The organism is Mycobacterium florentinum (genome assembly GCF_010730355.1).
GTDB lineage: Bacteria > Actinomycetota > Actinomycetes > Mycobacteriales > Mycobacteriaceae > Mycobacterium > Mycobacterium florentinum.
Map to the genome: position 1 here is coordinate 1,434,609 of NZ_AP022576.1, position 111,516 is coordinate 1,546,124.

The 111,516-nt window shown below is 67.6% G+C and carries 120 protein-coding genes and 1 riboswitch (2 of these 121 running past the window's edge); of the genes, 45 read left to right on the top strand and 75 right to left on the bottom strand.

What is annotated here, in order from left to right; all coding sequences use genetic code 11:
• The 4 genes from G6N55_RS06690 to G6N55_RS06705 form a co-directional block, all read right to left on the bottom strand.
• Nucleotides 1-617, bottom strand: partial view of a phage major capsid protein gene (locus G6N55_RS06690; RefSeq protein WP_163667194.1) — the 5' portion only. It extends 811 nt beyond the left edge of the window; only the first 617 of its 1,428 coding nucleotides appear in the window; its start codon is at nt 615-617; the stop codon falls past the left edge of the window.
• A 280-nt stretch (nt 618-897) separates the two neighbouring features.
• Nucleotides 898-1,089 carry a hypothetical protein gene (locus G6N55_RS06695; protein ID WP_085226810.1) on the bottom strand — a complete coding sequence of 64 codons (192 nt, stop codon included), beginning with the start codon at nt 1,087-1,089 and terminating at the stop codon, nt 898-900.
• A gap of 1,419 nt (nt 1,090-2,508) precedes the next feature.
• Nucleotides 2,509-2,718, bottom strand: a complete 210-nt coding sequence (locus G6N55_RS06700) for an excisionase family DNA-binding protein (RefSeq protein ID WP_085226809.1) — start codon at nt 2,716-2,718, stop codon at nt 2,509-2,511.
• Between the two features lie 177 nt (nt 2,719-2,895).
• Nucleotides 2,896-4,017 carry a tyrosine-type recombinase/integrase gene (locus G6N55_RS06705; protein ID WP_085226807.1) on the bottom strand — a complete coding sequence of 374 codons (1,122 nt, stop codon included), beginning with the start codon at nt 4,015-4,017 and terminating at the stop codon, nt 2,896-2,898.
• Between the two features lie 489 nt (nt 4,018-4,506).
• Here G6N55_RS06705 and G6N55_RS06710 point away from each other — a divergent pair, with 489 nt between their 5' ends.
• Nucleotides 4,507-4,713 (top strand): hypothetical protein, encoded by a 207-nt coding sequence (locus G6N55_RS06710; protein WP_085226805.1) that lies wholly within the window; start codon nt 4,507-4,509, stop codon nt 4,711-4,713.
• 209 nt (nt 4,714-4,922) lie between these two features.
• Nucleotides 4,923-5,330 (top strand): hypothetical protein, encoded by a 408-nt coding sequence (locus G6N55_RS06715; RefSeq protein WP_163667197.1) that lies wholly within the window; start codon nt 4,923-4,925, stop codon nt 5,328-5,330.
• 16 nt (nt 5,331-5,346) lie between these two features.
• Here the strand turns inward: G6N55_RS06715 and G6N55_RS06720 are convergent, their stop codons facing one another.
• The 8 genes from G6N55_RS06720 to G6N55_RS06755 all read right to left on the bottom strand — a co-directional run bounded on the left by G6N55_RS06720 (nt 5,347) and on the right by G6N55_RS06755 (nt 12,812).
• Nucleotides 5,347-5,835 (bottom strand): hypothetical protein, encoded by a 489-nt coding sequence (locus G6N55_RS06720; RefSeq protein ID WP_232078933.1) that lies wholly within the window; start codon nt 5,833-5,835, stop codon nt 5,347-5,349.
• Between the two features lie 125 nt (nt 5,836-5,960).
• Entirely contained in the window at nt 5,961-7,637 is a 1,677-nt protein-coding gene (locus G6N55_RS06725; RefSeq protein WP_085226799.1) for an alpha/beta hydrolase, read from the bottom strand.
• Between the two features lie 12 nt (nt 7,638-7,649).
• Nucleotides 7,650-7,976 (bottom strand): WXG100 family type VII secretion target, encoded by a 327-nt coding sequence (locus G6N55_RS06730; protein WP_232078934.1) that lies wholly within the window; start codon nt 7,974-7,976, stop codon nt 7,650-7,652.
• 521 nt (nt 7,977-8,497) lie between these two features.
• Complete coding sequence (locus tag G6N55_RS06735) at nt 8,498-8,671, bottom strand: hypothetical protein (protein ID WP_163667200.1); 174 nt, start codon at nt 8,669-8,671, stop codon at nt 8,498-8,500.
• A gap of 668 nt (nt 8,672-9,339) precedes the next feature.
• Nucleotides 9,340-9,693 carry a VOC family protein gene (locus tag G6N55_RS06740; RefSeq protein WP_085226798.1) on the bottom strand — a complete coding sequence of 118 codons (354 nt, stop codon included), beginning with the start codon at nt 9,691-9,693 and terminating at the stop codon, nt 9,340-9,342.
• Nucleotides 9,694-9,748: 55 nt separating this feature from the next.
• Nucleotides 9,749-10,222 (bottom strand): GtrA family protein, encoded by a 474-nt coding sequence (locus G6N55_RS06745; RefSeq protein WP_232078935.1) that lies wholly within the window; start codon nt 10,220-10,222, stop codon nt 9,749-9,751.
• Nucleotides 10,223-10,291: 69 nt separating this feature from the next.
• The gene (locus G6N55_RS06750) at nt 10,292-12,274 is read right to left on the bottom strand and encodes a serine/threonine-protein kinase PknD (protein WP_085226794.1); all 1,983 of its coding nucleotides are present in this window, start codon (nt 12,272-12,274) and stop codon (nt 10,292-10,294) included.
• Nucleotides 12,275-12,479: 205 nt separating this feature from the next.
• Nucleotides 12,480-12,812, bottom strand: a complete 333-nt coding sequence (locus G6N55_RS06755) for a DUF732 domain-containing protein (protein ID WP_163667203.1) — start codon at nt 12,810-12,812, stop codon at nt 12,480-12,482.
• A gap of 137 nt (nt 12,813-12,949) precedes the next feature.
• Here G6N55_RS06755 and G6N55_RS06760 point away from each other — a divergent pair, with 137 nt between their 5' ends.
• Nucleotides 12,950-13,981, top strand: coding sequence for a polysaccharide deacetylase family protein (locus tag G6N55_RS06760; protein WP_085226791.1), 1,032 nt, complete (start codon nt 12,950-12,952; stop codon nt 13,979-13,981).
• On the opposite strand, the gene G6N55_RS06765 is transcribed toward G6N55_RS06760, so the two are convergent.
• Together G6N55_RS06765 and G6N55_RS06770 are read right to left on the bottom strand one after the other, a co-directional pair.
• Nucleotides 13,950-15,086 carry a glycosyltransferase family 4 protein gene (locus G6N55_RS06765; RefSeq protein WP_085226789.1) on the bottom strand — a complete coding sequence of 379 codons (1,137 nt, stop codon included), beginning with the start codon at nt 15,084-15,086 and terminating at the stop codon, nt 13,950-13,952. The two genes, G6N55_RS06760 and G6N55_RS06765, sit on opposite strands and share 32 nt — an antisense overlap.
• Before the next feature lie 56 nt (nt 15,087-15,142).
• Nucleotides 15,143-15,826 (bottom strand): GAP family protein, encoded by a 684-nt coding sequence (locus G6N55_RS06770; protein ID WP_085226787.1) that lies wholly within the window; start codon nt 15,824-15,826, stop codon nt 15,143-15,145.
• Between the two features lie 185 nt (nt 15,827-16,011).
• Here G6N55_RS06770 and G6N55_RS06775 point away from each other — a divergent pair, with 185 nt between their 5' ends.
• The 3 genes from G6N55_RS06775 to G6N55_RS06785 are packed head-to-tail and all read left to right on the top strand — an operon-like array spanning nt 16,012 to nt 18,254.
• Nucleotides 16,012-17,172, top strand: coding sequence for a glycosyltransferase (locus G6N55_RS06775; RefSeq protein WP_085226785.1), 1,161 nt, complete (start codon nt 16,012-16,014; stop codon nt 17,170-17,172).
• Between the two features lie 33 nt (nt 17,173-17,205).
• Complete coding sequence (cmtR, locus tag G6N55_RS06780) at nt 17,206-17,559, top strand: Cd(II)/Pb(II)-sensing metalloregulatory transcriptional regulator CmtR (protein WP_085226783.1); 354 nt, start codon at nt 17,206-17,208, stop codon at nt 17,557-17,559.
• Entirely contained in the window at nt 17,556-18,254 is a 699-nt protein-coding gene (locus G6N55_RS06785; RefSeq protein ID WP_232078936.1) for a cation transporter, read from the top strand. The genes cmtR and G6N55_RS06785 overlap by 4 nt, the downstream gene beginning before the upstream one ends.
• A 34-nt stretch (nt 18,255-18,288) precedes the next feature.
• On the opposite strand, the gene G6N55_RS06790 is transcribed toward G6N55_RS06785, so the two are convergent.
• From G6N55_RS06790 to G6N55_RS06800, 3 genes are all read right to left on the bottom strand, one after another.
• Nucleotides 18,289-18,939 (bottom strand): hypothetical protein, encoded by a 651-nt coding sequence (locus tag G6N55_RS06790; protein WP_139827080.1) that lies wholly within the window; start codon nt 18,937-18,939, stop codon nt 18,289-18,291.
• A gap of 119 nt (nt 18,940-19,058) precedes the next feature.
• Nucleotides 19,059-19,985, bottom strand: a complete 927-nt coding sequence (locus tag G6N55_RS06795) for a cytochrome c oxidase assembly protein (protein WP_085226780.1) — start codon at nt 19,983-19,985, stop codon at nt 19,059-19,061.
• Between the two features lie 13 nt (nt 19,986-19,998).
• Nucleotides 19,999-20,373, bottom strand: coding sequence for a DUF732 domain-containing protein (locus G6N55_RS06800; RefSeq protein ID WP_085226778.1), 375 nt, complete (start codon nt 20,371-20,373; stop codon nt 19,999-20,001).
• 87 nt (nt 20,374-20,460) lie between these two features.
• Between G6N55_RS06800 and G6N55_RS06805 the strand changes: the two genes are divergently transcribed.
• Complete coding sequence (locus G6N55_RS06805; protein WP_085226776.1) at nt 20,461-21,066, top strand: hypothetical protein; 606 nt, start codon at nt 20,461-20,463, stop codon at nt 21,064-21,066.
• Nucleotides 21,067-21,074: 8 nt separating this feature from the next.
• Here G6N55_RS06805 and G6N55_RS06810 read toward each other — a convergent pair whose 3' ends face one another.
• Nucleotides 21,075-21,401, bottom strand: a complete 327-nt coding sequence (locus tag G6N55_RS06810) for a DUF732 domain-containing protein (protein ID WP_085227139.1) — start codon at nt 21,399-21,401, stop codon at nt 21,075-21,077.
• 168 nt (nt 21,402-21,569) lie between these two features.
• Here G6N55_RS06810 and G6N55_RS06815 point away from each other — a divergent pair, with 168 nt between their 5' ends.
• Both G6N55_RS06815 and G6N55_RS06820 read left to right on the top strand, forming a co-directional pair.
• Nucleotides 21,570-22,088, top strand: a complete 519-nt coding sequence (locus G6N55_RS06815) for a hypothetical protein (RefSeq protein WP_085226774.1) — start codon at nt 21,570-21,572, stop codon at nt 22,086-22,088.
• On the top strand, nt 22,076-22,624 hold the full coding sequence (locus tag G6N55_RS06820; protein WP_085226772.1) for a GNAT family N-acetyltransferase: 549 nt from the start codon (nt 22,076-22,078) through the stop codon (nt 22,622-22,624). The genes G6N55_RS06815 and G6N55_RS06820 overlap by 13 nt, the downstream gene beginning before the upstream one ends.
• Here the strand turns inward: G6N55_RS06820 and zapE are convergent.
• Nucleotides 22,602-23,690 (bottom strand): cell division protein ZapE, encoded by a 1,089-nt coding sequence (zapE, locus tag G6N55_RS06825; protein WP_085226770.1) that lies wholly within the window; start codon nt 23,688-23,690, stop codon nt 22,602-22,604. The genes G6N55_RS06820 and zapE overlap by 23 nt on opposite strands.
• Before the next feature lie 34 nt (nt 23,691-23,724).
• On the opposite strand from zapE, the gene G6N55_RS06830 reads away from it, so the two are divergent.
• From G6N55_RS06830 to G6N55_RS06850, 5 genes are all read left to right on the top strand, one after another.
• Complete coding sequence (locus tag G6N55_RS06830; protein WP_085226768.1) at nt 23,725-24,504, top strand: pyrimidine reductase family protein; 780 nt, start codon at nt 23,725-23,727, stop codon at nt 24,502-24,504.
• Between the two features lie 19 nt (nt 24,505-24,523).
• A complete protein-coding gene (locus tag G6N55_RS06835) occupies nt 24,524-26,104 on the top strand; it encodes an alpha/beta hydrolase (RefSeq protein ID WP_085226766.1) in 1,581 nt (526 codons plus the stop codon).
• Nucleotides 26,105-26,124: 20 nt separating this feature from the next.
• Nucleotides 26,125-27,435 (top strand): arabinofuranan 3-O-arabinosyltransferase, encoded by a 1,311-nt coding sequence (gene aftC / locus G6N55_RS06840; RefSeq protein WP_085226764.1) that lies wholly within the window; start codon nt 26,125-26,127, stop codon nt 27,433-27,435.
• Between the two features lie 8 nt (nt 27,436-27,443).
• The gene (msrB, locus tag G6N55_RS06845) at nt 27,444-27,854 is read left to right on the top strand and encodes a peptide-methionine (R)-S-oxide reductase MsrB (protein ID WP_163667706.1); all 411 of its coding nucleotides are present in this window, start codon (nt 27,444-27,446) and stop codon (nt 27,852-27,854) included.
• A gap of 105 nt (nt 27,855-27,959) precedes the next feature.
• Complete coding sequence (locus G6N55_RS06850; protein WP_085226760.1) at nt 27,960-28,808, top strand: hypothetical protein; 849 nt, start codon at nt 27,960-27,962, stop codon at nt 28,806-28,808.
• A gap of 73 nt (nt 28,809-28,881) precedes the next feature.
• On the opposite strand, the gene G6N55_RS06855 is transcribed toward G6N55_RS06850, so the two are convergent.
• Genes G6N55_RS06855 through hemE form a run of 4 tightly spaced genes read right to left on the bottom strand, consistent with a single transcriptional unit; the run spans nt 28,882 to nt 32,754 of the window.
• Nucleotides 28,882-29,634, bottom strand: coding sequence for a class I SAM-dependent methyltransferase (locus G6N55_RS06855; protein WP_085226758.1), 753 nt, complete (start codon nt 29,632-29,634; stop codon nt 28,882-28,884).
• The gene (gene hemQ / locus G6N55_RS06860; RefSeq protein WP_085226756.1) at nt 29,631-30,326 is read right to left on the bottom strand and encodes a hydrogen peroxide-dependent heme synthase; all 696 of its coding nucleotides are present in this window, start codon (nt 30,324-30,326) and stop codon (nt 29,631-29,633) included. Before hemQ ends, G6N55_RS06855 begins: the two co-directional genes overlap by 4 nt.
• Before the next feature lie 5 nt (nt 30,327-30,331).
• Nucleotides 30,332-31,708 carry a protoporphyrinogen oxidase gene (locus G6N55_RS06865; RefSeq protein ID WP_085226754.1) on the bottom strand — a complete coding sequence of 459 codons (1,377 nt, stop codon included), beginning with the start codon at nt 31,706-31,708 and terminating at the stop codon, nt 30,332-30,334.
• Complete coding sequence (gene hemE, locus G6N55_RS06870) at nt 31,705-32,754, bottom strand: uroporphyrinogen decarboxylase (protein ID WP_085226752.1); 1,050 nt, start codon at nt 32,752-32,754, stop codon at nt 31,705-31,707. Before hemE ends, G6N55_RS06865 begins: the two co-directional genes overlap by 4 nt.
• Nucleotides 32,755-32,852: 98 nt before the next feature.
• Between hemE and G6N55_RS06875 the strand changes: the two genes are divergently transcribed.
• From G6N55_RS06875 to G6N55_RS06885, 3 genes are all read left to right on the top strand, one after another.
• Nucleotides 32,853-33,647: an enoyl-CoA hydratase/isomerase family protein gene (locus G6N55_RS06875; protein WP_139827100.1), complete on the top strand. Its 795-nt coding sequence runs from the start codon at nt 32,853-32,855 to the stop codon at nt 33,645-33,647.
• 131 nt (nt 33,648-33,778) lie between these two features.
• Nucleotides 33,779-34,414 carry a DUF3000 domain-containing protein gene (locus G6N55_RS06880; protein WP_085226748.1) on the top strand — a complete coding sequence of 212 codons (636 nt, stop codon included), beginning with the start codon at nt 33,779-33,781 and terminating at the stop codon, nt 34,412-34,414.
• A gap of 1 nt (nt 34,415) precedes the next feature.
• Nucleotides 34,416-35,735, top strand: coding sequence for an HRDC domain-containing protein (locus tag G6N55_RS06885; RefSeq protein WP_085226746.1), 1,320 nt, complete (start codon nt 34,416-34,418; stop codon nt 35,733-35,735).
• On the opposite strand, the gene dxs is transcribed toward G6N55_RS06885, so the two are convergent.
• Genes dxs through G6N55_RS06905 form a run of 4 tightly spaced genes read right to left on the bottom strand, consistent with a single transcriptional unit; the run spans nt 35,732 to nt 42,389 of the window.
• Complete coding sequence (dxs, locus tag G6N55_RS06890; protein WP_163667207.1) at nt 35,732-37,645, bottom strand: 1-deoxy-D-xylulose-5-phosphate synthase; 1,914 nt, start codon at nt 37,643-37,645, stop codon at nt 35,732-35,734. The two genes, G6N55_RS06885 and dxs, sit on opposite strands and share 4 nt — an antisense overlap.
• Before the next feature lie 37 nt (nt 37,646-37,682).
• Nucleotides 37,683-39,146: a cation:proton antiporter domain-containing protein gene (locus G6N55_RS06895; RefSeq protein ID WP_232078937.1), complete on the bottom strand. Its 1,464-nt coding sequence runs from the start codon at nt 39,144-39,146 to the stop codon at nt 37,683-37,685.
• Nucleotides 39,143-40,372, bottom strand: a complete 1,230-nt coding sequence (locus G6N55_RS06900) for a class I SAM-dependent RNA methyltransferase (protein WP_232078938.1) — start codon at nt 40,370-40,372, stop codon at nt 39,143-39,145. Before G6N55_RS06900 ends, G6N55_RS06895 begins: the two co-directional genes overlap by 4 nt.
• A 22-nt stretch (nt 40,373-40,394) precedes the next feature.
• Entirely contained in the window at nt 40,395-42,389 is a 1,995-nt protein-coding gene (locus G6N55_RS06905; protein WP_085226741.1) for an APC family permease, read from the bottom strand.
• A gap of 128 nt (nt 42,390-42,517) precedes the next feature.
• Here G6N55_RS06905 and G6N55_RS06910 point away from each other — a divergent pair, with 128 nt between their 5' ends.
• Together G6N55_RS06910 and G6N55_RS06915 are read left to right on the top strand one after the other, a co-directional pair.
• On the top strand, nt 42,518-43,201 hold the full coding sequence (locus G6N55_RS06910) for a potassium channel family protein (RefSeq protein ID WP_139827079.1): 684 nt from the start codon (nt 42,518-42,520) through the stop codon (nt 43,199-43,201).
• A 37-nt stretch (nt 43,202-43,238) separates the two neighbouring features.
• Nucleotides 43,239-43,916: a potassium channel family protein gene (locus tag G6N55_RS06915; RefSeq protein WP_085226739.1), complete on the top strand. Its 678-nt coding sequence runs from the start codon at nt 43,239-43,241 to the stop codon at nt 43,914-43,916.
• Here the strand turns inward: G6N55_RS06915 and G6N55_RS06920 are convergent.
• Together G6N55_RS06920 and G6N55_RS06925 are read right to left on the bottom strand one after the other, a co-directional pair.
• Nucleotides 43,913-44,557: a DUF3159 domain-containing protein gene (locus G6N55_RS06920; protein ID WP_372517575.1), complete on the bottom strand. Its 645-nt coding sequence runs from the start codon at nt 44,555-44,557 to the stop codon at nt 43,913-43,915. The two genes, G6N55_RS06915 and G6N55_RS06920, sit on opposite strands and share 4 nt — an antisense overlap.
• A gap of 26 nt (nt 44,558-44,583) precedes the next feature.
• Nucleotides 44,584-44,952 (bottom strand): OB-fold nucleic acid binding domain-containing protein, encoded by a 369-nt coding sequence (locus G6N55_RS06925; protein ID WP_085226737.1) that lies wholly within the window; start codon nt 44,950-44,952, stop codon nt 44,584-44,586.
• 137 nt (nt 44,953-45,089) lie between these two features.
• Between G6N55_RS06925 and G6N55_RS06930 the strand changes: the two genes are divergently transcribed.
• Nucleotides 45,090-45,788, top strand: a complete 699-nt coding sequence (locus G6N55_RS06930) for a hypothetical protein (protein WP_085226735.1) — start codon at nt 45,090-45,092, stop codon at nt 45,786-45,788.
• A 15-nt stretch (nt 45,789-45,803) separates the two neighbouring features.
• On the opposite strand, the gene G6N55_RS06935 is transcribed toward G6N55_RS06930, so the two are convergent.
• Nucleotides 45,804-46,568, bottom strand: a complete 765-nt coding sequence (locus G6N55_RS06935) for a DUF3710 domain-containing protein (protein WP_163667209.1) — start codon at nt 46,566-46,568, stop codon at nt 45,804-45,806.
• Complete coding sequence (dut, locus tag G6N55_RS06940) at nt 46,568-47,032, bottom strand: dUTP diphosphatase (protein ID WP_085226731.1); 465 nt, start codon at nt 47,030-47,032, stop codon at nt 46,568-46,570. The genes G6N55_RS06935 and dut overlap by 1 nt, the downstream gene beginning before the upstream one ends.
• Nucleotides 47,033-47,057: 25 nt before the next feature.
• Here dut and G6N55_RS06945 point away from each other — a divergent pair, with 25 nt between their 5' ends.
• Nucleotides 47,058-47,537, top strand: a complete 480-nt coding sequence (locus G6N55_RS06945; RefSeq protein ID WP_085226729.1) for a DUF3093 domain-containing protein — start codon at nt 47,058-47,060, stop codon at nt 47,535-47,537.
• Nucleotides 47,538-47,545: 8 nt separating this feature from the next.
• Here the strand turns inward: G6N55_RS06945 and G6N55_RS06950 are convergent, their stop codons facing one another.
• Complete coding sequence (locus G6N55_RS06950; protein ID WP_036468275.1) at nt 47,546-47,848, bottom strand: DUF4193 domain-containing protein; 303 nt, start codon at nt 47,846-47,848, stop codon at nt 47,546-47,548.
• A gap of 182 nt (nt 47,849-48,030) precedes the next feature.
• Here G6N55_RS06950 and cei point away from each other — a divergent pair, with 182 nt between their 5' ends.
• Complete coding sequence (gene cei / locus G6N55_RS06955; RefSeq protein WP_085226727.1) at nt 48,031-48,684, top strand: envelope integrity protein Cei; 654 nt, start codon at nt 48,031-48,033, stop codon at nt 48,682-48,684.
• Nucleotide 48,685: 1 nt separating this feature from the next.
• On the opposite strand, the gene G6N55_RS06960 is transcribed toward cei, so the two are convergent.
• Nucleotides 48,686-49,570 carry an inositol monophosphatase family protein gene (locus G6N55_RS06960; RefSeq protein WP_139827078.1) on the bottom strand — a complete coding sequence of 295 codons (885 nt, stop codon included), beginning with the start codon at nt 49,568-49,570 and terminating at the stop codon, nt 48,686-48,688.
• 127 nt (nt 49,571-49,697) lie between these two features.
• Between G6N55_RS06960 and ppgK the strand changes: the two genes are divergently transcribed.
• The 3 genes from ppgK to G6N55_RS06975 all read left to right on the top strand — a co-directional run bounded on the left by ppgK (nt 49,698) and on the right by G6N55_RS06975 (nt 52,726).
• Complete coding sequence (ppgK, locus tag G6N55_RS06965) at nt 49,698-50,507, top strand: polyphosphate--glucose phosphotransferase (RefSeq protein ID WP_085226725.1); 810 nt, start codon at nt 49,698-49,700, stop codon at nt 50,505-50,507.
• 177 nt (nt 50,508-50,684) lie between these two features.
• On the top strand, nt 50,685-52,208 hold the full coding sequence (locus G6N55_RS06970) for an RNA polymerase sigma factor (RefSeq protein ID WP_085226723.1): 1,524 nt from the start codon (nt 50,685-50,687) through the stop codon (nt 52,206-52,208).
• Between the two features lie 128 nt (nt 52,209-52,336).
• Nucleotides 52,337-52,726: a RidA family protein gene (locus G6N55_RS06975; RefSeq protein WP_085227129.1), complete on the top strand. Its 390-nt coding sequence runs from the start codon at nt 52,337-52,339 to the stop codon at nt 52,724-52,726.
• Here G6N55_RS06975 and G6N55_RS06980 read toward each other — a convergent pair.
• The gene (locus tag G6N55_RS06980) at nt 52,699-53,088 is read right to left on the bottom strand and encodes a DUF952 domain-containing protein (RefSeq protein WP_085226721.1); all 390 of its coding nucleotides are present in this window, start codon (nt 53,086-53,088) and stop codon (nt 52,699-52,701) included. The genes G6N55_RS06975 and G6N55_RS06980 overlap by 28 nt on opposite strands.
• A gap of 136 nt (nt 53,089-53,224) precedes the next feature.
• On the opposite strand from G6N55_RS06980, the gene G6N55_RS06985 reads away from it, so the two are divergent.
• Both G6N55_RS06985 and G6N55_RS06990 read left to right on the top strand, forming a co-directional pair.
• Entirely contained in the window at nt 53,225-53,410 is a 186-nt protein-coding gene (locus tag G6N55_RS06985; RefSeq protein WP_085226720.1) for a DUF7455 domain-containing protein, read from the top strand.
• A gap of 66 nt (nt 53,411-53,476) precedes the next feature.
• Nucleotides 53,477-54,481, top strand: a complete 1,005-nt coding sequence (locus G6N55_RS06990) for a YihY/virulence factor BrkB family protein (RefSeq protein ID WP_085226718.1) — start codon at nt 53,477-53,479, stop codon at nt 54,479-54,481.
• On the opposite strand, the gene G6N55_RS06995 is transcribed toward G6N55_RS06990, so the two are convergent.
• Nucleotides 54,482-54,721 (bottom strand): DUF3039 domain-containing protein, encoded by a 240-nt coding sequence (locus G6N55_RS06995; RefSeq protein WP_085226716.1) that lies wholly within the window; start codon nt 54,719-54,721, stop codon nt 54,482-54,484.
• 45 nt (nt 54,722-54,766) lie between these two features.
• On the opposite strand from G6N55_RS06995, the gene G6N55_RS07000 reads away from it, so the two are divergent.
• The 3 genes from G6N55_RS07000 to G6N55_RS07010 all read left to right on the top strand — a co-directional run bounded on the left by G6N55_RS07000 (nt 54,767) and on the right by G6N55_RS07010 (nt 57,148).
• Nucleotides 54,767-55,222, top strand: a complete 456-nt coding sequence (locus G6N55_RS07000; RefSeq protein ID WP_085226714.1) for a DUF3099 domain-containing protein — start codon at nt 54,767-54,769, stop codon at nt 55,220-55,222.
• A 139-nt stretch (nt 55,223-55,361) separates the two neighbouring features.
• Nucleotides 55,362-56,324, top strand: a complete 963-nt coding sequence (gene sigB, locus G6N55_RS07005; protein ID WP_085226712.1) for a sigma-70 family RNA polymerase sigma factor SigB — start codon at nt 55,362-55,364, stop codon at nt 56,322-56,324.
• Nucleotides 56,325-56,458: 134 nt separating this feature from the next.
• Nucleotides 56,459-57,148, top strand: a complete 690-nt coding sequence (locus tag G6N55_RS07010) for a metal-dependent transcriptional regulator (RefSeq protein ID WP_085226710.1) — start codon at nt 56,459-56,461, stop codon at nt 57,146-57,148.
• A 4-nt stretch (nt 57,149-57,152) separates the two neighbouring features.
• Here G6N55_RS07010 and G6N55_RS07015 read toward each other — a convergent pair whose 3' ends face one another.
• The gene (locus G6N55_RS07015) at nt 57,153-58,211 is read right to left on the bottom strand and encodes a DUF4192 domain-containing protein (RefSeq protein WP_085226708.1); all 1,059 of its coding nucleotides are present in this window, start codon (nt 58,209-58,211) and stop codon (nt 57,153-57,155) included.
• Between the two features lie 114 nt (nt 58,212-58,325).
• Here G6N55_RS07015 and sthA point away from each other — a divergent pair, with 114 nt between their 5' ends.
• Nucleotides 58,326-59,732: a Si-specific NAD(P)(+) transhydrogenase gene (gene sthA / locus G6N55_RS07020; protein WP_139827099.1), complete on the top strand. Its 1,407-nt coding sequence runs from the start codon at nt 58,326-58,328 to the stop codon at nt 59,730-59,732.
• An 18-nt stretch (nt 59,733-59,750) separates the two neighbouring features.
• Here the strand turns inward: sthA and G6N55_RS07025 are convergent, their stop codons facing one another.
• On the bottom strand, nt 59,751-60,572 hold the full coding sequence (locus tag G6N55_RS07025) for a trypsin-like serine peptidase (RefSeq protein WP_085226704.1): 822 nt from the start codon (nt 60,570-60,572) through the stop codon (nt 59,751-59,753).
• A gap of 208 nt (nt 60,573-60,780) precedes the next feature.
• Here G6N55_RS07025 and G6N55_RS07030 point away from each other — a divergent pair, with 208 nt between their 5' ends.
• From G6N55_RS07030 to G6N55_RS07040, 3 genes are read left to right on the top strand one after another with little or no spacing between them, the layout of a single operon-like run.
• Entirely contained in the window at nt 60,781-61,755 is a 975-nt protein-coding gene (locus tag G6N55_RS07030; RefSeq protein ID WP_085226702.1) for a proteasome assembly chaperone family protein, read from the top strand.
• A 35-nt stretch (nt 61,756-61,790) separates the two neighbouring features.
• A complete protein-coding gene (locus G6N55_RS07035) occupies nt 61,791-62,822 on the top strand; it encodes an alpha/beta fold hydrolase (RefSeq protein ID WP_085226700.1) in 1,032 nt (343 codons plus the stop codon).
• Nucleotides 62,823-62,856: 34 nt separating this feature from the next.
• A complete protein-coding gene (locus tag G6N55_RS07040; protein ID WP_085226698.1) occupies nt 62,857-63,543 on the top strand; it encodes a PhzF family phenazine biosynthesis protein in 687 nt (228 codons plus the stop codon).
• Nucleotides 63,544-63,553: 10 nt separating this feature from the next.
• On the opposite strand, the gene G6N55_RS07045 is transcribed toward G6N55_RS07040, so the two are convergent.
• The 3 genes from G6N55_RS07045 to G6N55_RS07055 form a co-directional block, all read right to left on the bottom strand.
• Nucleotides 63,554-64,039, bottom strand: coding sequence for a peroxynitrite isomerase (locus G6N55_RS07045; RefSeq protein WP_085226696.1), 486 nt, complete (start codon nt 64,037-64,039; stop codon nt 63,554-63,556).
• 5 nt (nt 64,040-64,044) lie between these two features.
• Nucleotides 64,045-64,509, bottom strand: a complete 465-nt coding sequence (gene nrdR, locus G6N55_RS07050) for a transcriptional regulator NrdR (RefSeq protein ID WP_085226694.1) — start codon at nt 64,507-64,509, stop codon at nt 64,045-64,047.
• Between the two features lie 159 nt (nt 64,510-64,668).
• Entirely contained in the window at nt 64,669-65,157 is a 489-nt protein-coding gene (locus G6N55_RS07055) for a LysM peptidoglycan-binding domain-containing protein (RefSeq protein WP_085227128.1), read from the bottom strand.
• A 295-nt stretch (nt 65,158-65,452) separates the two neighbouring features.
• Between G6N55_RS07055 and lexA the strand changes: the two genes are divergently transcribed.
• Nucleotides 65,453-66,154, top strand: a complete 702-nt coding sequence (gene lexA / locus G6N55_RS07060; RefSeq protein WP_085226692.1) for a transcriptional repressor LexA — start codon at nt 65,453-65,455, stop codon at nt 66,152-66,154.
• A 19-nt stretch (nt 66,155-66,173) separates the two neighbouring features.
• Here lexA and G6N55_RS07065 read toward each other — a convergent pair whose 3' ends face one another.
• The 8 genes from G6N55_RS07065 to G6N55_RS07100 form a co-directional block, all read right to left on the bottom strand.
• On the bottom strand, nt 66,174-68,561 hold the full coding sequence (locus G6N55_RS07065; protein ID WP_428838900.1) for an LGFP repeat-containing protein: 2,388 nt from the start codon (nt 68,559-68,561) through the stop codon (nt 66,174-66,176).
• Between the two features lie 526 nt (nt 68,562-69,087).
• Nucleotides 69,088-70,248, bottom strand: coding sequence for an acyl-CoA dehydrogenase family protein (locus G6N55_RS07070; RefSeq protein WP_085226688.1), 1,161 nt, complete (start codon nt 70,246-70,248; stop codon nt 69,088-69,090).
• 114 nt (nt 70,249-70,362) lie between these two features.
• Nucleotides 70,363-71,817, bottom strand: coding sequence for a GTPase HflX (gene hflX, locus G6N55_RS07075; protein WP_085226686.1), 1,455 nt, complete (start codon nt 71,815-71,817; stop codon nt 70,363-70,365).
• A gap of 46 nt (nt 71,818-71,863) precedes the next feature.
• A complete protein-coding gene (gene dapF, locus G6N55_RS07080) occupies nt 71,864-72,730 on the bottom strand; it encodes a diaminopimelate epimerase (protein WP_085226684.1) in 867 nt (288 codons plus the stop codon).
• Between the two features lie 60 nt (nt 72,731-72,790).
• The gene (gene miaA, locus G6N55_RS07085; protein ID WP_085226682.1) at nt 72,791-73,714 is read right to left on the bottom strand and encodes a tRNA (adenosine(37)-N6)-dimethylallyltransferase MiaA; all 924 of its coding nucleotides are present in this window, start codon (nt 73,712-73,714) and stop codon (nt 72,791-72,793) included.
• Nucleotides 73,711-74,409 (bottom strand): class III extradiol ring-cleavage dioxygenase family protein, encoded by a 699-nt coding sequence (locus tag G6N55_RS07090; RefSeq protein ID WP_085226680.1) that lies wholly within the window; start codon nt 74,407-74,409, stop codon nt 73,711-73,713. The genes miaA and G6N55_RS07090 overlap by 4 nt, the downstream gene beginning before the upstream one ends.
• Before the next feature lie 57 nt (nt 74,410-74,466).
• Nucleotides 74,467-75,405: a DMT family transporter gene (locus G6N55_RS07095; protein ID WP_169718519.1), complete on the bottom strand. Its 939-nt coding sequence runs from the start codon at nt 75,403-75,405 to the stop codon at nt 74,467-74,469.
• A gap of 462 nt (nt 75,406-75,867) precedes the next feature.
• The gene (locus tag G6N55_RS07100) at nt 75,868-76,770 is read right to left on the bottom strand and encodes a DMT family transporter (protein WP_085226678.1); all 903 of its coding nucleotides are present in this window, start codon (nt 76,768-76,770) and stop codon (nt 75,868-75,870) included.
• A 242-nt stretch (nt 76,771-77,012) separates the two neighbouring features.
• On the opposite strand from G6N55_RS07100, the gene G6N55_RS07105 reads away from it, so the two are divergent.
• Nucleotides 77,013-78,347: a DUF349 domain-containing protein gene (locus G6N55_RS07105; RefSeq protein WP_085226676.1), complete on the top strand. Its 1,335-nt coding sequence runs from the start codon at nt 77,013-77,015 to the stop codon at nt 78,345-78,347.
• On the opposite strand, the gene G6N55_RS07110 is transcribed toward G6N55_RS07105, so the two are convergent.
• From G6N55_RS07110 to recA, 4 genes are read right to left on the bottom strand one after another with little or no spacing between them, the layout of a single operon-like run.
• Nucleotides 78,344-78,952: an Rv2732c family membrane protein gene (locus tag G6N55_RS07110; protein ID WP_085226674.1), complete on the bottom strand. Its 609-nt coding sequence runs from the start codon at nt 78,950-78,952 to the stop codon at nt 78,344-78,346. The two genes, G6N55_RS07105 and G6N55_RS07110, sit on opposite strands and share 4 nt — an antisense overlap.
• On the bottom strand, nt 78,949-80,439 hold the full coding sequence (gene miaB / locus G6N55_RS07115; protein WP_139827077.1) for a tRNA (N6-isopentenyl adenosine(37)-C2)-methylthiotransferase MiaB: 1,491 nt from the start codon (nt 80,437-80,439) through the stop codon (nt 78,949-78,951). Before miaB ends, G6N55_RS07110 begins: the two co-directional genes overlap by 4 nt.
• Nucleotides 80,440-80,483: 44 nt before the next feature.
• A complete protein-coding gene (gene recX / locus G6N55_RS07120) occupies nt 80,484-81,005 on the bottom strand; it encodes a recombination regulator RecX (protein ID WP_085226670.1) in 522 nt (173 codons plus the stop codon).
• Nucleotides 80,971-82,014, bottom strand: a complete 1,044-nt coding sequence (gene recA, locus G6N55_RS07125) for a recombinase RecA (RefSeq protein WP_085226668.1) — start codon at nt 82,012-82,014, stop codon at nt 80,971-80,973. Before recA ends, recX begins: the two co-directional genes overlap by 35 nt.
• A 163-nt stretch (nt 82,015-82,177) precedes the next feature.
• Nucleotides 82,178-82,308, top strand: a riboswitch (cobalamin riboswitch).
• A gap of 42 nt (nt 82,309-82,350) precedes the next feature.
• On the opposite strand from recA, the gene G6N55_RS07130 reads away from it, so the two are divergent.
• Nucleotides 82,351-83,028, top strand: coding sequence for a (2Fe-2S)-binding protein (locus G6N55_RS07130; protein ID WP_085226666.1), 678 nt, complete (start codon nt 82,351-82,353; stop codon nt 83,026-83,028).
• A 14-nt stretch (nt 83,029-83,042) separates the two neighbouring features.
• On the opposite strand, the gene G6N55_RS07135 is transcribed toward G6N55_RS07130, so the two are convergent.
• Together G6N55_RS07135 and G6N55_RS07140 are read right to left on the bottom strand one after the other, a co-directional pair.
• Nucleotides 83,043-83,237: a DUF3046 domain-containing protein gene (locus G6N55_RS07135; RefSeq protein WP_408632725.1), complete on the bottom strand. Its 195-nt coding sequence runs from the start codon at nt 83,235-83,237 to the stop codon at nt 83,043-83,045.
• 23 nt (nt 83,238-83,260) lie between these two features.
• Nucleotides 83,261-84,427, bottom strand: coding sequence for a glycosyltransferase (locus G6N55_RS07140; protein WP_085226664.1), 1,167 nt, complete (start codon nt 84,425-84,427; stop codon nt 83,261-83,263).
• Nucleotides 84,428-84,476: 49 nt separating this feature from the next.
• Here G6N55_RS07140 and G6N55_RS07145 point away from each other — a divergent pair, with 49 nt between their 5' ends.
• Nucleotides 84,477-84,908 (top strand): limonene-1,2-epoxide hydrolase, encoded by a 432-nt coding sequence (locus G6N55_RS07145; RefSeq protein ID WP_085226662.1) that lies wholly within the window; start codon nt 84,477-84,479, stop codon nt 84,906-84,908.
• 124 nt (nt 84,909-85,032) lie between these two features.
• On the opposite strand, the gene pspM is transcribed toward G6N55_RS07145, so the two are convergent.
• The 4 genes from pspM to pgsA form a co-directional block, all read right to left on the bottom strand.
• Entirely contained in the window at nt 85,033-85,842 is an 810-nt protein-coding gene (gene pspM / locus G6N55_RS07150; protein ID WP_085226660.1) for a phage shock envelope stress response protein PspM, read from the bottom strand.
• Between the two features lie 18 nt (nt 85,843-85,860).
• On the bottom strand, nt 85,861-86,676 hold the full coding sequence (gene pspA, locus G6N55_RS07155) for a phage shock protein PspA (protein WP_085226658.1): 816 nt from the start codon (nt 86,674-86,676) through the stop codon (nt 85,861-85,863).
• A gap of 119 nt (nt 86,677-86,795) precedes the next feature.
• Nucleotides 86,796-87,134, bottom strand: coding sequence for a transcriptional regulator ClgR (gene clgR, locus G6N55_RS07160; protein WP_085226656.1), 339 nt, complete (start codon nt 87,132-87,134; stop codon nt 86,796-86,798).
• 61 nt (nt 87,135-87,195) lie between these two features.
• Complete coding sequence (gene pgsA / locus G6N55_RS07165; RefSeq protein WP_197747392.1) at nt 87,196-87,786, bottom strand: CDP-diacylglycerol--glycerol-3-phosphate 3-phosphatidyltransferase; 591 nt, start codon at nt 87,784-87,786, stop codon at nt 87,196-87,198.
• A gap of 56 nt (nt 87,787-87,842) precedes the next feature.
• On the opposite strand from pgsA, the gene G6N55_RS07170 reads away from it, so the two are divergent.
• Nucleotides 87,843-88,361 (top strand): amino-acid N-acetyltransferase, encoded by a 519-nt coding sequence (locus G6N55_RS07170; RefSeq protein WP_163667212.1) that lies wholly within the window; start codon nt 87,843-87,845, stop codon nt 88,359-88,361.
• A 102-nt stretch (nt 88,362-88,463) separates the two neighbouring features.
• On the opposite strand, the gene G6N55_RS07175 is transcribed toward G6N55_RS07170, so the two are convergent.
• Complete coding sequence (locus G6N55_RS07175; protein WP_085226653.1) at nt 88,464-90,962, bottom strand: FtsK/SpoIIIE family DNA translocase; 2,499 nt, start codon at nt 90,960-90,962, stop codon at nt 88,464-88,466.
• A 194-nt stretch (nt 90,963-91,156) separates the two neighbouring features.
• On the opposite strand from G6N55_RS07175, the gene G6N55_RS07180 reads away from it, so the two are divergent.
• The 3 genes from G6N55_RS07180 to G6N55_RS07190 are packed head-to-tail and all read left to right on the top strand — an operon-like array spanning nt 91,157 to nt 93,179.
• Nucleotides 91,157-91,471: a putative quinol monooxygenase gene (locus G6N55_RS07180; RefSeq protein ID WP_085226651.1), complete on the top strand. Its 315-nt coding sequence runs from the start codon at nt 91,157-91,159 to the stop codon at nt 91,469-91,471.
• Nucleotides 91,468-92,301: a mycofactocin-coupled SDR family oxidoreductase gene (locus tag G6N55_RS07185; RefSeq protein ID WP_085226649.1), complete on the top strand. Its 834-nt coding sequence runs from the start codon at nt 91,468-91,470 to the stop codon at nt 92,299-92,301. The genes G6N55_RS07180 and G6N55_RS07185 overlap by 4 nt, the downstream gene beginning before the upstream one ends.
• A gap of 5 nt (nt 92,302-92,306) precedes the next feature.
• Complete coding sequence (locus tag G6N55_RS07190) at nt 92,307-93,179, top strand: SAM-dependent methyltransferase (protein ID WP_085226647.1); 873 nt, start codon at nt 92,307-92,309, stop codon at nt 93,177-93,179.
• An 11-nt stretch (nt 93,180-93,190) separates the two neighbouring features.
• Here G6N55_RS07190 and G6N55_RS07195 read toward each other — a convergent pair whose 3' ends face one another.
• Entirely contained in the window at nt 93,191-93,505 is a 315-nt protein-coding gene (locus G6N55_RS07195; RefSeq protein ID WP_085226645.1) for a type VII secretion target, read from the bottom strand.
• 32 nt (nt 93,506-93,537) lie between these two features.
• On the bottom strand, nt 93,538-94,914 hold the full coding sequence (locus G6N55_RS07200; RefSeq protein ID WP_085226643.1) for an EspA/EspE family type VII secretion system effector: 1,377 nt from the start codon (nt 94,912-94,914) through the stop codon (nt 93,538-93,540).
• A gap of 271 nt (nt 94,915-95,185) precedes the next feature.
• Here G6N55_RS07200 and G6N55_RS07205 point away from each other — a divergent pair, with 271 nt between their 5' ends.
• Nucleotides 95,186-95,533 (top strand): YbaB/EbfC family nucleoid-associated protein, encoded by a 348-nt coding sequence (locus G6N55_RS07205; RefSeq protein WP_085226641.1) that lies wholly within the window; start codon nt 95,186-95,188, stop codon nt 95,531-95,533.
• A 47-nt stretch (nt 95,534-95,580) separates the two neighbouring features.
• On the opposite strand, the gene G6N55_RS07210 is transcribed toward G6N55_RS07205, so the two are convergent.
• The 9 genes from G6N55_RS07210 to G6N55_RS07250 all read right to left on the bottom strand — a co-directional run bounded on the left by G6N55_RS07210 (nt 95,581) and on the right by G6N55_RS07250 (nt 104,927).
• Nucleotides 95,581-97,257, bottom strand: a complete 1,677-nt coding sequence (locus G6N55_RS07210) for a ribonuclease J (protein WP_085226639.1) — start codon at nt 97,255-97,257, stop codon at nt 95,581-95,583.
• Between the two features lie 7 nt (nt 97,258-97,264).
• Nucleotides 97,265-98,167, bottom strand: a complete 903-nt coding sequence (dapA, locus tag G6N55_RS07215; RefSeq protein WP_085226637.1) for a 4-hydroxy-tetrahydrodipicolinate synthase — start codon at nt 98,165-98,167, stop codon at nt 97,265-97,267.
• Nucleotides 98,168-98,353: 186 nt separating this feature from the next.
• Nucleotides 98,354-99,106 (bottom strand): FAD-dependent thymidylate synthase, encoded by a 753-nt coding sequence (gene thyX / locus G6N55_RS07220; protein WP_085226635.1) that lies wholly within the window; start codon nt 99,104-99,106, stop codon nt 98,354-98,356.
• A 5-nt stretch (nt 99,107-99,111) separates the two neighbouring features.
• Nucleotides 99,112-100,164 carry a restriction endonuclease subunit S gene (locus tag G6N55_RS07225; protein WP_085227122.1) on the bottom strand — a complete coding sequence of 351 codons (1,053 nt, stop codon included), beginning with the start codon at nt 100,162-100,164 and terminating at the stop codon, nt 99,112-99,114.
• Nucleotides 100,161-101,552 carry a class I SAM-dependent DNA methyltransferase gene (locus G6N55_RS07230; RefSeq protein ID WP_085226633.1) on the bottom strand — a complete coding sequence of 464 codons (1,392 nt, stop codon included), beginning with the start codon at nt 101,550-101,552 and terminating at the stop codon, nt 100,161-100,163. The genes G6N55_RS07225 and G6N55_RS07230 overlap by 4 nt, the downstream gene beginning before the upstream one ends.
• Nucleotides 101,552-102,787 (bottom strand): winged helix-turn-helix domain-containing protein, encoded by a 1,236-nt coding sequence (locus G6N55_RS07235; protein WP_085226631.1) that lies wholly within the window; start codon nt 102,785-102,787, stop codon nt 101,552-101,554. Before G6N55_RS07235 ends, G6N55_RS07230 begins: the two co-directional genes overlap by 1 nt.
• Before the next feature lie 41 nt (nt 102,788-102,828).
• A complete protein-coding gene (locus G6N55_RS07240) occupies nt 102,829-103,530 on the bottom strand; it encodes a cell division protein DivIVA (protein ID WP_085226629.1) in 702 nt (233 codons plus the stop codon).
• Nucleotides 103,531-103,644: 114 nt separating this feature from the next.
• Entirely contained in the window at nt 103,645-104,130 is a 486-nt protein-coding gene (locus tag G6N55_RS07245) for a dihydrofolate reductase (protein ID WP_085226628.1), read from the bottom strand.
• Nucleotides 104,127-104,927 (bottom strand): thymidylate synthase, encoded by an 801-nt coding sequence (locus G6N55_RS07250; protein WP_085226626.1) that lies wholly within the window; start codon nt 104,925-104,927, stop codon nt 104,127-104,129. The genes G6N55_RS07245 and G6N55_RS07250 overlap by 4 nt, the downstream gene beginning before the upstream one ends.
• A gap of 42 nt (nt 104,928-104,969) precedes the next feature.
• Here G6N55_RS07250 and G6N55_RS07255 point away from each other — a divergent pair, with 42 nt between their 5' ends.
• Complete coding sequence (locus tag G6N55_RS07255; protein WP_085226624.1) at nt 104,970-105,719, top strand: dienelactone hydrolase family protein; 750 nt, start codon at nt 104,970-104,972, stop codon at nt 105,717-105,719.
• Here the strand turns inward: G6N55_RS07255 and G6N55_RS07260 are convergent.
• From G6N55_RS07260 to G6N55_RS07275, 4 genes are read right to left on the bottom strand one after another with little or no spacing between them, the layout of a single operon-like run.
• A complete protein-coding gene (locus tag G6N55_RS07260; protein ID WP_085226622.1) occupies nt 105,716-106,945 on the bottom strand; it encodes a glycosyltransferase in 1,230 nt (409 codons plus the stop codon). The genes G6N55_RS07255 and G6N55_RS07260 overlap by 4 nt on opposite strands.
• Nucleotides 106,946-106,950: 5 nt before the next feature.
• Complete coding sequence (locus G6N55_RS07265; RefSeq protein ID WP_085226620.1) at nt 106,951-108,048, bottom strand: acyl-CoA dehydrogenase family protein; 1,098 nt, start codon at nt 108,046-108,048, stop codon at nt 106,951-106,953.
• Nucleotides 108,045-109,226, bottom strand: a complete 1,182-nt coding sequence (locus G6N55_RS07270; protein WP_085226618.1) for an acyl-CoA dehydrogenase family protein — start codon at nt 109,224-109,226, stop codon at nt 108,045-108,047. Before G6N55_RS07270 ends, G6N55_RS07265 begins: the two co-directional genes overlap by 4 nt.
• Nucleotides 109,223-110,005, bottom strand: coding sequence for an SDR family oxidoreductase (locus G6N55_RS07275; protein WP_085226616.1), 783 nt, complete (start codon nt 110,003-110,005; stop codon nt 109,223-109,225). The genes G6N55_RS07270 and G6N55_RS07275 overlap by 4 nt, the downstream gene beginning before the upstream one ends.
• A gap of 134 nt (nt 110,006-110,139) precedes the next feature.
• Between G6N55_RS07275 and G6N55_RS07280 the strand changes: the two genes are divergently transcribed.
• Nucleotides 110,140-110,469 carry a PE-PGRS family protein gene (locus G6N55_RS07280; RefSeq protein ID WP_085227120.1) on the top strand — a complete coding sequence of 110 codons (330 nt, stop codon included), beginning with the start codon at nt 110,140-110,142 and terminating at the stop codon, nt 110,467-110,469.
• Nucleotides 110,470-110,489: 20 nt separating this feature from the next.
• Here G6N55_RS07280 and G6N55_RS07285 read toward each other — a convergent pair whose 3' ends face one another.
• A protein-coding gene (locus tag G6N55_RS07285; RefSeq protein WP_085226614.1) for an acetyl-CoA carboxylase family protein crosses the window boundary here: on the bottom strand, nt 110,490-111,516 show its 3' end. The gene runs 2,201 nt beyond the window's last position; 1,027 of the gene's 3,228 nt are visible here — the last part of the coding sequence; its start codon lies beyond the right edge, outside the window; its stop codon occupies nt 110,490-110,492.

Sequence of the window (111,516 nt, forward strand, 5' to 3'; positions counted from 1 at the left end):
TCCAACTCGTACGGCACCAAAAATCCGCCGGCCGCGTCGGAAAGGCTTGCGGCGCGCTGCTCTTGGCGCAACCGCGCGACCCGGTCGTAGGCTGCCCGCTCCTCGGCGGTCCACTCCAAACCCGCGCGAGATTCTCCGTGAAAAACCAGCTTGGCGAACGCTGAACGATAGGCGTCTGAGCCGGTGTCGACCACCCACCGGGCGACCCATTCAGCACCGCTCTCGGGGCCGGCCGAAACCAGCCGTTCCACCACCTCGGCGGACCGGGCCGGCAACCCCGCCTTCACCGAGCGCTCGAGTCGCCGCAGGGCCGCGGTCTGTGACCCGTTGTGCCGCTCGCTGCCGCCGCCCAGCTGAGATTCTGACGGCGAACCGCGTTCGAGCCGCAGCGAGCCGTCACCTCGTGCTGCCCCGGCGATCGCCCCGGCCAGCACCGCGTCGCGGTCGAGCTTTTCGATGTGGCGGGTCAGTGTGTCGAACTCCTTGCCGAGCTCGTCGGCCTCGATGCCCGCCACACGCGACAAGGTGGGTGTCGCGGCGAGCTGTTCCAGGCGCGCTGAAATCTCTTCCATGCGCGTGATGGTGGACTCTTTGTTGAGCCAAATTGTCTTCGTCATTTTTGGGTCCTTTACGGTTGCCCAGGGCTTGTTGTCTGTGGGAAAGCGGTGGCGGGACGGTGTGACCGGCAGGCCCCACCCGGCTATGTCAGGGGTGGGGCCATACGCGGCACCAAACCAATTCCACTGCTGTGTCCGAGAATCCGGGCAGCGAAGCTGCTCGGGCGGACAAAATGCGGGCTGCGGGCTTCTGGCGTGCATCCCCTCCTGGGGTGCCCTGCGAAGTCACGAACTCGCACAGTCAGAATAGCGCCGGTCACCGACAAAGCAACCAGCACACTCATTCCGGCGCGGCGCGGCCAAGCCGCTTGTCTACCCAGTCGTCATTGTCACCGAAAACCACAGCACCGATTGGGTCGTCGTGGGCCAGGCGCTCAAGCGCGGCTTGCTGCTCGTCCAGCGCCTCGTCCAGGGCCGCGTACATGGCCCGCTCGCCGGGCGTCAGTCCGCTGTCGTCGGTGTGATCGGTCATCGGTCGTCCTTTCGGATTCTTGGTGAGAATTTTCTCTTGGTGAGAACTTTTTCTGCTCACCACGTTTCGATTACCGCCAGCGCGCGGTGGGCGCGATCGAACCGGCGGTGACATGGCCGGCACATCGGCGAATACTTGGACGAGTCCGTGCTGTACGCCACGGCACGCCCGTTGACGACCGCGACTAGTTCCGTCGGATCGTCGTGCTGATAAGCCCACTGGGCTGCTGGGCGTCCGCAATCGCCCACGCAGGCGTAGGACGAGGCGTACCCGCGCGCGGCCTGGACGCGAGCATGCGCGCCGCGATAGCCCACAACCCGCTTGGCCGTTCGAGGTTGTCGCGTAGAACGTCGCACCGCTTTCGGGGTGCGGCGCTGAGATCGGCAAAACCCACAGACGCGAGAAGGCGTGCAATCGCATGCTTTCGACGCGTAGGCGGCCAGGCCGCTGGTGCTGCGCCTCGTGGTCATACAGCCACCCCCTCGGCGCGGAGAACACCCAGCCAGCGTGTCCGCTGGCCGCGCAGCGCGGTGATTTGCCGGCCCAGTTCCCGGCGCTGGTCGTTGTCCAGGCTCCGGTGTTGACGGCCCTCTAGCTTGTTGATCTGGTCCTGCAGGGCCGACAGCTGTTGTGGGCCATGCCGTTTCCAGGCGTCTAAGGCGCGGTTGTCGGAAGCGCACGTGCCACACGGGGCGGAATGCGGGTATTGCGTACAGGCCCGTTTTGGGGGTTCTATGGAGAATTCGTAGAGGGGCATTGGCTCGGGTGAGTGGCTGCCCGTCTGAGCGGTCGGCTCGCTCGCGTGCGTATCCCCTTCCGTTTCACGACTTCTAACTACTTCGGGCGAACGGGGGTTCGGGGTTGCTAGCGAATCTGTTCGGGGTTTCGGTGTAATTCTGTTCGGGGTTTCGTCCTCAAACGGTGAACCGTCGTTCGGGGTTCCTGGTGTCGTAAACCCCGAACCCTCGTTCGGGGTTTTGACCAGAAGCCGCCAACGGTTAGTGGAACCACGGCCACCCTTGGTTCGGAACACCAGGGCCACAACACCCTTGCCCGCTAGATGCTCCAAGGCTCGCTGAATCCCGCGTTCCGTCATGTCGCACGTTTCGGCCAGCTTTGCCACGGACGGCCACACTTCGGGCTTCCCGACGCCGCAGTATTCGGACAGCTCGACGGCCACCCGGAACTCACCGTGGGTCAATCCCGCGTGCCGCAACCCGTGCCGGAAATCTCGGGGATGGAACTCGTTCTGCCCGCTCATCATCCGACGCCTGATGCGCTACCCCAAGGTCGGCTGTTGCCGATAGAATCGGCGTTGCCCGTCGTGTGGTGACGATTGGTGTCGTTGGAGGTCGGGGGCCGGCTTCTATGTCGGCCCTCGACTCTTTCCGGAGGATCGTCGAAATTCATTGGGTGCGATCACCATTCGCTGATCGGGCGCAGGGTGACCTGGTCAACCTCGTTGAGGTCGATGCGGATCAGGCGCGGTCCGGCCTTGTAGGCCTTGATACGGTGATCGGAAATCATTTGCCTGACCGTTTTATCGCTGACCTGCAGGTAGTCGGCGGTTTCCTGGATTCCGCGCCAGCGGCGTGCTTCAGGCGCTGGCGCTGGTTTCTTGCGTGTCACTGAAAATCCCCTTTGACGTCCGGGAGGGGTTGTTTTCCCCAACCTGGTTAAAGGGGTTGTACTTCGGCCTGGGAGGACTGATTTGGAGGTAACTAACCCAGCGTGTCTCTGGCTAAACGCGCTACACAGTTGCTCCACTGGGGTAGTTGCACAGGGTAAACGCGCTACACAAATTAGTCAGTTGTTTGCGAGTTTGCTTAGCAGCGCCGCAATCTCGTGGTCGCGCCCCTGGGCGGCGTGCTGGTAACGCATGGCGGCAGCTGGGGTGGAGTGCCCCAGGCGGGCCATCAGCTCGGCCAGTGACGCGCCCGTCGCGGCTGCCAGCACGGCACCGGAGTGGCGTAGGTCGTGCCAGCGCAGATCGGGCCGTCCGGCAGCGGCGCGCGCCCGGTACCAGTGGCGCATGAGGGTGGATGGTTGCAGGTGGCCGCCTCGATCGTTCGGGAATAGCAGTGAATCACGCTTGCTGCCAACATATTTGGACAGATGCGCTTCAATGGCCGGGATTAGGTGCGGTGGAATGGCAACGTCGCGCACACCGGCATCGGACTTGGGTGTGGTGACTTGAAACCCGCCGTGTTTGGTGCGCACCGCGGCCCGCCGGACACGGATCACCTCTGTCGACAGGTCAATGTCGCCGCGTTGCAGCTCGATCGTCTCCCCGAACCGAAGCGCGCACCAGGAAGCGAGCGCGACCATCAGCTGCAGCCGCTCGGGCATTGCGGCAGTGACCGTGGTCAGCTCCTCCACCGACGCGGGCCGGATCTTATGGACGCGCTTGGTGCGACCCGCCCCCACGATCCGCGCGGGATTGCTGTCGATCAACTCGTCGTTGACCGCGCTGGCCATGATCGTGCGCAACAGGCTGTAGGCGTGGGAGCGCATGGTGGGCCTGTCGGTCAGGGTCGTGGCGTGCCAGTCGCGCACATCTTTGGGCGTGATGCCGGCGATTTGACGGTCCCCGAACGTGGGCAGCAGGTGGTCGTCCAGGATGGCGGTGTAGTGCTCGCGGGTGCGTGCCTTGATGGGACGGCCAGCGACCTGGCGTGTGGCCAACCAGCCCGAGGCATAGGCACCGAAGGTCACGCGCTCCGGCTTGGCCACAGCGGCCGGGTTCCACAGTTTGCTCTCGATCTCCCGGCGCCGGTCAACCAGGTAGGCCTCGGCGTCGATCTTCGCGGCGAACGTTTGCGGGGCCGTGTTGTAGCTGCCGTCCGGCCCGGTATAGCGCACGTGGTAGCGGCCTGATGGCAGCTTGCGGATGTTGCCGAACGAGCGGTGTCCTTTTCGGTTGGCCATGGTGTGCGGTCCCCTGTGGTCGTGCCAATGGCGTACCAATACAGGTTACTTCTAGGTCCGCGAACCTCCGACTATTTCCACTAGTGGAGTGTGGTGTCTACCCAGCTTAGAGGCATATTCACGCTGCTCACACACCACACCCGCAACATACCAGCATGACTACTTCAATCCCAGTATCGCGCACCAGAGTTTCACCTGTTCAGGCCTGGTTTTTATCGGGCCGTCGCGCCTGATCGAGCACGGTGCGCAAATACATGCCCAACCGGACCTATCGCGAATCGCGACACGACAGGTCGGGTTTGCCATGACGGCCATCCCGATAACGCCGTAGTTGATGCGGTTGTCGCAGTGGCCTGACCCCGATTGGTTGATCAATGTGGACCAGTTCACGGGGTCCGGTCAAGTGCATGGCGGGACTGGCCCGACCGCTATCGTCCGCAGTTCTCCCAGGTAAGTACTGACCTTCGTCAGGGGAAGGACGCTGTTTGGGTGATCACCCATGCCGACGAGAGAAAAAGGACCTTCGTGTTCTTTTGGGATTGGTCGGGCCCCGAAATCACCATCCGTGGCCGCCGCGAGTGGGATTCAGAAGACCCCGAGGATGTCGAGCTTGCGCTTAATGTGATCGACGGAGACGTGCCGCTTGAAGGCTGGGTTTCCTTGGCGCGCGACTTTTTGGCGGCCTTCGACAGCTAGCTGTCGGGAGGGGAGTCTGGGGATGGGAGGTCCGCGATGAGCTCCCCGCTGCCACCACCGGACCAGTTGGGTACAGGCTGTTCGTCACTCTGGCTGATTCTTAGCGAGTCGCGAGTCTCCCTGCCACGCAGACTATTTCGTCCCTACCCTCGCTCACGACAGCAGACATGATGATGACCCGCGACGAAACCGTGGGCTACCGTGCACCTATGCGCGAGTACCCCGAACAACCCGTAGACCTGTCATGGTTCTACACACTCAATCTGCACGACCGGGTCAACCTGCTCAACAATCCGCGTCAATCACTCATAGCTCAGTTCGTCGAACGCATTCTCGCCCAAGTCAAACAGCACGGGATACAGCAAGAGGTCGTCGACGAATCACAATGGAACGGCTCCTCCACCTGGAGACTCGACGAGTCGATGCGGGCAAAGCTCGAGGAGGACAGTCAGAAGCTGGATAGGTGGTTCGATTCGCTCACGCCCGAAGAACTCAACCACGTAATTGCGCACCGCCGCGACGAGGGCTCACAAGCCGCGACCAAAGCGTCCGGCGTCGACCCGCGCATGGCCCATCCCTATCTCGACATGAAGGCGACGAAGCTCGGTCGGCCTTGAAGCGCCGCGGTGACTGTTACCCGGTGAGGATCGTCGGGAAGGGGCTGCGCTCGGCGGGTAGGTCGGCGGGAAAACACGGCGAAATCGCTTGCAGGGTAGGCGCATACCCGGGCTGATACCGCGCAATGATCTGCAGGATGTAACCGTCGGGGGCATAGCCAAACCGGTTGGGCTTGTAGAAGCCGTCTCGCTCGTAAACCTGCCAGCCCCAGCTCTTCCAGATGTCGCCGGCCTTGGCGACGATCGTGTTGGCGTCGACGCCCGCCGGCAGCGTGAGATCGCCGTTGGTCGCGAATTCCATTGGCGGGGTGCCCGTTTCGACATCCTTACACGGGTGAACGGTGCCGCCACCGCTATAGCGGCTGGCGTCCAGCGTTATTCCGGCCCCAAGCGCCGCGAGTGTTTTCTTGAGGTAGCCGATCACCGTATCCTGGGCCTGCTGTTGGGTTTTCGGGATGACCGGCTCGAGCTTCCATCCGGGCGGCGGTGGCGGTGTGGCTTCCATGGATGGTCCTCCCAGTGGAGTGGCGCCGGTCGGTGTGGGCGGGACGAGCGGTCGTTCGTGGCTACAGGCAACGACGAGCACAACGATCGTCGCAACACCGAAAACCCTCAAACGGCGCATCACGTTCAGCCTCCCCCACCACTCGGAATGGCCTGGGGCGGCGGAACACCGGCGATGACGGCACCCAGATTGAGCAGTGCCGGGTTGCCCTCGCTCCAGTAACTGCTGTGGGCCGCAACGCTCGGCGTCAGCCCGAGCGGGTCGCTGCTCGGTCCGGCAGCGGCGAACAAGCGCGTCGCACCGAAGTCGTTGGCCGTCGGATCGTGGCCCAGCGTCATGTCGGTCACCAGCTCGATGATGTCATTGCGGGCCCGCATGGCATAGACATTCGCACCGGGATCCAGGCTCAGGTCGCCGGCGTGCTGCACGAGCATGCCGGGGCTGCCGACCGCGATCACGTTGTCGGCGTCGAGGTGATGCCCACCGGATGCGGCCGCGCCGACCAACGTCGACCCGTAACTGTGCCCGATCACCGTGTCGATCGACGGCGCTCCCACGTGGGACGCGCGCTGCCCGCTCTCGAAGGCGTCCAGCGCTCCCCCGTCCGACCGGGCCCGGTCGGGCCACGCCGCCTCGAAGAGATCCATCGGACGGTCGTAGCCCATCCAGGTCGTCACCGCGACATCGCCCGGCCGCAACCCGGGGTCGGCCGCCATCGCGGAGTTGTACATCGCCAGGGATTTCAGGTCGCTGCCCTCGAAGGCCGCGAGGTCTTGGCCGGTGCCGGGCACCAAGATCGCATTGCGCTTGGCGTGGTCGGGGTTTCCGACGGCCACCGCACCGTGGCCCTGGTTGTCGATCAGGCCGAGGTAGCGCGGCACGCCGTCCTTGCGGTCCAACGCGGTCTGCACCGCCCGGTAGCCGGCGAGGCTGTGCCGGGCCGCCAGCAGTTGGGGTGCCACCGCGTTGAATTCGCCGGTCGTCGCTTCGGAGTGATCGCCCATGTATATCTGGGCGGCCAGCTCGTCGACGCGGTGCTGCAGACGGTCGACGTCGGCCTGGGTCTGTTGCTGCAACTCGGGCAGATGAAGCCGGTTGTAGTGGTCCCGGCCGAGATGGTCCTGGGGGTCCCACGGCATGCCGGGGTGATTGCCGATCTTGTGGTCCTGGCTGTAGAGCCAGTCCTTCTCCTCCGGCGTGAGCTTGTTCCAGAGGGCGGCGAACTGCTCGGGATCCTGCGGCAACGGCTGTTCCAATGCCCGTTGCACGTCGGGCCGGTTGTCGTGGGGCCCGGACGGAATGGGTGCGTCGCCGTCGGCCATGTTGATCGCCGTCGCCAACTCGGCGTCCACGGCATTGGCCTCGGCGACGATCGCGTTCAAACGGGTCTGCAGCTCGGCGCGCTGCGTCTGCATCTTCGCCCATTCGGCTGCGGTGTACCGCAACTGGGGAATCGCGACCACCTGACTGGTCGCGGCGTCGACCTGTAGCCGGGCGGCGGCCGCGTCCGCGCGCAACGTCGCCAGCTCGGCCTTGACCTTGTCGATACCGCCGGCGGCCTGCTCCGCGGCGCGCGCGACTGCCAGCGCCTCGTTCCCGTGGGCGTCGAGGTCTTGTCGAAGCGCGGCATTCTGGTGCACGGCGGCCTCGCGGGACGCACCCTCCCAGCCGGCGAACACCGACAGCGACGCCAACTCACGAGACGTGCCGAAGGCGCTCTGCGAGCGCGCGGAGGCCGCGTGAAACACCTCGCGCACCGCTTCGGCGTTCCAGCGGTCAATGTCTGCGACCGATAAGGCCATGCCCCACTGTTCTCAGCCGCGACCACGGAGCGCGGCGGCCCTGGCAGCGACGTCGGCGAGCGCGTGCGCCCGCTGCTCCTCGGCCGCCGCATGCGCGACGGCGGCGTCCTGCAGCGCGAACCCGTGATCCCCGACCCTGCCCACCAACGCCTGCGACACCGGCAGCCACCGAGCCGCCCGGGCGCTCAGCGCCGTCGCCGACATACCGGCCCAACCGTATTGAGCCGCCTCCAGCCGGTTGTCGGCCGTCAGGAACCCTGCCGCCAGATCCTGGGCCTGACCGCTCACCTGCCGCCCCGAAGCCGTCAACTGTTCCACGTCGATTTTGATGTCAGACACCGTCGGGATCCCCTTCCCCCCAAGTGATCACGTCAGCACTGCGCATCTGCGGAGCCTAGGCACGTCGCGCGACGGATGCACTTCACCCTGTGCAGACGGACGACGGCGGCGACCAACATGCCGACAGTTATAGCTCAGCCGCCGAAGAGAGCCCCCGGGTATGAACTTTGCCTCGATTGCAAACTAGAAGATTTGCCCGCACCCCGTTGAACACGTGAGTAACAGGTAGGGGGTATGGATTTCTGCAAAAAGACAGACCCGAGGATTTGTTATTGAGGAATGGGAATTCCTCGGTACGGATAACGCGGAAATAACAGACTTCGGGATTTATCAAGTATTTATTGGTCGCCTCAAACGTCACACCAGTCACACGCCATCATTTGAGCGTGAGCCGGTGCCGGCTAGGGTCCAGCGAGGGAGAGCTGGTCGACGAGAGCGGTGCGGGCGCCGCTGTCGCGGCCGGCGCCGACCCGCGCCGATAGTGGGATAGCACGCACGAAACGTGCTTTGGCCAGCAGTTTCTATCCGAAGAAGGGAGACATCCGGCTTTCGCCGTCGTGAGGAGAGTCGCAGGAGGTGCACTGCATCCCGGCGCCGCCGCCGACGCATTCGGCGCTGCAATCGGAGCTTCCGATGCCGATCGTGAGCAGGAACGCCCCCACCGAAGCGAAAAACAAGGCTGCGACAGTTTCCATTTCCGACCTCCCGCTCAACCCTGAATTAATTGCGACGTGTGTACCACCAACTCAGAGAATCTAATCCATAAAAATGCTCTAAATTGTCGGCGCCGTCAAGTTCAAATTCGAGGTAATCAAGATCGATTGATTGGAAATCAAGATCGGTTGCTGTGGCGGCATCGGCAACATCGGAATTTTCAATGATCTGGCGATTTCGACCGGACGCCGCGCCGAGGTGTGTGGTATTGCTGTGCGCCGTGGTGCGGCGCCCGTGCCCTCGATACGCGGGCTACAGGGTCGCCGCTGTGTGCCGGCGGCAAGCGTGGCGCAGCGACGGCATAAACGCGTCAGTCGGGGCGCCACACGCTGGCGCCGCAGGAACGCCGGGAACCCGCCAAGGGCCACCGCAATGACCTTGGGACACAGGCAGACTCGGTAACAGCGCAGCGACGTGCGCCGCGCGGAGTCAAAGGATGTCGGCCGAAAAATTTAGTGAAGCGGCCACCGAGGATCCTCCCGGTGGCCGCCTCGTCGGCCATTAAACGATGCTAGCTTTCGGTCTTGATTCGCGTGCCGTTTTCGCAACTTCTTGCCGAGATCCGAAACCCCAAACCGCGGACGTCCACAACCGCGCAGGTCACGGGCCGTCGGCGGCGATGCGTGATGCCGTTGTGGCCGCGCTTGTTTCAGCGAGCCAGCGGCTTGTAGAAGACCAAGCCGTTGCCCTTGTTGTCGTAGACCACGGCCCGACGTTCGTGCGCGTCGTCGTAGGGACCCTTCACGATGCCGCCACCGCTGGCCTCAACGGCCTTGGCCGCGGCGTCCACATCGGCGGTCTTGACGCCGACGACGACCTGTCCGGGTATGGGATGGTCCACGTCGGTCGCCAGGGCGAGAGTGACCGGGCCGCCGTCGAGAGCCGCGAAGTGGGCGCCGTCGCGGAATTTCACTGCCATGCCCAGGGTCTCGCTGTAGAACCGGATCGACTCGTCCAGGTCGTCGGTCGACAAGATGATCATCTTCACTTCGTGCTCGCTCACGGGTGCCTCCTCTGTACTGAGTCGCCTTTCAGACTAGGCAAGGACGTGCCGCGAGTCAGCGGCGGAAGACCACCCATCTCATCGCGCTGTACATGTACACCGCTTCGCAGAGGCCGGCCACGATTCGCGACAGCTGGTACTGCACCCCGATGGCCGACAACAGCGTGGTCACCCCGAGGATGAAAGCCAGGTAGTTGATGACGACCACCACGACGTAGACCGCGACCTGGGACCCAACCGCGCCGTGCGACTGAAAGTTGAAAGTGCGGTTGAGCACGTAGCTGAGCGCGAAGGCGCACGCGTAGGCGACCGAGACGGCGATCGGCACCGGAAGATCGAGCCCGTCGCGCAGCGTGGTGAGCAGCGCCAGATCGACGCTGAAGGTGAACCCGTTGATCACGCAGAAGCCGAGAAACGTCGGGGCGATGACCGAACCGAGCCCGAACGGCAGCCGACTGACGACGGCCTCGCAGATCTTGTGGAAGCGGTCGACCGCTGGTGTCCGGCTGACCTGCGATTCGGCAGTCACGCGGCTACCGTCCCATGACCGGGTATCCGCCATGTGATCAGTTGGCCAACTCTTCGCTCGCCCGGCGCATCACTTCGCGGGCAGCTTCACGACCCGGTCGCCGGTGTAGTCGGTGACGTAGATGTTGATGGCCCTGTCCACCGCGATACCGCTGGGGTGGTTGAGCCCGACGAACGGCAGCACGCTCTGCTTCTGGGTACCGGCCTCCATCTTCAGCACCCGATTGTTGGTGTAGTCGGTGACGAAGATGTCGCCCCCACTGTCGACCGCCACACCGCTGGGGTCCCCGGGGGTGAACAGGCCGCTGAACGGCACCACGGTCTGGCGCCCGGAGTCCGCGGCCAGCTTCACCACCCGGCTGTTGCCCGAGTCGGCGATGTAGACGTTGCGACCGTTGTCCAGTCCCACCCCCTCGGGCCCGTTGAGGCCGGTGAACGGCAGTTCGGTCGGGGTGTTCGAACCGGGGGCCAGCTCCAGCACCCGATTGACGTCGGTATCGGCGATATAGAGCGCGCCCGCATCGTCGGTCGCCACCCCCTGGGGCCGGTGCAGCCCGGTGAACGGAAGCACGATCGGCGTGCTCGAGCCGGCCGCCAGCTTGAGCACCCGATTGTTGTTCGTGTCGGTGACAAACAGGTTGCCGGCGCCGTCCGCCGCCACGCCCTCGGGCGAATTGAGACCCGGGAAGGGAAGCTCGACCGCGGTGTTCGAGCCCGCCGCCAGCTTCAACACCCGATTGTTGATGTCGTCGGCGACGTAGACGTTGCCGGCGGCGTCCACCTCCACATCGGCGGGGTGGCCAAGCCCGTTGAACGGCAACGTGATCTGCGGACCGAATAAGGGGTCGTGATGCTGCGTGGACTGCTTGGCCTGATCAGTCTCGAGCTTGCCGACGACGACGACGAAGGCGACCACCACAACGGTCGACGTCAACAGCGCAGCGGGAATCATGATGCCCGGCCGGCGCCACCACGGGGCCCGGGCCGGGGTGTCGTCCTCGTCGGCCCACGGCTGCTTGAACGGATCGGACGACCCGTCGGGGGGCGGTTCGACCGCGAGATACGAGGTGACCGGCGGTGGGGTCGCGGAATACCCGTCCGCGGCCGGGCGAGGCCCCGGCTCGGGTGACATGGGCTGTTCCTGATCATCGGACGCAGCGTGTTTGACCATGATGGGAGCCTTTTCGGGTCGCGGTGGTGGCGTCAGCGGGAGCGCGCCCCGACGCGCTCGGGCGGCCGGCGCGGTGATGGCATCGCGGGCGGCGCCGGCCAACCCGACGGCGGTGGCATACCGGTTGGCGGGGTCTTTGGCCATGCCAGTGGCGATGACGTCGTCGAGGTGCGGGGGCACGCCGGGCTGCGTGACAGACGGTCGGGGTGGCGGGCTGCTGAGGTGGGCGGCGAACAGCCAGGTGTCCCCGGCGAACGGCGGCTGTCCGGTCAGGCATTCATAGAGCACGCAGGCCAGCGAGTAGACGTCGGCGCGGGCGTCGGCCTCGCGAGCCCCGGATCGTTCGGGCGCCATGTAGTGCCAGCTGGCAATCTCGTTGTCGGAGTTCGTCAATCGCGTTTCGTACCAAGGCGCCAACCGAGCGATCCCGAGATCGACCAGGTACGCGAAGTCGTCGCGATCGAGCAGGATGTTGGAGGGTTTGACGTCGCCGTGCACCAGGCCGACCTCGTGCGCGGCGTGCAGCGCCGCCGCCACCTGCTCGATGATGTACACCGCGCGGGCCGGCTCGACCGGGCCCTCGGCCAACACCTGTTTCAGGTTGCGGCCTTCGATCAGCTCCATGGCGATGTACAGCTGCTGGTCGATTTCGCCGAAATCGTGGATGGGAATGATGTGCGGGTTGTTCAGCCGGGCCGCCGCGGCCGCTTCCCGGTGAAACTGCTCCGCGATCGCGGGGTCGGCCGCCAACTCGGGTGGGAGCACCTTGATCGCGGCGGTGCGGTTGGCGGTCGCGGTGTCATACGCGCGCCACACCTGCCCGAGATCGCCTCGGCCCAACAGCTCTACGAGCCGATAGCGGCCAAACTCCTCTCCCTCCACCGGCTCACCATACCCACGCGGGCACCTCAGTGGAGGTCAAGACTTGGCGGTCTTCGGGTGGCTATCGACGGCGGTGGCGGGGGCGCGTGATCGCCCGAGCGCCGGTGCATTCAGCAAACTTTGACGGAAATAACATCACGAGTCACCCAAAGCGCGGGTGGCGATCCGAACTGCCGAGAACGGTCTGGGACCGAGTGTGGCCGGTCTAGGACTTGGGCGCTTTTTGGGCGTCGATGTCCATGTCCGGGCAGAACGCCTCGACCGCGGCGAAGGCGATCACCTTGGTCTGCTGCTGGCTGTATCCCATGTTCTGAATGCGCTGCAGGGCCTGATCCGGCGGCAGGATGTTGTTGCGCAGCTCGTTGCACAGGTTGGTCCCCACATGGACGATCGTCTCGTGGTTGTTGTACTTGATGTTGTTCTTGTCGAGATACGAGATGTAGTCCGGCGTGTTTTCCGGGTCAGCGTTCGCGACTGCTGGCACTGAACACAGCAGTGCGGACAGGGCGATGGAAGACGCCGCTAGTGCTGTTTTCATGGCCCTGAGCATAGGATCACCCCCGAACTTTTACGTGAACGAAAAGCAAACGGCTGCCGTCGCAGCCGGCCGCAGCAAAAATTCGCGACGCGAGTTACGGCGCCGGATCCGCGACCCTCGCTAGAGTTCCCCAGTTAATGGCACGACTGACCGACCTCGCCCGACCCGCGACCCGGGAGACCGTCAAGAACGTCGCGGCCGGCCTGCTCTGCGCGGCCGGCGTCCCCACGCTGGCCCGACGGCGACACCGCGACACGCTCGCGATCGTGATGTTCCACGGCGTGGAAGACGAACCGCTGTCGCCGGCGTGCTGGCATGTCCTGGACTCGGCAATGTATCGCCGTCAACTCGAATACATCCGCGAGCACTTCACCGTGCTTCCGCTCGAGGAGGCCTTGGCAGGGCTCGCCGCGGGGACGCTGCCGCCCCGCGCGATGGCTATCACCTTCGACGACGGCACCCGCAACCTGGCCACGCACGCGGTCCCGGTGTTGCGCGAGTTCGGACTGCCCGCGGCGGTGTTCCTGGCGACCGGCCCGATGGGCAGCGACGAAACCCTTTGGCCCGACCGGCTTTGGCTCGCCATCGCACACACCGCCGCGACCGAGGCCGATCTGAGCGCGCTGGGACTGGGCACTCGTTCGCTCGACGGAACCGGGCACCGCGGCAACGTCTACGCGGCCGCGGTCCAGCGGCTCAAGGACTTGCCCGACGCGCAACGAATAGCGGTGCTGGACGGGGTTTTCGGCGCGCTGGGCCACCGCGACGGCGACGGAGGGCCGTTCCGAATGCTGTCCTGGGACGAAGCGCACGAGATGGCCGGCGACGGTCTGGTGACGCTGTATCCGCATTCGGTGACCCACCCGATCCTGGCGCGCTGCAGCGACGACAAGCTCGAGCGGGAGATCGCCGATTCCTGCGCGGCGCTCGAACATGAGACCGGCCGAACTCCAACGGTTTTCGCGTATCCCAATGGCCGGCCGCAGGATTTCGACAGCCGGGCACAGGATGTGCTGCGTGGCCGCGGCGTGCGGTGGGCGCTGTCCACCTCGCCGGGATTCGCCGACAGTGGTTGTGACCCGATGGCGTTGCCGCGGCTGGCCGTGGGCAGCAACTCGTCCTTCGACTACTTCCGGCTCATGGTGTCGGGTGGACTGCCCCGGCGCTAGCGCGACGCGAACGTCGCCGCGCCGCGGCGGCAAGCCACACGTCGTGCATCCCTTCTCGCCAGCGGTCGAGGTCGAATTCGCGCGCCCGCGCGTAGGCGGCCACGGCGAGCCGGTTGCGCAGTTCGGTATCGGCGACGAGCGACTGCAGCGCCTCGGCCAGCTGGGCAGCGTCGCCGGGTCGGATGATCAGACCGTTGACCCCGTCGGTGACCACCTCCGGTATCGCCCCCACCGCGGTGGTCACCGGGACGACACAGTTGGCCATCGCCTCCAGCACGGCCATCGGAAGGCCCTCGCTGTAGCTGGGCAACAAGAAGATCGCCGACTCCGCCAACAGCCGGTCCCTATCGTCGGGCCCGACCCAGCCCACGACGTCGATCGTGTCCTCGAGTGCATTGGCGCGGACGAACTCACGCACCTTGTCCACTTCCCCGTCGCCGGCCAGCGTGACCCGCACCCTGCTGCGAATCTTGCTGGGCAACATGTTGATCGCCCGGACCAGGTCGTAACTGCCCTTGTTGGTGCCCAACCTGCCCAGCGACACCACCCGCAACGGCTCTTCGGTGTGGGGCGACGGGACGGTGGCCGGCATGACCACCGGGTTGTAGAGGACTCGGATGTTGGCTTCGCTGAACCCGAGGCTGGAACGGAATCCCTCGAAATGGGCGCGACCGAGCACCACCGAATAATCGGCGCGCAGCGCGGCTCGTACGGCGCTGCGCTGCAGCCAGGACAGCTCGTCGAGCCACGCGAAGAAGTGGGAGCTGTGGCAATGGACGATCGTCGGGATGCCGCGATGGCGTGCGACGAACAAGGGCACGGATTTGCGGATGACGCTGCCGCGCAACGAATAGTGCACGTGTAGCACGTCGACGGAGCCGAACAACAGCAGCACCGACGCCTTGAGCATGCCCGAGATTCCGGTCCACAGCTGAGCAGCCAGCGAGTCGTCGATGTAGGTGGGCACCACGCGCACCCGAAATCGCGAATCGGCGTCCTCGATCAGCAGTCGCATCATCGTCGCCATGCCGCCGCGGCTGTTGGGTCCGGCCGGGGCGTTCCCGACCGTCAGCACCCGGATCGGACAGCGCGGCGCGTCCGTCACCTACGTGCCTTATATCCCAGCACCGTGCACCAGAGTTCTCACCGCTCAGGCTAGCTTCACCACAGGACGCTGCGGAACAGCAGAGCATCCGCCACGAGTCCGACACCGACGACCAGAAATAGTATTCGAACCGAGATCGGGCCGTAGCGGGTGAGGCCGCGCACGATGCCACGCTGGATGCGGACGGCCCGGGTGGTCTTTCGGGTGGCCAGAAACAGGATCAACAGCGACGGCGTGAGCGCCAGCGTCCAGTAGGCGTAAATCAGCAGCGGCCAGCCGGCGGGCCGCGGATGCACAGCGGCGAGCGTGGCCAATCCGGTGATGTACGGAATCGAGGTCGGCGCCTGCCCGAAGCCGACCGCCGCGCCCAGAATTCCGAGCAGCCAGGGGCGTTGCCGCATGGCCGCCAACGCCCAGCCCGGAGCCGACGTTTGCGCGGTCAACGGAAAGTAGGCCAGGCACATCAGCACCACACCCAACAGCAGCTGACACCAAAACCGAAGCGCCGGAGTGATTTTGAAATCGACCGCATGCGTCAAGAAGCCAAGTCCCAGTACCGTGCAGACGCCGAACGTGGTGGTGACCACGAACAACCCCGCGATGAAGCTCAAGCCGCCCGGGACCGGCGATCGGCGATCGAGTCGGCTGGCATAGACGACGGCTGACACGACGCCCACGTTCAGGACATTCAGCGAGTCGAGGAACGCCAGTCCGGCAAGCGCCAGTAAAAGAGCTCCCATGATCGCACCGAAGTTACTGCATCGGCCCCCGGACCGCCTTCACCAGCGGGCACAAACGCTCGTTCGCTCGACAAAAGTGTGAGAATACTAAGACCGCGTCGGGTGCGGGCCGGCTTGCGCCCGACCGGCGCGACCGGCAAGGTCGAACGGTCGACGTGTGGGCATCTTTGCGAGTGAGGTTCTCCTTGAAGTTTGCGCTCGCCGGCTACGGCAGCCGCGGCGACATCGAACCCTTCGCGGCAGTCGGCAGGGAGCTGCTGCGTCGAGGCCACGGCGTGGCGATGGCGGTCACGCCCAACATGATCGGCTTCGTGGAATCGGCGGGGCTTGCCGCCGCGGCCTTCGGGCCGGATCCGCCGCAGCACAAGGATTTCTCGCACACGACGCTGCAGAACCCGATCCTGATGATGTCGGCGTTCACCGATCAGATCCGAGCGGCGTGGGCGCAGTGGGCCGCGTCGCTGCTGGCGCTCGCCGACGGTGCCGACCTGGTGTTGACGGGCAAGAGCGAGCAGGGACTGGCCGCCAATGTCGCACAGCACCACGGCATCGCGCGCGCGGCGCTGCACTTCTTCCCGGACGGCGCCGCCGGCCCGAACGACATGCTGGCGCGCCTTGCCGCCGAGGCCGAAGCAGCCCAGCGCGGCGAACTGGGCCTGGCGGAGGTCGACGGATCCGCGGCGCTGGAGATCCAGGCCTACGACACACTCTGCTTTCCCGGGCTGGCCGCGCAATGGGCCGAACAGGGTCTGCGCCGGCCCTTCGTCGGCGCGCTGACGCTGGAGTTGCCCGCGAATGCCGACGCCGAGGCCGGGTCGTGGATCGAAGCCGGGACGCCGCCGATCTACTTCGGCTTCGGCAGCGGCGTGCGGGTCACATCCGCGGACACCGTCGCCGTGATCGCGCAGGCCTGCGCACAGCTGGGCGAACGGGCGCTGATCTGCAGTGGCCCCAACGACTTCACCGCCGTTCCGCTTTTCGACCACGTCAAAGTGGTCGGCGAGGTGAACCACGCGAGCGTCTTTCCGGCGTGCCGCGCGGTCGTGCACCACGGCGGCGCCGGCACCACGGCCGCGGGCCTGCGGGCCGGAATCCCGGCGTTGATCCTCTCGCTCGGGGTCGACGATCAGCAGGTCTGGGCGGCGACCGTGCAACGGCTGAAAGTCGGTGTAGGTCAAGAGTTTCGGACGACAACGCTGGATTCGTTGGTCGCGGATCTGCGCTGCATCCTGGCCCCGGAATACGCCACCCGGGCCCGGGCGATTGCCGCGCTGATGGCCACGCCCGCCGAAAGCATCGCCCGTGCCGCCGATCTCCTGGAAGAGGCTGCCCGCGCGGGACGCTAGCGTCATGTCAGCCACGGCTGTATTGTTCTGCGCATGCTGACTTGTGAGGCGCGGGAATCGGCGCTGGCCCGATTGGGACGGGCGCTGGCGGATCCGACGCGGTGCCGCATTCTGGTGGCATTGCTCGACGGCGTGCGTTATCCGGGTGAGCTGGCGTCGCAACTCGGCCTGACCCGGTCGAACGTCTCCAATCACCTGTCGTGCCTGCGCGGCTGCGGGTTGGTGGTGGCCACCTACCAGGGACGACAGGTCCGTTACGCATTGGCCGACCCGCACCTTGCCCGCGCGCTGAGCGAGCTGGTCCAGGTGGTGCTCGCCGTCGATACCGATCAGCCGTGCCTCGACCAGCCCGTATCCGGCAAGCGCAAGACGGGTACAGCGCGATGAACGACAAGGACGCCCCGAGCCCGATGCTGCCGCTCTCGGCACCGGCGTCCGACTGCTGCAACGACGGGTGTTGCAGCGCAGAGACCACGAATCTCGTTGAACCCCAACGCCGTACCGTGCTGCAACGACGGGTGCGACTGCTCGTTTCGGCGACGATCACCTACAACATCATCGAGGCCATTGTCGCGCTCTCGGCCGGGGCGGTGGCGTCGTCGGCCGCGTTGATCGGGTTCGGGCTGGATTCGGTGATCGAGGTGTCCTCGGCCGCCGCGGTGTACTGGCAGTTCTCCGGGAGCGACCCCGAGGCCCGCGAACGCGCCGCGCTGCGGGTCATCGCCCTGTCGTTCTTCGCCTTGGCGGCCTACGTGACGGTCGAATCCATTCGGTCCCTGGCCGGGGGCGAAACCGCCGGATCCTCCACCGCCGGAATCATTCTGGCGGCAGTGTCGCTGGTGGTCATGCCGCTGCTGTCGTACGCACAGCGCCGCGCCGGGCGCGAGCTGGGTTCGGCCAGCGCCGTCGCCGACTCCAACCAGACCCTGCTGTGCACCTACCTGTCCGGCGTGCTGCTGGTAGGGCTGCTGCTGAACTACCTGTTCGGCTGGGCGTGGGCAGATCCGGTGGTGGCGTTGGTGATCGCCGCCGTGGCGGTCCGGGAGGGCCGCACCGCCTGGCGGGGCGAGCACTGCTGCTGAGTTAAACATGCTGCGCCGCAGCATATTTAACGGATCAGCCGGGCTGTCCGGCCTTGATGGCGGCGTCCTGCTTGCGCGCCACATCCAGAGCGATCTCCGGCGGCACCGGGTCGCCCGGTGCGCTCTCGAACTCGATGAGGGCGACGATCTTGCCCTCGCCGAAGATCACCGACGTCTTCGCCTTGCTGCCGTCGGCCGAGGGCCCCGAAATGATCGTGCCGCCAACGCCCACGTCGGCCGGGGCCGGCGTGGCGCCCTTGATCGCGCCGTTCTGCGGATCGGTGTAGGACTTGGTCAGCGAGTCGCGATCCTTGTCCGCCGCGGCCGGGTCCGGGTACACCAGCAGCGAGTCGATGACGCTGCGCGAGCCGGCCTGGTTGGTGAACACACCCTCGATGCCCGGCGCCGGGTCGGTCAGCGGCCGGGTCTTGGGCGGGTTGAAGCTATCGTTGGGCACCACGATGTCGGTGGCCTTGATCAGCAGGTTGCTGTAGTCCGTGGGCTGCGCTGCGCTGGTCGACGTCGGTGCGGCCGAGGACGAGGACGCCGCGGACGAACTCGACGTCGACGATTTCGATGACGACGCGGGGCTGGACGACTTGTCACCGCCACACCCCGCGACCGCGACGCCGACCACCAGGGTGGTTGCCGCCAAACCAGCTGCCGCCACCGATACCTTCTTCACGATTGGCTCCCTTGAGTGTCGTCCCGATTTGCTAGCTTCTCGCGCAACATAGCGGATGCCGGGTGAACTGGAAATGAATCACCTAATAATTCCCGACTAGCCGACGGCCTGCGGGGCGCTCAGCCCCGGCCGAACCGTTCGCGCATTTGCGGGTCGTTCTCCCACCACAGTCCCGAGGGCGCAGCCTGTTCACTCTCGGCGGCATCCGTGCGGTCCAGCTCGGCATCCACCTGGACGGCGTGCGAACGTTCGTCTCGTGACAACGCGCGCATCAGCAACAGCACGAACGGCAATCCGACCACATCGCCGAGAATCCACAGCACGCCGGCGCCGATCGTCTGGTCGAGCCGCTGATCCGGACCCCAGGAGCGGTGCAACCCCGCGTAATACGCCGCGGCGATCAACGAGCCCTGCCAGATGACCAGGCCCAGCAGTCCGTCGCCCAGGGTCTCGCCGACGGAGATCAGCAGCGAGATCAGCTGGGGGTATCGGCGGGGCACCGGATCGGATTGCAGCCGGGCGTAGAAGTAACCAAACCCTATGACTACCAAGACTATTCGAGTAGGCGCGCCGACCCATTGGTTTTCCAGGGCCGCCGTGTACCAGGGCGTCAGGTAGAGCAGCCACGGCGTGGCCAGCATCGCCAGCGAAGTGGTCAGCGGGTGCACCAGCACCCGGGCCCAGCGCGACGCCAGCAACCGGTCGATGCGCTCACGGCCGAGGGCGTCACTCAGGACGGTGATCGGCCGGCCCTGCGCGAGGAAGAACGGCACCACATACAGCAGCAGCAATACCTGCAGCGCGCGCACCCAGAACAGGAAGTAGGCGTAGCTGCCGACCGCGCCGACGGTGGCCACGGCCCAGAGCGCAATGCCGACACCGAAGCAGCCGGCCTGCGCCCGCCCGACCGCTCGTCCGGCGCGGGCCTTCGGGTAGCACCACATGTACGCGCCCGCGACCAGCACGATCACCGCCGCCGAGGCGGGATCCAGATACCAGGTCGCAACCAGGGCACCCCATGTCAGCGGGCCCGGATCGATGGGCATGGCCCCCGGCGCTTTAGTGGTCGGGAGCGCCGTCGGGCTTGGGTCCCCGACCCTCGCCGGTCAGGTAGTGGGGGCAGTACGAGCCGGCGGCGATGGCCGTGAACTTGGCCGCGCCGGTATCGGCGAATCCGGGATTGCGCAGCTGAAGGTTGTTGACGATTTCCTGGTCCGAATGTCCCGCGTCGACCAGCTCACACACCGTCTTGCCGGCCGATATCGCGGCGGCCGGGTCCTGGAAGGTGAGCCCCGCGTCCTTGAGTTCCTTGAGGAACGCGGCGTCGGCCGCCGGGTCGGGCGCGGGGCTGGGGCTTGGGGTGGGGTCGGCGTGGGCGGGCACGGCCAGGGCAATCATGGTGGCGACGCTGATCAGCGTCATGAGGCGCCTCATGACTCCACAATCCCAGAGATGCCGCGACGATGCATCCCACCTGGTCGGCCGGGCGGGCGGAGTTCAGATGGTGTTGGCTAGGACGACGTGGCTGCCATCTTGATTGTTCTCGATGTCTTTGTCGGCATCATCGCCGTAGTCGGGCTGATTTTTACGTGGAACCGGCTGCGCGCACGCCGCCGGAGGTCGGGCGCCGAAGGCGTCGTCCTGGTCGTCGATCGCCTCGCCCCGCGCCGAAGGAATATGGCCCGCCTGCAGGTGAGCCTGCGGATGATCGGACCGACCGTGCGCTACGAGGTGGGACTGGATCTCGAAGCGGATGGCAATCCGTTCGAGGCGTCGACGCCCAAGCCCGAGTTACGTCCGTCGATGGGCTGCGGAGACGACGAAATGTCTTGGGGTTTCGAGATTTCCGAAGATGAGCTGGACAACGTCTGGGTCATCGCGTCCTGGATCGCCGCCGAGAACACCGACCTCCGGATGGCCGCGATCGCGTCGAACCTGGGCACGGCGGAAACCTACGAATGGCGATGGGCGGCCGACTGGCGCATCTCGCGCGCCGGCCACTGGCGAAAGCGACGACGCCCGACGACTCCGCCACGCACCGTGGCGGGAATGGGGCCGCTGGAACTGGGCCGGGCACCCGGGCGGGGACGCGCGGCAAAACCGGCGGCCGACCCGGAACAGGAATAGCGCGGCCGCTATTGGGGGCCGTTGGTGGCGGTGGTGTGCGGCAGCGCACCGGGGCAATAGGCGGTGGCCGCGATGGCCGCGAACTTGGCGGCGTTCTCCTCGCGGAGTCCGGGATTGCGGTCTTCCACGGTCTTGACGACATCCACCATCTGCGTGCCCTGGCCGACCGCCTGGCACACCCACTTGCCCGCCGCGATCGCACGGCCCGGGTCCGGGAAGGTGACGCCGGATGCCTGCAGCGCGGCAAGGAATTGGTCATCCATGGGATCGGCGTACGCCGGGGCGGCCGTGCAGATCATGACGACGGCGCTTACCAGCATCAGGAGGCGTGTCATAGCCCACTGATCGTCGCAGACCAGCGGCAAACTTGCATCCCACTCTTGCGTGCCGGCGATCAAAGTGCCGCCGGCACGCACCACGCGCTGGTCACGGCCGCTGGCACGGGTGCGCGGGGGCGGTCCAACCCCTCCCGTTCACGAGGCCCGGTGTGCAATTATTCGAGGATGCGCCGCTGGCTGATCGTCCTGTCGACCCTGCTCATCGCCGCCGCGAGCACCGTCGGCGTGGCCGCGCCGCGCGTGTGGGCCCAGGACGCGCCGATCGGACACATCGGCGACACCCTGCGGGTGGACACCGGCACCTACGTCGCCGACGTCACCGTCAGCAGCGTGACCCCCTGCGACCCGCCACCCGGATTCGGCTACACCCGCAGCGGCGTGCCGATCAAAAGCTTCCCCGGCAGCACCCCCAACCGCGCCGACGTGACGGTGCACGCGATCCAGGTGCCCAACCCGTACGTCATGGCGGCCGCGTTCAGCTTCGACGGAGTGACTCCGTTCGCCGACGCCTACAAGCCGCGCGCCACCGACGCACCCGACGCGCTGGACAATGTGCTCGGCAACGCGCCCAACGGCGCGATCGTGCGCGGCGGGGTCTATTGGGACGCCTACCGCGATCCGGTCTCCAACGTCGTGCTGCTGGACCGCAAGACCGGTCGCCACCTCGCGCAGTGGAACCTCTGACTCTCGACATCCAGCGCGTCGCGGCGGATTCCGTCGACGTGACAGAGCTGGCTACCGTTGCGGCCCTTACCTTTCCGTTGGCATGCCCGCCCACGGCGACTCCGGAGAACATCGCGTCGTTCGTCTCCAAGAACCTGACGCCCGCCCGCTTCGGCGACTATCTCAATGATCCGGAACGGGCCATCCTCACCGCGCGGCGCGACGAGAAGATCGTCGGTTACGCCATGCTGGTTCGCGGCGTCTCCGACGACACCGGCGTGCAGCAGGCGGTCGAAATCCGCCCGGCCGCAGAGCTGTCCAAGTTGTATCTACTGCCCGACTACCACGGCAGCGGGGCATCGGCCGCGCTGATGGAAAGCGCGTTGGCCGTCGCGGACGACTGGAGCGTGCGCTGCGTGTGGCTGGGCGTCAGCAAGGCAAACCAACGCGCCCAACGCTTTTACGCCAAGAGCGGATTTAAGATCAACGGCAACAGGACGTTTCGAGTCGGCGATCACTTCGAAAACGACTACGTCATGATTCGCGAGGTTGGGTAGCCGCGGCGGTCAGCGCCAGCAGCCGCGAGGTGGCCCGCAGGTACTTCTTCCGGTAGCCACCGGCCAGCATCTCTTCGCTGAACACGGTGTCCAGTTTCGCGCCGGACGCCACCACCGGAATGCCGGCGTCATAAAGGCGATCGGTCAGCGACACCAGCCGCAGCGCGACGTTCTGATCGTCGATGCCGTGCACACCGGTCAAGAACACCACCGTGACGCCCTCGATCAGGCTCAGGTAGCGGGATGGGTGCATGGTGGCCAAATGCGCACACAGGGAATCGAAGTCGTCCAGCGTCGCCCCGGCCACGTCGGCGGCACGGGCGACGACCTCGTCGTCCGTCAGGGGCTGCGGCGCGGGCGGCAGACCGCGGTGCCGGTAGTCCGGCCCCTCGATTCGCACGGTGGTGAAAATGCTTGCCAGCGTGTTGATCTCGCGTAGAAAATCCTGAGCGGCGAAGCGGCCCTCCCCCAGCTGCTCGGGCAGCGTGTTGGAGGTGGCGGCCACCGACACTCCCCGCTCGACCAACGACGACAGCATCCGCGAGATCAGCGTGGTGTTGCCCGGGTCGTCGAGTTCGAACTCGTCGATGCAGACCGCCGTGTAGTTGGCCAGCAGGTCGATGCATTCGGCGAAACCGAACACCCCGGCCAGCTGGGTCAGTTCCCCGAACGTCGCGAACGCCTTGGGATGCGTGGCCGGGTCCGGCGCCGCGCCGGGCCCCGGGCCGGGCAGCCGGTAGTAGGCCGAGGCCAGCAGATGCGTCTTGCCGACCCCGAATCCGCCATCCAGGTAGAGGCCCACGCCGGGCAGCACCGCCCGCTTGCCCAACAGCTTGCGCCGGCCCGCCCGCCGCTCGGTGGCCTGACGGCAGAAGTCCTGGCACGCCACCAGCGCGGCGGCCTGCGTCGGTTCCGCGGGATCCGGGCGATAGGTGCCGAAGCCCACGTCGGCGAACGTTGGCGGCGGCCGCAATTGGGCGATGAGCCGCTCCGGCGAAACGCTCGGATGCCGATCCACCAGATGCTGCACGCGCCCGGAATCATCCGCAGACACCGACCCGTGCATGCGAAAACTCTAGCGGCGTGTTGCAATCGTCCTCATGCCCGAGTCAGGCACCGGCAGAGCCGCCGACACCCCGTTGACCCTGCTCGGGTCCGGGCGCGAACTCGACGACGGCGAACTCCCCCAGCTCTACGCCTATCCGGACGGCGACAACACCTGGGTGCGGGCCAACTTCATCACCAGCATCGACGGCGGTGCCACCGCCGGAGGCAAGAGCGGCCCGATGGCGGGGCCCGGTGACCGTCTGATCTTCTTCCTGCTGCGCGAACTCGCTGACGTGATCGTCGTCGGTGCGGGCACCGTTCGGGTGGAGGGCTATTCCGGCGCGCACGCGGGAATCGCCGAGCGCCAACGGCGGCAGGCCCGCGGGCAAAGCGAAGTGCCGCAATTGGCCATCGTCACCAAATCCGGCCTCCTGGACCGCGAGATGGGGGTGTTCACCCGGACCGAGGTGCCACCCCTGGTGCTCACCTGCACGACGGCGGCCGACGAGACCCGCCGCCTGCTCGGCGACCTCGCCGAGGTCATCGACTGCTCCGGCAACGATCCCGGCAGCGTCGACGAGGCCGCGATGCTGGCGATCCTGCGGGGCCGCGGAATGCGCCGGGTGCTGACCGAAGGCGGGCCGATGCTGCTCGGCGCGTTGATGCAGCGGGACATGCTCGACGAACTGTGCCTGACGATCGCGCCGTACGTCGTCGGCGGGCTGGCGCGGCGGATTGCGACCGGCCCGGGCCAAGCGCTGACCCGGATGGGTTGCACCCACATCCTGAGCGACGACGCCGGCTACCTGTACACGCGCTACGTGCGGGCATAGCCGGGCGAACCCGCGTGGCATGGCTACTGTGGTCGGCATGAGTCGGCACATCAGGTCCGCGACCACCCTGGTCGCGATCACCGCGTTGCTGACCGCGTGCGTTCCGGGCCTGCCCGCCGACCCGCGCTTCGCGACCAATGCCGGCGCCCGGCCGCAGGGCGCGGCCACGACGAAGCCCCCGCCCGCCGGTCCGCCACCGATCGCCGCCCCCAAGAACGACCTGTCGTGGCACGACTGCACGTCGAAGGTGTTCAGCGACGCCGGCGTGCGCAACGCCCCCACCGGCGTCCGGCTTGATTGCGCGAACTACGACGCCGACCTCGACCCGGTCAACGGCGGGACGGGAACCGTGACCGTCGGCGTGGTGCGCGCTCAGTCGAATCAGACCCCGAAGGACGCGGGACCGGTCGTCTTCACCACCGGCACCGACCTGCCGTCGTCGGCGCAGCTGCCGGTCTGGCTGTCCCGCTCGGGCAGCGATCTGCTGGCCGCCCACCCGATCGTCGCGGTGGACCGCCGCGGAATCGGCATGTCCAGCCCGATCGACTGCCGGGATCGCTCCGACCGCCAGTCGATGCGCGATCAGGCCCAATTCCAGAGCGGCGACGACCCGGTCGCCAATCTGTCCGACATCTCCAACACCGCGACGACCAGCTGCACCGACGCCATCGCGCCGGGCGACAGCGCCTACGACAACTCGCATGCGGCCTCCGACATCGAGCGGCTGCGCAGCCTGTGGGACGTGCCCTCGGTCGCGTTGCTCGGGGTCGGCAACGGCGCGCAGGTCGCGCTGGCCTATGCGTCATCGCGGCCCGACAAGGTCGCCCGGCTGATGCTCGACTCCCCGATTGCGTTGGGGGTCAACGCCGAGGCGGCCGCCGAGCAACAGGTCAAGGGCCAGCAGACCGCACTCGACGCGTTCGCCGCGCAATGCGTCGCGGTGAACTGCGCGCTGGGTCCCGATCCGAAGGGTGCCGTCAGCGCGCTGCTGGCCGACGCCCGCGCCGGCAAAGGGCCCGGCGGCGCCTCGCTGGCGGAGGTCGTCAACGCCATCACCGTCGCACTGGGCTTCCCGTCCGGCGGCCGCGTCAACGCCACGACGAGTCTGGCCAACGCGCTGGCCGCGGCCCGCTCCGGCGACCCCAACCAGCTGACCAGCCTGATCAACCACGCCGATGCTACTCAGGATTCCGACGGCCAGTTCGTCAACTCCTGCAGCGACGCGATCAACCGTCCGACCCCGGACCGCGTCCGCGAACTCGTGGTCGCCTGGGCCAAGCTCTACCCACAGTTCGGCACCGTCGCCGCGCTCAACTTGGTCAAATGCGTGCACTGGCCCACGATCTCGCCGCCGGCACCGCCCAAGGACCTCAAGGTCGACGTCGTCTTGCTGGGCGTACAGAACGACCCGATCGTCGGCTCCGAGGGCGTTGCCCAGACGGCGGCCACGATCATCAACGCCGGCGCGGCCAGCCGACGGGTGATGTGGCAGGGCATCGGCCACGGGGCGAGCATTTACACGCCGTGCGCGATCCCACCGCTGGTCGGCTATCTCAACACCGGCAAGCTGCCCGGAACCGACACTTACTGTCCCGCCTGAGCTGACGGCCCCGCGCCGCGGTGTACGGTGCGCTGGTGACGGCAGCTGATTCGACTCGGACCGGCCTGCGCGATTGGGTGCTGGCCGCCTTCCGTCCCCGCTCCGGGCCGCCCAGCACGGCGACGATATTGCGGTCCGCGCTGTGGCCGGCGGCGATCCTTTCGGTGCTGCACCGCAGCATCGTGATCACCACCAACGGCAACATCACCGACGACTTCAAGCCGGTCTACCGGGCGGTGTTGAACTTCCGGCGCGGCTGGGACATCTACAACGAGCACTTCGACTACGTCGACCCGCACTACCTGTATCCGCCCGGCGGCACGCTGCTGATGGCGCCCTTCGGCTATCTGCCGTTCGCGCCGTCGCGCTACCTGTTCATCCTGATCAACACGATCGCGATCCTGATCGCCTGGTACCTGTTGCTGCGGCTGTTCAAATTCACCCTGGCCTCGGTGGCGGCCCCGGCCCTGCTGCTGGGCATGTTCTGCACCGAGACGGTGACGAACACGCTGGTGTTCACCAACATCAACGGCTGCGTGTTGCTCGCCGAGATGCTGTTCCTGTGGTGGCTGCTGGACGGTAAACGCGGCCATCAGTGGTGGGCCGGCGTCGCGATCGGGTTGACGCTCACGCTGAAACCGGTGCTGCTGCCGCTGCTGTTGCTGCCGGTGCTGAATCGCCAGTGGCGGGCGCTGGTGCCGGCGTTCGTGATCCCGATCGTCATCAATGTGGCGGCGTGGCCGTTGGTCGCCGACCCGAAGGACTTCGTCACGAAAACGGTGCCGTACTTCCTGGGCACCCGCGACTACTTCAACAGCTCCATCGAGGGCAACGGCGTGTACTTCGGCCTGCCCACCTGGTTGATCGTGTTCCTGCGGCTGCTGTTCACGCTGCTGGCGATCGGGGCGCTGTGGCTGCTGTACCGCTACTACCGCACCCGCGATCCGCTGTTCTGGTTCACCACCTCGTCAGGCGTGCTGCTGCTGTGGTCGTGGCTGGCGCTGTCGCTGTCGCAGGGTTACTACTCGATGATGCTGTTCCCGTTCCTGATGACGGTCGTGCTGCCCAATTCCACGATCCGCAACTGGCCGGCCTGGCTGGGGATCTACGGCTTCCTGACGCTGGACCGGTGGCTGCTGTTCAACTGGATGCGCTGGGGCCGGGCGCTGGAATACCTGAAGATCACCTACGGCTGGTCATTGCTGTTGATCGTGGTGTTCACGGTGCTCTACTTCCGCTACTCCGACGCCAAGGCCGAAAACCGGCTGGACGACGGCATCGATCCCACGTGGCTGACCGCGGGGCGCGAAAAGGCTAGCGTGGACGCATGACTTCCGACGTGTCGCAGCCCAAATTGCAGCTCACGGACGACGAATGGCGCAAGAAACTCACTCCTGAGGAGTTTGCGGTACTGCGTCGGGCCGGCACCGAGCGCCCGTACGTCGGTGAATACACCGACACCAAGACCGAGGGTGTCTACGAATGCCGGGCCTGCGGGAAGGAGTTGTTCCGCAGCACCGAGAAATTCGACTCGCACTGCGGTTGGCCGTCGTTCTTCGACCCGGCCAACTCCGACGCGGTGATCCTGCGCCCCGACCATTCGATGGGCACGACGCGCACCGAGGTCATCTGCGCGAACTGCCACAGCCACCTCGGTCACGTCTTCACCGGTGAGGGTTATCCGACGCCGACGGATCAGCGGTACTGCATCAACTCGATCTCGCTGCGCCTGGTCCCGACCGAAGGCTGAACCCTTTTCCGCGACACTTAAACGGTTGCGAAGACACGCCGGGAACGGCCGCAGTGCTTTAAGTCTCGACGGATCTTAGGGAAGCGTCGTGACGTCTGTTCGGTTATGGACGACGTGTTTGTGGGCAGCGAGGCGGTCCGACGAGGACAGCTGAGCTCGCATCGGCTGCGAACGGACTTCCGCGCGATCCACCCGGATATCTATCTGGGGAATTACGCGCCGCCATCGCTGCGCACGCGTTCCCTCGCGGCGTGGTTGTGGTCCGGCCGGCGCGGCGTCCTGGCCGGGCTCGCCGCGGCGGCACTGCACGGAGCAAATTGGATCGACGACGACGAACCGATCGAATTGCTTTGGCGCAACCCGCATCCCCCGGTTGGCGTGATCACGCGCAACCATCGGGTGCAGCCGGACGAGGTCACCCGTGTCGCCGGCCTGCCTGTCACAACTCCCGCAAGAACCGCGTTCGACCTTGCCAGGCAACTGCCCACCGGCAAGGCAGTGCCGCGCCTCGATGCGTTGATGCGGGCGACACCGTTCTCGCCCGAGGACGTGCTACTGCTGACCAAGCGATACGCCGGTGCGCGTGGTCTACGGCAGCTGCGCACCACGCTGCCGTTGGTCGATGCTGGCGCCGCGTCACCCAAGGAGACATGGCTGCGCTTACTGCTCATCAAAGCGGGCCTACCGATTCCCACCACGCAGATTCCGGTGCGGGAGAACTGGCGGCCGGTGGCGTACCTCGACATGGGCTGGGAGAACTACAAGGTGGCAGCCGAGTATGACGGGGACCAGCATCGCGCGAACCGTCATCAGTATGTCCGCGACCAAGACCGGCTACGCAGGCTCGAGGAACTGGGCTGGATCGTCGTCCGGGTGATCGCCGAGGACAAGCCCGCCGACGTCGTACGACGGGTGCGAAAGGCGCTCATTCGGCGAGGGCTTCGCGACACTTAAACCATTGCGACGACACGCCGCACATCGTCGCAATGGTTTAAGTGTCGCGGCAGGAGGGGGCCAGGCCGCGGGCCTAGTCCGCTCGGGTGGCGTGCACTTCCCAGAACGGGGCGTGCACCCGGCCATTGACCAGCCAGGGTTCCATCGCGCGGAACCGTTTCAGCATGTCTTCCGCCTGATCGGCCATGTCCGGGTTACGCGCGGCCATCATCTCGATGCTCTCGGCGCTGATGTTGACCTGGTAGGTGGTCGTACCAAGATAGGCGATCTCCCAGCCGCCGGCCGGCAGTACGTCGCGAAAGTCCTTCTCGGACAACGACCGCATCATCGTGAAGCCGTTGACGTCGTGCGCGCCGAACTCGAACATGTACAGCCGCGCACCCGGCTTGGTGGCCCGCCGCAGCGCCTGGGCGTACGTCTGCGCAAGCCCGGGCTCGCTGCCGAAGGTGTGATAGAAGGCGCAGTCGACGACGGTGTCGAACCGGTTCTCCAGCCCTTCCAGCTTGGTGGCGTCTGCCAGCTCGAAATTCACTGATACGCCGGCCTTTTGGGCGTTCTCGGCAGCCCGCTCCAGGGCGGCCGCCGATCCGTCGATGCCGGTCGCCGAGTAACCCTTCGAGGCGTAATAGATCGCATGATGCCCGGGACCGGTGCCCGGGTCGAGCACGTCGCCCTTGATCGCGCCGAGGGCGACCAGCTGCCGGACCACCGGCTGCGGGCCACCGATGTCCCACGGCGTGGCGGTGGGCAGGCCGTGCGACGTTCGCTCGTCGCGGTACATCTGTTCGAAACGGGTGGGATCGTTCGGGTCGAAATCGGTTGTCATGGCAGCGAATTCACCAGCTGCTCGATCGCCACCCGCGGTCCGGTGAAGAACGGTGTCTCCTCGCGGGTGTGGCGTCGGGCATCGGTGGCGCGAAGTTCGCGCATCAGGTCGACGATGCGGTGCAGCTCGGGCGCCTCGAAGGCCAGGATCCATTCATAGTCGCCGAGGGCGAACGCCGGGACGGTGTTGGCCCGGACGTCCTTGTACTCGCGCGCGGCCATGCCGTGCTCGGCCAGCATGCGGCGGCGTTCCTCGTCGGGCAGCAGGTACCACTCGTAGGACCGCACGAACGGATACACGCAGATGTAGGCGCCGGGCTCCTCGCCGGCCAGGAACGCCGGGATGTGGCTCTTGTTGAACTCCGCCGGCCGGTGCAGCGCCACGCTGCTCCACACCGGCGCGCTGACCTGGCCCAGGGTGGTGGTGCGGCGGAAATCGGCGTAGGTGGCTTGCAACGCCTCGACGCGCTCGGCGTGCGTCCAGATCATGAAATCGGCGTCGGCCCGCAGGCCCGCGACGTCGTAGAGGCCGCGCACCACGACACCGCGCTCTTCCTGCTGCTTGAAAAACCGGGTGGCGTCCTCGATTACGGCGTCACGCTGCTCGCCGAGTTCGCCGGGTTCCACCGAGTACACCGAGAACATCAGATAGCGAATCGTCGAGTTCAGGGCGTCATAGTCGATCTTGGCCATGAGACCTATCGTGCCACTTCCGCGTCATAGGCCTCGGTGGCCCTGATCACACGATCGACGGCCTTGCCGGCCGCGCCGATACAGGCCGGCACGCCGATCCCGTCCAGGTAACTGCCCGCCACGGCGATGGTCGGCGGCAGGCCGGCGCGCAGCTGCGCGACCACGTCGGCGTGGCCCGGCCCGTACTGCGGCATCGCCTCGATCCAGCGCTGCACGCGAGCCTCGACCGGGTCGACGGCCAGCCCGAACACGGTGGCCAGGTCGTCGACCGCCCACGCCAGCAGCTCCTCGTCGGAGGCGGTGGCGGCCAGGTCGTCGCCAAATCGCCCGAAGGACAGCCGCAGGAACTGCAGGTCGCCGCCGATGCCCCATTTGCGCGACGACAGCGTGATCGCCTTGCCCCGCAATCGCTCACCGCTGGCCGCCAGCACACCGGAGCACTCCGGGAACGCGGTGTCGCCGGGCACCGCGAGCGCGACCACCACCGACGACGCGCTCGCGATCCGGCGCGCGGCGGCGGACGTCTGCGGGGCGACACGAGAGACCAGGCGCGCCAGCCGCGGGGCGGGGATGGCCAGGATCACCGCGTCGGCGTTCCACTGCGCACCGGTGTCGTCGCGCAGCGACCAGCCCCGCCCGGCCCGGTCGAGCCCGTCCACCGCGGCCCGAACCCGGCGCGCCCGGCCGCGCTCGACGAGCTCGTCGATCAGCACCTGGTAGCCGCCGTCCAGCGCGCCGAACACCGGTGCGCCGGTCGCCGGCGGCAAGCCCCGGCGGACCGCGTCGGTCAGGCTGGTGGCGCCGCGATCCAGCGCCGCCGCCACGCTGGGAGCCGCCGCGCGCAGCCCGATTGTGGCCGCCGAGCCCGCGTACACCCCGCTGAGCAGTGGGTCGACGGATCGCGCGACGGTCTGCTCGCCGAACCGATCGGCCACCAATTCCGCTGCGGCAGGGTCGCTTCCGGGTTGCCAGTCCAGCGGGCGGCCCGGCTCGGCGTCGATGCGCGCGACGGTGGCGTCGTCGACCAGTCCGGCCACCGACGCCGCCGACGACGGAATCCCGACCACCGTGGCCGCCGGCAGCGGGTGCAGCCCGGCCTGGCTGTAGATCAGCGGCCGGGCACCCGAGGTGCCCAGCTGACGCCCCGAGAGGCCCAGCTCGGCCAGCAGCGCCGGCATCTCGGGACGGCGCAACACGAACGCCTCGGCGCCCAGGTCCATCGGCCGCCCGCCGAGCTGCTCGGTGCGCAGGATCCCGCCGAGCCGATCGCCCGGCTCGAACAGCGTGATGTCCGCGTCGTCGCCGACCGCCGCACGCAGCCGGTAGGCCGCGGTCAGGCCGGAAATACCGCCGCCCACAACACAATACGACCGCGGGGTCATAGCGAGTGGACCAGCGACACCAGGTCGGTCAGCACGCCGGGGTCGGTCTCGGGCAGCACCCCGTGACCCAGGTTGAAGACGTGGCCCGCGGCTCCGGCGTCGACCGCACGACGGCCGTCGTCGACGACGGCGCGCGCCGCGCGTTCCACCACCGGCCAGCCCGCCAACAACACCACCGGATCGAGATTGCCCTGCAGCGCCGCGCCGGGCCGCACTCGGGCCGCGGCATCGGTGAGCGAGGTCCGCCAATCCACCCCGACGACCGTCGGGCCCGCTTCGCCCATGGCGCCCAGCAATTCGGCCGTCCCGACCCCGAAATGTGTCATCGGCACGCCGCATTCGGCCAGCGTCGCGAACACCCGGGCGCTGTGGGGCAGCACGTACTGGCGGTAGTCGGCCAGCGACAGCGTGCCCGCCCACGAGTCGAACAGCTGGATGGCATCCACCCCGGCGTTGATCTGGCCGCGCAGGAATTCCACGGTGAGATCGGTCAGCTTCGACATCAGCGCGTGCCAGCTGGCCGGTTCGGCCAGCATCATCGCCTTGGTGCGGGCGTGGTTGCGGCTGGGCCCGCCTTCAACCAGATAGGACGCCAACGTGAAGGGTGCGCCGGCGAAACCGATCAGCGGCACCTTGCCCAGCGCGTCGACCAGCAGCGAAACCGCTCGGGCGATCGGCTGAATTGCTTGCGGCTCAAGGGGTTTCATCGCTTCGATATCGGCGTCGGTGCGGATCGGGTGTGCGATCACCGGTCCGACGTCGGGGACGATGTCCAAGTCGATGCCCGCGGCGCGCAGCGGAACCACGATGTCGGAGAACAGGATCGCTGCGTCGACGTCGTGGCGCCGGATCGGTTGCAGGGTGATTTCGCAGACCATCTCGGGCTCGAAGCACGCCGCCAGCATGCTGGTGCGTTCGCGCAGCGCCCGGTATTCGGGCAGCGAGCGCCCGGCCTGCCGCATGAACCACACCGGCACCCGGCCGGGCTTGCGGCCGGTGACGGCGGCCAGGTAAGGCGACTCGGGAAGTTCGCGACGGGTACTCATCGAACTCAATGCTGCCATTGTGTCGATTTCCGGGCCCGGCGGCGCCCCTGGAGCGGCCGGCCGCGCTGCGTAACATCAACCCGGTGTCAGTCGCACCGATCTCCGTCAATTACGACGAATTCCCCAGCCTGCGCTTCGAACACGGCGATAACGGCGTGCTCACGGTGGTTCTCGACTCCCCCGGGCTGAACTCGGTCGGGCCGCAGATGCACCGGGATCTCGCCGACGTCTGGCCGGCCATCAATCGCGACCCCGATGTCCGGGCCGTCCTGATCCGTGGTGAAGGCAAAGCGTTTTCGTCCGGCGGCAGTTTCGAGCTGATCGACGAGACCATCAACGACTACGAAGGCCGGGTCCGCATCATGCGCGAGGCCCGCGACCTGGTGCTCAACATCGTCAACTTCGACAAGCCGATGGTCTCGGCGATCCGGGGGCCCGCGGTCGGCGCCGGCCTGGTGGTGGCGCTGCTCTCCGACATCTCGGTGGCCGGGCGGACCGCCAGGATCATCGACGGGCACACCAAGCTCGGAGTGGCGGCCGGCGACCACGCCGCGATCTGCTGGCCGCTGCTGGTCGGGATGGCCAAGGCCAAGTACTACCTGCTCACCTGCGACACCCTGCTGGGCGAGGAGGCCGAGCGCATCGGCCTGGTATCGGTCTGTGTCGACGACGACGACGTACTCGCGAGGGCGACGCGGATCGCCGACGACCTGGCGCAGGGAGCCCAAAACGCGATCCGGTGGACCAAACACAGCCTCAACTACTGGTATCGCATGTTCGGCCCCGCCTTCGAGACGTCCCTCGGCCTGGAATTCTTGAGTTTCAGCGGGCCCGACGTGCAGGAAGGCCTGGCGGCGCATCGCGAGAAGCGACCCGCCCGATTCAACGGCTGAAAACCGCCTGAGCAGGCTAAACGGTGAATGAAAACGTCTTGACACGACCTGGTAACAGCTTGATCGCGACGAGTTTGGGACTCGGCGCGCCTGTCGCGGCGGGTCGGGCGATAGGTCTAGCGTCGAACGCTGTGACCCGCGCATACGACGATGCGGAGCGGGAGCGACCAGAAGGAGTGGCGCCAGTGACCTCAGTCGAACCGGCCCCATTCCGCGAGGCGGTGGCAGCGATGAACGCCGTCAACGCCCGGCCGGAGATCGAGCTGGGCCCGATCCGGCCGCCGCAACGCCTGGCGCCCTTCAGCTACGCGCTGGGGGCCGAGGTGAAGCACCCCGACCTCGAGATCGTCCCCGAGCGGTCGGAGGGCGACGCGTTCGGCCGGCTGATCCTGCTCTACGACCCGGACGGCGCCGACGCCTGGGACGGCACCACCCGCCTGGTCGCCTACATCCAGGCCGACCTGGACTCCAGTGAGGCCGTCGATCCCCTGCTGCCGGAAGTCGCGTGGAGCTGGCTGATCGACGCGCTGGAGGCCCGGACGGACCAGGTCACGGCGCTGGGCGGCACCGTCACCGCCACCACCTCGGTGCGCTACGGCGACATCTCCGGGCCGCCGCGTGCCCACCAGCTCGAGTTGCGGGCCTCGTGGACGGCGACCACACCCGCGGTCGGCGCGCATGTCGAGGCGTTCTGCGAGGTGCTGGAGCACGCCGCGGGCTTACCGCCGGCTGGGGTCACCGACCTGAGCTCGCGGTCACGCGCCTGACATGGGCGAACCGGCGGACCCTGGGCCCGACGGCACCGCGCCCGACAACAGCGCGCCCGGCGGCACCGAGCCCGAACCCACGCCGCTCCTGCACCCGGCCGACGGCATCCCCGACCTGTCGGTGACGGTCGGCCAGATCGCGGATGCCGCGCAATTCCTCGCCAGCGGGCACGGGCCGTTCGCGGTCGACGCCGAGCGGGCGTCGGGTTTCCGCTACTCCAACCGGGCCTACCTGATCCAGATCCGGCGGGCCGGCGCCGGCACCGTGCTCATCGACCCGGTGAGCCACGGCGCCGATCCGCTGACGGCGCTGCGGCCCGTCGCCGAGGTGCTCGGCACCGACGAATGGATCCTGCACGCGGCCGACCAGGATCTGCCCTGCCTGGCCGAGGTCGGCATGCGCCCGCCCGCGCTGTACGACACCGAGCTCGCCGGGCGGCTGGCCGGATTCGAGCGGGTGAACCTGGCGGCGATGACCGAACGCCTGCTGGGGCACGGTCTGGTCAAGGGCCATGGCGCAGCCGACTGGTCCAAGCGGCCGCTGCCCGCGGACTGGCTGAACTACGCGGCCCTGGACGTGGAACTGCTGGTCGAACTGCGCGCGGCGATCGCCGCGGAGCTGGCCGAGCAAGGCAAAACCGATTGGGCCGCACAGGAATTCGATTACCTGCGCAGCGTGGGCAGCAGGGAAGCCACGCCGCGGCGCGACCGCTGGCGGCGCACGTCGGGCATCCATAAGGTGCGCGACCGCCGCGGTCTGGCCGCGGTGCGCGAACTGTGGACCACCCGCGACAACATCGCCGCGCGCCGCGACATCGCGCCCCGGCGCATCCTGCCGGATTCGGCCATCATCGAGGCCGCGATCGCCAATCCGAAGACGGTCGAAGACCTGATCGCGCTGCCGGTGTTCGGTGGGCGCAACCAGCGGCGCAGCGCGGCGACGTGGTTGAGCGCGCTGGAAGCGGCCCGCAAGAGCCAGGACCCGCCGGAGGACGCCGAGCCGCCGAACGGGCCGCCGCCGCCGGCGCGGTGGAGCAGGCGCAAGCCGGAGGCGGCCGCCCGGCTGGAGGCGGCCCGGGCCGGGCTGTCGGAACTGTCGGAGCGGGTGAACATTCCGAGCGAGAACCTGGTGTCGCCCGACCTGGTGCGGCGACTGTGCTGGGACTGGGCGGGCGCCCCAAACCCGGTCGAGGCTGTCGAAGAGTTCTTGTGCGCCGGCCACGCGCGGGCCTGGCAACGCGAACTCGTCGATCCCGTCTTGGCGACCGCACTGCAGCCACCGCCCGAGGCCGAGGCCGAGGCCGACGGCACCGACAGCTAGTCGAGGTGCTCGCGGATCTCCGATTCGGATTCGTAACTGCCCAGTGCGGCAACCCAACCGGTGATCCGGCGGGCCACGTCCTGGTCGGTCAGCCCGAGGTCGGCGAGCACCTCACCCCGTGAGGCGTGCTCGTAGAACTCCTGGTCCAGGCCGACGTCGCGGCACGGGATGTCGATCTCCGCGCGGCGCAGCGCGGCCGAAACCGCCGACCCCACCCCGCCGTTGACACCGTTGTCCTCACATGTGACGAGCAGCTTGTGCTGCACCGCCAATTCGAGAACACCCTCGGAGACCGGCAGCACCCACCGCGGGTCGATCACGGTCACACCGATGCCCTGGTTGTGCAGCCGCTTGGCCACCGCCAGCGCCATCGAGGCGAACACACCGACCGCCACGAGCAGGACATCGTGGTTCAGCCCGTCGGAGGGCACCGCGAGCACGTCGACTCCCGCTCGTTGCTCCACGGCCGGAATGTCTTCGCCCACATCGCCTTTGGGGAACCGCAGTGCCGTCGGGCCGTCGTCCACCTCGAGCGCCTCGCCGAGTTCTTCGCGCAGCCGGGTGGCGTCGCGCGGGGCGGCCACCCGCATGCCGGGCACGATATTCAGCATCGACAGGTCCCACATGCCGTTGTGGCTGGCGCCGTCGGAACCGGTGACGCCGGCGCGGTCGAGGACTAGGGTGACGGGCAGCTTGTGCAGCGCCACGTCCATCATGATCTGGTCGAACGCCCGGTTGAGGAACGTCGAGTAGATGGCCACCACCGGGTGCATCCCACCCATCGCCAGCCCGGCCGCCGACGTCATCGCATGCTGTTCGGCGATGCCGACGTCGAACAGCCGATCCGGGAATCGTTGCCCGAACGCCGTCAGCCCGGTCGGACCGGGCATCGCCGCCGTGATCGCCACGATGTCGCGGCGCTTGCGGGCGTAGCCGATCAGCGCCTCGGAGAACGTCGCCGTCCAGCCCGGCCCCGGGATCTTGGTGGCCTGGCCGGTGGCCGGGTCGATCGGCGCGGTGGAGTGCATCTGTTCGGCCTCGTCGGCCTCGGCCGGGGCGTAGCCCATCCCCTTGCGGGTGGCGACGTGCACGATCACCGGGCCGCCGAAACCGCGGGCGCGGCGCAGCGCGGCCTCCACGGCGCGTTCGTCGTGACCGTCGACCGGGCCGACATACTTCAGCCCGAGGTCGGTGAACAGCAGCTGCGGGGCCAGCGAGTCCTTGATGCCCGCCTTGACGCTGTGCATGAAGTGGTAGCAGATCTCACCGATCAGCGGCACCGCACGCACCACGTCGCGGCCCTTTTCCAGCACCTGCTCGTAGCCCGGCTGCAGCCGCAGCATGGCGAGGTGGTCGGCGACGCCGCCGATCGTGGGGGCGTAGCTGCGGCCGTTGTCGTTGACGACGACGATCACCGGGCGACGGGAGGACGCGATGTTGTTCAGCGCCTCCCAGCACATGCCGCCGGTCAGCGCGCCGTCGCCGACGACGGCGACCACGTGCCGGTTGCGGTGCCCGGTCAGCTCGAACGCCTTGGCCAGGCCGTCGGCGTAGGACAGCGCCGCGCTGGCGTGGCTGGACTCCACCCAGTCGTGTTCGCTCTCGGCGCGCGACGGATACCCCGACAGGCCGCCCTTTTTGCGCAGCGTCTCGAAGTCCTGGCAGCGGCCGGTCAGCATCTTGTGGACGTAGGCCTGGTGGCCGGTGTCGAAGATGATCGGATCGTGCGGCGAGTCGAAGACCCGGTGCAGCGCCAGCGTCAGCTCGACCACGCCCAGGTTCGGTCCCAGGTGGCCCCCGGTAGCAGCCACCTTGTGGATCAGGAACTCGCGAATCTCGGAGGCCAGATCGCGGAGCTGCTGTTGGGAAAGGTGTTGCAGATCTGCAGGGCCGCGGATCTGTTCCAGCATCCCGTCAGTGTACGCAGCGACGGCCGGATCTAGCCTCCTACGAGGCGCCGAACAAGTCGGCGAGGGCGTCATGAAGTTCGGGATCGGCCAGGACGACGACCTCGTCGCCGGCCTGCAGTTCGGTGTCGCCCCGCACCGGCACCAGGCCGGTGGCGCGGACGACGATGCTCACCCAGATATCTCCCGCACGGTCACCTAGGCCCTCGATGGTGCACCCCTCGGCGGCCGAACCCGGGGCAACATGCAGCCGGTGGACCCCCTCGGGTTCGTCCTGGAGCCGCACGCCGATCTCCCACGGCTGGGGCTCGACGGTACGCATCGGCAGGTGTAACAGGTTCGCGATACCGGGCACCGAGCTGCCTTGCACCAGAACCGAGAACACCACGACGACCACGACGATGCCGTAGAGGCGTTCGGCGTCGGCGATGTGGGCGGCCCGCAGGAACTCGCCCAACAGGATCGGCACCGCCCCCTTGAGCCCGGCGACGAGGATGAAGACACGTTCGTTTCGCTGCAGCCGGACCGGAACCAGGCAGGAGCCCACCGCCAACGGCCGAATCACCACCGTCAGCGCCACGCCGAGGACCAGGCCGGGAATCCACACGTCGGGATGGACGAGCACGTTGAGGTCGACGGTCAACCCCAGAACGGCAAACGCGACGATTTCGGCCAGACCCGCCAGGGCGGCGTGGAATCGCTTGATGTCCGGTTTGTAGGGCGCGCGCGCGTCGCCGATCACGATGCCGGCCACGAACACCGCCAGAAATCCCGAGCCGTGCGCCAGCGTGGCGATGCCGTACAGCAGCAGGCTGGACGCCAGCGTCCGCAGCGAGTACAGGCCTTCGCTGGGCAATGCCACCCGGCGCATGAACACGAGCAGGGCGCGACCGCCGAGCACGCCGACGGCCAGGCCGATCACCATCTGCAGCACGAATTGTGTTCCGACGCTGGCGAAGCCGGCCGCGCTGAGGCCACCCGCGGCGATCAGGCTGGCCATCAAAGAGATGCCGACCGGGTCGTTGGCGCCGGACTCGCCCTCCAGGATGGTGCTACTGCGGCCGGCAATCTGGCGCTTGCCCAGGACCGAGAAGACCACTGCCGGATCGGTGGGAGCCACCGCGGTGGCCACGAGTACCGCAGGGAACCAACTGATTCCGCATACGTAGTGCAGCATCAGCGCCGCGCCGGCCGCGGTGAGGGCGGTGCCCAGGACGCCGACCGACAGGATGGGGACGACCGCGGCGCGGAAACGCGAAGGCCCGATGTGCATTCCGCCGTCGAACAACACCAACACCAGCGCGATGGTGATCACCCGCTCGACAGTCGGCTCGGACGGTGACTGCACCGCCGGCACGGTGTGCACCGCCACGGCGGCGCCGACCAACACGAGCAGGGCGACCGGGATCTTGACCCGCTCGGTCAGCCGGTTCGCCAACACCGCAACCAGCCCGACCGCACTGCAGAACAAGACGATCAGCGCGTAGCGGATTGTCTCGTTCACGATGACGGCACCGCGCGGGTCAGCAGCGCCACGCATTCGGTGTGATGAGTCAAGGGAAAGGCGTCGAAGACCTTGATCTTCTGGACGACATAGCCATGACCGAGGTACAGGCCGATATCGCGAGCGAAAGACGCTGCCTCGCACCCGATGTGCACGATCCGCGGTACGCCGGCCGCGGCCAGTAGGCCGATCACGTCGCGCCCAGCACCCGACCGCGGCGGATCCAGCACCGCCACGTCGGCACCGGTTTTTTGCGTCGCCACCGCCCGGCGCACCGATTCGGTGACGATCTCCACCTGCGGCAGGTCGACCAGGGCGGCCCGCGCGGCCCGCGTCGACACGCGGGAGGTGTCGACGGTGAGAACGCGCCCGGACTCCCCCACCGCATCGCCGAGGACGGCGGCGAAAACGCCGACACCGCCGTAGAGATCCCACACCCTCATGCCGGCACCGGGCTGTGCCCAATCGGCAACCAGGGCGCTGTATACCCGCGCCGCATCCCGGTGCGCCTGCCAGAACGCGGTCACCGGCACCTCCCAGCTGCGCCGCCCGACGCGCTGGGTCGCCTCGTAGTTGCCCTGCACCATAGTGGTCGTCGTTCGACCGCCCCGGCGCACGGTGCACACCACGTGCCGGCGTCCGTCGTCGTCGACGGCGACGTGCAGCTGTGCGGCCGGCGACAGGTCGGCCGCCGAACACACCTGGGCCAGTCCGTCCAGCATGCCCGGCGGCAATTGGGCGCACCGCAGGTCGGTCACCAACTCGTCGCTGTGATAGCGGTGAAACCCGGGGCGGGCGTCCGCGCCCACTTGGAGGCGTACCCGGGTGCGCCAGCCGCTGGGGCCGGAATCCGAAAGCGGTTCCACCTCACCGCTCCAGTGATGTCCGCCGAGGCGCTCCAGCTGATTGGCCACTACTTGCGCCTTGAGCGTCCGAACCGCCTCCGGCGCAGCGAATGACAGATCGCAACACCCGGCGCCGTCGACCCCCGCGATCGGGCACAGCGCCTCGATTCGATCCGCCGACGCCTCGATGACCTCGATAACCTCTGCGTGCCAATAGGATCCGCGGTCCGCGGTGACCCGCACCCGCACCCGTTCGCCGGGTAAGGCGTAGCGCACGAACACCACCCGGCCCTCGTGATGCGCCACGCAGCTGCCGCCGTTGGCGGGAGCGCCGACGACCAGCGTCAGCTCCCCGGGTGACGACGGCGCCTCGGCACTCACTTCGTTTCCTCGTCGTGGCGCTCTAGTCGAAGATTCCACGGCGGGTGTCACCGGGGGCCGCATGCGGCTGCAGGGTCTTGAGTCGCTCGGACGAACTCAGTTGCCAGGGAACGGAAGTCACCATCACGTTGGGCATGAACAGCAGCCGGCCCTTGAGCCGAAGTGCGCTCTGGTTGTGCAGCACCTGCTCCCACCAATGGCCGACGACATACTCCGGGATGAACACGGTCACCACGGTGCGCGGTGAGTCCTTGCTGATTCGCTTGACGTATTCGAGCACCGGGCGGGTGATGTCTCGATAGGGAGAGGCGATGACCTTCAGCGGCACGCTGATCTCGCTTTCCTCCCAATCATGCACCAGCGCACGGGTTTCCACGTCGTCCACGCTGACCGTCACGGCCTCGAGCACATCGGGGCGGGTCGCGCGTGCATAGGCCAACGCGCGCAGCGTCGGTAGATGCAGCTTCGACACCAGCACCAAGGCGTGGTTGCGGCTGGGCAGCACGACGTCGTGCTGGGCGGCGGCCTGCTCCTCCAATTCCCGGGAGACGGTGGCGTAGTGCCTGCGGATCATCTTCATGATGACGAACAACGCGCCCATCGCGACGATGGCGATCCACGCCCCGGCAAAGAACTTGGTGACCAGCACCACCAGCAGAACCGCGCCGGTGGACAGCAGACCGATCGTGTTGATCACCCGTGAGCGCTTCATCTTGCCCCGCACCTTCGGGTCGGTCTCGGTGCGTAACAGGCGAGTCCAGTGCCGGACCATGCCGATTTGGCTCAGCGTGAACGATATGAACACCCCGACGATGTAGAGCTGGATCAGCGCGGTCACCTCGCCGCGGAACGCGATGACGAACGCGAGCGCCGCCGCGGCCAGGAACAGGATCCCGTTGGAGAACGCCAGGCGATCACCGCGGGTGTGCAGCTGGCGCGGCAGGTAACTGTGCTGCGCCAGCACCGAGCCGAGCACCGGGAACCCGTTGAACGCGGTGTTCGCCGCCAGCACCAAGATCAGCGCGGTCACCGTGGCGATGAGCAGAAAACCGATACGGAAGCCGCCGAACACCGTCTCCGCCAGCTGCGTGACGAGTGTCTTCTGGTAGTAGTTCGCCGGCGCGCCGCCGAGCTGCGTGGCCGGATCGTCGACCAGCTGCACGTGGATCTGCTGGGCCAACACGATGATGCCCATCAACAGCGTCACCGCGATGACGCCCAACATCAGCAGCGTCGTTGCGGCGTTGCGCGACTTGGGTTTCTGGAACGCCGGCACGCCGTTGCTGATCGCCTCGACACCGGTCAGTGCCGCGCAGCCCGACGAGAACGAGCGGGCAAGCAGGAACGCGAACGCGAAGCCGACGATCTGCCCGTGCTCGGCATGCATCTGGAAGCCGGCCGACTCGGCCCGCAGTGGATTGCCCAGCACGAAAATGCGGATCAGCCCCCAGCCGATCATCACCACCACCCCGACGATGAACGCATAGGTGGGGATGGCGAAGGCCACGCCGGACTCGCGGATCCCGCGCAGATTCAACGCCGTCACCAACACGATGGCGACCACACAGAACCACACCTTGTTCTGGGCCACGACCGGCACCGCGGAGCCGATGTTCGCCATCGCCGAAGATGTCGAAACAGCAACGGTGAGAACGTAATCCACCATCAGCGCGCTCGCCACGACGAGGCCGGCGGTCTCGCCCAGGTTGGTGGTGACCACCTCGTAGTCACCGCCGCCGGACGGATAGGCATGCACGTTCTGCCGGTAGCTGGCCACCACGACCAACATCACCGCGGCCACCGCGAGCCCGATCCACGGCGTCAGCGCGTAGGCGGCCGCTCCGGCCACCGAGAGCATCAAAAAGACTTCCTCGGGCGCATACGCCACCGAGGACAGCGCGTCGGAGGCGAACACCGGCAAGGCGATGCGTTTGGGCAGCAGGGTGTGACTCAGCCGGTCGCTGCGTTGCGGTCGCCCGATGAGCAACCGGCGCGCTGCGGTTGAAAGTTTGGACACGAGAGCCAAGAGTAAGCGCAACAGGCCATGCCGGTAGCGTTCCGTGGGCGAGAATGTTCCCGACGGAAATCGGCTGGCCAACGAAGTTTGCCGATGGAAAGACACATACCCGGCCGAGAGGACCTGACGTGCGGGTGGTTGTGATGGGCTGTGGCCGAGTGGGCTCCTCGTTGGCCGACGGACTGTCCCGAATTGGCCACGATGTCGCGGTGATCGACCGCGACAGCTCGGCGTTCAACCGGCTGAGCCCCGAGTTCGCCGGCGAACGGGTGCTGGGCCAGGGCTTCGACCGGGATGTGCTGCTGCGGGCCCGCATCGAGGACGCCGACGCATTCGCCGCGGTGTCATCCGGCGACAACTCCAACATCATCTCGGCCCGGTTGGCCCGCGAGACGTTCGGCGTCAACCGGGTGGTGGCCCGCATTTACGACGCCAAGCGCGCCGAGGTCTACGAACGCCTCGGCATCCCAACGATTGCCACCGTGCCGTGGACCACCGATCGGCTGCTCAACGCGCTGACCCGGGAGAGCGAGACCGCCAAGTGGCGAGACCCCACCGGGACGGTCGCCGTCTCCGAGGTCGTCCTGCACGACGACTGGGCGGGCCGGCGCGCCACCGACCTCGAGCAGGCCACCGGCGCGCGGGTGGCCTTCCTGATCCGGTTCGGCACCGGCATCCTGCCCGAGCCGAAAACCGTCATCCAGGCCGGCGATCAGGTCTACATCGCCGCGATCTCCGGTCGCGCAGCCGAGGCGGTGGCCATCGCCGCGCTGCCGCCGAGTGAGGACATCGATTCGGGGGCGGGGCATTGAGCCCGGACCGCCCGACCGCGACTAAGGAGCGCCGCTCATGAAGGTAGCTGTCGCCGGAGCCGGTGCGGTCGGCCGGTCGGTCGCTCGCGAGCTGATCGAGAACAACCACGACATCACCCTGATCGAACGCAACCCCGACCACGTCGACGTCGACGCGATCCCGGCCGCGCACTGGCGTCTCGGCGATGCCTGCGAACTGAGCCTGCTGGAATCGGTGCACCTCGAGGGTTTCGACGTGGTGGTCGCCGCGACCGGTGACGACAAAGCCAACGTGGTGCTGTCCCTGCTCGCCAAGACCGAGTTCGCGGTGCCCCGGGTGGTGGCCCGGGTCAACGACCCGCGCAACGAATGGCTGTTCACCGACGCCTGGGGTGTCGACGTGGCGGTGTCCACGCCGCGGATGCTGGCGTCGCTGATCGAAGAAGCCGTCGCCGTGGGCGATTTGGTGCGCCTGATGGAATTCCGCCACGGGCAGGCCAACCTGGTCGAGATCACCCTGCCCGACGACACGCCCTGGGGCGGAAAGCCGGTACGTCGGCTCGAGCTGCCCCGCGATGCCTCGCTGGTGACCATCCTGCGCGGGCCGCGCGTGATCGTGCCGGAGGGCGACGAGCCATTGGAAGGCGGCGACGAGTTGCTCTTCGTCGCGACCACCGAGGTCGAAGAGGATCTGCGCAAGCTGCTGCTGCCGGCGGTCGCGCCGCCGACCAGCTAGTCGCCGACGGTGTCGGCGTCGATCGCCGGCCCGAACTCATCGCCGGCCCCGGCAATGGCGCGCTGCGCGGCCTTGATCGCGGCGTAGGTCACCAGCGCGGCCAGCGCGGTCAACGGCCAGCCCATCCCGATGCGCGCCGCGGCCAGCCAGCCGGTCTGGTCGGCCTCGTAGAGCAGCCGCTGCACCACGAACCGTGCCGCGAAGACCAGCACCCAGCACAACGTGGCGATGTCGAACGCGTAGACCGCCCGGGACACGTCGCGCCAGCCGCGGTCACGCCCGGTGGCCCAGCTCCAGGTGTAGCCGACCAGCGGCCGCCGGATCACGACGGATACCGCGAAGACCACAGCCCACAGCAGCGACACCCAAATGCCGAGCAGGAAGTAACCCTTGGACGCGCCGACGATGTAGGCGATCAGTGCGCAGACGGCCACTCCGACGAACCCCGAGAACGCGGGCTGCGTCGATTCGCGGCGAACCAGCCGCCACACCAAAACCAGCGCGGCCACACCGAGCGCGGCCCCGATCGCGGGCAGCAGCCCCAGCAGACTGGAAGCCGCCACGAAGACAACGACCGGCAGCGACGAGTAGATGAGTCCGCTCACCCCGCCTAGCTGGCTCAGCAGGCGTTCCGGGTTGATGCGATTAGACGTGTTATTGGGCAGGGTCAACGCTGAATTTCGTAGTGCGGGTTGTAGATGGCCTTGGTTCCGTTCTCCAGCTTGCCCATCCGGCCGCGTACCCGCAAAGTGCGTCCCGAGTCGATACCGGGAATCCGGCGCTGGCCCAACCACACCAGGGTGACGGTGTCGCTGCCGTCGAACAGTTCGGCCTTCACGCCGCCCACGCAACCCTTGCCGTTACATTCCACGCTGCGAAGCGTGCCCACCATCGTGACCTCTTGGCCACGTTCGCAATCGATTGCGCGCTGCGCGCCGGTGCTGGCGACCTCGTCGGACAACTCCTCGGAATCGAGTTGCTCCGGGTCCTCCGTCAGCCGACGGGTAAGGCGGCGCAAATAACCCTGAGCCCCCATGGCCACTCCTGACAATTCCGAAAAAGCTGCGGTGCTTTCACCTATGCCAACGGACACCGTAGACCTGTTGGTTCCCCGGCGCCAACCGAATCAAACTGTGATTTTGGAACGCGTGTCGCGCCGGGCAGTATCGGGGCGTGGGTGTCGATCTGCGCGGTGTCACGACCGTGTTGTTGCCCGGAACCGGATCGGACGATGTTTATGTCAATCGGGCGTTTTCCGGGCCCTTGCGCAATGCCGGCGCGCGGCTGATTGCTCCGGCGCCGCGGCCCGATCGTTTGGTCGATGGCTACCTGTGCGCCTTGGACGACGCCGCGCGCGAAGGCCCGATCGCGGTCGGCGGAATATCGATCGGTGCTGCGGTAGCGGCCGCCTGGGCACTCGCGCACCCACGCCAGACGGTCGCCGTGCTGGCCGCGCTGCCCGCCTGGGCGGGGCCGCCGGGCACGGCACCGGCCGCGCTCGCGGCGCGGTATTCGGCGTCGGCGCTGCGCGCCGATGGGCTGGCCGCAACGACCGCACAGATGCGCGCCTCCAGCCCGGCCTGGCTGGCCGAGGAACTGACCCGATCCTGGCTTGCCCAATGGCCGCAGCTGCCCGACGCGATGGACGAAGCGGCCGCCTACGTCGCGCCCAGCTGTGACGAACTCAACACCCTGGCGGCCCCCCTCGGCGTGGCCGCCGCGGTGGACGATCCGATCCACCCGCTGCAGGCGGGCCTCGACTGGGTCGCCGCCGCGCCACGCGCGGCGCTGCGGACGGTGACGCTCGATCAGATCGGTGCGGATGCCGGCGCGCTCGGGGCGGCGTGTTTGGCGGCGCTGGCCGACGCGTAGCCGACGGCGGCGGGGCTAGCCGCCGGTGGTGGTGCGCAGCTGCTGCATGGCCGAACCATCCACGCTGCGGCGGGCGGCCGGCTCGTTGGGCGGCTGCTGCCCCGCGTCCTGTTGCCGCTGCGCCTCGGCCTGCTGCGCGGCGGCCTGACGCAGCTGTTCGGCCATCGGCTCGGGAAGGTTCACGGCCAGCGGCGTGCGCACCGGCAGCGGGGTGTCGCCGCGGCGAACCACGGTGTCCGCCAACGCCGCACGCGCCTCGTGCTCGAGTGCCTCGATGGTTTCGTGCGGGCCGTTGATCACGCAGCGGATCATCCAGCGGTAGCCGTCGACCCCGATGAAGCGCACCACGCCCGAGGCGGTGCCGACCACTTCGCGGCCCCACGGGCCGTCCTTGATGCTGACTTCGGCCGAGTCCTTGCGCAGCGAGTCGGCGAGCTCGCTGGCCACCTCACGCCACAGCCCGCCGGTCTTGGGGGCGGCGTAGGCGGCGATCGTGAACCGGCCGTTGGGCGTGACGACCCAGACCGCGCTCGGGACGCCGGTCTCGGTCAGCTCGACCTGGAGCTGACCGGCCTCCGGCATCGGGATGAGCACCGAGCCCAGATCGAGCCGGGCCAGCTCCGCGACCGACGGGTCGTCGAAGTCGTCGATGTCGAACGGGCCCTCGACCTCGTCGTCGAACTCGTCGTCGACGGGGTCGGCGGCGGCTTCCGTGTCCGCGGCGAGCGGCTCGTCGCCGGCCGAAGTCTCGTCGTTGCCTGAACGCTTACCGAATGCCATCACAAACTCGCATGTCCGCCGGAGGAACCGTGACCACCATCGCCACGGGATGTTTCGGCCAGCCCGGCCTCGTCGAACGACGCAACCTCGACCAACTCGACCAACTCGACCCGCTGCACCAGCAGCTGGGCGATGCGGTCGCCGCGGTGCACCACGATCGGCTCGGACGGGTCCAGGTTGATCAGCGAAATCTTGACCTCACCCCGATAGCCGGCATCAATGGTACCCGGGCTGTTGACGATCGAAAGTCCAACCCGCGCAGCCAATCCCGAGCGAGGATGGACCAAGCCGACCATCCCGAACGGGATGGCGACCGCGACACCGGTCCGGACCAGGGCACGTTGCCCCGGGTCCAGCGTGACGTCTTCGGCGCTGAACAGATCAACCCCCGCGTCGCCGTCGTGGGCACGGCTGGGCAGCGGGAGCTCGGGGTCGAGGCGGACAATGGCCAGACTGGTCGACACGGGGCCACAGACTACCCTTGACCGGGTGTCGAGTACGCGCGTCGCGCCGCACAGCGTGCGATATCGCGAGCGCCTGTGGGTCCCATGGTGGTGGTGGCCGCCGGCCTTCGCGCTGGCGACGTTGATTGCGGTCGAGGTCAACCTGGGCGTCAGGACGCTCCCCGACTGGCTGCCGTTCGTGGTGCTGTTCATCGTCGCCATCGGAACGCTGCTGTGGCTGGGCCGCATCCAAATCCGGGTCACCGCCGGCGACGACGGCGAGGTGCAGCTGTGGGCCGGGGACGCCCACCTGCCGGTCACCGTGATCGCCCGATCCGCGGAGATAGCCCCGACGGCGAAGTCCGCGGCGCTGGGACGTCAGCTCGACCCCGCGGCCTATGTGCTACATCGCGCATGGGTCGGACCGATGATTTTGCTGGTCCTCGATGACCCAGACGACCCGACGCCGTACTGGTTGGTGAGCTGCCGTCACCCCGAGCGGGTGCTGTCGGCATTGCGCAGCTGACCGGTCGATCAGGCTGCGCAATCGGTGCAGATCATCACGCCGTTCTTCTCGCTGGCAAGTCGACTGCGGTGTTGCACCAGAAAGCAGCTCGAGCAGGTGAACTCGTCGGCTTGTTTCGGAATGACCCGAACCGATAGCTCCTCGCCAGACAGGTCGGCGCCAGGCAGTTCAAAGTTCTCGGCGGACTCGGATTCGTCCACGTCGACGACAGCCGACGCCGCCTCGTTCCGTCGAGCCTTGAGCTCCTCCAGCGAGTCCTCCGAAACGTCATCCGTTTCGGTACGCCGTGGAGCGTCATAGTCGGTAGGCATCGTCCAATCCCCTCACATGCCTGCGTTACCTCAAGCAACGCTTTGTACCAGCGTCGAACGCATCCACCAAACGATTCGTGCCCGGATCTCGGTGTATTCGGTTGTGATTTACCTCACACCCCCGAATTGACCCTCGCATTTGCCTTTAAACAGTGGATTTCGTGTGCGGCTAGAGTGCAGCTGTGGTCGCACAAATCACCGAGGGTACAGCCTTCGACAAGCACGGTCGGCCGTTTCGGCGGCGCAATCCCCGACCTGCGATTGTCGTGCTGGTTTTCCTGGTGGTGGTGACGGGCGTCGCGTGGACGGTGGCGCTGACGCGACCCGCGAAAGTTCGCGAAGCCGAAGTCTGCAACCCGCCCCCACAGCCGGCCACCGGATCGGCACCGGCGCAACTCGGCGAGCAAATGTCGCGCAGTGCGATGGCCGACGTGTCGCCGGCCAAACTCAGCGACACCAAGGTCCGCGTTCTCAACGCCAGCGGCCGGGGCGGCCAGGCCGCCGACGTCGCCGGCGCGATGAAGGATCTGGGGTTCGCGCAGCCAACCGCGGCCAACGACCCGATCTACGCCGGCGCCCGGCTGAATTGCCAGAGCCAGATCCGCTTCGGCACGGCCGGACAGGCCACCGCCGCCGCGGTGTGGCTGGTCGCCCCGTGCAGCGAGCTGTTCAACGACAACCGCGCCGACGATTCCGTCGACCTCGCGATCGGCACCGAATTCACCGCGCTGGCGCACAACGACGACATCGACTCGGTGCTCGCCAGCCTGCGTCCGGGCGCCACCGGATCGTCAGATCCCCAACTGCTGTCGAAGATTCACGCCAGCAGCTGCTGACTCAGTCGGCGATCGGCGCAAGGCCGTCGAATCGCTCGAGCGCCGCCAACAGTGCGTCGGAGATTCCGGGCGCGGCCGCCACCACCAGTCCGGCTTCCGATCCAGGCGAGCCGACCGGCCCGTCCGGTGGCGGCACCAACACCCGCGCGCCGGCCTCGGCGGCGATCAGCGCGCCCGCCGCGCGATCCCACACCTGCAGCCCGTGCTCGTAGTAGGCGTCCAGGCGCCCCGCCGCGACCATGCACAGGTCCAGGGCCGCGGAACCGATGCGGCGCACGTCGCGCACCAACGGCAGCAGCTGCGCCAGCAGCGCCGCCTGGGTGGTGCGGCGCCCGATCGAATACCCAAAGCCGGTGCCCAACAACGCCATTGACAAATCTTCGACGTCGGCGCACCGCAGCGGGTGGCTACCCTGCGCGTCGATGACGTGCGCACCGAGACCTTGTGCCGCCGAATAGACGCGGCCCCCGACGACATCGGCGACCGCGCCGGCCACCGACACGCCGTTGACCTGTGCCCCGACCGACACCGCGTAAGCCGGGATGCCGTAGACGAAATTCACCGTGCCGTCGATCGGATCGAGCACCCAGGTGACCGCGTCGTCGGGGACCGCTGCGTGCTCGGCCGGTCCGCCGCCCTCTTCGCCGAGAATCGGGTCGCCGGGCCGTAATTCGGCCAACCGATCGCGCAGCAGCCGCTCGGTCTCGGTGTCGACCACCGTCACCGGATCGGTCGGCGTGCTCTTGGACCGGACCGCGTCACTGTCGGTCCCGCCAGCCTGGGCGCCGAACACCTCGGCGCGCCGAGACCGCACGAACTCGGCGGCTTCGGCGGCCAACGTTTCGGCCACTGCGCGCAACTGCGCGGGCTCTCCGGATCGCGTCACCGGTCCATCGCAACACAGTCGGCCACCGCGGCGCAGACCGGTGACACCCGATCGGGTTGCCCGACCGCAACGCCCGTCGTCGCCAGCTAAGGTGTGACACAGCCCAAATCTCGCCAAGGAGATTTCGATGACCAGCACCGGCTCGGCCACGGACACACCCGGTACCGAAGCGGCCTCCGGCACGCCGCGGCGTCGTGGATTCGGCATCGATGTCGGCGGCAGCGGAATCAAAGGCGGAATCGTCGACCTGGACACCGGTCTGCTGATCGGCGACCGGGTCAAACTGCTGACGCCGCAGCCCGCCACGCCGGCGGCCGTCGCCAAGACCATCGCCAAGGTCGTCAACGAATTCGGGTGGACCGGTCCGCTCGGCGTGACCTACCCCGGCGTCGTCACCAACGGCATCGTGCAGACCGCCGCCAACGTGGACCGCGCCTGGATCGGGACCAACGCGCGCGACGTGATCGGCGCCAATCTGGACGGCCAGCAGGTCACTGTTCTCAACGACGCCGACGCGGCCGGGCTCGCGGAGGAACGCTACGGGGCGGGCAAAGGGCACGAGGGTCTGGTGGTGCTGCTGACGTTCGGAACCGGCATCGGATCCGCGTTGATCCACAACGGGAAGCTGATACCCAACACCGAGTTCGGCCATCTCGAAGTCGGCGGAAAAGAGGCCGAAAAACGCGCGGCGTCGTCGATCAAAGACAAGAACAAATGGAGCTACCCGCGCTGGACGAAAGAGGTGACCAGGGTGCTGATCGCGATCGAGAACGCGATCTGGCCCGACCTGATCATCGCGGGCGGTGGCATCAGCCGAAAGGCCGACCAATGGGTGCCGCTGCTCAAAAACCGGACCCCGGTGGTGGCGGCGGCATTGCTCAATACCGCCGGAATTGTCGGGGCCGCGATGGCGTCGACCGCGGACGTGACGCACTGAATTTTCCCCGCTAGGGCGGTACGAGCGCGCACTGTCGTTACAATGGTCCACGGCGACCGCCCGAGAGAAAGCGTGCGAGCCTCCACGCTCATACCAACGCCGACATTCGACATAGCAGACACTTTCGGTTAACCATGCCCAAACCCACCGAAAGTGAGTCCAACCGAAGGGGTGTAAGTGGCAGCGACCAAGACCAGCGCGACAACCGATGAGCCGGTGAAGCGCACCGCCACGAAGACCCCAGCCAAACGGCCCGCGGCCAAGGCCGCGAACGGCGCCGCGCCGGCCAAACGCGCGACCAAGTCCGCACCGCGGGCCGCCAAGCCCGGCGGCGACGACATCGACTCGACCACCGGGAAGAAGCCCCGCACCCCCGCCAAGGCCGCCGCGGGCAAGGCGCCGGCGGGCCGGGGCACCAAGGCCGCCGGCAAAGACGGCGACGACGAGAGCACCGAGGGCATCGACGAGACCGCCGTCGAGGAGCTCGACGTAGAACCCGATCTCGAAGTCGAAGACATCGACATCGAAGCCGACCTCGTGCTCGACGATCTCGAGGACGAGGTCGTCGAGGTCGTCGAAGGCGATGCCGAAGTCAGCGACGGGGACGACGACGCCGACGAGGCCGCGACCGGCGCGAAGCCGGCGGCGGCCAAGAAGCCGGCCGACGAGGACGAGGAAATCGCCGAGCCTTCCGAAAAGGACAAGGCGTCCGGCGATTTCGTCTGGGACGAAGACGAATCCGAGGCGTTGCGCCAGGCCCGCAAGGACGCCGAGCTCACTGCATCCGCGGACTCGGTTCGTGCCTACCTCAAGCAGATCGGCAAGGTGGCGCTGCTCAACGCCGAGGAAGAGGTCGAGCTCGCGAAGCGGATCGAGGCCGGTCTGTATGCCACCCAGCTGATGGCCGAGCTGGTCGAGCGCGGCGACAAGCTGCCCGCCGCCCAGCGCCGCGACATGATGTGGATCTGCCGCGACGGCGACCGCGCCAAAAACCATCTGCTCGAAGCCAACCTGCGACTGGTGGTCTCGCTGGCCAAGCGCTACACCGGTCGCGGGATGGCCTTCCTGGACCTGATCCAGGAAGGCAACCTGGGTCTGATCCGCGCGGTCGAGAAGTTCGACTACACCAAGGGATACAAGTTCTCCACCTACGCGACGTGGTGGATTCGCCAGGCGATCACCCGCGCGATGGCCGACCAGGCCCGCACCATCCGCATCCCGGTGCACATGGTCGAGGTGATCAACAAGCTGGGCCGCATTCAGCGCGAGCTGCTGCAGGATCTGGGCCGCGAGCCCACGCCTGAGGAGCTGGCCAAGGAAATGGACATCACGCCGGAGAAGGTGCTGGAGATCCAGCAGTACGCGCGTGAGCCCATCTCGCTGGACCAGACCATCGGCGACGAGGGCGACAGCCAGCTCGGTGACTTCATCGAGGACAGCGAAGCGGTCGTGGCCGTCGACGCGGTGTCGTTCACGTTGCTGCAGGACCAGTTGCAGTCGGTGCTCGAGACGCTCTCGGAGCGCGAAGCCGGAGTAGTACGGCTGCGCTTCGGTCTCACCGACGGCCAGCCTCGCACCCTCGACGAGATCGGCCAGGTCTACGGCGTGACCCGCGAGCGCATCCGTCAGATCGAATCCAAGACCATGTCGAAGTTGCGCCACCCCAGCCGCTCCCAGGTCTTGCGCGACTACCTGGACTAGAACCAGCACACCAAAGCTATTGCCGCACAGGCTAAGTCGGCTCGTGTCCGCCGCGATGCGGCGGAATCCGGTTGGGCACGCCGAAATTCGGCTGCGCCGGCCGTCGGCGTCGTCGTAATGTGACGCTCATGTCCGCCAACCGCACACTTGTCTCGTCCGGATCCGACTTCGAAGCGACGGTCGGCTACTCGCGCGCGGTGCGAGTAGGCCCGTACGTGGCGGTCGCCGGCACCACCGGCAGCGGACCCGCGAATGACATCACCGCGCAGGCCCGGGACGCCTTGCGCCGCATCGAGATTGCGCTGCACGAGGCGGGCGCATCGCTGGACGACGTGGTCCGCACCCGCATCTACGTGACCGACATTTCCCGGTGGCGCGAGGTCGCGGCGGCGCATGCCCGCGTCTTCGGACAGATCCGGCCGGCGGCAACCATGGTCGAAGTCGCGGCGCTCATCGCCCCCGAGCTGCTGGTGGAGATCGAAGCCGACGCCTACCTCGAGCCTTCCGCGGGGTCCTGAGAACCCGCGATCGGCGCGAAGGTTCCCCCGGGTCCCGGCAAATAAACGGTGACCCTTTTCACAGCGGCGACCGGAAGCGGTCCGTACAGGTGCGGGAACAGCATCGCCTCCGGGCCCGTCGGCACCCCCGGCTCCCAGCGCACCGGCGAGTCCAGCAAAGCCGGGTCGATGTGCAGCAGCACCAAATCCCGGCGTCCGCGGAAGAGCCGGTTGGCCGGCAGATGCACCTGATCAGGGCTGGACAGATGGATGAACTCGGCACCGGCGGCATAGGCGTCGGGACGGATTTCGCCCCGCCGCTGGGCGTCCGACCACTCGTCGGTTCCACACAGATGTACGAGCAGGTCTGGGGGCGTGGTCACGGTCGTTAACTCTAGAAAACCTGGCGAAACCCAACATTTACAGCCCGTGAGAAACGACACACCTGATAACGATCGGGGAACAACGCTAAAACGCCGAACGTCTGAGAAAGTGGATCAAAGAGAACGGAGAAGCCAAATGATTGCAACTCTGACAACGCGTGAGCTGACTCGAGCCGACCGCTGCGATCGCTGCGGTGCCGCAGCTCGCGTACGCGCCAAGCTGCCTTCTGGAGCCGAACTTCTCTTCTGCCAGCACCACGCGAACGAGCACGAGGCGAAGCTGGTTGAGCTCGCCGCCGTGCTGGAGGTCAGCGAAAGCTAGATCCAGCGAAACTCACCCGGTCACAATGTGAGGTGTGGGCGCACGCGTCGGTAATGCTGGAACGGTATGAGCGAGCAGAGCGCAAAGCCGTCGCGTCACCACATTTGGCGAATCACGCGCAGGACACTGGTAAAAAGCTGGGACGACTCCATCTTTGCCGAGTCCGCACAGGCGGGCTTCTGGTCGGCACTCTCGACACCTCCGCTGCTGTTGGGAATGCTGGGCAGCCTGGCCTACGTGGCGCCGCTGTTCGGGCCGGATGCGCTGCCCAGCATCGAGAAGAGCGCGATCTCGGCGGCCCACAGTCTCTTCTCGTCCAGCGTCGTCAACGAGATCATCGAGCCCACCGTGCGCGACATCACCGCGCACGCCCGCGGCGAGGTGGTCTCGGTCGGCTTCCTGCTGTCGTTGTGGGCGGGGTCGTCGGCCGTCTCGGCGTTCGTCGACTCGGTGGTGGAGGCGCATGATCAGACGCCGCTGCGCCACCCGGTGCGGCAGCGGTTCTTCGCCCTGTTCCTCTACGTGGTGGGGCTGATCGCCGCGGTCGTGGCCGCTCCCGTGCTGGTCGTCGGCCCGCGCACGGTGTCCGAACACATCCCGGACAGCCTGGCCAACGTGCTGCGCTACGGCTACTACCCGGCACTGGTCCTGGGGCTGATCATGGGGGTCGTCATTTTGTACCGGGTGTCACTGCCGGAACCGCTGCCGACGCATCGACTTCTCTTCGGTGCCGTCCTGGCGACCGCCGTGTTCGTGATCGCGACCCTGGGCCTGCGGGTCTATCTGCGCTGGATCACCAGCACCGGCTACACCTACGGCGCACTGTCGACGCCGATCGCGTTTCTGTTGTTCGCCTTCTTCGGCGGATTCGCGATCATGCTCGGCGCCGAGCTCAATGCCGCGATCCAGGAGGAATTCCCCGCGCCGCGCACGCACGCCCACCGGCTGCGTAAATGGTTGTTCGCGCGTTCGCCCGCCCTGAAGAAGACGGCGGAGGCGTTGTCGAATCCGGTGACGACGAACCCCGCCACCCAAGACCGCCATGTCGAACCGGCAGAGCCGGCGACCTGATCAGCCCTTCTTGAGCTGCTCGTAGATCTTCTTGCAATCCGGGCAGACCGGTGAGCCCGGCTTGGCCGCCCGCGTCACGGGAAAAACCTCGCCGCACAACGCGACCACGTGACTGCCCATGACCGCGCTCTCGGCGATCTTGTCCTTCTTGACGTAGTGGAAGAACTTGGGGGTGTCGCTGCCGGTCCCGTCGTCGACGCGTTCGTCGGTTTCGGTGCGCTCGATCGTCTGGGTCTGCATACCTCACATTGTGCCTGCCAAGGCGCCCCAACCGGAATCGGCCGGATGTGGGACAGTGGAGTAATGAAGCGCGGCCCGGAATTAGGGTTCGACGACGACGGCCGGCCAGTGCTGATTACCGCCGCCGAGCCGTCATACGAAGAACAGCATCGCGCCCGGGTCCGTAAGTACCTGACGATGATGTCGTTTCGCATCCCGGCACTGATCCTGGCCGCGCTGGCTTACGGCGCCTGGCACAACGGCCTCATCTCGCTGGCGATCATCGCCGTGTCGCTGCCGCTGCCCTGGATGGCCGTCCTGATCGCCAACGACCGGCCGCCCCGGCGCAAGGACGAGCCCCGGCGGTTCGGCGATGGCGCCCGGCGCACGCCGTTGTTCCCGACGGCCGAGCGACCGGCGCTCGAGGCGCCGCGGCCCCCGCAGCCGCAACCCGGTTCGCCGGGCCGTGAGTACAACCCGGGTCACGGATACGACGCCGGTTCCGGTCAACCGGACCTCTGAACGCACTTCTCAGGACATTCTCAGGTCGTCGGCACATTTGTGCACGTCAAAGCGTGTGAGATGACGGCGGTGCGGGAACTCTCAGGGCTGAAATGTCGTTTAACACCATGACAGCTACAAGCCAAATCGGGAGGCCGCCATGGCGAATGCCATCACAGGCAGGATCGACACCAGCGATCTAGATGCTCAGAGCCCTGCAGCGGACCTCGTGCGCGTATATCTGAACGGCATCGGGAAGACGGCGTTGCTGACCGCCGCGGACGAAGTCGAACTGGCAAAGCGCATCGAGGCCGGACTGTACGCCGAGCATCTACTCGCGACGCGGAAGCGCCTCGGCGAGAACCGCAAACGCGATCTTGCCGTCGTCGTACGTGATGGCCAGGCGGCGCGCCGGCATCTGCTCGAGGCGAACCTGCGTCTGGTCGTCTCGCTGGCCAAGCGCTACACCGGCCGCGGAATGCCCTTGCTCGACCTGATTCAGGAGGGCAACCTCGGACTGATCCGCGCGATGGAAAAGTTCGACTACACAAAGGGATTCAAGTTCTCGACGTACGCGACGTGGTGGATCCGCCAGGCCATCACCCGCGGTATGGCCGACCAGAGCCGCACCATCCGGCTGCCCGTTCATCTCGTCGAGCAGGTCAACAAGCTGGCCCGGATCAAGCGGGAGATGCACCAGAACCTGGGACGTGAAGCCACCGACGAGGAACTGGCCAACGAGTCCGGAATCCCGGTCGAGAAGATCAACGATCTGCTCGAGCACAGCCGCGACCCGGTAAGTCTGGACATGCCGGTCGGTTCCGAGGAGGAAGCCCCGCTGGGCGATTTCATCGAGGACGCCGAAGCGATGTCCGCGGAGAACGCGGTGATCGCCGAACTGCTGCACACCGACATCCGCAGCGTGCTGGCGACTCTCGACGAGCGTGAGCATCAGGTGATTCGGCTGCGCTTCGGTCTGGACGACGGCCAGCCGCGGACGCTGGATCAGATCGGCAAGCTGTTCGGTCTGTCCCGCGAGCGGGTCCGTCAGATCGAACGCGACGTGATGGCCAAACTCCGTAACGGGGAGCGCGCCGATCGCCTGCGCTCGTATGCGAGCTGAGGTCCCCCACTCAGCCAGGTAGCGCCGACAGTATGCCCGCCGCAATTGCGCGGCGGGCATACTTCTTGCCTGGGTAGCGTTAGACCCATTTCGGCAGCTGGCCAAGTAGACTCGGCGTCAATGGAGGGTGCTGAATGAACGACCTGGTTGATACCACCGAGATGTACCTGCGGACCATCTACGACCTCGAGGAAGAGGGCGTGACGCCGCTGCGTGCCAGGATCGCCGAACGACTCGACCAGAGCGGACCGACCGTCAGCCAGACCGTCTCCCGGATGGAGCGCGACGGACTGCTTCACGTGGCCGGTGACCGGCACCTGGAACTCACCGACAAGGGCCGGGCCCTGGCGGTCGCCGTCATGCGCAAACACCGCCTCGCCGAGCGACTGCTCGTCGACGTGATCGGGTTGCCGTGGGAAGAAGTGCACGCCGAGGCATGCCGGTGGGAGCACGTGATGAGCGAGGACGTCGAGCGCCGGCTGGTGAAGGTGCTCAACAACCCGACCACCTCGCCGTTCGGCAACCCGATTCCGGGTCTGCTGGACCTGGGCGTGGGCCCGGATTCCGGCGCCGAAGACGTCAACATGGTCCGGCTGACCGAGTTGCCGGCGGGGTCGCCGGTCGCGGTCGTCGTCCGCCAGCTCACCGAGCACGTTCAGGGTGACATCGACCTGATCGCGCGGCTCAAGGATGCCGGTGTCGTGCCGAATGCGCGGGTCACCGTCGAAACCGGTCCCGCCGGGGTCACCATCCTGATCCCCGGGCACGAGAATGTCACCCTGCCGCACGAGATGGCGCACGCGGTCAAGGTCGAGAAGGTCTGAGCGCCTACCCCGCACAGCGGCCAGATGCCCGCTGCGGCGGTAGCCGTATTCCGAGCCGCTTGGCCAGCCGGTAGCCGGTCGCCGCGAGTTCGCGGATCTGTTCCGGTCGCAGACCCGACTGCAACGCCGTGTCCAGCATGCCCGCCATCCGATGAGCGGGATCGCAGCGCAGCGCGGCGTCCAGCGACACGCCCGCCAGCGGGCCGTCGCCGCGGACGTAGGCGCTGAACGCGAGCAACACCAGCGCTTCGACCCGCCACGGCGCGGGCAGGGTGCGCGCCAGCGACGCCCACAACGCCTCGGCTTCCCCGGCCTTCTCGCCGACCGCCAGCGCGTACAGCGTGTCGCGCACAGCCGCGTCGTTCAGCGCGCAGCCCAGCGCGGCCAACTCGGTGTCGGACAGCGATTTCCCGCCGGCGACTCGACCGGCCGCGCCCAGCGCGCTCTGGACGTCGCGACGGCTGCAGCCCGCGGGATCCGCGCCGTGCTCCGCCGCGCGGGTGGCCTCCTGCCGGTCGAGCAGACCGGCCAGCGCGGCGCTGCGAGCCGGATCCTCGACGGCCATCACGGCCTGCAGGTCGGCGCGCCGCGAATACAGCCGCCGGCCTTCCAGCACCGCCGCGGCGGCCAGGGGCGACGCGGACGGATCGTCGACCGTGCCGCTCGCCCCGCAGCCGTCCACGCAATGCCAGCGCCCGCCGCGCGCCACCCGGTCCACCACATGCGCCGCCCACAGCTCAATGTTGTACTCCGACAACACCTCTGCGAGCATCGCGCAGAGCTGCCGATACTCCTCGTTGCACTGCGGGCATCCGGCGCCGTCCTCGTTGACGATCACGGCGATCGCGGCCTCGGGTGACGCCGCGGCGGCCACCTCGACCAGGTGCCCGACCCGGCCGGCGAGCTCGTCGCAGAGGTCGACCCTGAGCACGGCCCCGAGCTCGCCGCCGTCCAACGACACCAAGACCAATGAATTCTCCGGAACGAAGCCGAGAACGGCCGGTAGCGCGGCGATCAGGGCGCCGGGGCGGTTCAGTTCGAAATCGGGTGTATGCCGTGTCATGAGGCCCAACGGTGGTGGCCGCCACCGTCAGATCGCGCTCGCACAACACCGTAGGGCCATTCGTCTGTGGAGAAAGTCTCGACTGTGGGCTCTATCGTCTATCCCATGGGATCGATGCAGGAATACGACATGATCGTGATCGGCTCGGGGCCCGGCGGACAGAAGGCCGCCATCGCCTCGGCCAAGCTGGGCAAGTCGGTGGCGATCGTCGAGCGCGGCCAAATGCTGGGCGGCGTGTGCGTGCAGACCGGCACCATCCCGTCAAAGACGTTGCGCGAGGCGGTGCTCTACCTCACCGGGATGAGCCAGCGCGAACTCTACGGCGCGAGCTACCGCGTCAAGGAGAAGATCACCCCGGCCGACCTGCTGGCCCGCACCCAGCACGTGATCGGCAAGGAAGTGGACGTGATCCGCAATCAGCTGATGCGCAATCGCATCGACCTGCTGGTCGGACACGGGCGGTTCATCGACGCGCACACCGTCGAGATCGAAGACCCCTCCCGGCGCGAAAAGCTAACCATCAGTGGCAAATACATCGTAATCGCCACGGGCACGCGGCCGGCGCGGCCGTCCGGCGTCGAGTTCGACGAACACCGCGTGCTCGACTCCGACGGAATCCTCGACCTCAAGTCGCTGCCCACCTCGATGGTGGTGGTCGGCGCCGGTGTGATCGGAATCGAATACGCGTCGATGTTCGCCGCGCTGGGCACCAAGGTCACCGTCGTCGAGAAGCGCAGCGACATGCTGGACTTCTGCGACCCCGAGGTCGTCGAGGCGCTGAAGTTCCATTTGCGCGACCTGGCGGTGACATTCCGCTTCGGTGAAGAGGTGACCGCGGTCGACGTCGGTTCGGCCGGCACCATCACGACGCTGGCCAGCGGCAAGCAGATTCCTGCCGAGACAGTGATGTATTCCGCTGGGCGCCAAGGGCAAACCGACCACCTGGATCTGCACAACGCCGAGCTGGAGGCAGACAACCGCGGCCGGATCTTCGTCGACGACAACTTCGCGACCAAGGTGCCCCACATCTACGCCGTCGGCGACGTCATCGGTTTTCCGGCGCTCGCCGCGACCTCGATGGAGCAGGGCCGCCTGGCCGCCTACCACGCGTTCGGGGAGGCGTGCGACGGCATCACCGATCTGCAGCCGATCGGCATCTACTCGATTCCCGAGATCTCCTATGTCGGCGCCACCGAGGTGGAACTGACCAAGGACGCGATCCCCTACGAGGTGGGCATGGCCCGCTATCGGGAGCTGGCCCGCGGCCAGATCGCCGGCGACTCGTACGGCATGCTCAAACTGCTGGTGTCCACCGACGACCTCAAGCTGCTCGGGGTGCACATCTTCGGCACCAGCGCGACCGAGATGGTGCACATCGGACAGGCCGTGATGGGGTGCGGCGGCACCGTCGAGTACCTGGTCGACGCGGTGTTCAACTACCCGACGTTCTCCGAGGCCTACAAGGTCGCCGCGCTCGACGTGATGAACAAGGTGCGCGCGCTCAACCAGTTCCGCCGCTGACGTCAGCGGCGATCGGGTCTAGCAGGTGTCGTCCAGGTCGACCGGTACCGGGTCGCCCGGGCCGCCGGCTTCGGCGCGGGCCAGCAGCGCGACGATGTGATCGTCGAACGGCGCTGAGTAGGACACGTTCTCGGCGCATCCGCCGCGTTCCAGTCCACCGATCAGCCCGACGACCGTGGTGCCGCTGACCCACGGCGCGCCGCTGGTGCCGCCAACGAGCCCCTGGCATGTCAGTGAGGGAAATCCCCCGTCGGTGACGGCCGTGCTGCCCTGGCAGCCGATCGGCGAGCCGCCCACGCCGCTCGGATACCCCACCACGGTCACGTGACTGCTGGGCGGCGGGGCCATACCCAGGGTCAGCGCCAGGCCGGCGCGTGCCTCCACCGAACCACCGTGGTCGCTGTTGACGCGCGCGATCGCGTAATCGGCATGCGGATCTTTGCTGGCAATCCAGCGCGGATCCAGATAGACGTTGTCGGCCGTCCAGAGATCGGGTGGCGCCCCGTCACCGGACAAACCGGGCACGAACGTGATCTGAGCAGCTCCGGCCAGACAATGCGCGGCGGTCAGCACCAAGTTGCCGGCCGCGGAGTGCACCACCGAGCCCGTGCACACGTGCTGGGTGCTGCCGTCCAAGAAGATTGCTCCCACCCGACGATCCGGATCCACCGGGCCGGCAACCGCGCCCGGCTCGGGCTGGCTGAGACGCTGGACGGACTTGGTCGGTTTCGGTGTCTGCGTGCTGGTGGGCAGCGACACATGCAGCACCGGACGCCCGCACGACGCCAGTAACGTCGCCAGGCCGACCAGTGGGCATAGCAGCAGCATCCGGACGCGCATCGGCTCCCATCATGCCCGACCAGACGGGTGGAGGCGGAATTCGACGCTTCCCGCTGCGGCGGTAGATTTGCTGGCAGAGCCCGGTGGCGCCGGATATGTTCCATCCGGATTACGTTCGAGCGTCATCCCGTTTTAGGTACTGGTGCCCATTGATTCGGGGGACACTGGTTAGGGCACCCTGGAACAACCCCCGAGAGGAGGCAACCGGATGTCTGACGAGCACAGCGCCGACGACTTGTACTACCAGCCAGGACAACCCGGCATGTACGAGCTGGAGTTCCCGGCTCCGCAGTTGGTGACATCGGACGGCCGCGGCCCCGTTCTGGTGCACGCCCTGGAGGGCTTCTCGGACGCCGGCCACGCGATACGGCTGGCCGCTGCCCACCTGAAATCCGCCCTGGACACCGAGCTGGTCGCGTCGTTCGCGATCGACGAACTGCTGGACTACCGCTCGCGCCGGCCGCTGATGACTTTCAAAACCGATCACTTCACCAGCTACGACGACCCGGAACTGAGCCTGTACGCGCTGCGCGACAGCGTCGGCACCCCATTTCTGCTGCTGGCCGGTATGGAGCCGGATCTCAAGTGGGAGCGTTTCATCACCGCGGTGCGCCTGCTGGCCGAGCGGCTCGGGGTGCGGCAGACCATCGGCCTGGGCACCGTTCCGATGGCCGTTCCGCACACCCGGCCCATCACCCTGACCGCGCACTCCACCAACCGCGAGTTGATCACCGACTTCCAGCCCTGGATTTCCGAGATCCAGGTCCCCGGCAGCGCGTCCAACCTGCTGGAATACCGGATGGGTCAGCACGGCCACGAGGTGGTCGGTTTCACCGTCCACGTCCCGCACTACCTCACTCAGACCGACTACCCCGCCGCCGCCCAGGCACTGCTCGAGCAGGTCGCCAAGACCGGGTCGCTGGAACTGCCGCTGACGGCGTTGACCGAGGCAGCGGCCGAGATTCGGGCCAAGATCGACGAGCAGGTCGAGGCGAGCGCCGAGGTGGCTCAAGTGGTGGCTGCCCTCGAGCGCCAGTACGATGCGTTCATCGACGCTCAGGAAAACAGGTCGTTACTAACACGCGACGAAGACCTTCCTAGCGGCGACGAGCTTGGTGCCGAGTTCGAGCGATTCCTGGCCCAACAGGCGGAGAAGAAGCGCGACGACGACGACCCGGCTTAAACGTCCGAAGGGGGCGCGACAACAAGGGTGGCGAGATGACTGAGCGGAAGCGCAAGAGCAATCTTCGTCCCGTGCGGGAAGTGACCACCCCCCGCCTCGAATACCGCACCATCCACGGGTACAAACGAGCGTTCCGTATCGCCGGCTCCGGGCCGGCGATCCTGTTGATCCACGGCATCGGCGACAACTCCACGACCTGGAATACCGTGCAGGCCAAGCTCGCTCAGCGGTTCACGGTGATCGCCCCCGATCTGCTGGGACACGGGCAGTCCGACAAACCGCGCGCCGACTACTCGGTCGCGGGCTACGCCAACGGGATGCGCGACCTGCTGTCGGTGCTCGACATCGAGCGCGTGACCATCGTCGGGCATTCGCTCGGCGGCGGGGTGGCGATGCAATTCGCCTACCAATTCCCACATCTGGTCGAGCGGCTCATCCTGGTCGCCGCGGGCGGCGTCACCAAGGACGTCAACGTCGCCTTCCGGTTGGCCTCGCTGCCGATCGGGACGGAGGCGTTGGCGCTGTTGCGGTTGCCCCTGGTGCTACCGGCGGTCCAGCTGGCGGGACGGCTCGCGGGCCTGGCGATCGGATCGACCGGGTTGGGCCGCGACCTGCCGAACGTGCTGCGCATCCTGGACGACTTGCCGGAGCCGACGGCGTCATCGGCGTTCAGCCGGACACTGCGGGCCGTGGTGGACTGGCGCGGGCAGATCGTCACCTTCCTGGATCGATGTTATCTGACCGAGGCCATCCCGGTGCAGATCGTCTGGGGCACCAAGGATGTGGTGGTTCCGGTGCGCCACGCGTGGATGGCACACGCCGCGATGCCCGGTTCCCGCCTGGAGATCTTCCAGGGCTCCGGGCATTTTCCGTTCCACGAAGACCCGGCCCGCTTCATCGACGTCGTCCAGCGCTTCATCGACACCACCGCACCCGCCGAATACGACCAGGCGGCGCTTCGCGGGTTGTTGCGCACCGGCAGGGCCGAGGCCGCGGTCACGGGCTCGGCCGACACGCGCGTCGCGGTGCTCAACGCGATGGGCTCCGACGAGCGCAGCGCGACTTAGACAATTGATTTGACCCGGCCCGTACAGTCGGGCCATGGGTATCGACGTGACGGTGTTGCGGGTCTTCACCGACCAAGACGGCAAATTCGGTAATCCCCTGGGCGTCGTCGACGCCGCCGCGATCGCTCCCGCCGATCGCCAGCGCCTGGCCACCCAATTGGGTTACAGCGAAACGGTATTCATCGATCTTCCGGCGGCCGGCGCAACCACCGCGCATGCCACGATCTACACCCCGCGCACGGATCTCCCGTTCGCCGGCCATCCCACCGTCGGGGCGTCGTGGTGGCTGCGCACGAACGGCACGCCGATCAACACGCTGGCGGTGCCGGCCGGCGTCGTGCGGGTGCACTACGACGGCGACCTGGTCGGCGTCACCGCCCGCTCGGAATGGGGTCCCGAGTACGCGATGCACGAATTCGATTCAGTCGAACAGCTTCTCGCGGCCGACCCGGCCGAGTTTCCCGACGACGCCGCGCACTACCTGTGGACCTGGATCGACCAGGCCGCCGGCTCGTTGCGCTCCCGGACGTTCGTCGCGAATCTGGGTGTGCCCGAAGACGAAGCGACCGGCTCGGCCGCGCTGCGGATTACCGACCATCTCAGCCGCGACCTGAGCATCACCCAGGGCAAGGGATCGAGGCTGGAAACCGTCTGGAGCCCCGAGGGCTGGGTTCGCGTCGCCGGGCGCGTCGTCAACGACGGTGTGACACAAGTCGACTGAGCAAGGAGACTCAGGACTTTCGCTGCAGCACCGCGGCGAGATGATGCTGCAGGGGTTGCCCGACCGCACCCATCCGCACCGAGTAGGAAAGCTGGTCGCCGTCGATGCGAAACGAACGGCCAAGCGCGGAGACCTCTTTGGCGGTCGGAGTCAATCCGACCGAGGTGGTGGCCAGCTCGATTTCGATGAGATCGCCGGTCACCGAAAAGGTGCCGACCTCGATTTCGGTGACGCCGCTGGGATGAGCCAGCACCAGCTCGACATGTCCGGGCTCCGGCACCCGAAGATAGCCGGTCTCGGCATGCATCGGTTTGCCGTCGGCAGCCCCTCTGGTCTTTTGGGCGTAGGCCAGAAACGGTTTACCCACATGGGAAAAGGCGATCTCTTCGAGATATTCGAAGGGCTGGATGGTGGGGTATTCGCCCGAACCGCGACCGGCCCAGGTGCCGAGCAGCGGCGCGAGTGCCTCGAGATCGGGATGTAAGTCGGTGGGCATGCGGGTCAGCTCGGAGTCGTTACTTTGCGGTGCTTGCGCAGCGCCGCGATCTCGCGTTCGAAATCGTCGGCCGACGAAAAGGACCGGTACACCGACGCGAAACGCAGGTACGCCACCTCGTCCAGGTCGCGCAAGGGGCCGAGGATCGCCAGGCCGACTTCGTGACTGGGGATTTCCGGCGAGCCGGCCGCACGCACGGTGTCTTCGACCTGCTGGGCCAGCAGGTTCAGCGCATCCTCGTCGACCTGACGGCCCTGGCACGCGCGGCGCACGCCCTTGATGACCTTTTCGCGGCTGAATGGCTCGGTGACACCGCTGCGCTTGACGACGGCCAGCACCGCGGTTTCTACCGTGGTGAAGCGTCGCCCACACTCCGGGCAGGACCGCCTGCGTCGAATGGCTTGGCCTTCATCGGTTTCCCGAGAGTCGATCACCCGGGAATCGGGATGGCGACAGAACGGACAATGCATGACCGCTCCTTCGCTGTGCCGGCAACTCGGAAGAACACTCCGAGCGTACCCGGGCGCTCCCTCGCCGGGCCAACGCAGCTGCCACACGGACGCTGCCGCCGACGGGCGAAACGAGGAGCCTTGGCGTAGAGCGGTTTTCGCACCGCACGGCGGGCGCGGTCAGCCGACCGGCGCGATCAGGGTCTGACCGGCCGCCAACGCCGGCGAGCTCAGGTTGTTGAGTTCGCGGATACGGTCGGCGACCTGGCGGGCCGGCGCCTCCGGCGCGACCCGATGTGCCACGTCCTGCAGGGACTCGCCCGGCTCCACCTGCACGACGGAGAGCCGGTCCGGCACTGGAGCGGCGGCGGAGTCGCCGTTGGCGATCTGACCGAGGTTCGCGACCAGGCCCAGCCAGAGCGTGATGATTCCGGCCATCAGGGCCAGGCCCACCGTCGTCCCCAGCGTGACCGGGCGGCGGCGGTGCGGCGCGGCCGACATCGAGACGCCTGTACCGCGATAGCACATCGGCGCTCCGGCCGGCCGTGACTGCACGGACCGGCGGGACCGTAGCACGCGCTCCTGGTCGTAGCGAGGACGTGCAACCAGCCCGTCGCTCGGGCGCCGCACGTTGCTGGTCCGCGGTGAGACTGTGTGCATGAGCGTCATGTGCGTTCCTCCGGTCAACTGATCGTCGCTCGTGTGTTCGACACTATCGCTCGTGTGTTCGAAATCCGAACATTTGAGCAAAGCGTGTCGCACGAGCAAAACGCTAGACCACGGCACCGACAACTTGTCCCGGTCGCTATCGGTGCCATGCAGCACAAGTACCCGGTCTTTTCACGAGTTACACCATTGTTATTCGTGGAGTGCCGCGGATCACTCTCCCGTGGAACCCGAGGTGGCGACACGCCAGTCGAACACATGTTTGATTCTCGGGTTACAGCAGGCTACATTCAGTGCCATGAGCGACAGCAACGACACCTCGGCAACCGGCTCCAACGCCCGGCTGCATGCCGTGGATTCATCGCTTACCCAGCGGCAACGCACCATCTTGAATGTCATCCGCGAGTCGGTGACCACCCGTGGATATCCGCCGAGCATCCGGGAGATCGGTGACGCCGTCGGGCTGACGTCGACCTCCTCGGTGGCGCACCAGCTGCGCACCCTGGAGAAGAAGGGCTTCCTGCGCCGCGACCCGAACCGCCCGCGGGCCGTCGATGTCCGCGGCGCCGACGACGCGGTCGCGGCCGCACCGGCCACCGAGGTCGCCGGATCCGACGCGGTGCCGGAGCCCATCTTCGTCCCCGTGCTCGGCCGCATCGCGGCCGGTGGACCGATCCTGGCCGAGGAGGCCGTCGAGGATGTCTTCCCGCTCCCCCGCGAGCTGGTCGGCGAGGGCACCCTGTTTCTGCTCAAGGTGGTCGGCGACTCGATGATCGAAGCCGCGATCTGTGACGGCGACTGGGTGGTGGTGCGGCAGCAGAACGTCGCCGACAACGGCGACATCGTCGCCGCCATGCTTGACGGTGAGGCCACCGTCAAGACGTTCAAGCGTGCCGGCGGTCAGGTGTGGCTGATGCCGCACAACCCGGCGTTCGATCCCATCCCCGGCAATGAGGCGACCGTGCTCGGCAAGGTCGTGACGGTGATCCGCAAGGTCTAGCGCCGGGAAGTCCGGCGCGTCAGTCGGCCTTCACGAAGCCGTTGACCAGCGCGGCTTCCTCACTGGACAACCAGATCTCGGCCAGCGTGTCGTGGTAGAGGTCGCTGTCCGGGGTGTAGTAGAGGCCGAAGCGCGCACTCGCCTTGATCGGATAGCCATCGGGTATCTGGTACGGGTCTTCCAACGGCATGTGAATCGTCGGGCGCCCGGCCGGGCTGAGCGCACCGATGGCCGCGACCGGCGCGATGTCCACCTCGTCGTCGTCCGCGGCGGCCGCGTGCCGTCCGGCTCTGCGTGCGACGCCGGACGCGGCGCCGAGCGCAGCGGCCAGGCTGGATGCGGCCCCACCCGTGGTGGCGCCACCGGCAGCGGCGGCACCGGCCGCACCGGCAAGATCCGGCGGCGTATGCGCCACGGCGACATCGGGATACGCGGGCTCCGGCTCTTCGGCGGGATAGGCAGCATCGGGATGGGCGGCGTCGGGCGGGGTGTGCGGGACAGCCAGGTCGGGATAGGCCGCCTCCTCCTCGCCGGCACCCGGATAGCCCGCCTCCGCATAGGCGGCATCCTCGTCCGCGAATTCCGGATAGCCCGCCTCGGCGGCGACGGCGTCGGCGTAGTCGTCCTCCGCGATGACCTCCGGATACGCGACCTCGGGCACCTCGGCGGCTTCGGGGTAGCCGGCTTCCGGGAGCTCGTCGGCGTAGCCGGCCTCGGTCAGGTCATCCGCCGACACCACGGGGATGGAATCGGTGTCGACCGAGTCGGGATCCCGCTCGTCGACCGCTAACTCATCCCACTCTTCCTCGGATACCGGCCGGGCCGCCTCGTCGTACCCCGCGTCCTCGTCCAGGTCGGCCGATTCGGGTCCGTGCGGCCACCTGGCGCGCGGCACGTCGTCGATGTCCCGGTGATCCGGTGCGTGCGCGTCGCTGAATGACAGGTGTTCGGTGGAGCTATCGCCGTATTCGGGTCCCCAGCGCGGCTCGCCCGCGTCGTCATAGCCGCCGACGTCGACGTCGCGCTCCAGGTCATAGGGTGCGCTGTTGCGACCGGCGCGATGCTTGCGCCACCGCAACGCCACGAACACCGCCAACAGCACCAGAACCAGCAGCGGGACCAGGGCGAACAGGTACCACCAGCTCCAGGTGAACCACTTCTTGGCGTGGGGAGGCATCGCCGAACCGCTCGGCTGGTTCTGCCCCGACACCTGTAGGCCCGACAACAGCGGAGCCAGGTTGGCCGGGTCAGTGGAGAAGGTGTTCTTGGCGCGGTTCCACGAGATCTTGCCGCCGGTGAACTTCTGCGAGATCACGTCGCCGTCGACGGTCTGATCGCCGACCGGCGCGCCCAGCTTTCCGGTGGGGCCACGCAGCTTGTCCCACGCGGCCTTCATGGCGCCGCGCACGACGAACGCGCCGTGATCGGACGTCCAGAAGATCACCGGCTTGTCGGCCGCCGAGAACGTGACGATCCGGCTGTTGGGGCTGATGCCGCCGTCGGACTCGTTGGCGGTCGGGAATCCGAGGTCGCTGCTGACCGGGCCACCGACGGCCTCGTACTTCGCCAGGATGTCGCTTTCGACGGCGGCCGCGCCGGTGGCCGGGCTGAAGAACACCTTGCCGCCGGCGAAGTTCTGGACGATGCCGTCGCCGCCGATCGGATTCTGACCGCCCTGCTTGGCGCCCAGCGGACCGTTGACGCCGCCGGCCGCGCGCCAGGCCATGTTGATGGCCGCGCCGGGATCGATCGCTACCTGCAGGCCCTTGAGCTGGTCGGCCAAATTCGCTGGCTCAGTGGTGAATTCCTTGGTCTTGCGATTCCAGGAGATCTGGCCGTTGCTGAATTTCTGCGAGGACACCTCGCCGTCATAGGTCTCGTCGGAGACCGGGGCGCCGAGCACACCGCCGGAGCTGCCGAGTTTGTCCCAGGCGGCATTCAGGGCGCCGCGCACGACGAACGCGCCGTGATCGGGCGTCCAGTAAATGACCGGCTTGTCGCTGGCCGAGAACGTCGCCACCCGGCTGTCCGGGCCGGCCAGGCCGGGCACCTCGTTGATGGTCGGAAAGCCCAGATCGCTACCGGCCGCACCGCCGAGCATGTCGTACTTTTCCAGGATCGGGCCGTAGATGAATTTGGCACCGGTGGCGGTGGTGAAGTACATCTTGCCGCCGTCGAAGTCGCACACGAAGCCGTCGGCGACCGGGTAGACATCGCCCTTGCGGGGTCCGAGCGGTGAGGTGTCGCCGCCGGCCTTGCTCCACTCGGCCATGATGGCGGCTTCGGCGTCACCGATCGGGGACGCTGAGACGGTGGGTGCCAACAGCACAACGGCCAACGCTGTGGTCGCCACGCTGATCAGCGCCCGACCCGCGAGCCTGCGCACTTGACCTCTCTTCCCGTTCACCAAGCCTCCCAGCCGACGGATATGCCCTTATGTATGGCCATGCCCGTACCCTGCGGCCCCTGCGAGCGGTTGGTATCCCAAACGCGGGCTACGAACCCCACCGAGTTCGTATTATCGCCGGGCTCGCATAACTTTGCTCCAGCGAACGAGAAATACGAAGGCAATTCGCGAATATTACGAAAACGGAGACCACTCCGATGTCGAAATGATGCGGGACGACGATCGTGTCGCGACCGATCTTGTCCCAGAACACCCCAAGGGCGGGTGATTACGCGCTCCACGGAGCCGAAGGACATGCGCCGACCACACGCGAGGTGCCGACTATCCACTCGAGCAAAGGAGCTATTCATGGGCAACGACTATTTTGCCGCAAATCCAAGCAATGACAGCGTAAGCCGACTAGTTGGGCTTGGTTCGTGTCACCATCCGCGCGGGCACCGCGCATCCGTCCACGATTCGTTGTTGCGTGACAGCGGGATTGGTTCACCGCCGCCGACGTTAGCCGATGGGGGTCGCGATCACGCGGCTAGACCCCGAGGCTGCGCCCGACGATCTCTTTCATGATCTCGGTTGTGCCGCCATAGATCGTCTGCACCCGGGCGTCGAGATAGGAACGAGCGACTGGGTATTCGCGCATGTAGCCATAGCCGCCGTGCAGCTGCAGACACCGGTCGATCAGGTGCACCTGCTTTTCGGTGGAGTACCACTTGGCCATCGCCGCCTGCTCGGCCGTCAGCTTCTTGTCCAGATGCAGCCGCAGGAACTCGTCGACCATGATGCGCACCACGGTGGCCTCGGTCGCCAGTTCGGCCAGCACGAAGCGGCTGTTCTGGAAACTGCCGATCGGCTTGCCAAAGGCTTTGCGCTCCTTGGTGTATTGCAGTGTCTGTTCGAGCACCTGCTCCATCGCGGCGGCCGCCATGACCGCGATGTTGATCCGCTCCTGCGGCAGGTTCTGCATCAGGTAGATGAAGCCCTTGCCCTCCTCGCCGAGCAGGTTTTCGGCGGGAACCTTGACGTCGGTGAACGACAACTCCGCCGTGTCCTGCGCGTCGAGTCCGATCTTGTCCAGATGCCGGCCGCGCTCAAAGCCTTCCATGCCGCGTTCGACGACCAGCAGCGAAAAGCCTTGTGAGCCCTTGTCCGGATCAGTCTGCGCAACGACGATCACCAGGTCGGAATTGATTCCGTTGGTGATGAACGTCTTTGCGCCGTTGAGCACATAGTGGTCGCCCTGTTTGACCGCCCGGGTCTTGATGCCCTGCAGATCGCTGCCGGTTCCCGGCTCGGTCATCGCGATTGCGGTGATGATTTCCCCGGTGCAGAACTTCGGCAACCAGCGTTGCTTCTGCTCTTCGTTGGCCAGCTCCAGCAAATACGGCGCGATGATGTCGTTGTGCAGTCCGAAGCCGATCCCGCTGTATCGCCCGGCGGTGGTTTCCTCGGTGATGATCGTGTTGTACCGGAAGTCGGGATTGCCGCCGCCGCCATACTCTTCGGGCACCGCCATGCCGAGGAATCCCTGCTTGCCGGCCTCGAGCCAGACACCGCGGTCGACGATTTTCGCCTTCTCCCACTCGTCGTGGTACGGCGCGACATGGCGCTCGAGAAAGGCCCGGTAGGACTCGCGGAACAGGTCGTGCTCGGGTTCAAACAGTGTGCGCTGGTACTTGATTGCACTGCCCATGGAAAACCTCCGGCCGCCGGGAACTCTGCCGACCAACATATACCAACCAGACGGTTGGTCGGCAGCTGGCCCGGGCCGATCGGGTCGGACTTTCGCCGACCGATGGTGGCGCGGTTAGGAGACCTCGTCGCCCGCGGCGCCGAATTGCCGCAGACTGGCAGCCAGCGCCACCGGGACCCGGGCCTTGATCCGCGTCCCTTCGGGGTTGTGCTCGGCCTGCTGGACCCGGCCGTCGGCGTGCACGCGGGCCACCAGGTCGCCGCGGTCGTAGGGGATCACCACGTCGACGGCGGCGTCGGTGGGAGCGGCCAGTTCGGCCATCCGGCGGCGCAACGCGTCGATGCCGTCACCGGTGTGCGCGGAGACGAACACCGCGCCGGGCAGCCCGTGCCGCAGCTTGGCCAGCATCAGATCGCCGGCCGCGTCGATCTTGTTCACCACCAGTAACTCCGGCGGGGGCTCCCCGTTGTGGTCGGAGATCACTTCGGAGATCACCTGACGCACCGCATTGATCTGGGCGAACGGGTTGACGTCGGAGCCGTCCACAACATGCACCAGCAGATCGGCGTCGACGACCTCCTCCAGCGTCGATCGGAATGCCTCGACCAGCTGGGTGGGCAGGTGCCGCACGAACCCGACGGTGTCGGTGAGCACGAACGGGCGTCCGTCGTCGAATTCGGCACGCCGGGTGGTGGGCTCCAGGGTGGCGAACAGCGCGTCCTGCACCAGCACCCCGGCTCCGGTGAGCGCGTTGAGCAGGCTGGACTTGCCGGCGTTGGTGTAGCCGACGATCGCGACCGACGGCATATCGCTGTGCAGACGGCGACTGCGCTGGGTGTCGCGGGCCTGCTTCATGTCCTTGATCTCGCGGCGCAGCTTGGACATCCGCTCGCGGATACGGCGCCGGTCGGTTTCGATCTTGGTCTCACCGGGACCACGCAGGCCCACCCCGCCGCCGCTGCCGCCGGCGCGGCCACCGGCCTGCCGGGACATCGACTCACCCCAGCCGCGCAGCCGCGGCAGCATGTACTCCATCTGAGCCAGCGACACCTGCGCCTTGCCCTCGCGGCTGGTGGCGTGCTGGGCGAAGATGTCCAGAATCAGCGCGGTACGGTCGATGACCTTGACCTTGACGGCCTTCTCCAGCGCGGTCAGCTGCGCCGGAGACAGCTCGCCATCACAGATCACGGTGTCGGCGCCGGTGGCCACGACCACTTCCCGCAACTCCTGGGCCTTGCCCGAGCCGATGTAGGTCGACGGGTCGGGCTTGTCGCGGCGCTGGATGAGGCCTTCGAGCACCTGCGAGCCCGCGGTTTCGGCCAGGGCTGCCAGTTCGGCCAGGCTGGCCTGGTTGTCGGCCGCGCTGCCCTCGGTCCACACCCCCACCAGCACGACACGTTCCAGTCGTAGCTGCCGGTACTCGACCTCGGAGACGTCGGCGAGTTCGGTGGACAGCCCGACGACGCGGCGCAGTGCCGAGCGGTCTTCGAGAGCGAGTTCACCGACGCTGGGCTCGGACGCGGAATGGCCGGCCGGCCGATCGTGGTACGGGGTTTCGGGGTGTGTCATAGGCAATTAGCAATAGTGCACGCGAAATCCGCGACGTGCATCCGAATTATTGGGCGCTCCACCAATCCTCGCTCACTAGGCCACGCGCCAACAGCACCGACGGCCCGCGCAGATAGCTGGTGGCGTCGGTGATGGTGACGACGACGTCACCGCCGGGCACGCGCACGGTCAGCGTCCCGGTGTCGTCCCCGGCGTCGGCCAGCGCGGCCACCGCCGCCGCGACCGTTCCGGTTCCGCACGAACGGGTTTCGCCCACCCCGCGCTCGTGGACCCGCATCTGCACCACGCCGTCGGCGGCCGCGGTCAGCACTTCGACGTTGACCCCTTCCGGGAACTGCGCCCGGTCGAACTGCACCGGCGCGGCGACATCCAGCGCGGCGAGCCCGTCGCCGGTCAGCTCCGGGTCGACGCAGGCCAGGTGCGGATTGCCCACGTCGATGGCCAGCCCGCGCAGTCGCCTGCCGCCGACGACGGCCTCCCCCGCTCCCAGCCGGTTGGCCTTGCCCATGTCGACGGTGACGTCGGCATGGGTGGGGTCGGCGTGGTGCAGGGTGACCAGCCGCGGCCCGGCCAGCGATCCGACGACGAACTCGCCGCGGGCCTCCAGGCCGCTGGCCCGCAGGTAGTGCGCGAACACCCGCACGCCGTTGCCGCACATCTGCGCGGTCGAGCCGTCGGCGTTGCGATAGTCCATGTACCAGTCGTCCGCGCCGACGCCGTCGGGCAGCCGATCGAGCACCCGGGCCTCCAGCGCGGCACCGGCGGTGGTGATCCGCAGCACCCCGTCGGCACCCAATCCGCGGCGGCGGTCGCACAGCGCGGCCACCCGCGCCGCGGTCAGCGACAGTTCGGCGTCGAGGTCGGGCAGCAGCACGAAGTCGTTCTGGGTGCCGTGGCCCTTGGCAAAGATCATCTGCGCCGCTCCTCCGATCCCGGCTGCGCCGGAAGCATCGTCGCGGCGCGGATCACCTGTTCAGGGTACTTGCCGCCACACCCGGCAAGCCTGCTCGACCAAACCGGTACCCGCTGCGTCGACCCAGTGCACCCGGTGGTCGCGGCGAAACCACGACCGCTGCCGTCGCACGTAGCGCCGGGTGCCGACGAACGTCAGCTGCTGCGCGTCGCGCAGGGCTTCGGGGTCGTCGGAATCGAGGGCGGCAAGCACCTGCGCGTAGCCCAGCGCGCGCGACGCGGTGACGCCGTCGCGCAGACCCTCGAGCAGCAGCGCGCGCACCTCGTCGACCAAGCCGAGGGCAAACATGGTGTCGGTGCGGCGGGCCAATCTCTCATCGAGAATGGTTGTGTCACAGTCTAATCCGACGATCGCGGTGCCCCACCGCGGAGCACCGATGCGCGGCGCGGACGCGGCGAACGGCCGGCCGGTGAGCTCGACGACCTCGAGTGCGCGCACCGTGCGGCGGCCATCGGTGGGCAGGATCGCCGCGGCGGCGGCCGGGTCGCGGCGGGCCAGCTCGGCGTGCAGCATCCCCACCCCGACCTCGGCGAGGCGCTGTTCCCAGCGCGCCCGTACCGCGGGATCGGTCGCGGGGAACGTCCAGTCGTCGAGCAGCGACTGGACGTAGAGCATCGAACCGCCCACGATGACCGGCACCGCGCCGCGCGCCGCGATCGCCTCGATCTCCGCGGCGGCGGCTCGCTGATAGCGGGCAACGGTCGCGGTCTGGGTGACGTCCAGGACGTCGAGCTGGTGATGCGGGATGCCGCGGCGCCCGTCGACGGGCAGCTTGGCGGTGCCGATGTCCATGCCGCGGTAGAACTGCATGGCGTCGGCGTTGACGATTTCGGCGCCCACCTCGCCGCTGAGTTGCTCGACGACGTCGAGGGCCAGCTGCGACTTGCCGGTCCCGGTGGGGCCGATGATCGCCAGGGGTCTCATGGCTGCCAGGCTCCGGCGAAGTACCCCACACCGTAGGGCGCTCCCCGGTACAGCTCCTTGGCCGAACGCGGACCCGGCTCGGCCAGCCCGGCCAGCACCTGGAAAGCGACCCGCCCGAGGATCGGCTCCGGCAGCCGGGCCAGCGCGGCGCCGTCGCCGTTGGCCAGGGCGTCGTCGAGAGCCAGTTGGGCATCGGGGCTGGCGGGGTCATGGCCGCCGGGCGCGCCCGGCGTCAGGGTGTTCGCGCCGTCGGCGACGACCAGCACGCCGACCGGATCGGGCTCGGCGTCGATCTCGGCGCGCAGCCGCCTGCCGATGCTCAGCGCGGCGTCGACGTCGTGGCCGTCGCGATAGACCCGAACCTGCGCGCCGGCCTCGGGCCGGGCCTGGCCGCGCAGCCAGCCGGCGATCAGCGCGCAGAGCGGGAAGTCGGCCACGGCCCCGGCGGGCTCGTCGGCTCCCGGTGGCGAGAGGTAAACACGCACGTCGGCGCCGTAGCCCGCGAAGCTGCCGATCCCGTTGGGGCCCAGCACTTCGTCGGCACCGCCCGTTCCGATGACCACCCACCGCGACGGCAGCAGCGCCGCCGCCGCCATCACCGCCGTAACCAGGTCGGCCACCTCGGCGGCCGCTGCCCCGGCGAGCTCCGGGACGAGCATCGGTGTGGAGGGAACGATCGCGATGGCGCTCAGCACGAGATCAAACTAATCGACGCTCACGACGTCAACCGGCCAGGCGGTCGGCCGTTGCGGTCAGTGGCTGCACTCCGCCTCGGCGAGCCGGACCTCGCCCGATCGGCGCAGTGCCTTTTTCGCCAGCTTCTCGGTGAAACTGCTCGACATGGTCGCGGCCTCACCGCGGGCCAGTGCCACGGTCGCGACGACCACCACCACGACACCGACCGCGAGCACGACCTCCGCCGTCCCGTTGCAGTCCAGGTACTCGCCGAGCACGGCTATGCCCAGGATCGAACCGACGACCGGCTTGGCCACCACCGAGGTCGGCAGTGAGGCGGTCAGCGAACCGGCCCGGAACGACGATTGCTGGAAGATCATGCCCGCCAGCGCGGCGGCGATCCACGCGTAGAACTCGGGCGCCGTCAACAGCGCACCGACGCCGTCCCCGACGATCACCACCACGGCCTTGGTCAGCACCGCGAACAGCGCCAAGGACGAACCGGCGACGATGGCCAGCAGCACCGCGGCCACCGAGCCGGGCCACTTGCGCGCGCCCCACAGGCAGAACACCAGCGCGGGGCCCATCACCAGGGCCACCACCATCCACGTCTGCACCGAGCCGCGCGAGGCACCGGGATCCGGATCGCCGACGACGACCACCACGGCCAGCGCGGCGGCCAGCAGCAGCGCCCACGTCCATTCCCAGCGGGTGACCGAGCGCCGGGTCATGTGCGCGTAGATCGGCAGCGCGAACAACAGGGCCGTCACCTGCAGCGACGTCACCAGCATCACGGAACCCATGGTCAGCGCGGCGGCCTGCAGCGCGTAATTGGCGATGGCTCCGCCGGCCCCGAGCCACCACTTACCGTCGCGCACCGACATCCGGAAGAGCTCGAGGTGGCCCACCGGCTTGTCGGTGATCTCCTGCGCCGAACGCTGACGCACGACATTCCCCAGTGCCGACGCGAACGCGGCGAGCAGGGCGAGAACAACCGCGATATCTATTTTCTCCATCTGCGACCTCCTCCCCGGCACGGCCCCGTGGGCCATCATCTGCGGCGGGTATTCACTACCCGTTTCGGAACCGTTTCGGTTGTGTGAGCGATGAAATCGCCCGCGCTGCTTTCCGGAGAAACGGTCCTGCGCAATAAGTAGTTCACGAACCTATGTACAGCCTGTGGAGCGGCTGTGGCTGACTGGTGACGCCCGATAGGACCGAAGAACCCACCCCAATGGTGTCACAGCCGGACGACCGGCCGCCGCCCCAACATCGCCGACGACAACGATCGCGACCGCTGTGCAGCGGGTCAAGTCAGTCGGCGCTGCGACCCCACCCTCGCTATCTTGACGTGCCCCCTCCAGCCCCACAAGTACCAACAACACCAATTGTCACTATCACGGTACCGGGCTCCGCGTGGTGGCCCTACGGCCTTGGCAACGGTGGAATCGAACCGTTACCCGAGCCGGGTGCGCCGGCTACGCCGGTTGCTCGGCGGCGTCATCGAGCGCGGCCTCGATGCGTTTGCTGGTCGCGACGGCGTCGATGCGGGCGAGTTCGGCGGTGGCCGCCGCCACCACCGACGCGGCCGCGATCAGCGCGACCATCCCGCCGCGGCCGGTGTTCAGCGTTTCGCCGAGGACGACGACACCCAGCAAAGCCGCTACGACGGGCTGTGCCACCTGCAGGGTCGGCATCGACGCGGTCAGCGCACCGGCGCGGAACGCCGATTGCTCCCACGCGAAACCGCCGAGCGCGACCAGCAGCCAGGCGTACACCTCAGGGCTGACCAACACCGCCCAGCCACCTTCGCCCAGCCGATGGACAACGCCCTTGGTGAGCACCGCGAAGATCCCCCACAGCGAACCCGAGACGAAGGCGAACAGCACCGCGGCCACCGTGCCGCCCCGGACGCGGGCGGCCACAATGGACCCGATCAGCAGCGGCCCCAGCACCGCCGCGACGTACGCCCAGGTCTGTAGGGGGGCGTTGGCATGACCCGCCCGCGGGTTGCCGACCGTCACGATCACGCACACCGCGGCGGTCAGCACGATCGCCCAGATCCACTCCCGCCCGGAGACGGTGCGCTGGGCCAATCTCGCGCTGATCGGCAACGCGAACAGCAGCGAGAGCACCAGCAACGCCTGCACCAGCAACACCGACCCCTGGTCGAGCGCGGCCGCCTGCAACCCGATGCTCCCGATCAGGATCAGCACGCCCCACCGCCATCGCTGATTGCGGGCCAGCTTTGCGAACAGCTGCATCTGGCCCAGCGAGGTGTCGGTGATCCGGTGCGTCGCGCGTTGCTGGAGCACGTCGCCGATCGCGACGCACAGCGCCGAACTCAACGCGAGCAACGCGGCGATATCCACCTTGTTCATCTGCGGGTTCTCTCCGAAGTCGAGGGCGGTTCACGAATAAACACACTGGGTGCACCCACTGTTACACAGGGGTCGTCCGGGTGCCGGGAATCAGGTTGCCGCATACGGACCCGCAAGCTGCTTGAATACTGGTGGAATCGGTGACGGAGCGGCTGTCGGTAGCAGCAGGTCTCCCGACCGTAGAGGCGCCGCTAAGCGCGGCAGATGCGCGGGAAAGCAAGCGCGCGAAAGGTGTAGAGAGCATGACCGACCACGAGCCCCGCTGCAGCGACGCGCCCAAGCCGGCACCACGCCCCGGGCCGCGACCCGGTCCCCGCCCAGGGCCATCACCGCGACCCAGCGCCCACCCGGTGGTGTTGCCCCAGACCAGCAATCCGCACCAGTACGGACGCGTCGACGACGACGGGACGGTGTGGCTGGTCAGCTCGGCCGGCGAACGCATCATCGGCTCCTGGCAGGCCGGCGACCGTGAGGCGGCCTTCGCCCACTTCGGTCGGCGATTCGAGGACCTGAGCACCGAGGTCACGCTGATGGAGGAGCGGCTGGCCTCCGGAAGCGGTGATGCCCGCAAGATCAAAGCGAACGCCTCCGCGCTGGCCGAGACGTTGCCGACGGCCTCCGTGCTGGGCGACATCGATGCGCTCGCGGGCCGGCTGACCGCCCTGGTGGAGCAGGCCGACGCCACGGTCGCCGCCGATCGCTCCCGCCGCGACGAGCATCGGGCCGCGCAGACCGCCCGCAAGGAGGCGCTGGCCGCCGAGGCCGAGGATCTGGCCGCCAACTCGACGCACTGGAAGGTCGCCGGGGACCGGATGCGCGAGATTCTCGACGAGTGGAAGACCATCACCGGCCTGGATCGCAAGGTCGACGACGCGCTGTGGAAGCGGTATTCCGCGGCGCGCGAAGCATTCAACCGGCGGCGCGGCTCGCACTTCGCCGAATTGGACCGCGAGCGCGCGGGCGTGCGGCAGTCCAAGGAACGGCTGTGCGAGCGGGCCGAGGAGATGTCCGATTCGACGGACTGGGCCGGCACCAGTGCCGAGTTCCGCAAGCTGCTGACCGAATGGAAATCGGCGGGGCGCGCGACCCGAGAGGTCGACGACGCCCTGTGGAAGCGGTTCAAGGCCGCCCAGGACGCCTTCTTCTCCGCCCGCAATGCCGTGTCAGCGGAAAAGGATGCGGAGTTCGCGGCCAACGCGACCGCCAAGGAGGCGCTGCTGGCCGAGGCCGAGAAGATCGACACCAGCAACCACGAAGCCGCCCGGGCGGCGCTGCGGTCGATCGCCGACAAATGGGACGCGATCGGCAAGGTGCCCCGGGAGCGGTCGGCCGACCTGGAGCGGCGGCTGCGCGCCGTCGAGAAGAAGGTGCGCGACGCCGGCGAGGCGAATTGGACCGACCCCGAGGCGCAGGCCAGGGCCGAGCAGTTCGCGACCCGCGCCGAGCACTACGAGCAGCAGGCCCGCAAGGCGGCCGCGGCCGGCCGGACCAAGGAAGCCGCAGAGGCACAGGCCAACGCCGAACAATGGCGGCAGTGGGCCCAAGCGGCCGCCGAGGCGCTGACCCGCAGGTCCTAGCGGTCCGGGGGTGCCTCGGCTTCGGGATCAGCGGGGGTGTCCTGGTCGCTCAGGGTCTCCAGCAGCGTCCTGGACTGTTCCTCGGCACTGATCCGGCGCCGCTGCTCCTCGGCGGCGAGTTGCACGATCGTGCGCGACCACACCACGCGGGCCCAGTGAAACGTCAACAGAATCACGGTGATCCATGCCACCCACAGCCCGACGCCGGGGCCGGGACTACCGGCGGGCGCGGTCTGGCGTGACCACACGGCCAACAGCCCGGCCGCGCCGGCTATCGACGAGCCCGCCAGCGCGATCCAGGCCAGCGCCCAACGGCGGGTCAGCAATGCCAGCATCGAGAATCCGACGCCGAAAACCAGTGCCAGCCAAGAGAATACCTTCGAAGGCAGCGACAACGCGGCCGCCCCGGCGCCGTGGCTGCTGAACAGCACATCCCAACCGCGGACCTGGCCGGTGTGCGGCAGGATGAACGACCCCAGCAGCACGAAGACCAAGACGGCGACGATGAATGCCCTTGGGCCGGGATCGATTTCGCGTGCAACGCGGTGTTCTGCGGCCTCGATCTCGGCACGCAGTGCGTCAAGGTCCGTGTGTTCTTTCGTCATCGGCTACATCCCAGGGGTTCGACCGGTTCAATCGCCGGCCCAATGCCGGGCATGCCCAACCCGATACCGCGCGGGCGCACTCGTGCGGCGTGCGCGTCACCCGCTCTGGTGCGGCGGTGGGTCAGGATGCCGGCGTCGGCGATCAGGTGGTGTGGCGCGGCCTCGGTGACCGCGGTGGTGATGATGTCTCCCGGCCGCACCGGGGTGTCGGCGGTGAAGTGCACCAGCCGGCCGTCGCGGGCGCGCCCCGTCATGCGGGCGGTGCGCGCGTCCTTGCGGCCCTCGCCGGTGGCGACCAGCAGTTCGACGGTCTGGCCGATCAGTTCGCGGTTGCCCTCCAGCGAGATCTGCTCCTGCAGCTCGATGAGCCGCATATAGCGTTCCTGCACAACGGCTTTCGGCAGCTGTTCGTCGAGTTCGGCTGCCGGTGTGCCGGGCCGCTTCGAATACTGGAAGGTGAACGCGGCCGCGAACCGGGCCTGGCGCACCACGTCGAGGGTGGCCGCGAAGTCCGCCTCGGTTTCGCCGGGGAATCCGACGATGAGGTCGGTGGTGATGGCCGCATGCGGCATGGCCGACCGCACGCGATCGATGATGCCGAGGTAGCGCTCGGCACGGTACGAGCGCCGCATCGCCCGCAACATCCGGTCGGACCCCGACTGCAGCGGCATATGCAGGGCCGGGCAGACATTCGGCGTCTGCGCCATTGCCTCGATCACGTCGTCGGTGAACTCCGCCGGGTGCGGCGAGGTGAACCGCACACGTTCGAGTCCGTCGATGCCGCCGCAGGCCCGCAACAGCTCGGCGAAGGCACCGCGGTGGCGGGGCAGGGCCGGATCCGCGAACGAGACACCGTAGGCGTTGACGTTCTGCCCCAGCAGCGTGACTTCCAGCACGCCGTCGTCCACCAGCGATCGCACCTCGGCCAGGATGTCAGCCGGGCTGCGGTCGACCTCCTTGCCCCGCAGCGACGGCACAATGCAGAACGTACAGCTGTTGTTACAGCCGACGGAGATGGAAACCCAAGCGGCATAGGCGGATTCGCGAGCGCTGGGCAGTGACGACGGAAACTCCTGCAGCGCCTCGACGATTTCCACCTGGGCGACTTTGTTGTGCCGGGCCCGGTCGAGCAGCGTGGGCAGCGAGCCGATGTTGTGGGTGCCGAACACCACGTCGACCCACGGCGCCTTGCGCAGCAAGGCGTCTCGGTCCTTCTGGGCCAGACAGCCGCCGACCGCGATCTGGAAGTCGGGATTGTCGCGCTTGCGCGGGGCCAGGTGGCTGATGTTGCCGTACAGCTTGTTGTCGGCGTTCTCGCGTACCGCGCAGGTGTTGAAGACCACCACATCCGCGTCGGCGCCTTCGTCGGCGCGCCGGTAGCCGGCCGCCTCGAGCAGACCCGCCAACCGCTCGGAATCGTGGACGTTCATCTGGCAGCCGTAGGTGCGCACCTGATAGGTACGCGCCGAAGCCACTGTCGAAGTCACGGGGCTATGGTACGGCGACCAGGGCCCGAGGGATTAACGCCCAGCTAGACGCGGCGGCGTTCCCGTTCGGCGTTCAGCTCGGCCAGGACGACCTCGCAGGCCAGGTTCTGGCTGTAGCCGCGTCGGGCCAGCATTCCCACCAGCCGGCGGGTGAGCCGTGCGTCGTCGCCGCTGAGCGTGTCCCGCCGCAACTTGGCCCGCACCAGTTCTTCGGCCCGGTCCCGCTCGGCACCGGCATCAATGCCGGCCAGCACGGTGGTGATGACCTCTTTGTCGACGCCCTTGGTGTGCAGCTCGGCGGCCAAGGCGCGCTTGCTCTTTCCCGCGTGAGCGTGCCGGGACCGCACCCATTGTTTCGCGAAGTCCTTGTCGTCTACCAGCCCGACGGCGGCCAGCCGGTCGAGCACCCGGGCGCTGACGTCGCCGGGGTATCCGCGTTTGGCGAGCTGGCCGGACAACTCGGCCCGGGTGCGTGCCCTGGCGGTGAGCAGGCGCAGGCACAACGCCCGCGCCTGCTCTTCGCGGGAGGGATCAGAAGTCGACGGGAGCGGGGAGGACGTCGTCATCAGCAGTCACTACCGCGCCAATGCCAAGCTTTTCCTTGATCTTCTTCTCGATCTCGTTGGCGATGTCGCCGTTCTCCATCAAGAAGTTGCGGACGTTCTCCTTGCCCTGACCGAGCTGCTCGCCCTCGTAGGTGAACCAGGAACCGGACTTGCGAATGAAGCCCTGGTCCACACCCATGTCGATCAGCGAGCCCTCCCTGCTGATGCCGCGGCCGTAGAGGATGTCGAACTCGGCCTGCTTGAACGGCGGTGCCACCTTGTTCTTGACGACCTTGACCCGGGTGCGGTTACCGACCGCGTCGGTGCCGTCCTTGAGGGTCTCGATCCGGCGCACGTCCATGCGCACCGACGCGTAGAACTTCAACGCCTTTCCACCCGTGGTGGTTTCCGGGCTGCCGAACATCACCCCGATCTTCTCGCGGAGCTGGTTGATGAAGATCGCGGTGGTTCCCGAATTGTTCAGCGCGCCAGTCATTTTCCGTAACGCCTGGCTCATCAGCCGGGCCTGCAGCCCGACGTGGCTGTCGCCCATCTCGCCCTCGAGCTCCGCGCGCGGCACCAGGGCGGCCACCGAGTCGATGACCAGAATGTCCAGCGCGCCCGAGCGGATCAGCATGTCGGCGATCTCCAGGGCCTGCTCACCGGTGTCGGGCTGGCTGACCAGCAGGGAATCGGTGTCGACGCCGAGCTTCTTGGCGTAATCGGGGTCCAGGGCGTGCTCGGCGTCGATAAACGCCGCGACGCCGCCGGCGGCCTGGGCGTTGGCCACCGCGTGCAGGGCAACGGTGGTCTTACCCGAGGATTCCGGGCCGTAGATCTCCACGACCCGGCCGCGCGGCAGGCCGCCGATGCCCAGGGCCACGTCCAACGCGATGGATCCGGTGGGAATGATCGAGATCGGTTGACGTGTCTCGTCGCCGAGACGCATCACCGAGCCTTTGCCGTAGCTCTTCTCGATCTGGGCCATCGCCAGTTCGAGGGCCTTTTCGCGGTCGGGCGCTTGCGCCATGGTGTCTCTCCTGTAGTCGTCGTTCTCTGACCGGTATCGGTCGGTTGGCCGTGACACTAGAGAGACCCACCGACAAGTCATCGTCGAACGATCCCCACAGTAGACGAACACCTGTTCGATTCAAGTTCGACACGCCGCGGGCGTTTCGTGTGGCAACATCAGCTACCGACAGGGCGCCGACGGCCCGCATGAACCTTGAGGAAACCGGTGCGAATCCGGTGCGGTCCCGCCACTGTGATCGGGCACATCTTCTCCACCCGAGAGCCAGATACTCACCGTCGGCGCTTCCTCACTAGACGCTGGGGCGGATCTCCCCAGAGAGGCTGGATGCGCCGCATGGATATCTCCGGCGAGCTTGCCGAAATATCTTCCTACAGGGGGTTTTTCGCGCTGACCGTGGGCGGCGCCGCGGCAGGATGGCACCCGGTCCGCCAGGACTACGCCGACGGCTTTGCCGGTTTGATCGACACCACCGCAAAGCGTTACAACACGACGGACCTGCGGATCGGCGCCTCGCTGGTTCACCTCGGCCACGCCACCCGGCTGTGGTCCCCGGTGCTGGCCTGCGCGTTGGCCCACGGCGTCGTCCCGGACCTGCAAGACCTGCAACGTGCCGACGATGGGGCGCAGCTGCGCCTGCCCGAGCCCATCGGAGAGCAGGTCGCGCACACCTCGGCGGAGTTGTTGTATCGCCTTGTGGTGCAACACCATATGCAGCCGTTCGCGGCCGGCCTGCAGGTCAAACTGGCGCCCGCCCTGCTGGCGGGCAACATCGCGTCGGCGCTCGTCGGCGCGTCACGGGCGCTGCTCGCGGCCCGGCCTGACCTGCGCGCGCGGATCGTCGAGAGCACCGAATCGCTGCTGAACACCGGCGTGCTGTCCGGGTCCGGCGCCATCACCGGCTCACATCTGGGGTTCAAGCGCGACAGCTGCTGCCTGTTCTATCGCCTTCCCGGACGATCGGTGTGCGGCGACTGCGTATTTCGCCAGGCGCCCCGGTCCGGCCGGCGTTGAGTGTGGTTAGCGGCTCACCACTGCTCGCGGGGCACGTCGAAGTCGACGCACAACGCCCGCCAGACGTCGCGGGGTTCGATGCCGTCCTCGATCGCCTGGGCGGCGGTCCGGCCCTCGAAACCCGGCAGCACGTGATCTACCAGCACCGATGCACCGTAAGCGGCGCCAAACCGCAGCACCACCCGCTCGTTGAACTCCGTCAGCCGCACGCCAGCCAACATACCGAGCCCGGTCATTTCACGAGTGCCAGCGCTTGGTGGCATACCCGCACCGGGTCGGCGACGCGGTGGATGCCGGACGCCGCGGTGCGCGCGGCCTCGCGGTAGCCGGGCGTCGCCAGCACGTCATTGACCGCCTCGACGAGCGCACCGGCGGTCAGCGGCCGGATCAGCCGCGCGCTCCCCTGCCGCGCCACCCGGTTGGCGATCTCCCACTGGTCGCCGCCGCCGGGAACCACCACCAGCGGCACCCCGGCCAGCAGCGTCTTGGCGACCATTCCGTGGCCGCCGCCGCAGATCACCAGATCGGCGTGCGCCAGCAGCTCGTCCTGACGTCCCAGCCCGACGGCGGCCCACGGCGGCACCGTCAGATTCGGACCGTCGAGACGCGACACCAGCAGGCGCGACCCCGCCGGCAACGTCTCCCCCGGCGTCAGGCACCCCAGCGCGACTTCGGCCAGCCCCTCGGTGCCGATCAGGGCGGTCGACGGTGCGATGACAACCACCGGCCCGGTGCCGGCCGGCACCTCGAGGATGTGATCGGTCGGCTCGAAGTGCAGCGGCCCGACCACTACGGCCTCGGCCGGCCAGTCCGGGCGGGACACTTCCAGCGCCGGCAGCGTGGCGATCAGCCGTCGCAGCGGCCCGAGATCGCGCGCCGGCAGGCCGATCTCGGCCCGGGATGCCTCGCGCTGCTGCAGGCCCGCGCGCACCGACCGTGCCGTCAGCGCCCGCATCGTGGCATCGCGCAGCCGGCCGCGAATCCCGGTACCGGGCGCCAGCCCGCTGCCGATCGGTGGCAGCCCTTTGGACGGCAGGTACAGCGGATGCGGGTTGAGCTCTATCCACGGGATGCCGAGCAGCTCGGCGGCCATGCCGCCGCCGGCGGTGATGACGTCGGACACCACCAGGTCGGGCGCCAGCTCGCGCAGCGCCGGCACATTGAGCACCGCCATCCGGGCCGCGCGCCGGTGGATCCGGGCCCCGGCGTCGAGGTCTTCGTCGGTCGCGGTGAGCCCGTCCAGCCCGACAGCGGCGATGCCGGCGTCGCGGGCGGCCTGGATCCACTCCGCGCCGGTGAACAGGGTGGGCTCGTCGCCCGCGTCCCGGAAGCGCTGGCACAGCGCGAGCGCGGGAAACGCGTGCCCGGGATCCGGCCCGGCGACCACGGCGACTCGCACCGCCTTACCCTGCCACAGTGCCCGGGCAGCACGCGCCTACGCTGGCACCATGACCGAGGTGACTGGGACAGCCGTCGCGAACACGCGCACGGTCGAGACTTTTCTGAACGCCTTGATGGACGCGGACTACGAAACCGCGGATGCCTCGCTGGACGACAACCTCGTCTACGAGAACGTCGGATTGCCGACGATCCACGGCCGCGCGGCAGCGATGAAGCTGTTCCGCCGCATGGACGGCCGCGCGGGATTCGAGGTCAAGTTCCACCGCATTGCCGCCGACGGCGCCACGGTGCTCACCGAACGCACCGACGCGCTGATCTTGGGCCCGCTGCGCCTGCAGTTCTGGGTGTGCGGCGTGTTCGAGGTGCACAACGGACGAATCACGTTGTGGCGGGACTACTTCGACTTCTTCGACATGACCAAGGCGTTGCTGCGCGGCGTGGCCGCGCTGGCGATTCCGTCGCTCAAAGCCTCGTTCTGACGTCAGCGTTCGCCGGGGCTGCCCGACGGACCGACTTTCGAAATCGATATCGCATCTGCGGATCGCCTCATGGTCCGTCCACGTGACGCGTGTGGCCGATGGTGGCGGACCGGTTACCCAACCCCTAGCGGCGCGGCAGTCCGCCGAGTTCGTCGAACGCCTGAGCCCAACCGGTCAGCCGGTCGGTAGCCTCGACCAGTTCGGCCCGGTAACGCTCGTGCGCGTCCGCTAACCCATCACCGTTTGCTGAAGAAACCAATTGCGCTACGGCGGTGACCATTTCGTTGTACTGCCGCACGCCCGCACTCAGCTGTGCGGTGAACGCGTTGATGGTGGGCACCAGATACGCGCGCGACGATTCCGAGTGGTGCGCCGCGCGCTCCATCGACAGCACTTCCGCGGCAGTGGATGCCATCGCCGCCGACGTCTTGTTCGCCGCAGCGGTCAGGTCGCTGATCTCGTCGGCCGGCAGCATGGCGCCGCGCTCGATGACACCCAGCAGCGAGAAGAACCCGCGCTCGGACGCCCCGAGCGCATACATCGCGGGCCGCGCCGCCGAACCCGGTGGCGGCAGTCGTCGGGCGTTGACGGGTCGGCTGGCCGGCAGCGGCTCGGCCTTGAGCCAGTGGTAGCGGAAGAACAGCAGCGTCGCGGGAATCACCTGGATCACCGCGATCCCGCCGGTGATCTGCAGCAGCAGCACGAACCAGCCCCACCACGCCAGCACGGCCGTGACCAAACCCCAGAACACGCTGCCGACGGTGAAGATCCAGGCCCAGCGCAGTGCCCGACGACGACGGCGCAGCAGCCGGGCCCGCGGATCGGCGGCCGCGCTGATCTTCTGGGCGACGAAGCCGGACAAATCGGCCGCGGTGTCCAGCCCGCGCTGCAGCACTGCCCGCCAAGCGCCGCGCTGCGTTGCCTTCACCGCCATGTCACGCCGGCCGTCGAGCTACTGACCAAAGGGTTTCTCGGCGATTTGTTCCTCGGCCGGGGTGGCCGGGGTGGCGCCGGGGGCCGCGGGTGTTCCGCCCGTCGGCAGGGCCTCGCCGCGCATCGACGCGCGGATTTGCTCGAGCCGGGAATGACCCGCCATCTCGACGCTGGCCTGCTGCACCTCGAGCATGCGGCCCTGCACCGAATTCTGGGCGAGCTCGGCAGAGCCGACCGCATTGGCGTAGCGGCGTTCGATCTTGTCGCGCACCTCGTCGAGGCTCGGCGTGTTGCCCGGCGCGGCGATCTCGCTCATCGACCGCAGCGACGCGCTGACCTGCTCCTGCATCTTCGCCTGCTCGAGCTGGCTGAGCAGCTTGGTGCGCTCGGCGATCTTCTGCTGCAACACCATGGCGTTGCGTTCGACGGCCTTCTTGGCCTGCGCCGCCGCGCCCAGGGCCTGGTCGTGCAGTGTCTTGAGGTCTTCGACGCTCTGCTCGGCGGTGACCAGCTGGGCCGCGAACGCCTCGGCGGCGTTGGTGTACTCGGTGGCCTTGGCGGCGTCCCCGCCGGCGGTGGCCTGGTCGGCCAGCGTCAGCGCCTGGCGCACGTTGACCTGGAGCTTCTCGATGTCGGCCAGCTGCCGGTTGAGCCGCATCTCCAGCTGACGCTGGTTGCCGATCACCTGCGCCGCCTGCTGGGTCAGCGCTTGATGCGTGCGCTGGGCTTCCTCGATGGCCTGCTGGATCTGGATCTTGGGGTCGGCGTGCTCGTCAATTTTCGCGTTGAACAGCGCCATGACGTATTTCCACGCTTTGACGAACGGATTGGCCATGAGTTAGCTCCGCCTTCGCTTCTGGGTGCCGGTTGGCTTGTCGCTCAATTTATCGGGTCGGCGCCGATCGCCCCACCCCTGGCTGCGCCGCGCGTCCGCCACCCAGCCACTGTGCGCGCTCAGACCGCGGCGAGCGATGCCACCGGCGGGATGACGACTTTGGTGCTCGCGTCGATGGTGGTCGTGCTGACCTCCGCGTTCGGCACGCGCTGCGCCCAGCGCTCCTCGCTCGCCATTCGCTCACCGGCGTCGGTGAGCACCGTCGACAGCGGGACCTCCAACGCGTCGCAGATCGCGTTCAGCAGCTCGCTGGAGGCCTCTTTGCGGCCGCGTTCCACCTCCGAGAGATAACCGAGGCTCACCCGCGCGGTGTCCGATACCTCGCGCAGCGTCCGGCCCTGTTCCGTTCGGGCCAGGCGCAGCACCTCGCCGATGACCTCGCGCACCAATGGCGACATCTCGCTCTCCTTCGTCTCCAGAGCAAAGCTGCTACATCTGGTCAACGCCGGCAGCGGCCGTCTAGGTTCCCGTCCGCCGCACTTCCCTGACGGTCGAGGCCACGTAGTCGATTCCGGTGACCAGGGTCAGCACGATCGCGACGGCCATCACCACCGACGCCGCCACCAGGAACGGCCCCGACAGCGGCAGCACGAACAGCCCGATGGCCACCGCCTGGACAAAAGTTTTCAGTTTGCCGCCCCAGCTGGCCGGGATCACGCCGCGGCGAATGACGGCCAGCCGCAACACCGTCACCCCGATCTCGCGGATCAGGATCAGCACGGTCACCCACCAGGGCAGATCGCCCAGCATCGACAGTCCGACCAACGCCGACCCGATCAGCATCTTGTCGGCGATCGGATCGACGAACGCGCCGAATTCGGTCGCCATGCCGTAGTTGCGGGCGAGCAGGCCGTCCAGCCGGTCGGTGATGCACGCCACCGCGAACACCACGAACGCCACGATCCGCGCCGCGGTTTCGTGACCGCTCCCGGCGAACAATGCGAGCAGGAAGATCGGAACCAGCATCAGCCGCAAGAGCGTGAGGACATTGGCCAGGTTGGCGATGCTGACGCGTGGCGCCACCGGTCCCGTCTGCGGCTGCCCCGACACGGCATCAGAATAGCGGTTGACCAGCACAGCCGCCCCAGATGTCAATACTGTTACCCGTGACCGAACGTTCTCGGGATAGCCAGAAGGTCGTCGTCCGGCGCGCGCGAACATCCGACGTCCCCGCGATCAAGCACCTCGTCGACACCTATGCGGGCAAGATCCTGCTGGAAAAAGCCCTGGTGACGCTGTACGAGGCCGTCCAGGAGTTCTGGGTGGCCGAGCTCGACGGCAGGGTGGTCGGCTGCGGTGCGTTGCACGTGTTCTGGTCGGATCTCGGCGAGATCCGCACCGTCGCGGTCGACCCGGTGGTGACGGGCCACGGTGTCGGCCACGCGATCGTCACGCGGCTCGTCGACGCCGCCCGCGAGCTGCAGCTGCAGCGGATCTTCGTGCTGACCTTCGAAACCGAGTTCTTCGGCCGGCACGGATTCACCGAGATCGAGGGCACGCCGGTCACCGCCGAGGTGTTCGAGGAGATGTGCCGCTCCTACGACATCGGGGTGGCCGAGTTCCTGGACCTGAGCTACGTCAAGCCGAACATCCTGGGCAACACCCGGATGCTGCTGCTGCTCTAGTCGGGCCACCCGCCGAGCGTGCTCTGGTGGCGGAAATTCCGCCGAAAACCCGCCCTGAGAGCACGTTCGGCGACGATCTGGGCTGCCGCTCTAGTCGGCGTCTTACTCCTCTGGGAGGTCGGATCCGTCGGCGTTGGCGCCACCGCGGATCAGCGCCAGCGTTCCGGCCAGCTCGTCGGGCTTGACCAGCACCTCGCGCGCCTTGGATCCCTCGGACGGCCCGACGATGCCGCGGGTCTCCATCAGGTCCATCAGCCGGCCGGCCTTGGCGAAGCCGACGCGCAGCTTGCGCTGCAGCATCGAGGTGGAGCCGAACTGGCTGGACACCACCAGCTCGACGGCCTGCAGGAAGACGTCCATGTCGTCGCCGATGTCGGGGTCGACGTCGGTGCGCTCGGCGGTGGGCTTGGCGGTGGTGACGCCCTCGGTGTATTCGGGTTCGGCCTGGTCCTTGCAGGCGGTGACGACGGCGTGGATCTCGTCGTCGGTGATGAAGGCACCCTGCAGCCGGACGGTCTTGTTGGCGCCCATCGGCAGGAACAGGGCGTCGCCCATGCCGATCAGCTTCTCGGCACCCTGCTGGTCCAGGATCACCCGGCTGTCGGTCAGCGACGACGTCGCGAACGCCAGCCGCGAGGGCACATTCGTCTTGATCAGCCCGGTGACCACGTCGACGGACGGGCGCTGGGTGGCCAGCACCAGGTGGATGCCGGCGGCGCGGGCCTTCTGGGTGATCCGCACGATCGCGTCCTCGACGTCGCGCGGCGCGGTCATCATCAGGTCGGCCAGCTCGTCGACGATCGCGACCACGTACGGGTAGGGCCGGTATTCGCGCTGGCTGCCCAGCGGCGCGGTGATGGCGCCGGATCGCACCTTGGTGTTGAAGTCGTCGATGTGCCGCACCCGGGAGGCCTGCATGTCCTGGTAGCGCTGCTCCATCTCCTCGACCAGCCAGGCCAGCGCGGCGGCCGCCTTCTTCGGCTGGGTGATGATCGGCGTGATCAGATGCGGAATGCCTTCGTACGGCGTGAGTTCTACCATCTTCGGGTCGATCAGGATCATCCTGACCTCTTCCGGGGTGGCCCGGGTCAGCAGCGACACCAGCATGGAGTTGACGAAGCTGGACTTACCGGATCCGGTGGAGCCGGCCACCAGCAGGTGCGGCATCTTGGCGAGGTTGGCCGAGATCATCTCGCCCTCGATGTCCTTGCCGAGCCCGATGATCAGCGGGTGGTGGTCCCGGCGGGTCGACGGGTCGGTGAGCACGTCGGCCAGCCGCACCATTTCGCGGTCGGTGTTGGGCACCTCGATACCGACGGCGGACTTGCCGGGGATCGGGGCCAGCATCCGGACGCTCTCGGTGGCCACGGCATAGGCGATGTTCTTCTGCAGCGCCGTGATCTTCTCGACCTTGACGCCCGGTCCCAGCTCCACCTCGTAGCGGGTGACGGTGGGACCGCGGGTGCAGCCGGTGACGGCCGCGTCGACCTTGAACTGGGTCAGCACCTCACCGATGGCCTCGGCCATCTGGGTGTTGGCCGCGCTGCGCTTCTTGGGTGGGTCGCCGGGGACGAGCAGGTCCATCGACGGCAGCGCGTAGGGGCCTTCGACGACCCGGTCGACCACCGGGGTGTCCGGCTTCTTGACGGCACGACGGCGGGTCTTCGCGATCGCGGGTTCGGGAACGGTGGGCGTCTCGTCCGGCAGCGGGTCGTCGAGAACGACGGGGGTCTTGTCGGCCGCCGGCCACGCCTGCGGCTCCTTATCCGGCGCGGCCTGGTCGTAGTACCCGTCGGAAAAGTCTTCGCGCGCTTCGTCATCGGCGTATTCGTAGTCGTCCTCGTCGGCGTAGAGCTCGTCGACGAACGGGGTGCCGAACAGGGCGCGCATCATTTCGGGCAGCTCGCGGATGGTGGTGCCGGTCAGTAGCAGCAGCCCGAACATCGCGCCGATGAACAACAGTGGCGCGGCGATCCAGGGCGTCAACCCGTCGGCCAGTGGGCCGCCGATCGCAAAGCCGATGAATCCTGCTGCGCGACGGCGTAATTCGGGGTCTCCCGGTGAACCCGACCACAGGTGGCGCAGACCGAGCAGCGAAAAGCTGATCATGCTCGCGCCCAGGATCAGCCGCGGCCGCGCCTCGGGATTGGGTTGAGTGCGCATCAGCACCACCGCCACCGCACCGAGTACGGCCGGCAGCGCCAGGACACCGGCCCCGATGAACGTGCGCAGCACCGCGTCGACCCACGCGCCGATCGGCCGCGCGGCATCGAACCACGAGCTCGCGGCAACCACGACGGCAAGCGCGAGCAACACCAGCGCGACCCCGTCGCGGCGGTGCCCGGGCTCGATGTCACGGGCCCGCCCGATCGACCGTGCCGCGCCGCCGGTACCCCGTGCCGCCATCAGCCAGGTGGCCCGCATCGCCCGCCCGCCGGTTATGCCGGCGGCGACGAGCAGGGACCGGTGGCGCCGTTTGGCCCGCCTGCTCGCCTTCTTGCGGGCGGGTGCCGGTCGCGCACTTCGAGACCCGCTAGACCGCGAAGTGGCCTTTGACCTGCTCGTTCGGGTTCCGGAGCGGGCAGCGGTCTTACTAGCCATGGGCTCTAGCCTAGTCGCACTAGCCCCATAATCACCATCTGCCACACGGGTCACAAAAGTGTGTCAATTCGGTCATCAGCGCGCCTCGGCGGGGCCCGAAACGGCCCGTCGGCCGCGGCAGGAGTGCCGGCAGCCACGATTCGCGCGTGAGTAGGGTGACAAACATCCCGCCGCCACCCCTCAAGGAGCTCCGCATGCCCGTCGTCGTCGTCGCCACTTTGACCGTCAAACCCGAGTCGGTCGACATCGTCCGCGACATCCTCACCGCCGCGGTCGAAGAAGTTCACGAAGAGCCGGGCTGCCAGCTTTACTCGGTGCAACAGAGCGGCGAAACGTTCGTCTTCATCGAGCAGTGGGCCGACGAAGAGGCGCTCAAGGTGCACAGCACGGCGCCCGCGATCGGCAAGCTGTTCGCTGCGGCCGGTGAGCACCTGTCCGGCGCGCCGGACATCAAGACGCTGCAGCCCATCCCCGCGGGCGACCCGGACAAGGGACAACTGCGCAAGTGACTGCGCGCGGCCCGGAAGGGCCACTGAAGGGAAAAGTCGCGCTGATCACCGGTGCGGGCCGCGGCCAGGGCCGCGCCCACGCGGTTCGGCTGGCCGGCGACGGCGCCGATGTGATCGCCATCGACATCTGTGCGCCGATCGCCAGCGTCCCCTATGCCCTGGCCACGCCCGAGGACCTGGCGGCCACCGTCAAACTCGTCGAGGACACCGGCGCCCGCATCGTGGCCGCACAGGCCGACGTGCGTGATCGCGAGTCGCTGACGGCCGCGGTGCAGGCCGGCATCGACGAGCTCGGCCGGCTCGACATCGTGGTGGCCAACGCCGGCATCGCCCCGATGCAATCCGGTGACGACGGCTGGCGCGACGTGATCGACGTCAACCTCACCGGCGTCTACAACACGATCAAGGCCGCGATACCCACCATGGTCAAGCAGGGCGACGGTGGGTCGATCGTGCTGATCAGTTCGGCCGCGGGCCTGGCCGGTGTCGGCAGCCCGGACGCCGGGTCGGTCGGCTACGCCGCGGCCAAGCACGGCGTGGTCGGGTTGATGCGGATTTATGCGAATCTGCTTGCCCAGCAAATGATCCGAGTCAACTCGATCCACCCCTCCGGGGTGGAGACGCCGATGATCAACAACGAGTTCACCCGGGAATGGCTGGCCAAGATGGCCGCCGCGACCGACACGCCGGGGGCGATGGGCAACGCGATGCCGGTGGAGACGCTGGACGCCGAGGACATCGCCAATGCGGTGGCGTGGCTGGTCTCCGACCAGGCGCGCTACATCACCGGCGTGACCCTGCCGGTCGACGCGGGCTTTTTGAACAAGTAGCTGCCATGGCGCGAAACCCCGCTGCACAGACCGCTTTTGGCCCGATGGTGCTGGCCGCCGTCGAGCAGAACGAACCGGCCGGGCGCCGCCTGGTCGACGACGACCTCGCGGACCTCTTCCTGCCGGCCCCGCTGCGCTGGCTGGTCGCCACTACCCGGGCGGCGCCGATCCGGCGCCTGATGATCCGCGGATCGGAATGGGCCGGCCCCGGACTGTGGGCAAACCTGGCCTGCCGCAAGCGCTTCATCGCCGACAAGATCACCGAATCGCTCGACGACATCAAAGCGGTGGTGATCCTCGGCGCCGGACTCGACACCCGCGCCTACCTGCTGAACCGGCAGGTCCGCATGCCGGTCTTCGAAGTGGATCTGCCGGTCAACATCGCCCGCAAGGCCCAGGCGGTACGAAGGGTGCTGGGGGGTCCACCCCTCTCGGTTCGATTGGTGGCCTTGGATTTCGAGCGCGACGACCTGCTCACCGCGCTGGCCGAGCACGGCTATCACACCGATTACCGGGCCTTCTTCGTCTGCGAAGGCGTCACGCAGTACCTCACCGAAGACGGCGTGCGGCGAACACTCGACGGCCTGCGTGCGGCCGCGCCGGGCAGCCGGCTGGTGTTCACCTACGTCCGCCGCGACTTCATCGACGGGACCAATCTGTATAGCACCCGCACGTTGTATCGCAAAGTCCGCAAGCGCCAACAACTTTGGCATTTCGGCATCGAGCCCGACGAGGTCGCCGACTTCATCGCCGAGTACGGTTGGCGGCTGGTCGAGCAAGCCGGACCGGATGAACTGGTCGCGCGTTACGTCGAGCCCACCGGCCGCAAACTCAAAGCGTCGCAACTGGAATGGTCGGCCTACGCCGAGAAGACGTAACGCGTCGTTGATCAGCGATCCAGGAGCTGTCGGTCGATGTTCTCGCTCGCTTCGCCGTCGGCGCTTCCATAGACGGTTTTCGCCGTGCGCAGCTTGCCGGCCAGATCGGTCGACGCCTTGCTCACGGCATCGGCGGTCTTTTTCCGCGCGGCCGCAGCCCTGGTGAAAGCCACATTGGATGCCCCGCTGATGATGCCGTGGGTGACCCAGGTGGCGACTTCCACATTGGAGCCCGCCGATGCCGCGGTCGTGGCCTGGGTGGCCGCCTGGTCTTGTTTCTTCGCCAACGTGTCGAGGTGTTCGGGTGTGACGGCTAGGTCAGCCATGACTACTTCTCCTTAAGTCTTGTTTTGCTGGATCACACTGTGGTCGGCCGCTGGGCTGGTTCATCGCGCGTTACCTCGACCTCGATGGGTGCGGGCCCGACCGGGCTCGCACCCGCGGCGGCGTAACCCGCGCCCGCGGCTTCTTCGGTGAGGAGCTCGGGCATCACCGGCTCGCGCTCCTGCGCGACCATGCCGGCGATATCCGCCAGCTGCATCTTGGCCTGGTTGACCAGGCTTTCGGGCTTGGATACCCGGCTGGACAAGCTGGTGGTCTGTCCCGACATTGCGGCCGCCTGAACCAGCGTGGGCATGGTGCCCGTCGGCGTGGACACCGACGCGTAGTCCGGTGCGGCGGCCGCCGCGGGTGCCGCTGCGGGTGCCGCGGGTGCTGGGGCGCCGCCGGGACCGGCCGCGCCCAGCGAAACGTCTGGGCGCCCGCGTTGCTCCACGCGCTCGTCGGCCGCCGGCGGCGACGCGGTCGGCCCGCCGGCACTGACGGGCGTGTCGGACAGGCGGGCCGAGACGGCCTCGAAGCTCGACACCGTCGACCCGCCCAACGCGGCCACCTTCGACTCAGCGACCGAATCGTTATGAACGGTCCCCGCGGCCATCGCCGCGTAGCTGTCGGCCAGCGCATCTGCCTTCTTACCGTTTTCGATCGAATAGCCGAGCAAGGTGCCCAGAAACGCGACAGCAGCCGAAATCCCCAAACTCGCAACCGTGATCGCGAAGACCTTGGCGACCACGGGGCCGGCCGGCGCCGGCACAGTAAACGTGAGGATCACCTCGATGACGAGAGCCGCCAACAGGACATCGTTGAGGATGCCGAAAGCCAAATGCATGTGGGTGACCCAGTCGGCCTGATTCTTCACCAGGGCCGCCAGCTGGTTATCCAGGTCGGCCATTGTCTGCGCGATATTCTGCAACGACTTGTCCTGACCGGCATAGGCTTCCGAAGCCTCACCCTCCCACCCGGCGTCGGGAAGAGCAGACTTCAGCTGCTCGGCGAGCGTGGTGAATTGCTGTGACCCGGTTTTCAGGGAAGCTCCGTCATACGGTGTCCCGAATCCGGTCGTCAGCTGCAAGAGTTGGACGGCTGTGATGGTCCAGGAGATGATGCTGAGCCCTTTGGCGAACTCTTTGGCGCCCTGCGGTCCGCCCATCTGGTTTGTCAGATTCATCCTGGCGAGCGGAGATAGGGACTTGAAATAGCCCGCAATCATCTTCCCGGTAAAAGGAGCCACCAGGCCCCCAATGTCGCCCGCGGTATTGGTCGCCGTCGCCGCATAACCTTCTGCGCCCGGTTCGGATCCGCTCCAACCGCTGAAATCGAGGCCCAGGCCCGTGCCTTGTTGACCCAGGGCGGCCAGGCTGGCAAGGACCTTCGCGGCAGCAGCAAATACAGACATCGGAGATTCCCTTCACGCGTTCAGATTGTGTGCACGATGGGCCAGGTCATCGTGTCGCACGCTCAGCGTAACCCCGCCCTCAGTGTGGTTACGGCACCAATTTTTCGGCGCATCAATTGCAACTGAAAATCAGATTCACTTAAAAAAACTTCCGTTAAATACCTGCGCTCGGAACGGAAAAGTCACTCTAAACTTGAGGAAATCTGGACCGAAAACGTGACCAGTTGAACCCCGCATCAATGCTGCTGCCCGACAAGGAAGGACGCCAGTGATGACCGCCCAAATGCACCCCCAGGTCGCCGAGGCGCTGCGCCAAGCACAACAGTTTCAGTCGGTCCTCGACGACCATCTGCATCGCACGGACACCGGTACCTTCACGGCCGCCGACGAAACCGAAACCGTCACAGTCACCCTGAACGGCCAGCTGGTGTTGACCGACCTCACCATCGAACCGGGCCTGCTCAGGCTGGGCGCCGAGACCGTCGAGGAGCGCATTAACGGCGCGCTGCAGAAAGCAGCCGCCGCGGCGACCGCGACCAACGAGGCCGAGGAAGAGCGCCTGGTCACGTCGCTCGCCGAAATCACCGGCTCGCTGAGCAGCATCCTCGGCGTGACCTAAACGGACACCGGAAAGTACTGCAGCAGTTTTCATTTCGTTGAGACAGGTCAGACTTCGATGACGGTCGGCACGATCATGGGGTGCCGGCGATAGGTTTCGCCCACCCATTTGCCGACGGTGCGCCGCACGCCCTGAGCGATCCGGTTCGGGTCGGTCACGTTGTTGGCGACCAGCGCTTCCAGCTCTTCTTCGACCTTGCGCACCACGGGCTCGAGCGCCTTGGGGTCCTCGGAGAATCCGCGCGAATACAGATGCGGCGTCGCCGCCGGGCGCCCGGTGCCGCGGGTGACCACCACAGTCACCGCGACGAACCCCTCCGACAGAATGAGCCGCTCCCCCAGCGTGATGTCGCCGACATCGCCGGTGACCAGCCCGTCTACGAACATCATGCCGACCGGCACCGCCCCTGCGATCGACGCCCTGCCCCCGACCAGATCGACGCTGACACCGTTCTCGGCCAACAGAATTGACTCCTCCGGCACCCCGGTGGTAGCGGCCAGCTTGGCGTTGGCACGCAGCATGCGCCAGGTGCCGTGCACCGGCATCACATTGCGGGGCCGCACCCCGTTGTACAGGAAGAGCAGCTCGCCGGCGTAGGCGTGGCCCGAAACATGCACCCGGGCTTGGGCATTGGTGACCACTCGGGCGCCGATCTTGGACAGCGCATCGATGACGCCGTAGACGGCCTCCTCGTTGCCGGGGATCAGCGACGACGACAGCACGACCAGATCCCCCGCGGTCAGCGTGATACTGCGATGCTCGCCGCGCGACATCCGGGACAGGGCCGCCATCGGCTCGCCCTGAGTACCGGTGGTGACCAGCACCACCCGCTCGGGCGCCATCATCTCGGCCGCCCCGATGTCGATCAGGTCGGAATCGTTGACTCGCAGGAATCCCAGGTCCCGGGCGATGCTCATGTTGCGCACCATGGACCGCCCGACGAACGCCACCCGTCGGCCCAAAGCCACTGCGGCATCGATGATTTGCTGCACCCGGTCGACGTTGGACGCGAAGCAGGCCACGATCACGCGGCCTTCGGCGCCGCGGATCAGCCGGTGCAGGGTCGGGCCCACCTCGCTTTCGGACGGCCCGACACCGGGATGCTCGGAATTGGTCGAGTCGCACAAGAACAGATCCACCCCGGCGTCGCCGAGCCGCGACATGCCGGGCAGATCGGTGGGCCGGCCGTCCAACGGGGTTTGGTCGAGCTTGATGTCACCGGTGTGCAATACCGTTCCCGCGCCGGTGTACACCGCGATGGCCAAGGCATCCGGGATGGAGTGGTTCACCGCGAAGTATTCGCAGTCGAATACGCCGTGATGGCTGCTCTGTCCCTCTTTGACTTCGACGAACACCGGCTTGATGCGGTGCTCGCGGCACTTGGCCGCGACCATCGCCAGGGTGAACTTGGAGCCGACGACCGGGATGTCGGGCCGCAGCTTGAGCAGGAATGGGATCGCCCCGATGTGGTCCTCGTGCGCATGCGTCAGGGCCAGCGCCTCGATGTCGTCGAGCCGGTCTTCGATGTGGCGCAGGTCGGGCAGGATCAGGTCGACGCCGGGCTCGTCGTGCGTGGGAAACATCACGCCGCAGTCGATGATCAGCAACCGGCCCAAGTGCTCGAAAACCGTCATGTTGCGGCCGATTTCGCTGATGCCACCGAGCGCAGTGACCCGCAACCCACCTGCGGTCAACGGACCTGGCGGGCTGAGGTCTTCGTTCACCTGTCGATCACCTGAGTACCGAGGCCGCACGCATGTCGGCGATCAGCGCGTCGATCTGCTCCGGCGTCGCCGGCACCTGCGGCAGCCTGGGATCGCCGACGTCGATGCCCTGCAGGCGCAGACCCGCCTTGGACAGTGTCACCCCGCCCAGGCGACTCATCGCGTTGCACAGCGGGGCGAGCGACACGTTGATCTTGCGGGCGGTCGCGACATCACCGGAGTTGAACGCGGACAACAACTCCCGCAGCTGGCCGGCGGCCAGGTGCGAAATCACACTGATGAAGCCGATCCCGCCCATCGCCAGCCAGGGCAGGTTGAGCGCGTCGTCTCCGGAGTAGTAGGCCAATCCGGTCTCGGCGATGATCTGGCCGCCACTGTGCAGGTCGGCCTTGGCGTCCTTGATCCCGACGATGTTCGGGTGCGCCGCCAGCGCGCGGATGGTGTCCGGCTCGATGGGCACCACCGAGCGCGGCGGGATGTCGTAGAGCAGCACCGGCAGCTCGGTCGCGTCGGCGACGGCGGTGAAATGTGCGATCAGCCCGCGCTGCGGTGGCCGCGAGTAGTACGGCGTGACCACGAGCAGCCCGTGCGCACCTTCGGCCGCGCAGGCCTTGGCCAGCTTGATGCTGTGCGCGGTGTCGTAGGTGCCCGCGCCGGCGATGACGCGGGCCCGGTCGCCCACGGCCTCCAGCACCACGCGCAGCAGCTCGAGCTTCTCGTCATCGGTGGTGGTCGGCGACTCGCCGGTGGTTCCCGAGACGACCAGGCCGTCGCAGCCGGCGTCGACCAGGTGATTTGCCACACGGACCGCGGCGGCGGTGTCAAGCGAGCCGTCGGCGGCGAACGGTGTCACCATTGCGGTCAGCAAGGTTCCCAGACGCGCGCGGGCATCGAATCCGACGGAACTCACGCACCCAGATTACCTGGCGGTGCCAAACCGATTTCGCCGCCGCGCGGCTCAGGACCGCGGTGCGCGGGCCCTCGATTGTGCGCTGAGGGTTTCGTCTGTGCGGTTAGGGTGGCGACACGCCGGGCGGGGCCACCCGGGACGCACACGCGACGCCGAGCTTGCACACTCGAATTCGCGCCGCCCGGCTCAGGCTTCGGTGGCTAACGGACTGGTCGCGACCTCGGTCCCGTCGGCAAGAGCGGCGATCTCGAAATCGGCGAAAACCGCCGGTGCCACCGCGCCGAGCTGGCGCAGGCATTCGATGGCCAGGCGCCGGATTTCCACATCGGCGTGCTCGCTGGCGCGCATCGCGATGAAGTGCCGCCACGCCCGATAGTTCCCGGTCACGACGATGCGGGTTTCGGTGGCGTTCGGCAGCACCGCGCGGGCCGCCTGCCGGGCTTGCTTGCGGCGCAGCACGGCGTTGGGCTGATCGGCGAACTTGGCTTCGAGCTTGGCCAGCAGTTCGGTATAGGTGGCGCGGCTGGCGTCGGCGGCCGCGGCCAGGATCTGTTCCAGTTCTGGGTCGTCCTCCAAGCCGGGCGGCACGACGATCTGCGAGTCCACCTCCGGCACGTAGCGCTGCGAGAGCTGCGAATAGGAGAAATGCCGGTGCCGGATCAGTTCGTGGGTCAACGACCGCGAAATGCCGGTGATGTAGAACGAGACGTTCGCGTGCTCGAGCACCGAGAAGTGGCCGACGTCGATGATGTGTTTGATGTAGCCGGCATTGGTCGCGGTCTTGGGGTTGGGTTTCGCCCAGCTCTGATAGCAGGCGCGGCCGGCGAACTCGACCAGTGCGGGCCCGCCGTCGGCATCGGTGCTCCACGGCACGTCCGGCGGCGCCAAGAACTCGGTCTTGGCGATCAGTTGTACGCGCAGCGGCGCGGTCTCGGCCACGGCGCTTACCTTAGCCGGGCCTGGCCCGACATCAGCAACGGCAGCAGGGCATCGCGGAAACCCGACAGCCGCAGGGATTCGCTGCGCCGCGCGTGACACAGCTCACCCAGACCGGTGATCGTCTGCGCCGCATCGGCGGTCAGGCACCGGACGTCGCGCACCGCAACATCCATCAGGTCTTGCGGCGCTACGCGTTGGCGGCTGGTCGACGTTCCGCCGACCTGCTGCCGCAGTCGCTGCGAGACATCGGGTTGCCGCAGCGCGGCCCACAGCGCCGAGGTGCCCACACCATTGGGTTTGAGCGCCACGAATTCCGTACTCGCCACTGCCATTTCGGAAGGCAGTTGCACCACATTCCAGATGCGCGGAATCCGCGGGTTCATCTTGGCGAACAGCACGCACGGCTCGGATAGCACGAGCTTGCCGCTTTTCACGGATGCGCCCTCGACGCGCTGCGGTGTGGCGCCGTCGTCGAATGCCGGAAGACTGAAATGCGCGACGACGTCGTCGAATTGCCGCGGACCGCGTGTCACCATGCAGCGTTGCGCCAGGATCGACAGCGGCACCCGGTCCGAAACCGGTTCGACGAGAGCGAGCATCAGCCGCTCGGCGGCCTCGATCACGCGTTCGTTCGCGGCGACCTTGTCGTCGAAGGCGCCGAGCAGGGCGGCGATCCGCTGCCGCTGACGGCCCGGGACCGTCGGCACCGAAACATCGCGCAGAATCGCCTGATTGAGCAGCGGCTGCCCCGATCCGGCCCGGTGATCGCCCAGCCGGCAGGTTTGCAGCGCGTAATACCAATAGCGGGTCTCCGCGGGCTCCTTGGCGCGGCACACCAGCGCGTTGTCGGTGACCCACACATCGGAATCGCAGTAACGCACGCTACCGCAATAAGATCCGACGCGACCGAGGACGATCAGTGGGCCGCTCGCATTCGATTGTGCCGCATAACCGATCGCGCCGTTGGCACCGTACACGGGAAATCGCCCATCGGGCACCCGCGCCGGCGAGCCGCTTCCGGTGCGGAAGTCGAGATACTCGCCGAGCGTTGCCTTCAGCACAGCCGACGCACCTGCTCTCGCACCACCGTCTCCATTCGCGCCGACTCATCCAGCGCCGCCATAAGCTCCCGGGTCAGCCGCGCGATCTTCTCGTCGGCCGGCTCCGCATCCTCGCCCGGCGCCGGGGTACCAACATAGCGACCCGGTGTGAGTAGATAACCCGCGGCGGTGATCTCGTCGAGCGACACGGACCTGCAGAATCCCGGAATATCCTGGTAGCCAATGCCCTTCGCGATGGCCGACTCCGACCCGCACCAACCGTGATAGGTGTCGCCGATGCGGACGACGTCCTCGTCGCTGAGTACGCGTTCGGCGCGATCGACGAGATGGCCGAGGCCGCGGGCGTCGACGAACAGGACCTGCCCGGACCGATCGCCTTTGTCGGTCGCGAAGAACCACAGGCACACGGGTATTCCGGTGCTGCGGAACAACTGCGCGGGCAGCGCGACCATGCAGGACACCAGGTCCGCGTCGACGATCCGCGCGCGAATGTCGGCCTCCCCGAGTGTGTTCGACGACATCGAGCCGTTGGCCATCACCACGCCCGCCTTGCCGCCCGGTGCCAGCTTCGCCAGGATGTGCTGTATCCAGGCGTAGTTGGCGTTGCCGGCGGCGGGCACACCGAAGCGCCACCGCGGGTCGTGTTCATCGCGGGCCCAATCCTTGATGTTGAACGGCGGATTGGCCATCACGTAATCCATCGCAACGCCGGCGTGCAGGTCGTCGACGAACGTGTCGCCCCGGGCCAGGCCCGCGTTGTCGATCCCGTGGATGGCGAGGTTCAGCTTCGCCATTCGCCAGGTCTGTTCGACGCCCTCCTGACCGTAGATGCGGACATCCTTCGGGTCGCCATCGTGGGCGGCGATGAAATTCTCGGTCTGCACGAACATCCCGCCCGAGCCGCAGCACGGGTCGTACACCCGTCCGCCCGCCGGTTCCAGAACCTCCACGATCAATCGCACGATGCTCGGCGGTGTGAAGAACTCCCCGCCCCGTTTCCCTTCCGCGCGAGCGAAATTGCCGAGGAAGTACTCGTAGACCTGGCCCATCAGGTCGCGGGGGCGCTCTTGCGGGCGCAATGTCACGCCGTCGAGCAGGTGCACCAGTTCACCGAGCCGGCGCTGGTCGAGGTTTTCGTAGATCAGCGGCAGCGTTCCGGCCAAGGCCGGGTTCGCGGCCATCACGGCGTCCATCGCCTCGTTTACGAGCCGACCGATGTTGGCGGTTTTTGCGTTGTCCGCCAACATGTTCCAGCGCGACGCGGAGGCGTAGTTGAGGAACACCAGCCCGAGGATCACCTCCTTGTACTGACTCGCGGACTCCGAACCGCGTAGTTTCTCGGCCGCCTTCCACAGCGTGGCCTTGAGTTCCTTGTCGGTCGCCATCAGCTGACCCGCTTGGCGGCGGTGCGCAACTCGGCGGCCAGATCGCCGCGGCCCGAAACGGTAAATCCGCCCAGCCCAAGCCAGGACGCCATCGACTCCAGCTCGCCGGCCAGCGCGGCGGCCACCCGGGAGCGCGGCACTCGGTCGTCCTCGCCGGCCTCGCCGAACGCGCCCACCACCCGCAGCGTGCCGGCGGTGCGGTCGGCCTTGAGGTCGACCCGGGCCATCAGCTGACCGTCCACCAGCAGCGGCCACACGTAATAGCCGTACCGGCGCTTGGCGGCCGGGGTGTAGATCTCGATGCGGTAGTGGAAATTGAACAGCCGCTCGACCCGGGGCCGGAAGAAGATCAACGGGTCGAACGGACACAGCAGCGCGGTGCCGCGATCCACGCGCGGCACCGTTCGGCCGGCGCGCAGATACGCGGGCGCGGGCCAGCCGTCGACCTGGACCCGCTCGATCTCGCCGGCGGCGACCAGCTCGGCGATGGCGGGTTTGACCTGCTGCGCGGTCAGCCGGAAGTAGTCGCGGATGTCGGCCTCGGTGGCCACACCCAGGGCGGTGGCCGCGCGCAGACTGAGCTCGCGGATGGCGTCGGCGTCGTCGACCTCGCGGGCCAGCACATCGGCCGGTAGCACCCGTTCCACCAGGTCGTAGTGGCGGGCGAACCCGACCCGGGTGGCGGTGGTGAGCACCCCGGAGGCGAACAGCGCCTCCGCGACCCACTTGGTGTCGCTGCGACTGCCCCACCAGCTCCCCCTGGGTCCGGGCGTTTCGGCCTCGAGATGGGCCTCGATCTGTCCGGCGGTGCTGGGCCCGAGTTCGCCGACGGCGTCGACGATCTTGTCGGCGAGCTGCGGATTGGCCTTGACGATGTGGGTGCCCCATCGGCCGTGCCGGTAACCGCGCATCCGCCAGCGCAACAGCGGCCAGTCGTCGACGGCCATCAACGCGGCCTCGTGCGCCCAGTACTCGGCCAGCAGCCGCGACGAACGGGGTCCCCAGGCGGCCCGGTCCAGCACGTCGCGGTCGTAGGGGCCGAGCCGGCTGAACACCGGCGCGTAGTGGGCACGCACCGCAACGGAAACTGAATCCAGTTGCAGCACTTGAATTCTCGAGATCAGGCGGCGCAGGTGTGCGCGGGTGATCTCGCCGCCGGGTCGCGGCTCGGTAAACCCTTGGGCCGCAACGGCTATCCGCCGGGCCTGTGCGGCGGTCAGCCGCCTGATCGACACGCGCCGAGAATACCGGTCAACCGGCCGCTCTCAGCGCAGGCTCACCCCGCGCCGACCTTCTCGTCCTCCGGCACCGCGGCGCCGGCCTGCGCCGGATTCCCTTGATCGCGGTACGCCGACTCGAGCGCGGCCGGAACCGTTTCCAGGTCGCGGTAGACGCCCATCAGTTGTTCCAGCACCTTGATGCGTTGCTCGCTCGCGGCGTCCACCGCGCGGCGGGCCTCTTTTCGATCCCGGTCGATGCGCTCCTTGGCGTCAGCGAGCAGCTGCTCACGCGCCCGCTGGGCGTCGTCGCGCATGCCGGCCAATTCGGCTTCGAGCGTTTCCTTGGTTTCGCGGTATTCGGCTTCCATCGCCTTTTGCTGCGCGGCCATGTCCGCCAGCACCTCGTGGTGCTGGCGTTGCTCGGCCTCGATCTCGGCTTCGGCCGCGGTGATCAGCGCCGCCGCCTCGGCCCGTGCCTCGGCCTGCATCTCGGAAATCTCGTCGACGGTGCGCGCCAACATCTTTGCCATCCGTTGTTGCATCGCGTGCGGCGCGGGTGAGGTGTCGGTGACCAGGGCGACCTCCTTTCGCAGCGCGGCCGCTTCCTCACCGGAGTCCTTCAGCCGGGCCCTCAGGCTCTCGACGTCGTTGAGCAGCAGATTCTGCTTGGTGGTCAACATCTCGATGTGCGCATCGACCGCGGCCGAGTCGTAGCCGATGAACTTGCGGGTGAATGCCGTCGCCGGTTCGGTGATCACTGCCAATTTCCCCTCCCTGGAAATGCCGTAAACCGCATTGCGCCGACCCCACCGACCCCGTCGAGTATGTCAGGGGCGGGCCACTGGCGCAGGCGCGCCGCCGAAGGCGAACGCTCAGAGTCGACGATAGCTGCGAAACCGGTACCGCAGCCCGGAGCGGCTGACCTGCCACTCCCCCGTCTCGCCAAGCCAAGTCTCGTCGAGCACCGGGGCCAGCGCGTCCTCGCCGTCGGGCACCAGGTCGATCTCGATCTCGGTGACCTCGCATCGGGTGGCCTGGGGCAGCGCGAGCTGGTAGATCTGGGCGCCGCCGATCACCCACGCTTCGGGGTCGGTCAGCGCGGTGTCGATGGAGCTGACCACTTCGGCTCCGTCAGCGATGAAGTCGGCCCGGCGGGACAGGACGATGTTTCTGCGGCCGGGCAGCGGCCGCACCCTGGCCGGCAACGAGTCCCAGGTCCGCCGGCCCATGACCACGGTGTGGCCCACCGTCACCTGCTTGAAGCGGGCCAGGTCCTCGGGCACGTGCCAGGGAATGTCGCCATTGCGGCCGATGACACCGGATGTGGACTGAGCCCACACCAAGCCGATGCATGTCATACAGCGACGGGAGCTTTGATCGCCGGGTGCGGATCGTAGTTCTTCACGACGACGTCTTCGTAGGTGTAGTCGAAGATCGAATCCCGCTGTGCCAAAAGGAGTTCCGGGTACGGCCGTGGGTCGCGACCGAGCTGGGTCCGCACCTGTTCGACGTGGTTGTCGTAGATGTGGCAGTCGCCGCCGGTCCAGACGAACTCGCCGACACCGAGACCGGCCTGGGCCGCCATCATGTGGGTGAGCAGCGCATAGCTGGCGATGTTGAACGGAACGCCCAGGAACAGGTCCGCGCTGCGCTGGTAGAGCTGGCAGCTCAGCCGCCCGTCGGCCACGTAGAACTGGAAGAACGCATGACATGGCGGCAACGCCATCTGCGGGATTTCGCCGACGTTCCACGCCGAGACGATGTTGCGCCGGGAGTTCGGGTCACTGCGCAGCAATTCCAGTGCGGCGCTGATCTGGTCGATGTGCTCACCCGAGGGGGTCGGCCAGGATCGCCACTGCACGCCGTAGATGGGTCCGAGATCACCTGTGTCGCTAGCCCATTCGTCCCATATCGTGACGCCGTGCTCCTGTAGCCAGCTCACGTTGGAGTCACCGCGCAGGAACCACAGCAGCTCGTAGACCACCGATTTGAGGTGGACCTTCTTGGTGGTCAGCAGCGGGAAGCCGGCCGACAGGTCGTAGCGCAACTGCCGGCCGAACAGGCTGCGGGTTCCGGTGCCGGTGCGGTCCGATTTCGCCGAACCCGTCTCGAGCACCAGGCGCAGTAAGTCCTCGTAGGGCGTGGGGATCGGCACGCGGAAAGCTTACGTCCAGATCCCAGGAGTAGAACGGGTGCCATGCCGAATATCACCGACACCATCACCACCGCCGACGGGACCTGCACCGTCCATCTGTTCACCCCCGACGGTCCGGACACCCAAGCCCTGCATCCCGCCGTGATCATGTACCCCGACGCCGGCGGCGTGCGCGACACGTTCCAGCAAATGGCGGCCAAACTCGCCGGATTCGGTTACGCGGTGCTACTGCCGGATGTGTACTACCGCAACGCCGGCTGGGCGCCGTTCGACATGGCCAGCGTGTTCGGCGACGAGCAGGAACGCAAGCGGCTGTTTTCGATGATCGGCAGCCTGACGCCGGACAAAATCACCGGCGATGCCCGCGCCTTCTTCGACTACCTGGCGGCACGCCCCGAGGTTTTCGGTGAACGCTTCGGCGTGTGCGGCTACTGCATGGGCGGGCGCATATCGGTGATGGTGGCCGGCCGGGTTCCCGACCGGGTCGGGGCCGCGGCGTCGTTCCACGGCGGCGGGCTGGTATCCGACACCGCGGACAGCCCGCACCTGCTCGCCGATCGGATGACCGCCACGGTCTACGTCGGCGGCGCCGAGAACGACGCGTCGTTCACCACCGACCACGCCGAACAGCTCGACAAGGCCCTGACGGCGGCCGGCGTGCGGCACACCATCGAGTGGTACGCCGCCGCCCACGGCTTCGCGGTCCCCGACAACGCGCCCTACGATGCGGCCGCGGCGCAGCGCCATTGGGAGGCGATGACGGAGCTGTTCGGTTCGGCGCTGGCGCGCTAGGGCGTTGCGCGGCTCACCGCGTCGAGCAACAACTTCGCGGCCATCGCCGCGCCGTCGGTGCGGGTCTGCGCCGCCACCGCCTTCGCCCGGGTGCGGGTGTCGTCGGCCAGCGTCACCTCGAGCGCGGCCGGTAGCGAGCCCGGGGGCGGGGTCGGGCCGTCGCACGCGGTACCGATGCCCAGCTCGGCCACCCGGCAGGCCCAGTACACCTGGTCGGCCCCTTGCGGCACGACGAGCTGGGGCACGCCGGCTTGAGCCGCCGTCGTCGTCGTGCCCGCGCCGCCGTGGTGCACGACGGCGGCCACCCGCCCGAACAGCGCCTGCTGGTTGACCTCCCCGACGCCCATGCAGTCGTCGTGGTCATCGCCGGGGACCAGGTCGGCCCAGCCGCGGGACAGCAGCACGCGCCGGCCCTGGGCGCGGATGGCCTCGATCGCCATCGGCACGGCGTCCTTGGAACCCCACAGCGGCATGCTGCCGAAGCCCACGTAAACCGGCGGCGTGCCGGCGTCCAGGAACTCCTCCAGCTCGGCCGAGAGCGGGCGGTCGTCGTGCAGCACCCAGGCGCCGGTCTGCACGACGGACAGGTCCCGCAGCGGCTGCCAGGGGCCCAGCGTCGGGTCCGCCGCCAGCCAGGGGTGGTCGGTGTAGGCGTAGCCGCGCACGTCGCTCACCGGGGGCAGACCGATCGCCGCCCGGTGGCCGTTGAGCGCCGGGCCGAACAACGCATTGGCGTTGCGGGCGTTGTGGTTCCACATCACCCGGTTGTCCAGCTCGCTCGTCCCCATCCCCCGGCCGACGTACTCCGGCGGCGGGTGATACGGCGACGGCAGGTGGGTGGGGTGGTAGCTCGCGTATGCGTAGTGGATGCCGAGCTTGTCGGCCACCGACCGTGCGCCCGCCGCCGTCCACACCAGGGCGGTCGACACGAGCGCGTCGCAGCCCTGGGCCGCGGCGGCGACGGTGTCGAACTGCGCGTCGAGCAGCCCGAGTACGTGTGCGCGCACGTCCTCCTCCGACGCCTGCGCCGCCCCGGTCGTCACCTCGCGCACCGACGGACCGAATCCCACCAGCGGAATCCCGAAATCGGCTGCCCGCTCGGCGAATTCGTCATCGGGCGGCGCGCACACCACCACCTCGGCGCCGAGCATCTGCAGCTGCACCCCGACTCCCAGCAGTGGTTCGACGCCGCCGCGCGTGTCGTAGGTCGACAACAAGACCCGCATGGCGCTCAGCCGGCCGGCAAGTCGACCAGACCGGCCAGCCGGGTCCGATGACGGTAGGCGGTGCCGAACGCCAACTGATCACTCTTGGCTCGCTTGAGGTACAGGTGAGCCGGATACTCCCAGGTCATGCCGATGCCGCCGTGCAGCTGCACACACTCCTCCGCGGCGTGCACCGCGATGCCGCTGCAATACGCCTGCGCGATGGCCGCGGCGATGCCGGCGTCCGGGTCTTCCCGAGCGCACGTGTCCGCGGCGTGGCGCGCCGCCGCCGTCGCCGAACCGACCTCGAACCACAGATCCGCCAACCGGTGCTTGATCGCCTGATAGGACCCGATCGCGCGGCCGAACTGCTTGCGCTGCTTGACATAGGCCAGCGTGGTCTCGAAACACCACTGCGCCAACCCGAGCTGTTCGGATGCCAGCAGTGCCGCGCCGGTCTCCAGCGCGGCCGCCACTGACGTGTCCGCCGGTCCGACCGGGGTCGACGTTGCGGCCGAAAACTGGACATTGGCAAGCGGTCTCGTCATGTCCAGGGCCAGCAGCGGCGACACCTCGACCCCGGCCGCGCTACGCGAGACGGTGTGCAACTCGAGGCCGTCGGCCCCCGCGACCGGCACCACCAACACGTCGGCCTCGGCGGCGCCGGCGACGCTGGTGACCGACCCGGTCAGGCCGTCGGCGCCGCTGCTCACCCCCGCGATCGGATCGCCGGGCGCGGTGGACAGCGGCACCACCAGCGCCGCCGTCAGCTCGCCTTGGGCCAGCGCGGAAAGGGTTTCGGTCTCGCCGGCCCGCAGCAGCGCGACCGTGGCCAGCACCGCACTGGACAGAAACGGCACCGGCGCGACCGCGCGACCGATCTCCTCCATCACGACTGCGGCCTCGCGGGCACTCGCGCCGGCACCGCCAAGCGATTCCGGCACCAGCAGTCCGGCCACTCCCAGCTCACCGGCCAGGCGCCGCCAGACCTTGGAAAAGTCCTGCGGCGCTGGGTCGTAGGCCCGGCTTACTACCTCGGGTGCGCACTGGTCGGCGAATAACTGGCGCACGCTGCTGCGCAACGCCTCTTCGGTGTCGGAGTAGAGCAGGTCCCCGATGCTCATCGATCCAGATCCTTCCAGGCGGCATCCTTGTCGACGCGGTGTTCGCCGGGCAGGCCGAGAATCCGCTCAGAAATTGTGTTGCGCAAGATTTCCGACGTGCCGCCCTCGATCGAGTTGCCGCGCGCCCGCAGGTAGCGGTACCCCGGTTCGCGACCGATCAGGTCGACGACTTCGGTTCTGCGCATCGTCCAGTCGTCGTACTGTAGGCCGGATTCCGCGTGCAGCTCGATGTCGAAGCCCGAAAGTGCTTGCGCCAGTTTGGCGAAGGCGATCTTCATGCCGGCGCCCTCCGGGCCGGGCTGGCCCGCCACGGCCTGCTGCCCGAGCCGCTCTCCAGCCAGCCGAAGGACTTCCGCCTCGACCCAGAGCCGCATCAGCTCGTCGTGCATCGCGGCGTTGCGCAGCCCCGGCTCGTCCCGCCACGCCCGGGTGATCTTCCCGATCATCCCGCCCTCGCGCGGAACGCCGGAGCTGGCACCGATCGCGACCCGTTCGTTGTTGAGTGTGGTGGTCGCGACTCGCCAGCCACCGCCCACGGCGCCAAGCCGATTCGCGTCGGGCACCCGGACATCGGTGAGGAACACCTCGTTGAACTCGGCCTCACCGGTGATCTGGCGCAGCGGCCGGACGTCCACGCCCGGTTGCGTCATGTCGCAGAGGAAGTAGGTCAGGCCCGCGTGCTTGGGCACGGTCGGATCGGTGCGGGCAACCAGGATGGCCATCTGCGCGTGCTGCGCCATCGACGTCCATACCTTCTGCCCGTTGACAATCCAGTCGTCGCCGTCGCGGACGGCCCGGGTGGCCACCCCGGCCAAGTCCGACCCGGCGCCCGGCTCGCTGAACAACTGGCAGTAGACCTGCTCGCCGGTGAACAACGGACGCAAGAACTTTCGCTTCTGCTCGTCGGTGCCGAAGGCCGCGATGGTCGGGGCCGCCATGCCCATTCCGATGAAGTTCTTCGCGGTGCCGCCCACCGGCGCGCCGGCGGCGAACAGCCGCGCGTTCACCGTTTCCTGTGCCTTGCGCGGCAGACCCAGCCCGCCGAAGCCCTGCGGCAGGTGCACCCAGGCCAGCCCGGCGTCGAATTGCGCGCCAAGAAAATCGCGCGGCTCGGTGGTCGCCGGGTCGTGTTCGTCCAGCAGCGCCTGTATCCGTCTGTCGAGATCGTCGGTGCTCATGATTTGCTCCCGGACCGCATCTGGAAGCCTTGCGCGCCACCGAGCAGCAGACCGCCGTCCATGACCAGCGTCTCACCGGTGATCCAGCTCGCCGCGTCGGAAACCAGGAAGGCCACCGCGTTCGCCACATCGGCGGGCTCACCGATGCGACCGAGCGCGATCTGCGACGCCAGCGGATCCTCGTGGTCCTTCCACAGCGCCTCGGCCAATCGGGTGCGAACGACTCCCGGGGCGATCGCGTTGACCCGCACGCGCGGCGAGAGTTCCAGGGCCAGTTGTTTGGTGACGTGAATCAGCGCCGCCTTGGTGGCGTTGTAGAGCCCCATCGCCGGGGACTGATGCAGCCCTCCGATGGAGGCGGTGTTGACGATCGCGCCGCCGTGCTCGCCCATCCATGCCTTGACAACAAGTGATGTCCACAGCAGCGGGGCCCACAGATTGACGTCGAAGATCTTGGTGAACCGCGCGTGATCCTGGTCGATCAGCGGGCCGTACGCCGGATTGGTGCCGGCGTTGTTGATCAAGATGTCGATGCTGCCGAACTTTTCCAAAGTGAGGTCCACGCAGTGGCGCGCGGCGTCCTCGTCGACCGCGTGCGCGCCGACGCCCAACGCCCGTTCCCCCACTTCGGCCGCGGCCGCATCCGCCGCTTCCTGTTTGCGGGCGGTCAGCACCACATTGGCGCCCGCGGCCGCCAGCTGTCGGGAGATCGCCAAACCGATTCCGCGCGAAGCCCCCGTGATAATCGCAGTACGGCCGGTCAAATCCAGTGATGTCATCTTCGTAAACCTTTTGTTTCGTGGGGAGCCCAAGTTCGCTGGCCAAGAACGTCGATTGCAATCAATCTTTTCCAGGAGGTTTTGTCCGCGCGCGTGCGTGGTATGCGAGTCGCATGTTAGCGAAATTGACCTTCCTGAAACCACTGGTGGTCGGCGGCGCCGTTGCCGCGGCGATCGCCGCCGCACCGATCGCCGCTGCGGATAGTTTTGCGACCGCTCCGGCAATGTCCGGCCCGGCGCCCACCCACATCGTCTTCAAGGACGACCCAGGTGGCGGCGGCTGCGACGCCAACGGCAACTGCGGTTCCGGCGGCCAGTTCAGCGGTCCGGGTGGCGGTCCGGGTGGCACCGGCTGCATCCCGGGCGTCGGCTGTGGCTCCGGCGGCCAGAACGCCGGCCCGGGTGGCGTTCCTGGCGGCACTGGATGTTTGCCGGGCGTCGGCTGCGGATCCGGCCACGCCTGATTCCCCTCGGACACGGCCCTTCAGGCTCCCGTCAGCCTGGTGATCCAGGCGCGGGAGTCTGAAGGGTCGATTACGTCGTCCAGCTCGAACGTCGTGGCGGCCCGAAGCGCCTTACCGTGTTGGTAGGCCGCCGCCACCAGCTTGTCGAACAGCCGCTCGCGTTCGCCGGTATCCGCCGCGGCGGCCAGCTCCTTGCTGAAGCCGAGGCGCACGGCGCCTTCCAGGCCCATGCCGCCGATCTCCCCCGTCGGCCAGGCCACGGTGAATTGCGGGGCATGAAAAGAGCCACCCGCCATGGCCATTGCGCCCAAGCCATAACCCTTGCGCAAGATGATCATTCCGAGCGGCACCGTCAGCCGCGCACCGAGCACGAACATCCGGCCGAACCGGCGCACCGCAGCCTGCTTCTCCGCGTCCGGTCCGACCATGAATCCCGGTGTGTCGCACAACGAAATCACCGGTAGCCGAAACGATTCGCACAGCGTGAGAAAGTCACCGGCCTTGTCGGCGGCCTCGGCGTCGATCGCGCCGCCCAGGTGGTGACTGCTGTTGGCCAGCAACCCATATGCCACGCCCTCCACCCGGACGAGCGCGGTGACGATGCCGACGCCGTAGTCGGGGCGCAGCTCGAGGACAGAGCCGACGTCCACGATCGACTCGATCGCCCGGCGCACGTCGTAGGCGCGTAACCTGTTCTCCGGCACCACATGTCGGGCCAACCGTGGCTCGGGCGCTGCCCAGTCGCCGATGTTGCCCTGAAAGTACGACAGGTACTGTTTGGCCAGCGACACCGCGTGCACCTCGTCACGCGCGACCAGGCTCACCACCCCGTTGTGCCGCTGCACGTCGATCGGGCCGATCGCCTCGGGCGGATACACCCCGAGCCCGCCACCCTCGATCATCGCCGGCCCGCCCATTCCGATGTTGGCGTCCGGCGTCGCGATGATCACATCACACACCCCGGCCAGTGCGGCGTTGCCGGCGAAGCAACGCCCCGAGACGATGGACACCAACGGCACCCGGCCGCGCAGCCCGGCGAGCACCCGA

Bases quoted from the DNA above. Each gene is read 5' to 3' on its own strand.
- G6N55_RS07100 (WP_085226678.1), bottom strand. From the start codon at position 76,770: ATGAACAAGGTGGATATCGCCGCGTTGCTCGCGTTGAGTTCGGCGCTG.
- G6N55_RS07105 (WP_085226676.1), top strand. From the start codon at position 77,013: ATGACCGACCACGAGCCCCGCTGCAGCGACGCGCCCAAGCCGGCACCA.
- G6N55_RS07025 (WP_085226704.1), bottom strand. From the start codon at position 60,572: ATGCGCGTCCGGATGCTGCTGCTATGCCCACTGGTCGGCCTGGCGACG.
- recA (WP_085226668.1), bottom strand. From the start codon at position 82,014: ATGGCGCAAGCGCCCGACCGCGAAAAGGCCCTCGAACTGGCGATGGCC.
- G6N55_RS07095 (WP_169718519.1), bottom strand. From the start codon at position 75,405: ATGGAGAAAATAGATATCGCGGTTGTTCTCGCCCTGCTCGCCGCGTTC.
- lexA (WP_085226692.1), top strand. From the start codon at position 65,453: ATGAGCGACAGCAACGACACCTCGGCAACCGGCTCCAACGCCCGGCTG.
- dapF (WP_085226684.1), bottom strand. From the start codon at position 72,730: ATGATCTTTGCCAAGGGCCACGGCACCCAGAACGACTTCGTGCTGCTG.
- G6N55_RS06815 (WP_085226774.1), top strand. From the start codon at position 21,570: ATGCGCCGCTGGCTGATCGTCCTGTCGACCCTGCTCATCGCCGCCGCG.
- G6N55_RS06720 (WP_232078933.1), bottom strand. From the start codon at position 5,835: ATGGAAGCCACACCGCCACCGCCGCCCGGATGGAAGCTCGAGCCGGTC.
- G6N55_RS06725 (WP_085226799.1), bottom strand. From the start codon at position 7,637: ATGGCCTTATCGGTCGCAGACATTGACCGCTGGAACGCCGAAGCGGTG.
- pspM (WP_085226660.1), bottom strand. From the start codon at position 85,842: ATGGCGGTGAAGGCAACGCAGCGCGGCGCTTGGCGGGCAGTGCTGCAG.
- G6N55_RS06830 (WP_085226768.1), top strand. From the start codon at position 23,725: ATGCCCGAGTCAGGCACCGGCAGAGCCGCCGACACCCCGTTGACCCTG.
- G6N55_RS06935 (WP_163667209.1), bottom strand. From the start codon at position 46,568: ATGGCATTCGGTAAGCGTTCAGGCAACGACGAGACTTCGGCCGGCGAC.
- G6N55_RS07205 (WP_085226641.1), top strand. From the start codon at position 95,186: ATGACCGCCCAAATGCACCCCCAGGTCGCCGAGGCGCTGCGCCAAGCA.
- G6N55_RS06795 (WP_085226780.1), bottom strand. From the start codon at position 19,985: ATGCCCATCGATCCGGGCCCGCTGACATGGGGTGCCCTGGTTGCGACC.
- sigB (WP_085226712.1), top strand. From the start codon at position 55,362: ATGGCGAATGCCATCACAGGCAGGATCGACACCAGCGATCTAGATGCT.
- nrdR (WP_085226694.1), bottom strand. From the start codon at position 64,509: ATGCATTGTCCGTTCTGTCGCCATCCCGATTCCCGGGTGATCGACTCT.
- sthA (WP_139827099.1), top strand. From the start codon at position 58,326: ATGCAGGAATACGACATGATCGTGATCGGCTCGGGGCCCGGCGGACAG.
- G6N55_RS06850 (WP_085226760.1), top strand. From the start codon at position 27,960: ATGGACGACGTGTTTGTGGGCAGCGAGGCGGTCCGACGAGGACAGCTG.
- G6N55_RS06985 (WP_085226720.1), top strand. From the start codon at position 53,225: ATGATTGCAACTCTGACAACGCGTGAGCTGACTCGAGCCGACCGCTGC.
- G6N55_RS06975 (WP_085227129.1), top strand. From the start codon at position 52,337: ATGTCCGCCAACCGCACACTTGTCTCGTCCGGATCCGACTTCGAAGCG.
- G6N55_RS06855 (WP_085226758.1), bottom strand. From the start codon at position 29,634: ATGACAACCGATTTCGACCCGAACGATCCCACCCGTTTCGAACAGATG.
- G6N55_RS06770 (WP_085226787.1), bottom strand. From the start codon at position 15,826: ATGGGAGCTCTTTTACTGGCGCTTGCCGGACTGGCGTTCCTCGACTCG.
- G6N55_RS07180 (WP_085226651.1), top strand. From the start codon at position 91,157: ATGCCCGTCGTCGTCGTCGCCACTTTGACCGTCAAACCCGAGTCGGTC.
- G6N55_RS07035 (WP_085226700.1), top strand. From the start codon at position 61,791: ATGACTGAGCGGAAGCGCAAGAGCAATCTTCGTCCCGTGCGGGAAGTG.
- G6N55_RS06995 (WP_085226716.1), bottom strand. From the start codon at position 54,721: ATGCAGACCCAGACGATCGAGCGCACCGAAACCGACGAACGCGTCGAC.
- G6N55_RS06950 (WP_036468275.1), bottom strand. From the start codon at position 47,848: ATGCCTACCGACTATGACGCTCCACGGCGTACCGAAACGGATGACGTT.
- G6N55_RS07130 (WP_085226666.1), top strand. From the start codon at position 82,351: ATGGATATCTCCGGCGAGCTTGCCGAAATATCTTCCTACAGGGGGTTT.
- G6N55_RS06705 (WP_085226807.1), bottom strand. From the start codon at position 4,017: ATGGCCAACCGAAAAGGACACCGCTCGTTCGGCAACATCCGCAAGCTG.
- G6N55_RS07145 (WP_085226662.1), top strand. From the start codon at position 84,477: ATGACCGAGGTGACTGGGACAGCCGTCGCGAACACGCGCACGGTCGAG.
- G6N55_RS06990 (WP_085226718.1), top strand. From the start codon at position 53,477: ATGAGCGAGCAGAGCGCAAAGCCGTCGCGTCACCACATTTGGCGAATC.
- G6N55_RS07175 (WP_085226653.1), bottom strand. From the start codon at position 90,962: ATGGCTAGTAAGACCGCTGCCCGCTCCGGAACCCGAACGAGCAGGTCA.
- G6N55_RS07055 (WP_085227128.1), bottom strand. From the start codon at position 65,157: ATGACGCTCATGCACACAGTCTCACCGCGGACCAGCAACGTGCGGCGC.
- cmtR (WP_085226783.1), top strand. From the start codon at position 17,206: ATGCTGACTTGTGAGGCGCGGGAATCGGCGCTGGCCCGATTGGGACGG.
- G6N55_RS07275 (WP_085226616.1), bottom strand. From the start codon at position 110,005: ATGACATCACTGGATTTGACCGGCCGTACTGCGATTATCACGGGGGCT.
- G6N55_RS07190 (WP_085226647.1), top strand. From the start codon at position 92,307: ATGGCGCGAAACCCCGCTGCACAGACCGCTTTTGGCCCGATGGTGCTG.
- G6N55_RS07040 (WP_085226698.1), top strand. From the start codon at position 62,857: ATGGGTATCGACGTGACGGTGTTGCGGGTCTTCACCGACCAAGACGGC.
- G6N55_RS07110 (WP_085226674.1), bottom strand. From the start codon at position 78,952: ATGACGAAAGAACACACGGACCTTGACGCACTGCGTGCCGAGATCGAG.
- G6N55_RS07045 (WP_085226696.1), bottom strand. From the start codon at position 64,039: ATGCCCACCGACTTACATCCCGATCTCGAGGCACTCGCGCCGCTGCTC.
- G6N55_RS06755 (WP_163667203.1), bottom strand. From the start codon at position 12,812: ATGAAAACAGCACTAGCGGCGTCTTCCATCGCCCTGTCCGCACTGCTG.
- G6N55_RS06760 (WP_085226791.1), top strand. From the start codon at position 12,950: ATGGCACGACTGACCGACCTCGCCCGACCCGCGACCCGGGAGACCGTC.
- G6N55_RS07030 (WP_085226702.1), top strand. From the start codon at position 60,781: ATGTCTGACGAGCACAGCGCCGACGACTTGTACTACCAGCCAGGACAA.
- G6N55_RS07265 (WP_085226620.1), bottom strand. From the start codon at position 108,048: ATGAGCATCGGGGACCTGCTCTACTCCGACACCGAAGAGGCGTTGCGC.
- G6N55_RS06835 (WP_085226766.1), top strand. From the start codon at position 24,524: ATGGCTACTGTGGTCGGCATGAGTCGGCACATCAGGTCCGCGACCACC.
- G6N55_RS06915 (WP_085226739.1), top strand. From the start codon at position 43,239: ATGAAGGTAGCTGTCGCCGGAGCCGGTGCGGTCGGCCGGTCGGTCGCT.
- G6N55_RS07245 (WP_085226628.1), bottom strand. From the start codon at position 104,130: ATGACATGCATCGGCTTGGTGTGGGCTCAGTCCACATCCGGTGTCATC.
- G6N55_RS07255 (WP_085226624.1), top strand. From the start codon at position 104,970: ATGCCGAATATCACCGACACCATCACCACCGCCGACGGGACCTGCACC.
- hemE (WP_085226752.1), bottom strand. From the start codon at position 32,754: ATGAGTACCCGTCGCGAACTTCCCGAGTCGCCTTACCTGGCCGCCGTC.
- recX (WP_085226670.1), bottom strand. From the start codon at position 81,005: ATGACGACGTCCTCCCCGCTCCCGTCGACTTCTGATCCCTCCCGCGAA.
- G6N55_RS07230 (WP_085226633.1), bottom strand. From the start codon at position 101,552: ATGGCGACCGACAAGGAACTCAAGGCCACGCTGTGGAAGGCGGCCGAG.
- miaA (WP_085226682.1), bottom strand. From the start codon at position 73,714: ATGAGACCCCTGGCGATCATCGGCCCCACCGGGACCGGCAAGTCGCAG.
- clgR (WP_085226656.1), bottom strand. From the start codon at position 87,134: ATGTCGCCATTGGTGCGCGAGGTCATCGGCGAGGTGCTGCGCCTGGCC.
- hflX (WP_085226686.1), bottom strand. From the start codon at position 71,817: ATGACACACCCCGAAACCCCGTACCACGATCGGCCGGCCGGCCATTCC.
- G6N55_RS06925 (WP_085226737.1), bottom strand. From the start codon at position 44,952: ATGGGGGCTCAGGGTTATTTGCGCCGCCTTACCCGTCGGCTGACGGAG.
- G6N55_RS06785 (WP_232078936.1), top strand. From the start codon at position 17,556: ATGAACGACAAGGACGCCCCGAGCCCGATGCTGCCGCTCTCGGCACCG.
- G6N55_RS07015 (WP_085226708.1), bottom strand. From the start codon at position 58,211: ATGACACGGCATACACCCGATTTCGAACTGAACCGCCCCGGCGCCCTG.
- G6N55_RS06865 (WP_085226754.1), bottom strand. From the start codon at position 31,708: ATGACCCCGCGGTCGTATTGTGTTGTGGGCGGCGGTATTTCCGGCCTG.
- G6N55_RS07195 (WP_085226645.1), bottom strand. From the start codon at position 93,505: ATGGCTGACCTAGCCGTCACACCCGAACACCTCGACACGTTGGCGAAG.
- G6N55_RS07010 (WP_085226710.1), top strand. From the start codon at position 56,459: ATGAACGACCTGGTTGATACCACCGAGATGTACCTGCGGACCATCTAC.
- G6N55_RS06735 (WP_163667200.1), bottom strand. From the start codon at position 8,671: ATGGAAACTGTCGCAGCCTTGTTTTTCGCTTCGGTGGGGGCGTTCCTG.
- G6N55_RS07000 (WP_085226714.1), top strand. From the start codon at position 54,767: ATGTGGGACAGTGGAGTAATGAAGCGCGGCCCGGAATTAGGGTTCGAC.
- G6N55_RS06885 (WP_085226746.1), top strand. From the start codon at position 34,416: ATGGGCGAACCGGCGGACCCTGGGCCCGACGGCACCGCGCCCGACAAC.
- G6N55_RS06810 (WP_085227139.1), bottom strand. From the start codon at position 21,401: ATGACACGCCTCCTGATGCTGGTAAGCGCCGTCGTCATGATCTGCACG.
- G6N55_RS07270 (WP_085226618.1), bottom strand. From the start codon at position 109,226: ATGAGCACCGACGATCTCGACAGACGGATACAGGCGCTGCTGGACGAA.
- zapE (WP_085226770.1), bottom strand. From the start codon at position 23,690: ATGCACGGGTCGGTGTCTGCGGATGATTCCGGGCGCGTGCAGCATCTG.
- G6N55_RS06695 (WP_085226810.1), bottom strand. From the start codon at position 1,089: ATGACCGATCACACCGACGACAGCGGACTGACGCCCGGCGAGCGGGCC.
- ppgK (WP_085226725.1), top strand. From the start codon at position 49,698: ATGACCAGCACCGGCTCGGCCACGGACACACCCGGTACCGAAGCGGCC.
- G6N55_RS06715 (WP_163667197.1), top strand. From the start codon at position 4,923: ATGCGCGAGTACCCCGAACAACCCGTAGACCTGTCATGGTTCTACACA.
- pspA (WP_085226658.1), bottom strand. From the start codon at position 86,676: ATGGCCAATCCGTTCGTCAAAGCGTGGAAATACGTCATGGCGCTGTTC.
- G6N55_RS06800 (WP_085226778.1), bottom strand. From the start codon at position 20,373: ATGAGGCGCCTCATGACGCTGATCAGCGTCGCCACCATGATTGCCCTG.
- G6N55_RS07070 (WP_085226688.1), bottom strand. From the start codon at position 70,248: ATGGGCAGTGCAATCAAGTACCAGCGCACACTGTTTGAACCCGAGCAC.
- dxs (WP_163667207.1), bottom strand. From the start codon at position 37,645: ATGCTGGAACAGATCCGCGGCCCTGCAGATCTGCAACACCTTTCCCAA.
- G6N55_RS07260 (WP_085226622.1), bottom strand. From the start codon at position 106,945: ATGCGGGTCTTGTTGTCGACCTACGACACGCGCGGCGGCGTCGAACCA.
- G6N55_RS07200 (WP_085226643.1), bottom strand. From the start codon at position 94,914: ATGTCTGTATTTGCTGCTGCCGCGAAGGTCCTTGCCAGCCTGGCCGCC.
- hemQ (WP_085226756.1), bottom strand. From the start codon at position 30,326: ATGGCCAAGATCGACTATGACGCCCTGAACTCGACGATTCGCTATCTG.